Here is a 113,577-nt window from a genome sequence, read left to right as displayed (position 1 = left end):
AACTGGAGGTAGGTCAGCGCCCCGAGGGCGTACGCCGCGGGCACCGATAGCAATGCGACGAATCGGATCACGTCCATCGCGATCAGCACGGGCCGCTTGGGCCTGAACTCGACCCATGGCCCCAGTGGCACTGCGATCAACGCGCCGATCAGGAGCCCGGTGGCGGCCAGAAACGAAATCTGGGCCGTGCTGCTGTGCAACACGAGGATCGCGATCAGCGGGAACGCGTCGAGAGCGAGCCAGGTGCCGACGGTGCTCGCACCGAAAGCTGCCCACAGCCAAGCGAAGTCGCGACCGAGTGGCCGTCTGCGCAACATCCGTTCACCTCACGTGTTCGCCAGCAACCCGGTGTTGCTCGCGAACAAAGGGAACCGCGCGCGGACGCTGCGAATCAAACAACTTCGGGCCGTGAATCCACAACGAACGGTTGTATGCCCGGGGGTTGTATGTTCGGCGCCTGGACCTCGAAGCAGTACGCACCTTCGTCGTCGCCGCGGACGAAGGCCACTTCCAATAGGCAGCCCTCGAGCTCTCCATCACGCAGCAGGCCGTGTCCAAACGCATTTCGGCGCTGGAGTCCAAGCTCGGCGTCCGCCTGTTCGCCCGAACCGCCCGCCTCGAACCGGCGAAGCTGGTCGGGTGGCCGATCCTACGAACGCCGCTCCGGACGAATATGGTCGCCGAGTTGGGCTTGACCCGCGGTGCGGTGTGACGGGTTCAACTACGTACCGTCGTAGGGGTCCGGCACAATGGTGGCCATGGGCAATTTCTTCGACCTGAGCACCGTGGCCAAGCGGTTCCGCTTCATCGCCGTGCTCGAGGCCATTTCCTGGGCCTTCCTGATCGTCGGCATGGTGTTCAAGCGACTCCCCGAGCCGGTCCTCTGGCCGGTCAAGGTGTTCGGGATGACGCACGGCATCATCTTCGTGCTGTTCGTGATCATCGCGATCGTCGCCGCTCGTGAGCTGGGCTGGACCGTGAAGACCACGGTGCTCGCGCTGCTGTCGAGCATCCCGCCGTTCTGCACTGTGCTGTTCGAGGTGTGGGCGGTGCGGACGGACAAGCTGGGTGAGCTCAGCAACGCCGCTTCCGTCGACGCCGGGGCTCCCGCATCCGTCACGCCGTGACAAACTGGAAACCGTGACTCGACCAGCTGCCCGCCGTCCTTCGCCCGCCGTCGCCGCCGCTATGTCCGGTGCGGTCGATCTGTCCAGCTTGAAGCAGCCTCCGGCCACCGCGGCCGGCGCGCCCGGTGCGCCCGGTGGCGACTATGCGGTGAACGAGACGGATTTCGAGACAAAGGTGCTGCGCCGCTCGATCGCGCTACCGGTGGTCGTCGCGCTGTACTCGCAGCGCAGCCCCGGCAGCGTCGAGCTGGTCAAGCTGCTGGAGCGCCTTGTCGTCGAAGACGGCGGCAGCTGGGCGCTTGCCACCGTCGAGGCCGAGACCAACATGCGGATCGCGCAGGCGTTCGGCGTGCAGGGCATTCCGACCGTGATCGCGGTCGCGGGTGGCCAGCCGCTCGCGGATTTCCAAGGCGCGCAGCCGGAACCGCAGGTTCGGCAGTGGCTGAACGCGGTCATCGACGCGGTGGCGGGCAAGCTCGACGGCGAGACCGCCGAGCCGGAGCAGGCCGAGGACCCCCGCTTCACCGCCGCCGAGGCAGCGCTCGAGCAGGGTGACCTGGCCGCTGCGGAGGCCGCCTACGAGGCCATCATCGCCGCCGAGCCGAACAACGAAGAGGCCAAGGGCGCACTGCGCCAGCTGCGCTTCCTCGGTCGCGCCCAGAACGTGCCGGAGTCGGCGATCGCGACCGCCGATTCCGATCCCGCCGACGTCGACGCCGCTCTCGATGCCGCCGACGTGGAACTGCTCAACCAGCAGCCCGAGGCCGCCTTCGATCGGCTGATCGCACTGATCAAGCGCACCGCCGGTGACGACCGGACGAAGGTACGCACTCGCCTGCTGGAACTGTTCGAGCTCTACGATCCGGCCGATCCGATCGTCGTCGCGTCTCGACGGAAGCTGGCCGCCGCCTTGTACTGAGAGCCGGGTGCAGGCGCGTTACGTCACCGCCTCGACCTTGCTCGTATCGAACTCGACGTATTCGATGATCGCGCCGCCCGGGTGCCGCACCGTCAGATTGCGCCCGGTCGGGACGTCGTTCGGACCGTCGAGCAGTTGCCCGCCCTCGTTCTCGACCACCGCAAGGACGTCGTCGAGGCGCTCGATCCGGCGTCGGCTACTCGGGGGCGAGCCAGATCGCGCTGTTCGGGGCCAAGGCGACGGTGACCGATGCCGGGCGGCCGTGCCACGGTTCGGCTGTCGCGGTCACGGTGCCGAGGTTGCCGATGCCGGAGCCGCCGTAGGCGATGGCGTCGGTGTTGAGGATTTCGCGCCAGCGGCCGGTGGCGGGCAGGCCGACGCGGTATTCGCCGTGTACCGAACCGGAGAAGTTGTAGACACACGCGACCATCGAGCCGTCGGAGCCGTAGCGCAGAAAGGCGAGGACGTTGTTGGCGCGGTCGTCGGCCTCGATCCAGGAGTACCCGCCCGGGGCGGTGTCCTGCGTCCACAGTGCGGGGTGCGCGCGGTAGACCGCGTTGAGATCGCGGACGGCGGTGGTAATGCCGAGGTGGAGCGGGTTGTCCAGCTCCTGCCAGTCCAGCCCGCGATCGTGCGACCACTCACGGAACTGGCCGAAATCCTGGCCCATGAACAGCAATTGCTTGCCGGGATGGGCCCACATGTAGGCCAGTAGGGCCCGCACGCCCGCGGCCTTGGCGAAATCGTCGCCCGGCATCCTGGTCCACAGGGTGCCTTTGCCGTGCACGACCTCGTCGTGGCTGATCGGCAGCACGTAATTCTCGCTCCATGCGTACACCAGCGAGAAGGTGATCTCGTCGTGGTGCCAGGAGCGGTGGATCGGGTCGCGGCCGAGGAAGCCGAGGGTGTCGTGCATCCAGCCCATGTTCCACTTCATGGTGAAGCCGAGGCCGCCGACGTCGATGCTGCTGGTGACCCCGGGCCAACTGGTCGATTCCTCGGCAATGGTGACGACGCCGGGGTGGTATCGGTGCACGGTGTTGTTGAGGTCCTGGAGAAAATCCACGGACTCCAGGTTTTCCCGGCCACCGTGCACATTCGGCTCCCAACCCCCTTCGGGGCGTGAGTAATCCAGATACAGCATGGAGGCGACCGCGTCGACGCGCAGGCCGTCGATGTGGAACTCCTCGATCCAGTACCGCGCGTTGGCGACGAGGAAGTTGCGCACCTCGTTGCGTCCGAAGTCGAAAACGTAGGTGCCCCAGTCGAGTTGCTCGCCGCGGCGCGGGTCGGCGTGCTCGTAGAGCGGGGTGCCGTCGAAACGGGCCAGCGCCCATTCGTCGCGCGGGAAGTGGGCGGGCACCCAGTCCAGCAGCACGCCGATGCCCGCGGTGTGCATGCGGTCGACGAAGGCGCGGAAGTCGTCGGGGGAGCCGAAGCGGGCGGTGGGTGCGTAGTAGGACGTGACCTGGTAGCCCCAGGAACCGCCGAACGGGTGTTCGGCGATCGGCAGCAGCTCGATGTGGGTGAATCCGGCCGCGCACACGTAATCGGCGAGCTGGTCGGCCAATTCGCGGTAGCCGAGACCGGGCCGCCATGATCCGAGATGGACTTCGTAGACACTCATCGGCGCGCGAGTCGGATCGGTGCGTTCGCGGGTAGCGACCCAATCACCGTCGGACCACACGTAATTGCTCGCGGTGACCACCGACGCGGTGGCAGGTGGCAGTTCCGTCGCGAAAGCCAGCGGATCCGCGTGATCCACTGTCCGTCCGTCCGCGCCGTGTACCCGGAACTTGTATTTGGCGCCGACGCCGACACCGGGCACGAACACCTCCCACACCCCGGAGGAACCGAGCGTGCGCATCGGTGCGGTGGTTCCGCTCCAGCCGTCGAAATCACCGATCACGGTGACGCCCCTGGCATTCGGCGCCCAGACGGCGAACGAGGTGCCGCCCACATCGCCGTCGAGTGTGGTGTAGTGGCGCGGGTGCGCGCCGAGCACGTCCCACAGGTGTTCGTGGCGGCCCTCGCCGATGAGGTGCAGGTCGAGTTCGCCGACGGTGGGCAGGAAGCGGTAGCCGTCGGCAGTGATGATCTGTTGCCCACCCGGATATGTGGTCACGAGGCGATAGTCCATGACATCGGGATGCGGCACCACCACGGCGAATATCCCGTGCCCCAAGGATTTCAGCGGATGGTCGACGCCGCCGATGCGGGCGGATACCGTCTGCGCGTGCGGGCGCAGCGCCCGGATGACCGTGCCGTCCCGGTGCGGATGCGCCCCGAGCACGGTGTGCGGATCGGCGTGCGTCCCGGCCGCGAGCAGCATCAGGTCGCGGCGTTTCACCACCGTGGCATCGCTCATCGGAAGGTCCTGCGATAGGCCAGCTCCGCGCGAATCTGCTGCGGAACCGGCGGCAGCGCCAGGATGTGGGCGACGGCATTGGTGGGATCCAGTCGCACGTAATTTGTCTGCGCCCAGCGGTATTCCTCCCCGCTGACCTCGTCGAAGACGACCGGATGGTCGTGCCATTCGTGCCCGATCGCGGGCAGGTCTAGCGAAATCATGCCCTGCTCGGCGCCGAATGGGTTGAGGTTCACCACGATCAGCACCGCGTCGCCGCTGACCGGATCGATCTTCGAGTAGGCGATCAGCGCGTCGTTGTCGACGTGGTGGAAATGCACGCAGCGCAACTGCTGTAGTGCGGGATGCGCGCGGCGGATCTCATTCAGTCGAGTGATCCACGGCTCCAAAGATTCTCCGCGTGCCAGCGCCTCGGCGAACGGTCGCGGGCGCAGCTCGTACTTCTCCGAATCGAGGTATTCCTCGCTGCCCGGCCGCGCCGCCTGATGTTCGAAGAGCTCGAACCCGGAGTAGATGCCCCAGGTCGGTGCGAGAGTGGCGGCCAGTGTCGCGCGGATGGCGAACATGCCCGGCCCGCCGTGCTGCAGGCTCTCGTGCAGGATGTCGGGGGTGTTGGTGAACAGGTTCGGCCTGGCCTCGTCCGCCTTGGCGGCCAACTCCTTGCCGAACTCGGCCAGCTCCCATTTGGCGACGCGCCACGTGAAATACGTGTAGGACTGGCTGAATCCGCGTCGCGCAAGGCCGTACAGCCGGGCTGGTCTGGTGAACGCTTCGGATAGGAAGATCACGTCGGGATCGGTGCGCCGCACGTGCGCGATCAGCCATTCCCAAAAGTCGGCGGGCTTGGTGTGCGGATTGTCGACCCGGAAGATCTTGACGCCCAAGCTGATCCAGTGCCGCACGACGCGCAGCACCTCCGCGTACAGCCCGTCCGGGTCGTTGTCGAAATTGACCGGGTAGATATCCTGGTACTTCTTCGGCGGGTTCTCGGCGTAGGCGATGGTGCCGTCGGGCAGCGTGGTGAACCACTCCGGATGCGCCTGCACCCAGGGATGATCCGGCGCGCACTGCAGGGCTAGGTCGAGCGCCACCTCGAGGCCGAGTTCCGAAGCGGTGGCAACGAATTCGGCGAAGTCGGCCTCGGTGCCCAGTTCCGGGTGGATCGCGTCGTGGCCGCCGTCCTTCGACCCGATCGCCCACGGCGAGCCGACATCTCCCGGTTCGGCGGTGAGCGCGTTATTGCGCCCCTTGCGGTTGATCTCGCCGATCGGATGTATCGGCGGCAGATAGATGATGTCGAAACCCATGCCGGCGATGCGCGGCAATTCCTTTGCCGCCGTAGCGAAGGTGCCGTGGATCGGGTTGCCTGCGGCGTCCCGGCCGCCGGTCGAGCGCGGGAAGAACTCGTACCACGAGCCGTACAGCGCGCGTTGGCGTTCTACGTGCACGGTGTGCTGCGAGCCGCGGGTGACCATGTCCCGCAACGGGGTCGCGCGCAGGATCTCGGTGATCTCCGTGCCGAAGGCGGGCGCGACCCTGGCGGGCAACTGTTCGTCGCCGCGCAGCGCCGCCGCGGCGGCACGCAACCGCTCGAACTGCTTCTTCGGCACCGCTTGGGCGGCGCGCTCGAACAACTGGGCGCCCAACTCGAGATCGTTGGCCAGGTCGGCGGCGCTCTGCCCGACGGCCAGCTTTGCCTCCACAGCCGCCCGCCAGGTGGCGATCGGATCGCTCCAGCCCTCGATGCGGTAGGTCCAGGCGCCGGGCAGGTTCGGGACGAACGCGGCATTGAACACGTCGGGCTCGAAATCCGGTGCCATGCGGATCCTGGTCAGCCGCGAAGAGCCGGGACCGCGCACGGCCAGCGTGGCGGCGACCGCGTCGTGCCCCTCACGCCACACCACGGTGCGCACCGGGAAGACCTCGCCGACCGCGGCCTTGGCCGGTCGGCCGCCCGCGATGGACGGGGCAGTGTCATCGATAGCGATGCGGCCGGTCACGGGACCAACCGTACCGTTACCCCGCGCCGAGACGGTGATCAGCGCGCGTCGGCGGCGAGACCGAGACCGAGCGCGACAAGCACCGCGCCGAGCGCCCGCTCAATCCGTTGGCGGATCCCCGCGCGCCGCAGCCAGGCCCCGGCGCGGTCGGCGGCAAGCACCACGGCTACGCACCAAGCGGTGTCGATGACGAGCTGGATCGTGGCCAGAATCAGCACAGTCGGCAGCACCGGGCCGCTGGACGGCAGGAACTGCGGCAGGATCGTCAGACCGAATACCGCGGCCTTCGGGTTGGCGGCGATCGAGATGAGCGAGGCGCGGAATGCCGAGGCGGGCGTCCGCCCGGACGGCAGCAGCTTCGTCATACCGGCGCCGAACTGGTCATCGTCGCGTGCCCCGCGCCAGGCCTGCACCCCCAGCCAGATCAGCACCAAGCCGCCGACGACGTGCACCGCGGTATTCATGAATCGGTTCGCGATCAACAGCACCGACAGCCCAGCGCCACCCGCCAGCGTCCAGCTGAACACCCCGATCTCGTTGCCCGCCACCGCGGCCAGTCCCGCCGCCCGACCGTCGCGCACCGCGCGCTGTAGGAACAGCGCGGTCGCCGGACCCGGCAGTGCGGCGAGAATGAGGCAGGCCAACAGAAATTGAGGGAGTACATCGACCCAGTGCGGCATCAGCCGATGCTGTCACGAGCAGCACTGGTCGGCCAGTGAAATTCGGGCGTCGGACGCCGATCGCAAGAAAGGCTGTAGCCCAGCGATGGCGGTGCGCTCGGTCATCGTCGGCAGCGTCCGACGATGCGCCACGGACGTGAGCGATAGTCCGACCTGCGTGGGCTGCGCCGGCGATCATGCCACGCTGGCGCGCATCGCCTCGAGCAACCGTCGCAATGCCGCGGTCGTATCGGATAGCGCGTTGGGATCGTCGGTGATCGCCAGCCACAGTGCCGCCTCGTTCATCGCGCCCGACAACAGGTGGGTGAGTGGTTCGATCGGCTGCGGTGCGAGCACGCCCTCGTCGACGAGCAGGGTCAGTGCCTCGCCGAGGTGCCGGGCGGAGGCGGCCTCGTCCATCGCCCGCCATTCGTGCCAGCCGAGCACCGCGGGTCCGTCGATCAGCATGATGCGCTGGATATCCGGGTCGGTGCAGGTGGTGAGGAAGGCTTCGCAGCCGACGACCAGCTGAGTCCAGGGGTCGGCTCGGGGATCTGCGGCCGCGGCGACCTCCTCGCCGACCTCGTGCTGGACCTGCTCGAGCACCGCACGGAACAGTTCTGCCTTGCCCGCGAAGTTGTGGTAGAGCGCGCCCTTGGTCACTCCGGTCGCCGCCACGATTTCCGACAGGCCAACGGCGCCATAACCTTTCGCCGCGAACAGGCGCCTGCTCTCGCGGAGCAGTGCACTGCGCGTCTCCTCGCGCTGCTTGGCGCGAATCGTGCTCGGCATCGCTTTCCTCCCATTGACATACCGCTGGTATGTCAGCTAGCTTAGCTCGCATACCAACAGTATGTGAAAGGTGAGAGAATGGAACTGAGCAGCTTCTACCCCGTCATCGGCACCGACCGGCTCGCGGAGACCAGGGACTTCTACATCAAGTGGTTGGGCTTCGAGATCACCTTCGAGGCCGACTGGTACATCAGCCTGCGCCGACCGGGCACGGTGAACTACGAGCTCGCACTACTCGACTACACCCACGAGACCGTGCCTGCGGCCTACCGCAACCCGGTGCGGGGTCTGCTGCTGAACTTCGAGGTCGACGACGTCGATGCCGAGTGGGAGCGGATGGTCGTGCAGGGCGGCATCACGGCGGAGCTCGAAATCCGCACCGAGGGCTTCGGGCAGCGGCACTTCATCGTGGCCGACCCGAGCGGCGTATTGATCGACATGATCACCGAGATCCCGCCGTCGCCGGAGTACGCCGAGCAGTTCAGCGCGGAGTACACCGCCGAGACGTTCACCGCGTAATGACATCGTCGGCGCGGGAGTGACCTGGGCCGTCGGGGCAGTCGGCCGCGGGATTGTTCGGTAGGGTTCGCCTGGTGAAGGCACTTCGTCGTTTCACCGTCCGTGCCCATCTGCCCGAGCGTTTGGCGGCCCTGGGCGAACTCTCCACGAACCTGCGCTGGTCGTGGCATTGGCCCACCCAGGATCTGTTCGCTGAACTCGATCCCGAGCTGTGGCGCGAGGTCGGCCACGATCCGGTGCGGATGCTGGGGGAGGTGCCCGCGGCGCGACTGGACGAACTCGCCGCCGATGCCGACTACACCGGGCGGGTCGACGCCGCGGCCGCGGATCTGCGCGACTACCTGACGCGGCCCGGCTGGTTCCAACGGCAGACCGACGCTCCTGGCGTGCGCGGCATCGCGTACTTCTCCATGGAATTCGGCGTCACCGAGGTGCTCCCCAACTATTCCGGCGGCCTCGGCATCCTCGCGGGTGATCACCTGAAGGCCGCATCGGATCTCGGCCTGCCGCTGATCGGCGTCGGATTGCTGTACCGCTCCGGCTATTTCCGGCAGTCGCTGACCGCCGACGGCTGGCAGACCGAGCATTATCCGGCGCTGGACCCGCAGGGTTTGCCGCTGCGACTGCTGACCACCGACGACGGTCGAGCGAAGCAAGGGGATTCGGCGCCGGTGCTGATCCACGTGGCGATGCCCGACCAGCGGGTGCTGCGGGCGCGAGTATGGATCGCGCAGGTCGGCCGGGTGCCGTTGCTGCTGCTGGATTCCGATATCGCCGAGAACGATCCGGAGCTGCGTGCGGTCACCGACCGGCTCTACGGCGGCGACCAGGACCACCGGATCAAGCAGGAGATCCTGGCCGGCATCGGCGGGGTGCGGGCGGTGCGCGCCTATACCCGTGCGACCGACCTGCCGGATCCTGACGTGTTCCATATGAACGAGGGTCACGCCGGTTTCCTCGGTGTCGAGCGGATCCGTGAATTCGTCTCGGCAGGGCTGGATTTCGATACCGCGCTGGCCGCGGTGCGAGCCGGGACGGTGTTCACGACGCACACCCCGGTGCCCGCGGGCATCGACCGGTTCCCGATGCCGCTGGTGCGCAGGTACTTCGGCGGCGGGCACGGCGAATCCGAATCCGCCATGCTGCCAGGACTTCCCATCGACCGAATCGTCGCGCTGGGGCGGGAAGCCGATCCGTCCGTCTTCAATATGGCGCACATGGGCTTGCGGCTGGCGCAGCGCGCCAATGGTGTCTCCAAGCTGCACGGTGAGGTCAGTCGTGCCATGTTCGCGCCGCTATGGCCGGGCTTCGACGCGGCCGAGGTACCGATAGGTTCGGTCACCAACGGTGTACACGCCCCGACCTGGGCCGCGCGCGAATGGTTCGACAAGGCCCGCGAATACATCGGCCCCGAATTTGTCGAGGAGGCCCGCGGCTGGGAGAAGCTGCGCGACGTCGACCTCGGCGAACTGTGGTCGACCCGCAACACCTTGCGCGCCACCCTCGTTGCCGAGGTGCGCCGCCGGGTACGCGCGTCCTGGCTGGAGCGCGGGGCCGCGTCGGCCGAATTGGGTTGGGTCGACAGGGTTTTCGATCCGAACGTGCTGACCGTCGGCTTCGCCCGCCGGGTGCCGACCTACAAGCGGCTCACACTGATGCTGCGCGACCCGGAGCGGTTGCGCGCGCTGCTGCTCGATCCCGATCGGCCGATGCAGCTGGTGGTGGCGGGCAAGAGCCATCCGGCCGATGACGGCGGCAAGGCGCTCATCCAGCAGGTTGTCCGCTTCGCCGACGATCCCGAGGTGCGCCATCGCATTGTCTTCCTGCCCGACTACGACATGTCGATGGCCAGGTACCTGTACTGGGGTTGCGATGTGTGGCTGAACAATCCGCTGCGCCCGCTGGAAGCGTGCGGCACCTCCGGTATGAAGTCCGCGCTCAACGGCGGGCTCAATCTGTCGATTCGCGACGGCTGGTGGGATGAGATGTACGACGGCGAAAACGGGTGGGCCATCCCGACCGCCGACGGCGTCTCCGACGAGCACCGTCGCGACGATCTCGAGGCCAACGCCCTCTACGACCTTTTCGAGCGGACAGTCGCACCCCGCTTCTACGACCGCAACGCCTTGAACATGCCGGTGCGCTGGGTAGAGATGGTGCGCCACACTTTGCAGACCCTCGGCCCGAAGGTGCTGGCCTCCCGCATGGTCCGCGACTACGCCGTCGAGTACTACGCCCCCGCCGCGGCCGCCGGTCAGCGCGCGAGCGCCGACGAATTCGCCGCCGCCCGCGCGACCGCCGAGTATCGCCGCCGCGTTGAGGCAGCGTGGCCGTCGGTGAAGGTGATCCAGGTCGACAGTGCGGGGTTGCCCGACACCCCGATCATCGGCGCGGAACTGTCCCTGGCCGCCCGCATCGATCTCGGCGGCCTGACCACATCCGAGGTCACCGTCCAGGCGGTGCTCGGCCGAGTGTCACCAACCGACGACCTCTCCGACGTCACCACCTTTCCGATGACCCACACCGGATCCGATTCCGGCGTAGAGCTTTTCGCCGTCGAAACTCCGGTACCCCTGTCCGGCGCCGTCGGCTACACAGTGCGGGTCCTGCCCCACAATGACCTGCTCGCCTCCGATGCCGAACTGGGACTGGTCGCCGCACCGAGCGCTTAGCAGGCGGCGGGGGTGCCGTGGGTTAGCTCATCGAGCGGGTAGTCGATGTGGGCGGAGCTCGGCTCGGCCTCGACCTGGCTACGGTGACGCTTATCACGAAGCCGGCGGTCGGGGCATCGGCCGAGTTCTCTGATTCAGTGAATTGTCGGCTACCGTGCCCTGGCACCCCCGTACCCATTTCCGAGTGGAGAGCCCCATGGTCACCGACGTTCTGAGCCGGACCCGAGGACGCGTCGACGCGTACTTCGGCATCAGTTCGAACGGCTCGACCATGAAGCGCGAGCTGATGGCGGGGACGATCACCTTCCTCGCCATGTCCTACGTGCTCGCCGTGAACCCGTCGGTGCTCGGCGACGAGGGAGCCCTCGGCGACAAAGGCATTCCCATGCAGGCGGTGTTCACCGCGACGGCCGTGGCGGCGGTGTTCGGCACGCTGGTCATGGGTATATGGGCCAGGTATCCGATCGCGCTCGCACCGGGCATGGGGCTCAATGCGTTCTTCGCCTATTCGGTGGTGCTCGGGATGGGAATCCCGTGGCAGGTCGCGCTCTCGGGGACCTTCCTGTCCGGCGTCATCTTCTTCGTGCTCGCGGTCACCAAGGTGCGCGAACGCATCCTCAATGCCATTCCGATGCAGATGAAACTGGCCGTCGGCGCCGGTATCGGGATGTTCGTGGCATTCCTCGGTTTGAAGAACGCGGGCATCGTGGTCGACAGCGAAGCCACCCTGGTCACGCTCGGCGACTTCACCAAGGGCACTACGCTGCTCGCGCTGTTCGGTCTGGTGGTGACCGTGGTGTTCCTGGTCATCGGCTGGCACGGCGCGGTGCTGTACGGCATCGTGCTCACGGCCCTGGTCGGCGTAGGCAGCGGTCTGGTCGATCTGCCCGACGGTGTCGTGTCGATGCCGAAGGGGCTCGAGCACACCTTCGGTCAGGCGATCATTCATCTGCCCGACGCGTTCACCGGGCAGATGGCCGTCGTCATTCTCACCATGCTGTTCGTCGACTTCTTCGACTGCTCCGGCACGCTGATCGGCGTGGCGAACCAAGCGGGGTTGCTTGACAAGGACGGCAAGCTGCCCCGCGCGGCGAGCGCGCTGGCCGCGGACTCGGTGGGCACCATGGCGGGCGCCGTCATCGGAACCTCGACCACCACCGCCTACGTCGAATCGACGGCGGGCGTTTCGGCGGGCGGGCGGACCGGAATGACCGCAGTGACCACGGCGGGATGGTTCCTGATCGCCATGTTCTGTTACCCGATCTTCGCGGTCGTCGCGGGCTCCGCTTCGATCACCGCGCCCGCGCTGATCGTGGTCGGGGTGTTGATGGCCCGGGCGCTCGGCGAGATCGATTGGAACCGGCTGGAGTACTGCATCCCGGCCTTCATCACCGTCATCATGATGCCGCTGACCTACTCGATCGCGAACGGGCTGGCGATGGGGATGCTGTTCTACCCGATCGTCATGGCCGCAAAGGGGCGCGTCAAAGAGGTCCATCCGACGATGTGGGCACTGATGGTGATGTTCCTCGGATATTTCTTCTTCCTCGCGGAATAAGCCCGCACACTGGCCGGTTGGCCTCAATCGTGCGAGAATCGGACCGCAGTCCGCTTCATCGCCGAGGCCATAAATGTTGTTTGGAATCGAATCGCAGGGATGAGGACCAGCATGAACACCAAGAGCACGCTCGAACGCACTACGACCGATCTCGATCCTGTCTCCGCCGATATCGGCCTGCTGCTGCTGCGGGTTGTCTTCGGTGGACTGCTCGCCGCGCACGGCACCCAGAAGCTGTTCGGCTGGTTCGACGGATACGGCTGGAGCAAAACCGCCGCGTCCTTCGACTCCATGGGCTACAACCCGGGCAAGCTGTTCGGCACCCTCGCCGGGCTCAGTGAACTCACGGGCGGCCTGTTGCTGCTGCTCGGCCTGCTGACTCCGCTGGCGGCCGCCATCGTGCTCGGCACCATGATCAACGCTGTCAACGCCACGTGGGATGGCGGGCTGCTGACCGGCAAGGGCTACGAAACGGCTCTGCTGTTCGCCATCGCCGGCGCGGCCATCGCCTTCACCGGCCCCGGCAAGTTCTCGCTGGACAACGGCCGCCCATGGCAGCGGCAGGGCTTCGTCTGGGGCGCGGGCGCCGTGCTGCTCGCGGTGCTCGCGGCGGTGGTCACCTTGATTTTCAAGTGGGTGCTCTGATCTCGACGCACGACTGAAAACGCACAACTGAATTCGTCGAGGTGGCGTGGTGACCGAGTAGGTCGCCGCGCCACCGTCGTCTGTGATCGTCGTCATGTCACACTCGGGCTATTCGCATCGTCGTTGTAGTTGTTGCGGCACATACAGGTGACGATGAAGGAGACGACGATGACGATCGAGATCAGCAACCCCGCCGAACTGCACGATCCCACCGGCTTCGGCTACAGCCACGTGGCACGGGTGGTCGGCGAGCTGGTTCTCATTGCCGGGCAATATGATTCCGACGCCGATGGGCACACCACCAGCGAGGACTTCGCGGGTCAGGTCGACCGCGCCTTCGCCAATCTCGGAATCGCGCTGCGCTCCGTGGGTTTGGATTATCCCGAGGTGGCGCAGCTGCGCACATTCATTGTCGACCACGACCGGGACAAGCTCGCGGTGCTCGGGAAGAAGATCGCGGAAATCTGGGGAGCGAAGCCGCCGGTCCAGACGCTGGCCGGGGTTGCCTCGCTGGCGCTGCCCGGGATGTTGTTCGAGGTGGACGCGGTCGCCGTGCGGGGCTGATGCCGAGAGTTCGCGGCGCGGGCGGAGGCGTGGTCTCGACGACCGCTCGGTCCGTCGGCATCGTGGACAACCACCGCGGGACTTACTTCGGAGTGGGGCTCGGTTCTGAGTGCAGCACGAGCACGTTCGTCGCGTATCGGTGGAACATGTAGCTGGTTTTGCGCAGGGATGTTGGGATTCCCTTGTCGTGCAGTTCTTTTCGCAGGTGCTCGACCAGGTTGTCCTGGCGTACGCCCCGATAGTCGACGAGGGGGTACAGACGGGTTTCGTCGATGGCAACCCGGGATAACTCCAACAGAGCGGCCAGATGGAAATCGGCGTCGAGGCGGTCGGCGTAGCTGAACAGCAAATGGGAGCTCAGTACAAGGTCGAAGCTGTTGTCAGGGAAGGGGAGTGATGGTAGCTGCGCGGCGACGTACCGGTCGGGGTGTGCGATCAGGTCGGCGCCGAAGCAGGCGGCCGCGGTCATGCGGATCTTTCGGTGCTGCTGCGGATCGCCGTACCAGTCCCAGCTATAGCGGTCGAGATGTGCTGCGTTCCAAAGGTGTCCGCGATCGGATTCGGAGAGGGCCAAGGCGCCGAGTTGGTCGATGGGCCGAGCGTAGATGGGGTCGGCCGCGGTGACCTGAGCGCCGAGTTCGTGGGCTTCGGCGGCGAAACTTGCTGCACCGCCTGGACAGTCGAGAATGCGTCCCTGCAAGTCGGCGTCGGTGAGTGCGAAGATTGCTCGATATTCGGCCAATGATCTTGCGCTGATGAGGAATTCGCCGAGGGTGTCGAGATCGGGCCGGTGCGTCATCTGGAAACCGTCTCACGCGCAGACTGCGTGCGACAGAGGATTTGGCTTCACTTACGGGAAAAGTGGTGTCCCCGCGCCGCGTGCAGGGCTTGGCGCGGGGACCGCCGATACATCCGGTGTGGGAATTGGGGTTCCAGCGGAGTATCAAGGCCCAATTTACTTCTGCCTGGAAATAATTACCCGCATTGTGAGTGGTATCACAGTGCGGTGGCGGTGAGCCGCTCGAGCGCCTTCGTCACCACGTTCGGATCGGAGGTTTCCCAATACGGCGGCAGCGATGCGCGCAGATAGCCGCCATAGCGCGCGGTGGCCAGGCGGGAATCGAGGATCGCGACGACGCCGCGGTCGTCGACGCTGCGCAGCAGTCTGCCGGTGCCCTGTGCGAGCAGCAGCGCCGCATGGTTGGCCGCGACGGTCATGAAGCCGTTGCCGCCACGCGACTCCACCGCGCGCTGCCGCGCCGTCAGCAGCGGATCGTCGGGCCGTGGGAATGGAATCCGGTCCAGGATGACCAGGCTCAGCGACGGGCCGGGCACGTCGACGCCCTGCCACAGTGACAGCGTGCCGAACAGTGAGGTCTCCGGATCGTCGGCGAACTTGCGCACCAGCGCGCCCGTCGAATCGTCGCCCTGGCACAGCACCGGGGTGTCGAGCCGGTCACGCAACGCCTCGGTGGCTGACTTGGCGGCGCGCATCGAGGAGAACAGACCGAGCGTGCGCCCGCCCGCGGCGCGGATCAGCCGCTCGATCTCGTCGAGATAGGCGGGCGCGAGGCCGTCGCGGCCCGGAGCGGGCAGATGCTTGGCGACATAGAGGATGCCGGACTTGGCGTGGTCGAAAGGCGAGCCGACATCGAGCGAACTCCAACGCACCGTTTCCACATCCGACGGCGCGACCGCACCGTTGGCGGTTGCTGAATCGGTCCGGCTGCCCGACTGCGCAGGCAGCCCCCAGGTAATAGCCAGGCCGTCGAACGAACCGCCGATCTGCAGCGTCGCCGAGGTCAATACGACCGTCGCGGTGCCGAAAAGCCTGCTGCGCAGCAGACCGCCCACCGAAAGCGGCGCCATCCGCAGCGTGCGCCGGACGACCCCCCGCATTTCGTCGGCAGCCAGCCAGATGACATCTCTCCTGGTCGCCGGATCGGGTTCGTCGAACGCCGTCAGCGCGCGCACCGCGCTGTCGTGCACCTCGTCGATCGCGGCGAGCGCCTGGGTACGGGCGGCGGCGCTCTCCGGATCGCCCTGCGCGGACGTACCACCCTGTGGCGCCAGTGCGGTACGGACGTTCCATGCCGCGTCGCGGACGAGGGCGAGCACCGGGGCAACACCGTCGGGCAGCGCGTCCCAGCGGGCGGCGGGCAGCTCGTCGAGGACGTTGTGCCAGGCCTCCGACGCGCCTTCGAGCCGGTCCACTTCCTGCTCGTCGACGAGCTTGGCACAGCGGCGCGCGGCGGCGCTGATGGCCGAGGGCGCCAGCTCCGCGGTGGCCACACCGGTCACCCGGTCGACCAGCTCGTGCGCTTCGTCGATGACGACCACATCGTGTTCGGGCAGCACCTGGATGCCGCTGATCGCGTCGATGGCGAGCAGGGCGTGGTTGGTCACCACCACGTCGGCCTGCGCCGACTCCGCCCGTGCCCGCTCGGCGAAGCAGTCCTGGCCGAACGGGCAACGCGACTTGCCGAGGCATTCCCGCGACGACACGCTGACCTGCCGCCAGGCACGGTCGGTCACGCCGGGCGCGAGCTCGTCGCGATCGCCGGTCTCGGTATCGGAGGCCCACTCGTTGAGCCGCTGTACCTCCCTGCCGAGCCGGGAGATCGCGAACGCGTCGAACAGCTCCGCCTCGGCGGGCTCGTCCGGGATCACACTATTGATCTTGTTCAGGCACAGATAGTTGTTGCGCCCCTTGAGGATCGCGAACTTCGCCGTTCGACCGAGCGGCTTGCTCAGCGCCTCGGACAGCCGCGGCAGGTCTCGGTCGACCAGCTGCCGCTGCAACGCGATCGTCGCGGTCGACACCACCACCGTCCGCCCGGTTCGCACCGCATGCCGCAGGCTCGGCACCAGGTACGCCAGCGACTTTCCGGTCCCGGTCCCCGCCTGCACGGCGAGATGTTCCTTGGTATCGATCGCGTGGTCTACCGCCGCCGCCATCGTCACCTGCCCGACCCGCTCTTTCCCACCGAGCGCCTGCACGGCAGTGGTCAAAAGGTCGGAGGTGGGCGGCAGTTCGGGCACGCGAGCAGCCTACTGGTTGGGACCGACAGAGATCACCGGCCGCCGGAGTCCGCCGCACGCCCCGCCGCTGCGAACTCGGCGTGTCGTTCGGCAGGTCGTCTACCCGGTGTCGAGCGGGGTTACCGGCCGACGGTGCCCTCGAGTTCGACACCCGCCGCGCGCATGCGGTCGAGGGCGGCGGCGGTGGTGTCGGGGGCGACGCCCGCGGTCAGGTCGAGCAGGACGCGGGTGTCGAAGCCCGCGAATTCGGCGTCGAGGGCGGTGGCGCGGACACAGTGATCGGTGGCGATGCCGACGACGTCGACCTCGTGGATGTCGTGGGCGCGCAGCCAATCGGCGAGGGTGCTGCCGTCGGGAGCGGCGCCTTCGAAACCCGAATAGGCGGCGGAGTACTCGCCTTTGGAGAAGGTCTCCTGGATCGGTGCGGTATTCAGGTTCGGATGGAACTCGGCGCCCGTGGTGCCGACCCGGCAGTGCGGTGGCCAGGTGTCGACATAATCCGGGTTCGCGGAGAAATGGGCGCCAGGATCGACGTGGTAATCGCGGGTGGCGACGACGGCGTCGTACTTCGCGCCCGCGAGGTGGTCGGTGATTCGCTCGGCGACCGCGGCGCCTCCGGTGACCGCGAGCGATCCGCCCTCACAGAAGTCGTTCTGTACGTCGACGATGATCAACGCTCGGGACATGTCGACCTCCCTTTCCACGGATGTAAACGCCGGCGCTACCTCGTGCGGATTACATTGTGCCGCCTGATCGAACGGGCGGGCTACGGCACTTGGAGGATCACATGAGCAGCACCGTCAGAGTTTCGATCGCCATGGTCATCGGCTACCTGGCCTACCTGGCCGCCGCGTTTCTGGTCGGCGACCGGCCTGACGACGTGGGCGACTGGGTAAAGCTCCTGGTCAAAGGATTTCTCGTCGTGCTGATCGCGGTATCAGCCGTCGAGTGGGTGGCCAAACGTCGCAGTCGAGGTCTCGACGTACGCCGCTGATCAGCCCGCGAACGTCGTCGGGATCGCCGGGTCGCCGTCGGAAAGCTTCAGGCCTTCCCACGGCAGACTGACCAGCCCGCGCGATACCAGTTTGCGGCTGTCGGCGAGTGTCGGCAGCCCATCGACCATCTTGCCGCCGCGCACCAGCGGAACAAGCAGTTCCCTGACCTCGAATCCGTTCGCCGCCGGCACGGTGCCCGCGGCCGGGTAGACGATCTCCTCCACGATCGTGCCGGTGCGTCGGGCCAGTCGAACCGCCTTCTTGGTGCCGCCGCGCGACTCCTTGTGGCTGCTGCGCTTTGCCACCGGCAGGCCGTCCACCTCGACGAGCTTGTAGACCATGCCCGCCGTGGGTGCACCGGACCCGGTGACCAGCGAGGTACCGACGCCGTAGACGTCGACCGGCTCGGCACGCAGCGCGGCGATGGCGTACTCGTCGAGATCACCGGACACCACGATCCGGGTGTTGGTGGCGCCGAGGCCGTCGAGTTGGTCGCGCACCTGCCTGGCCAAGACACCGAGATCGCCGGAGTCGATACGGACGCCGCCCAACTCGGGACCGGCTACCTCGATGGCCGTCGCGACACCCGCGGTGATGTCGAAGGTGTCCACCAGCAGCGTCGTCCCGACCCCGAGCGCTTCGATCTGGCTGCGGAACGCGGCCGCCTCGTGCGCGCCGTCGGCGGCGCTGTGCAGCAGAGTGAACGCATGCGCGCTGGTGCCGGCGCCAGGCACACCGAAGCTGCGCACCGCCTCGAGATTCGAGGTGGTGTCGAAGCCCGCCAGATACGCCGCGCGGGAGCTGGACGGTGCGGCCAGCTCGTGGGCGCGCCGCGAGCCCATTTCGATCATCCGGCGTCCGCCGGCGGCGCTCACCATGCGGGCGGCGGCCGAGGCGATCGCGCTGTCGTGGTTGAGGATCGATAGCGCGAGTGTCTCCAGCAGGACGCATTCGGCGAAGCTGCCGCGCACCGAGAGAATCGGTGAGCCTGGGAAGTACAGCTCGCCCTCGGCATAGCCGTCGATGTCGCCGGTGAACGTGTAGTCGCGCAGCCACTCGATGGTAGCGGCGTCCGAGAAGCCCGCGACGATCGCGAGTTCCGGTTCGCCGAATCGGAAGCGCGTCAGCGCCTCCAGCAGCCTGCCCGTGCCCGCGACGACCCCGTAGCGCCTGCCGTGCGGCAACCGCCTGGCGAACACCTCGAAGGTGCAGCGGCGGTGCGCGGAGCCGTCGGCGAGAGCAGCGGCAAGCATGGTCAGTTCGTACTGGTCGGTCAGCAGCGCGGTGCTGCCGACACCGTCGCGGATGTCCACGAAGCCACTCTAGACAGCGGCGGCGGGCATGATAGGCCGGTGCTGTCGGGATGTTCCCCAGAATGACGAAATGATGGTGGACGGGTGTTGTGATTCCGGAGTCGAGTCGTACCCTGAGTGTTATGGGCTTGTGCGAAGCGAACGCGGCACTGTCGGCGGCACAGGCGACTCCAGAGGCGGTCGAGGTCACCGAAATCCTGGAGGCCGAGGACCGTCCGTGGGTCACTGTGGTCTGGGACGACCCCGTCAACCTGATGCACTACGTTGCCTACATCTTCCAGAAGCTGTTCGGCTACACGAAGGCGAAGGCGACCGAACTGATGCTCAAGGTGCACAACGAGGGTAAGGCCGTGGTGTCATCGGGGTCGCGGGACAAAATGGAACAGGATGTCAGGCGGCTGCACGCGGCAGGCCTCTGGGCGACCATGCAACGGGACGACTGACCGGTACGACTACCCTGACACCAGTGCGAAAATGGAGCCGAAAGAACTCACTGAGCGGCCTCAAATTGCGCTCCGAAATGGACGCGCGTGAGGCCAGCGTGCTGCGTTCCCTGGTCGGCTCGGTCTCCGGGTTACTGACCGAACGGGCCAACTCGGCCCCTGAAGACGATCTCGCCGCACTGACCGGGCTGCGTACCGGCAACACCAGCCCGCCCGACGATCCGCGGCTGCACCGGCTGCTGCCGGACTTCCACCGCAGCGAGCCGGGTTCGCCCGACGCCGATCGCGCGGATCTCAACAGCGCGCTGCGCGGCCTGCACGAGCCGGAGATCATCGACGCCAAACTGGCCGCCGGTTCGGTGCTGCTGGATACGTTGCCCGAAGACGGCGGCCGGATCCTGCTGACGCCGGAACAGGCGGACGCCTGGTTGACCGCGCTCACCGATGTGCGACTGGCGCTGGGCACGGTACTCGGGATCGACGCCGAGACACCCGATCATCTGGACGCCGACGACCCCCGCGGTCCGCATCTCGACGTGTACCACTGGCTGACCTGGATGCAGGATTCGCTGCTGCAGGCGCTCGCTCCCTGACCCCTCCGGCGGGGTACGGCCGGAACCACCGAATTCCGGCCTTCCGCGTAGCGACGGAGACCAACCCGTGATCGACAGTCAGGAGACGGTGTTATGAACGGCCGAGCCGGGCAACGTAATTCGATCACCGATATACCCGGGCTGCTGGTCGGTCACCATCACCGGCTCGATCCGGATGCGACACTCGGCTCCGGTGCGGCGACCGGTTGCACGGTGGTCCGCGCACCGGGTGGTGCGATCGCCGCCGTCGATGTGCGCGGTGGCGGGCCAGGCACTCGGGAGACCGATCTGCTCGATCCGGCAAACACTGTGCGCCAAGTGAATTCGATCTTGCTCACCGGCGGCAGCGCCTACGGACTCGCGGCCGCCGACGGTGTGATGCGCTGGCTGGAGGAGCACGGCGAAGGCATCCCGATGGATCCGACGGACGCGAGCCGGGTGGTGCCTATCGTCCCCGGCGCGGTGATCTTCGATCTTCCGGTGGGGGAGTGGGACATTCGGCCCACCGCCGAGTTCGGGTACCTGGCCGCGGCAGCCGCGGCGGTCGAGTTCGAGCGCGGCACGGTCGGCGCCGGTGTCGGTGCGCGCGCCGGTTCGATCAAAGGCGGCGTCGGCACCGCGAGCGTGGTGCTCGGCGACGGCGCCGCCGCCGGAGTGACGGTCGCCGCGCTGATCGTGGCCAATCCCGTCGGCTCGGTATTCGATCCACGCACCGGACTGCCGTGGGGAGTCGGGACCGATGGCCCCGAGTACTTCGGCCTGCGTCCCGCCGACCCCGAGCAGTTGGCACGAGCGAACGCGCTCGCGGTCAAAGGCACCGTCCTCAACACGACCATCGGCGTTGTCGCCACCGACGCGCCGCTGGACCCGGCAGGATGCCGCCGGATGGCGACCACCGCGCACGACGGCCTGGCCCGCGCGATCCGCCCGGCCCATTCCCCATTGGACGGCGACACCCTGTTCGCATTGGCCACCGGAACCGCGCAGCCGACGAATGTCCCGCTGGTGCCCGCGTTTCCGCAGGACCTGCTGGTGCTCGACGAGGTGTGCACCGCCGCGGCGGTCTGTGTGGAACGCGCGATCGTGGACGCGGTCCTGGCTGCCCGATCCGTCGCGGGCATTCCCGCCTACGCCGACCTGTTCGCAGCAGCCGGGGAATAGCCGAATATTCTGGCTCGTTGTCGAGTGCGATATGTCGGCAACAGTTACGCCGAATTTGCGGAAGGGTTTGACTCGTGCTGGTGATCAGGGCCGACCTTGTGGAGGCGATGGTGGCGCATGCCCGCGCCGACCACCCGGACGAGGCCTGCGGCGTCATCGCGGGGCCGGAAGGCTCCGATCGCCCGGAGCGGTTCGTCGCCATGGTCAATGCCGAGCGCTCGCCCACCTTCTACCGGTTCGACTCCGGTGAGCACCTGAAGGTATGGCGCGAGATGGACAAGGCCGACGAGGAGCCGGTGGTGATCTACCACTCGCATACCGCGACTCAGGCCTACCCGAGCCGTACCGATGTGTCCTACGCGTCCGAGCCGAACGCGCACTACGTGCTGATCTCCACCCGCGATCCCGAGCAGAACGAGGTGCGCAGCTACCGGATTCTCGACGGCGAGGTCACCGAGGAGCCCGTGCAGGTCGTCGATGCGTACACCCCCGCCTAGACCCGCCCCATAGTTGTCGAAATCGAGGAGTCCCCATGTCGGTAACCGTATCCATCCCGACGATCATGCGTGGTTTGACCGGCGGTGAGAAGCGGGTAGCAGCCGAGGGCGCCACGCTGTCCGCGCTGATCGACGATCTGGAGGCCAACCACCCCGGCCTCGCCGAGCGGTTGCTCAAGGACGGCAAGCTGAACCGCTACGTCAACATCTACGTCGACGACGAGGATGTGCGCTTCTCCGGAGGTCTGGCGGCCGAGGTGCCCGCGGATGCTTCGGTGACCATCCTTCCTGCCGTCGCTGGAGGCTGAGCGACCCCGTGGCGCGCTATGAATCGCTGATCGCGACGCTGGGCAACACCCCGCTGGTCGGGCTGCGCAACCTGTCCCCGCAATGGGACGGCGAGAACCCGGTGCGGCTGTGGGCCAAGCTGGAGGACCGCAATCCGACCGGGTCCATCAAGGACCGTCCTGCCCTGCGGATGATCGAGCAGGCCGAGGCCGATGGCCTGCTGACGCCAGGCTGCACGATTCTGGAGCCGACCAGCGGCAATACCGGAATCTCGCTGGCGATGGCGGCCAAGCTCAAGGGCTACCGGCTGATCTGCGTGATGCCGGAGAACACCTCGGTGGAGCGGCGTCAGCTGCTGACCATGTTCGGTGCGCAGATCATCGATTCCCCGGCCGCCGGCGGCTCGAATCAAGCGGTGGCCAAGGCCAAACAGATCGCGGCCGAGAACCCGGACTGGGTGATGCTCTACCAGTACGGCAATCCTGCAAACGCGCTGGCGCATTACGAGACGACCGGCCCGGAGATCCTCGCCGATCTGCCGGAGATCACGCATTTCGTGGCCGGGCTCGGTACCACGGGAACCCTGATGGGGACCGGCCGTTTCCTGCGGGAGAAGGTGCCCGGCATCGAGATCGTCGCCGCCGAGCCGCGCTATGGCGAACTCGTCTACGGGCTGCGCAATATCGACGAGGGTTTCATCCCGGAGCTGTACGACGAGTCTGTGCTGACCACGCGGTTCTCGGTCGGTCCGTTCGACGCGGTCAAGCGCACTCGCGAATTGGTGCTGGAGGAGGGCATTTTCGCGGGCATCTCGACCGGCGCGATTCTGCACGCCGCGCTCGGGGTCGCGCGGAAGGCGCTACAAGCGGGTCGGCGGGCGGACATCGCGTTCGTGGTCGCCGACGGCGGCTGGAAATACCTGTCGACCGGCGCCTACGACGGCACCCTCGAAGAAGCGGAGGAGCGCCTCGACGGCCAGCTCTGGGCCTGACACGCCGCCCGGTCACGATGTGCACCGGTACCCTCGAAGTTGGCGGGGTACCGGCTTGCGATCAGACTTTCGCGACTGCGGCACCCCGCTCGACGAGGAGGTTGCGATGACCGGCGGTGCGGGAATCGGGTCGTCGTTCGACCCGGATCGGATTGCCGCGCTACGGGCGCAGCTGGGAAATCCGGTGGGTACGCCACCGATTACGCCGCTGCCTCCGTCGAGCCCGCCCGCGAAGTCCGACAACCTCGGCGTCATCAAACAGCTCTGGTTGCGCGCCGGGATTCTGATCGCCGGGTTCGTCGCGATGCTGTATGGCATCGAGGGCGTCGATACCTTCAACGACAACCAGCTCGACCGGGCGGGCATCGAGCCGCGCACCGCCGACGGGCTGTGGGGCATCCTCTGGGCGCCCGTCCTGCACGGGGGCTGGGACCATCTGATCGGTAACACCCTGCCGGTGCTGGTGCTCGGCTTCATGACACTGCTGGCGGGGATCGGGCGTGGACTGGCCGCGACGGCGATCATCTGGGTCGTCGCCGGTGTCGGGACCTGGCTCACCGGAGCCACCGGATCGGTCCACCTCGGTGCGTCCGCGCTGGTTTTCGGCTGGCTGACCTTTCTGATCTCACGCGGCTGGTTCGCCCGCAACATCACGCAAATCGTGGTCGGACTCGTCGTTTTGGCCCTGTACGGGTCGCTGCTGTGGGGAGTATTGCCCGGACAACCTGGAATCTCTTGGCAGGGACATCTTTTCGGGGCGATGGGTGGAGTGCTTGCCGGCTGGGTACTCTCTGGTGATGAACGTCGACACCGTCGCGGGGATCGAGCCGGAGTCAGTGCGTCGCCACGGTGATCGTGCGGCCCGTCGAGAAATGTGGGGGATCCTTTCCGTCAGCGAGCCGCTGTCATGAGCGAGAATTCGTCGTGGCAGCATGGGGGAATGCGCCTTACCGTCCTCGGGTGCTCGGGCAGTGTGTCCGGCCCGGACTCCCCTGCGTCGGGATACCTGCTGACCGGGCCGGATATGACGCCGGTGGTGATCGATTTCGGACCCGGCGTGCTCGGCGCGTTGCAGCGCTACGCCGATCCCGGTGAGGTCGACATCTTCCTGACCCACCTGCACGCGGATCATTGCCTCGATCTGCCGGGATTGCTGGTGTGGCGGCGCTACCATCCGACGCCTCCGGTGGGGAAGGCGATCGTGCGGGGCCCTTCCGACAGCGCACTGCGCATCGGCAATGCCTCCGCGGAGATCGGCGGCGAATGCGACGACTGGTCGGATGTGATCGATCATCGAGCGTGGGCCGACGGCGAGGCGATCGAGTTCGGGCCCGGTCACACGGTGACGGCGCGGCGGATGTACCACCCGCCGGAGTCCTACGGGCTGCGCGTCGTCACCGCGGCGGGGCGGACCTTCGTCTACACCGGTGACACCGCGATGTGTGATGCGGTCGGTGAGCTGGCTCAGGACGCCGACGTTCTGATGGCCGAGGCCTCGTGGACCCACGACCCGGCGAATCGGCCTCCCGGGATTCATCTTTCGGGTACCGAGGCGGGCATGATCGCGGCCAAGGCCGGAGTGAAGGAATTGCTGCTCACCCACATCCCGCCGTGGACCTCACGCGAGGATGTCATCGCCGAGGCGAAGGCGCAGTTCTCCGGCCCGGTGCATGCGGTCGCACCTGGGGAAACCTTCGACATCTGACCGTGCGTCCGACGCCCGGATTCCCCTCCGGCTCAACCACTGCGGAGCGAGTCTCGGCCGCTCGGACGCGAGCCTTGGGGCCGTGAACACGCAGCGCCGCAGGCGCTGCAAATCAAACACAGTAGGCTGTGCCCGTGTCGAGACGAGCCGATGGCAGGGCGGACGATCAACTCCGCGAGGTAAGGATCACCCGTGGATTCACCGCGCATCCAGCCGGTTCGGTGCTGGTGGAGTTCGGTCAGACCCGCGTGATGTGCACCGCGAGCGTCACCGACGGCGTGCCGCCGTGGCGGCGCGACTCCGGCCTCGGCTGGCTGACCGCCGAGTACGCGATGTTGCCTGCGGCCACGCACACCCGCAGCGGACGGGAATCGGTCAAGGGCAAGGTCGGCGGCCGCACCCAGGAGATCAGCAGGCTGATCGGCCGGTCGCTGCGTGCCTGCATCGACCTGGCGGCCATCGGCGAGAACACCATCGCCCTCGACTGTGACGTGCTGCAGGCCGACGGCGGCACCAGGACCGCCGCCATCACCGGCGCGTACGTCGCGCTGTCGGACGCGGTCACCTATCTGGCCGCCGCGGGCAGGCTCGCCGACCCGCAGCCGATCTCGTGTGCGATCGCCGCAGTGAGCGTCGGCGTCGTGGACGGCCGGGTGCGCCTGGACCTGCCCTACGAAGAGGATTCGCGCGCCGAGGTCGACATGAACGTGGTCGCCACCGACACCGGGACCCTGGTGGAAATCCAGGGCACCGGCGAGGGCGCTACCTTCCCGCGCACCACCCTGGACAAGATGCTCGACTCGGCGCTCGCCGGTTGCGAGCGGCTGTTCGCCGTGCAGAAAGAGGCGCTGGCGCTGCCATACCCCGGCGTGCTGCCGGAGCCGACCGAGTCGAAGAAGAAGTAAATGACGCGGCGCGTTCTGGTTGCCAGCCGTAATGCGAAGAAACTGAACGAGTTGCGGCGCATCCTCGATGACGCCGGTGTCGCGGGTATCGAGATCGTCGGGCTCGACGATGTGCCGGCTTACGACGAGGCCCCCGAGACCGGGGCGACGTTCGAGGAGAACGCGCTCGCGAAGGCGCGCGATGGTGCCGCCGCTACGGGGTTGGCTTGTGTCGCAGATGATTCCGGCATCTCGGTGGACGCGTTGAACGGAATGCCCGGCGTGCTGTCGGCGCGCTGGTCCGGCGGCCACGGCGACGATACGGCGAACAACGCGCTACTGCTCGCCCAACTCGGCGATGTGCCGGACGAGCGGCGCGGTGCGCAGTTCGTTTCCGCCTGCGCCCTGGTGGTTCCCGGCGGTGGCGAGACCGTGGTTCGCGGTGAATGGCCCGGCTCGATCGGGCGCAAGCCCGTGGGCGACGGCGGTTTCGGGTACGACCCGTTGTTCGTTCCGGACGGCGGCAGCGTCACCGCCGCGCAGCTCACGCCCGTGGCGAAGAACGCGGTCTCGCATCGTGGGCGCGCATTGGCCAAGTTGCTTCCGGCGCTCGCCGCGCTCGCGGACTGATTTCTCCAGCGGGTCGGTCCCGGCGGGTCAGAGGTTGAAGTCCGCCTTGACCTTCTTGGCGTTGACGTGCTCGACGAAGAAGGACAGCAGCGGGATGGTGCCCGCGATCAGGGTGCCAACGGTGCGCAGCACCGGCCAGCGGACCTTGACCGCGAGGTCTGCGGTAACCAGCAGGTAGGCGAAATACACCCAGCCGTGCACGACGGCGATCCAGCTCGGGGTGTGGACGTCGAAGCCGTACTTGGCGATGATTTCACCGGTCAGCAGCAGCAGCCAGAGGCCGGTCACCCACGCGAGCACCCGGTAGCGCTGCAGCGCGCCCGCGATTTTGCTCGTGTCGACCGTGACGGCAGTGCCTGTCGCCACGGTCTCGGTCATGGTGGGCTCGGTCGAGTTCTCGCTGGTGGTCAACCGGCGCTCCTCTCGGTATCGCGGGCGCCTTGGCCCGCCTCGCGGACTTGCTGGTCGATGTCATTGGCGTGCAGCTGCGCGAGGTACTTGTTGTACTCGGCGAGCACCGGATCCTCGGCTCGGACGGCCTTCGGTCGTTCCGGCAACAGACCTTCCGGAATCTCCCGTGGCGCAACGGGTTTCGAGGCGCGCCTCGGCTTCGCCGCGGCCTGCGCCTGGTTGTCGCCGGCCTCGGATTCGCGTTCGAGGCGCACGAAGCGGAAATAGGCGAACACCGCGAAACCGGCGAACAGCGGCCACTGCAGCGCATAGCCGAGGTTCTGGCCGGTGCCGCTGGAGGACTCGAACCGCTGCCACTGCCACCAGCCCAGTGCCAGGCAGCCAAGGGCAGCAACGATCACCAGCGCGATGAGGGCTGGGCGATTGTGTGCCGAGCGGCGAGGTGGAGCGGACACGGCTACCACGGTACCTGTCTACTACACGGCCCGTAGGAGCAGGTCCACTCGTGGACGTCACACCAAGGTGTGGGAAACGGCCACCCTCGGAGGGTGGAGGCCAGTACTGGGGTTCCTGTCGAAATGAGGCTCTGGCGACGAGATTTATAGACATACCAAAGACGCCGTGGACCAAGACTTTCGAAAGAGAGACGAACATGAGCACATTGATCGAATCGCCTGCTGAAACTGTTGTCCAGCTGCGGCCGAGCGGACTGTCCGCCCATGCCGAGAACGATCCGACCGCTGTCGCCGTGTCCGCCGCCGACTGCGAACTCACCTACCGTGAGCTCGACCTCTGGTCGAACCGTCTGGCCCGGCTGCTGCTCGCCCGCGGCGCGGGCCCCGGTGTCCGGATCGCGGTTGCCGTCACCCCCGCGGTCGAGGCCACCGTCACCAACTGGGCCATCGCCAAGACCGGCGCCGTCGCCGTCCCGGCCGCACCAGGGACGCCCGTCCCCGGTGCCGCGCTCGGGGTGACCACCAAGGCGCTGCGCCGCGAGCTCGCCGATTCGCTCGGCTGGCTCGTGCTCGACGACCGCTCGACGCTGGTGCACTACATGACCGGTTCCGACGCGCCCATCACCGACGCCGACCGCGGTAGTGCGCTCAAGATCGCCTGATTCAGCCTGTCACCTACGGGCGGATCTCGGCTTCCACGCCGGGATCCGCCCGGCCTTTTGTCTGTTTCGGGAGGAAATCGACAACTCATGCCGGTCCGGTGCCGAGATCACCAACATTCCGAAGACGCCACCTGTCGACACCTTCGAGGGGAAAATAGCCATGTGCAAGCCGGTCGAATCATCCGTATCAGCATTCGTTTCGATGTGGCCTGGCCTGGTCGGCTGACGCGTGGTGACCACCGAGTATCGGACATTGGCAGGAATCCCCATGCAGCAGCAATCCCTCTCGCCGGTCGCGGCGAGCAATGGTTTGCCCGCGGGTGCGTTCGCGCTGTCCGCGGCCCAACGTGGAATCTGGTTCGCCCAGCACTTTGCTGGTGACAACCCGATTTCCATCGCCCAGTACGTCGAATTAGTCGGATCGGTCGACCTCGACCTACTGGCTACCTCGGCGCGTCAGGCCGGGCGCGAGTTCGGCACCGGCTATCTGCGCCTTATCGAGGTCGACGACGCCCCGTTCCAGGTCATCGACACCACCCTGGACGACCGCATCACCACCATCGACCTGCGCGCCGAACCCGATCCGGAGGCGGCGGCGCAGGCCTGGATGCGTGCGGAGTACACCGCGCCGCTCGAACTGCTGCGCGACCGGTTGTGCAATGTCAAGATGCTGCGCCTCGCCGACGACCACTGGTACTGGTATTCGCGAATCCACCACATCGTGCTCGACGGTGTCGGTGCGATCACCATGCTGCAGCGCACGATGGACCTCTACAACGCGGGCATCGAGGGCAAGGAGGCCCCCACCGGCAAGGCCGAGGACCTGCGCAAGATCGTCGACGCGGATGTGGCCTATCGCGATTCGCAGCGTTTCGAGGCCGACCGGCAGTACTGGCGCGAACACCTGGCCGGGATGGCGGAGCCGGTGAATCTGGCGGGCCGTTTCGCCGACGTCGACGCGCATCCGCGGCTGGTCAGCGGCGCGCTGACCACGGAAAGCGCCGAACTGCTCGATGCCGTCGCCAAGACGAGTTCGTCGAGCACGGCACCGGTGATCGTGGCCGCGTTCGCCGCGTACCTCGCCGCCATGACCGGCGCACCCGAGGTGGTGCTGAGTTTGCCGGTGTCGGCGCGCACGACGGCGTCATTGCGGCGCTCCGGCGGCATGGTCGCCAATGTCGTTCCGCTGCGCCTCACGCTGAATCCGACCGCGACGGTGGGCGAGCTCATCCGCGCGACGCAGAGCGAGCTCACCGGCGCCCTGCGGCGGCCGCGCTATCGGCAGGAAGACATCGTTCGCGATCTCGGCTGGGCCCTGGACGAGGCGGCCTCGTTCGGTCCGACGGTGAACCTGATGATGATGGACTCCCGGATCCGGCTCGGGTCGGTCACCGGGCGACTGCATGTGCTCACCTCCGGGATGATCGAAGACCTGTTCGTCAACGTGTACCCCGGTGTGGCGGGCGAGAGCACGCACATCGATTTCCAGGCCAACCCGAATCTCTACAGCGACACCGAGCTGGTCGCGCACCACGGCCGATTCGGCACCTTCCTGTCCCGGTTCCTCGCGGCGGGCGCGGATGCGCCGCTGTCGACGGTGCAGGTCGTCTCCGATGACGAGCAGGCCGAACTTGTCCCCGCGCACGGGCCGAACGGTGTTGTCCCGCAAACGCTTCCAGATATCCTGGCCGCAGGTGCGGCCGTCGACCCCGACGCGATCGCCCTTCGGGCCGGCGAAGTCGCGATGACCTACCGTGAGCTCGACGAACACTCGAATCGGCTGGCCCGCCTGCTGATCGCGGCGGGCGCGGGACCGGAGCGCACGGTGGCGATCTCGATTCCTCGCTCGCTCGATTCCGTGGTCGGGATGTGGGCGGTGGCGAAGACCGGTGCGGCGTTCGTGCCGATCGACCCGAACTATCCCGCGGACCGGATCCAGCACATGGTCGGCGACAGCGGGATCGTCGCCGGTCTGACCGTCGCCGCGGCGCGGGAGTCGTTGCCGGACCGGGTGACCTGGCTGGTCATGGACGACGACGCGACCGATCACAGTGTGGCAATGCAGGATTCGTCGCCGATCACCGATGCGGAGCGCACCGCGCCGGTGCTCCTGGATCAGACCGCCTACGTCATCTACACCTCAGGATCGACCGGCCTGCCCAAGGGCGTCATGGTGCCGCATCGAGGACTGGCGAATCTGGCGACCGGCTCCGGTGCGAGCTTCGGCGTGACGGTCGATTCTGTTGTCGCGCACGCTGTCTCGCCGAGTTTCGACATATCGGTGGAGGAACTGCTCGTCGCCTTCGCCGTCGGCGCCACGGTCGCGGTGGTACCGCCGTCGGCGTACGCGGGCGAGGATATGGCGCAGGTGCTCCGGAAATACGGTGTCACCCAACTGAATGTGACTCCCGCCGTGGTGGGTTCGCTCGAGCCCGCGACACTGCCCCAGTTGCGCACCGTCATCGTCGGTGGCGACGCCTGCCCGCCCGAGCTGGTGGCGAAGTGGTCCGGTCGCGCGCTGTTGAACGGGTATGGGCCCACCGAGACCACCATCACCGTGACCTTGACCGCGCCGATGGTGCCGGACGCACCCGTCACGATCGGCAGCCTGGTGCGTGGCGTATCGGCCGTCGTGCTCGATCCGTGGCTGCGGCCGGTGGCCGCAGGCACGATCGGGGAGCTGTATCTCGCGGGCGATGGCGTCGCGCGCGGCTATCACCAGCGCAACGGCCTCACCGCGAGCCGGTTCGTCGCCAACCCCTATGAGCCGGGCGCCCGCATGTACCGCACCGGAGATCTGGCGCGCTGGCACCGGCGCGACGGCAGGCTCGAACTGGACTACGTGGGGCGCAGCGACTTCCAGGTGAAGGTGCGCGGCTTCCGCATCGAACTCGGCGAGGTGGACGCCGCCCTCCAGCGCCACCCCGACATCGACTTCACCATCAGCATCGGCGCCACGACCCCGTCCGGCGCCACCGCGCTGGTGTCGTATGTGCTCGCTAAGCCGGGCGCGCAGGTGCATCCGGAGGAGCTGAAAGCCTTTGTCGGCACGACACTTCCGGCGCACATGGTGCCGTCGGTGGTCATGGTGCTCGACAGCGTGCCGCTCACCCCGGTCGGCAAGGTAGACCGAAGGGCCCTGCCCGCACCGGACTTCGGCGCCCGCACCACCGTGCGGCGCGCCCCGAGCACGCCGAACGAGGAAGTGCTCGCACCACTGTTCGCCGAGGTGCTCGGGTTGGATGCGGTGGGCGTCGACGAGAATTTCTTCGCGCTCGGCGGCGACAGCATCGTGTCCATTCAGCTGGTGTCGCGGGCGCGTGTGGCCGGTCTGTCCTTCAGCGCGCGAGATGTGTTCGAGCGCAAGACCGTTGCCGGGCTGGCGGCCATCGCCACCGACGCTGCCGCGCATCAGGTGCGCGAACTGCCGGGTGGTGGGGTCGGTACCGTCGAGCTCACACCGATCGTGCACGCGATGCTGGAGCACGGCGACCCGTGGCAGCGGTTCAGCCAGGCCGTGCTGATCGGCCTGCCCGATGGTGTCGAACGGGCTCAGCTGACCAAGGCAGTGGCGACCCTCATCGATCACCACGACGTACTGCGCAGCACGCTGCGGCGAACGGACGCGGGCTGGGAATGGGTTGTCGGCGAGACGGGTTCGGTCGATGCCGACGGCCTCATCGACGTTGTCGCCGCAGGTCCTGATCTGGACGAGACCTGCGAGCGCGAGTTGCAGCGCGCGGCCGATCTGCTCGATCCCGCCGCGGGCGTTGTCGTGCGGGTGGTGCTCATCGAGTCGCCGGAGGCCGCTCCGCGGCTGTGGCTGGTGCTGCATCACCTCGTTGTCGATGGCGTGTCCTGGCGAATTCTGCTGCCCGACTTGATCACCGCCTGGATCGGCGGGACGCTCGATCCGGTCGGCACGTCGATGCGGCGCTGGGCGCACGGTCAGGTCGAAGCGGCGGTCGGCAGGGCCGGCGAACTGCCGATGTGGCAGCGCATACTGGCCACCCCCGACCCGGAAATCGGTACCCGCGCCATGGATCCGGCGCTCGACGTGGTCGCGACCATGGCGGACGTGCGAACGATGGTGCCGTCCGAGGTGGCGAGCGCCGTGCTCGAGCTGGTGCCGGACCGATTCCATTGCGGCGCGGACGATGCACTGCTCACCGCGCTCGCCATGGCCGTGTGCCGCTGGCGTGAGCGCACGGCCGTGCTGCTCACCCTGGAGGGACACGGGCGGGAGGAGGCGGTGCTGCCGCACGCCGCCATCGACCGCACGGTGGGCTGGTTCACCAGTGTCTATCCGGTCGCGATCGACCTGACGGGTATCGATCTCGACGACGCTTTCGCGGGCGGTCCCGCCGCGGGAGCCGCGATCAAGGCGGCAAAGGAGCAGCTGCGGGCGATCCCGGACAAGGGCGTCGGCTTCGGCATGCTGCGCTACCTGAATCCCGAGACCACCGCGGCCCTCGCGGATGCCCCCACACCGCAGATCAGCTTCAACTACCTGGGGCGCGCGGCCAGTGGTGGCGCGGGCGCGACCTGGCAGCCGGACCGATTCGCCGCGACGAACGACGACCGAGCGCCATTGGCGGCCGTAGTCGACATCAACGCCATCATGACCGACGCCGAGCTCGAGGTGACCTGGGGCTACGCGTCACGGCTTCTCGACGAGGCGCAGGTGCGTGCGCTCGCCGACCTGTGGGCGGACGCGCTGCGCGCCCTTGCCACCCATGCGCGGACCGCGGGCTCCGGCGGCCACACGCCGTCGGACTTCGACCTCGTCCCGGTGACTGTGACCCAGCTGAACACCTGGGAGCAGACCTACCCGAATCTGGCCGACGTATGGCCGCTGTCGCCGCTGCAGTACGGCTTGCTCTTCCACGCCTGGTACGACTCCGACACCGCGGACGGGTACACCGTGCAGACCCGGCTCACCCTCGCCGGTCGCGTCGATGAGGCCCGCTTGCGTTCGGCCGCACAGGCATTGGTCGAGCGGCACGAGAATCTGCGGGTCGCCTACGTGGAGACCGACGACGGTCCACGCCAGCTCGTGCTCGCGACCGCCGAAATACGGTGGTACGACCTCGATCTGCGCGCGATCACCGACAGTGTCGACCGCGACCGCGAACTGGAACGCCTCATCGCGGTCGACGCGAGCACCCGCTTCGACCTCACCCGTCCGCCGCTACTGCGGTTCACCCTCATCCGGACCGCGGTCGAGGACTACACGCTGGTGATGACGAATCACCATCTGGTGCTCGACGGTTGGTCGACCCCGCTGCTGGTGCGCGAGCTGCTGGCGATCTACATCGCCTCCGGCGCCGAGGGCCGGATTCCCGCACTGCCGCCCGCCCCCTCGTACCGGGAGTTCCTGTCCTGGCTCGACGGGCAGGACAACGCGGCGTCGATCGCGGCATGGAAGCAGTCGCTGGCCGGGATCGATGCACCGACGCGTGCGGTGCCGACCCTGGCCGGGATCGAATCGACCGAATCCGGCATGGTTTCGGTGGATCTGTCCGCCGATGCCGTTGCGCGGCTGGAGAAATCCGCGCGCGACGCCGGAGCGACGGTCAACACGACGGTGCAGGTTGCGTGGGCGCTGCTGCTCGCGATGGTGACCGGCCGGACCGATGTGGTTTTCGGCGGCACGGTGTCCGGTAGACCGCCGCAGCTGGCAGGCGTCGAGGACATGGTCGGACTGTTCATCAATACGCTGCCGGTGCGGGTGCGTCTGGAGCCGGGCGAGCGAGTCGTCGATCTGCTGGCCCGCATCCAGTCCGAGCAGGCGCGGTTGCTCGACCATCAGCACGTCGGGCTCGCCGCGATCCACCAGGCCGTCGGGCTTGCCGAACTGTTCGACACGCTCACCGTTTTCGAGTCCTACCCGATCGATCGGGAAGTGCTGTCGCAGTCGCTGGATATCGCGGGCATGCGGGTGCTCGATGTGGCGGGGACCGACGCGACGCCGTATCCGCTGAACCTCATGGTCATTCCGCTGCACGGCGGGTCCGAGGGCGACAGCCTGCGGATCACCGTGAAGTTCATGGCCGACCAGCTCGATGCGGTCGCGGCGCGGCGATTCCTGGACCGGTTCGTACTGCTGCTGACACAGATCGCCGAGCACCCGCAGCGGGCAGTGGCGCTGCTGCAGCATTGCGACCGCGACGAACGCGCCGCATTGCTGCCGGTCCGCGGTGCCGAGCCGATGCCGCCGCGCACGCTGCCCGACGTCCTTTCCGCCGGTGCGGCGATCGATCCGGATGCCATCGCCGTCAGCGCGAACGGCCTGACCATGTCCTACGGCGAACTCGACGCCTGGTCCAACCGCTTCGCCCGGGTACTGCTGCGGCGCGGTGTCGGCCCCGAGGTCTTCGTCGTGCTCGCGCTCACCCGCTCGATGGAGTCGGTGGTCGCGGTGTGGGCGCTGGCCAAGACCGGTGCGGCTTTCGCGCCGCTGGACCCGAGCTACCCGCCGGAGCGGATCGAGCACATTCTCACCGACTCCAAGGCGCCGATCGGTGTGACGGTCTGCGCGACCGGTGAGTCGCTGCCCGGCACCGTCGACTGGCTGCTGCTCGACGACCTCAACACCATCCGGAAGGTGATGACCGTCTCCGCCGCGCCCATCACCGACGAAGAGCGTGGCCGCGCCATCGACATCGAGCAGACCGCGTACCTGATCTACACCTCGGGCTCCACCGGCAAGCCGAAGGCGGTGCTGCTGAGCCATCGCGGCCTGGCGAATCTGGTGACGACCCAGAGTGGTTCGCTCGATCTCGACCCGACCGCCCGCGTATTGCAGGTCGCCTCACCGAGTTTCGACGCGTCGGTGTTCGAGCTGCTGATGGCGCACGCAACGGGCGGGAAGTTGGTGCTCTCGCCGCCGGATGTGTACGGCGGCAGCGCACTCGAGCAGTTGATCCGAGCCGAACGGATCACTCACGCGGTGATCACCCCGTCGGTGCTGGCCACCATGGATCCGCGCGATCTCGGCCAGCTGCGCATGTTGTCGGTGGCCGGTGAAGCGATCAGCCCGGAGCTGACGGCCGAGTGGGCGCCCGGACGCCGGATGATGAACCTGTACGGGCCTACGGAATTCAGTATCTGGGCGACCGGGCCCAGCGAGCTTCGGATCGGCGAGCCGGTCACCATCGGCGGCCCGATCCAGGGTGCGGCGGTGATGGTGCTGGACACCTGGCTGCGTCCGGTCCCGGTAGGCATCACCGGCGAGTTGTATCTGGCTGGGCCAGCCTTGGCCCGCGGCTACTTCAATCGGTTCTCGATGACCGCCGGACGATTCGTGGCGAATCCGCATGGTGCGCCCGGCGAGCGAATGTACCGCACCGGCGACATGGTGCGGTGGGTGCCTGACCTGCCAGGTGAGCTCGATTACCAGGGCCGCAGCGACTTCCAGGTGAAGATTCGCGGCCTGCGCATCGAACTCGGCGAGATCGACGCGGTGCTCGCGGCCGACGAGCGGGTCGAATACGCGGCGACGATCGGCCGCACCGGACCGGCGGGGGAGACCGTGCTGGTGTCCTACGTGGTCCCCGTCGCGGGAGTGGAACTGGATACCGAGCAGCTGCGCAACCAGATCGCGACCACGCTGCCCGGGTACATGGTCCCCGGCTATCTCGTCGCGCTGGACGAGGTTCCGCTGACCCCGGTGGGCAAGCTGGACCGCAATGCGCTACCGGTGCCCGACTTCTCGGTCTCGCGCCGCGCCTACCTCGCGCCGCGCACGCCCGTCGAGCAGGCCGCCGCGGAGGTGTTCGCCGATGTGCTCGACACCGAGCGGGTCAGTATCGACGAATCGTTCTTCGAGCTCGGTGGCAACTCGCTGAGTGCGACTCGCGTTGTCGCCAGGATCAATTCGGTCCTCGGCGCGCGTATCGCATTGCGGGATCTCTTCGACGCACCGACTGTCGCGCAGCTTTCGGCGCGGATCGTGCCCGCCACCGGTGGCGATCGGAGCAGGTTCGTGCTCGCGCCGCGGATCAGGCCGGACCGGATTCCATTGTCCCCCGCCCAACAGCGCATGTGGGTGCTCAATCAGTTGGATCCCGGGTCACCCGCCTACAACATCTCGGTGGCGCTGCGGCTCACCGGCGCGCTGGATGTCGAGGCATTGCGCGCGGCGGTAGCCGATGTCGTCGACCGGCACGAAAGCCTGCGCACCGTATACCCCGCCGACGCCGACGGACCGCGACAGGTGGTCCTGCGCAGCGCGACCGCGCTGCCCGCGCTCACTGTGCTGGACACCGAAGACGGTGCGCCGCTGCGCAAGCGGATCGCCGAACTGGCCGGGACCGGATTCGACATCGTCACCGCGCCGCCGCTGCGAGTGGGATTGCTGCGCATCGCGCCAGAAGTCCATGTCGTGGTGCTCGTCGTCCATCACATCAGCGCCGACGGTTCGTCGATGGCGCCGCTGGCAGGCGACCTGATGACCGCCTATTCCGCGGGCACCGCGGGGACGCCACCGGCCGTTCAATACGCGGACTACGCCCTCTGGCACCGCGAACTGCTCGGCGACGAGAGCGATCCGGAGTCGGTGGCCGCGCGGCAGATCGGCTACTGGACCGGCGCGCTCACCGGTGCACCCGACCTGCTCGAGATTCCCGCCGATCGCCCGCGGCCCGCGGTGCAGACGATGCACAGCGCCGACGTGGATTTCGTGATCGACCCGTCATTGCACCGCGCCTTGAACGAGCTCGCGGCCACGGCCGATGTCAGCCTGTTCATGGTCGTGCATGCCGCGCTCGCGGTACTGCTCGCCCGCCTCGGCGGCACCGATGACGTGGTGATCGGGACGGCGATCGCGGGGCGCGGCGAGGAGGCCCTCGACGGCCTCGTCGGCATGTTCGTCAACACCCTGGCGCTGCGCACGGCGGTCGACCCGAACACCGGATTCCGCGAGTTCCTCGCCGCGGTGCGGTCGAGCGACCTCGATGCGTTCGGCAATGCCGATGTGCCGTTCGAACGACTTGTCCAGGTGCTGAATCCGACACGTTCGACGGCGCATCACCCGATCTTCCAGGTGTCGCTGTCGCTGCAGAACTTCGTCGAGCCGACGTTGGAGCTGCCCGGCCTGCGCATCGAGGTCGAGGACCTCGACCGGGATACGGCGCAGTTCGACCTGACCCTCGATCTGCGCGAACACCTCTCGGGGACCGAACCGGCCGGGCTGAGCGGTGTGCTGTCCTACGCGACGGATCTCTTCGACGAGTCCACCGCGGCAACACTGGTGGCCAGGTGGCAGCGCGTGCTGAACGCGGTGGTCGCCGACAGTGATCAGGCCATCGCCGATATCGACATCCTCGAGGAATCCGAGCGCGCGGAACTGGTTCCGGTTCGCGGGTTCGACAGCAGCGGCACGGCCACGCTCGCGCAGGTTCTCGCGGCGTCGGCGGCGACGTATCCGGAGCGTCCCGCGCTGGTCGTCGACGGGCAGACCACGACCTATCGTGCGCTCGACACACGCGCCAACCAACTCGCGCGGGTGCTGGTCGATGCCGGTGCCGGGCCGGAAACCGTTGTCGCGCTGAGCCTCACTCGCGGCGCCGAATTTCTCGTCGGGATGTGGGCGGCGGCGAAGGCGGGTGCTGCCTTCCTGCCGGTCGATCCGAAGTACCCGGCGGACCGGATCGAGCACATGCTCACCGATTCCGGTGCGGTGCTCGGACTCACCGTCACCGCGCACCGGGCGCAATTGCCCGACGGCGCACGGTGGCTGGTGCTCGACGACGCGGAGTTCGCGACGCGCATGCAGGGCGTCGGCGACGGTGCGCTGCGGGACGACGAACTGCTCGGCCCTGTTCATCTGGACCAGCGCGCCTGGATGATCTACACCTCCGGGTCGACGGGAACGCCGAAGGGCGTCTCCATCTCGCATCGGGGCATCGCCGATCTGATTGCGGCGCAAAAGGAACTGCTCGCACTGGATGAGCACTCACGGGTCTTGCAGGTGGCCTCACCGAGCTTCGACGCCTCGCTGTTCGAGGCGTTCATGGCGTTCGGCTCGGGTGGTGCGTCGGTAGTCGCGCCGCCGGAGGTGTTCGGCGGCAGCCCACTTGCCGAACTGGTCGAAGCCGAGCAGGTCACGCATATGGTGATCACGCCGTCGGCGCTGGCGACGATGGACCCCGCCGAGGTGGCCGGCGTGCGGGTGCTCGCGGTGGTCGGTGAGGCGGTCGGCACGGAACTGGTCGAGCGGTGGGCACCGGGGCGCATCATGGCGAATCTGTACGGCCCCACCGAATCCACCATCTGGGCAACGAGTTCCACGATGCTGGCCGCGGATGCTCCGGTGACCATCGGTCTGCCGATTCGTGGTTCCGCGGTCCTGGTGCTCGATGATCGGTTGCGTCCGGTCCCCATCGGAGTGCCGGGCGAGCTGTACATGGCGGGGCCTGCGCTGGCGCGGGGGTACCACGGCAGGCCGGAGCTGAACGCGACTCGGTTCGTCGCCGATCCGTTCGGTGCGCCGGGCGAGCGGATGTACCGCACCGGCGATCTCGTCCGGTGGACGCGGGACCGGCAACTGGAGTACATCGGCCGGACCGACTTCCAGGTCAAGGTGCGCGGCCAGCGCATCGAGCTCGGCGAGATCGACGCCGTGCTCGGACGGGCCGACGGCGTGGAATTCGCGGTGACGCTGGGCGTTCGGGGACCCGCCGGTTCGACCGCACTGGCGGCCTATGTGGTTCCTGCCGCAGGCGGTGCGCTCGACCTCGCGCAACTTCGTGCCTTCGCCGAGGAGACCATGCCCGCGTACATGGTTCCGTCCGCGTTCGTCGTCCTCGACGAGATCCCGATCAACGCGGTCGGCAAGCTCGATCGCCGTGCGCTGCCGGATCCCGTGTTCGACGATGTCGAGACCGAATACCGCGCACCGCAAACGCCGTCCGAGGAGCGGCTTGCCGAGATCTATGCCGAGTTGCTCGGTCGCGAAAAGGTCGGCGTGCACGATTCGTTCTTCGCGCTCGGCGGCGACAGTATTCTCGCGATCCAACTGGTGTCGCGGGCACGGATGCACGGCCTGGTGCTCACGCCACTACAGATATTCGAGCACCGCACCGTCGAAGCGCTCGCCGCGCTCGCCGACGCCGCGGGCGAAGTGGTGACCCTGGAGGAACTGCCAGGCGGTGGGGTGGGTGAGCTGCCGCTGACGCCGATCGTGCGGTACATGATCGGGCGCGGCGGCAACTTCGACCGGTTCGCCCAGACGGCGGTCCTCGAGCTGCCGGTCGGCATCGAGCGCACGCAGCTCGTCGCAACCTTCGCGGCTGTGATCGACCGGCACGACATGCTGCGCGCCGGGCTGTACCGGGACTCCGCGGCCGGATGGCAGATGCGGGTCGGCGAACCGGGCTCGATCGACGTGGACGCGCTCGTGCATCGGATCGAGTTCGACGCCGATGCCGACACCCTGGACGTCCGCGAATACGCCATCGCGGAAGTGGATTCCGCGCTGAACCGGCTGGACCCGGCGAACGGTGTGGTCCTGCAGTTGATCTGGCTCGATCCGGTCGGCGACGCGGGTACGCGACACAGGCCGGGACGCCTGATCATCGTCGCGCACCACCTCGTCGTGGACGGTGTGTCGTGGCGAATCCTGGTGCCGGACTTGATCGCCGCATGGGCCCAGATCTCCACCGGCGGTACACCGATCCTTGCCGAGACCGGAACCTCCATGCGCCGCTGGTCGCATGCGCTGACCGAGGAGGCGCACCGGGACGCGCGGACGGCGGAGCTCCCTTACTGGCGCGATGTCGTGGATGGGCCCGATCCGCTGATCGGCTCCCGCGAGCTCGACCCGGCCATAGATCAGGCGCACACCATGCGGATGGTCGAGTTCGACGTGTCCGCCGAGGTCACCACCGCACTGCTGACGACGCTGCCGGCGCTTTTCCAAGGAGGTGCCGACGATGCGTTGCTCGCCACACTGGCCTTGGCTGTGGTGCGCTGGCGAGCTCGTTCGGAATCCGCTGGTGACACTGGGATTTCAGCCTCGCACCCGCCGGCCGAGGTGGGCAGGTCCGCGCTCATCCGGCTCGAAGGGCACGGTCGCCAGGAGGAGGTGATTCCCGGTGCCGATCTCTCGCGGACGGTCGGATGGTTCACCAGCATCTATCCGGTGCGATTGGACCTCGCCGAGGTCGATGTCGACGCCGCGCTGGTCGGCGGCGCGGCGATGGGTTCGGCGATCCGCGCGGTGAAACACCAGCTGCGGGCGGTGCCGGACAAGGGGATCGGTTTCGGCCTGCTGCGATACCTGAATTCCGCCGCGGCGGAACAACTGCCGCAACGGCTGCCTGGGCGGGTCAGCTTCAACTACCTCGGCCGGTATGCCACGTCGAGCATTCCGCCAGGGTTGGAAGGCCTCGGCTGGCTGCCGACCGACGAATTCGGCGACCTGCACGTCGCCGAGCATCCGGATGTCCCGTTGATGTCCGAGATCGACATCAACGCCGTCGTTCTCGGCGATCGACTGCACGTGAGCATCGGCTACCCCGAAACCCTGCTGGATCGCGGTGATATCGACGAACTGGCCAAGGTGTGGACCGAAGTGCTGGGTGCCGCAGCGGAATTCGCACTGACTCCGGAGGCACAGCAGGCGGCCGCCGAGGAGGCTGCCCTCGCCGCGCAACCTATCGCCGAGGCCACGCCCGGCGGACTCGGGCTGGACGTGCTGCTGCCGATCCGACTCGGCGGCGACGAACCGGCGCTGTTCTGCGTCCACCCGTCGTCCGGCATGGCCTGGACCTATCTGGGACTGGCGGACGCATTGTCGCCGGGGCGGCCGATCTACGGCCTGCAGGCTCCGGATCTCAGTGGAGCGCCGTCGGTTCGGTCCATCGAGGAGTTCGCCGACCGCTACGTCGGCGAGATCCGCCGGGTGCAACCAGAGGGCCCCTACCACCTGCTCGGCTGGTCCTTCGGCGGGCTGATCGCGCAGGCGATAGCTACCAGACTGGAACAGGCGGGCGCGGCGGTCGGTGTGCTGGCCCTGCTGGACGCCGACACCGCCGATATCGACGGCGACAGCATCGAGCGGCTCACCGCGGGTGCGTTCGTCAATGCCTTCGGCTCGGTATTCGGCATCCACGATGTGCCTGCCGAGGCAACTGCGCGGGAGGCGGCGGATCTGATCCGCGACCGGATGGGCGGCGTGTCGCTCATCGACGCGGCCACCCTCGAACGAATGGCCAACTCCTATAACGCATCGGCGCGCACCCGAACGGGCTATCAGCGCCCGGTCTACCACGGCGACGCGCTGTATTTCCACGCGACCGTGGACACCTCGGACATCTTCGGCGCGGATGGCTGGCGACCGTACGTCACCGGCGAGATCACCAACGTCGACGTCGACGCGACCCATGACGAACTGACCGCACCACACGCGCTGGCGACCATCGCCCGCGTACTCGACGAGCAGTTGGGAGGCAGGCGATGAGTTCCGATACCGGAGTGCTCGTCGAGGGCATCGAGAAATCCTTCGGCACCGTGCAGGCATTGCGCGGGATTGATTTCGCGGCGACACAGGGGGAGGTGCTCGGCATCCTCGGTCCGAACGGCGCGGGCAAGACCACGACGGTCAATATCCTGTCGACCCTGATCGCGCCGGACAAGGGTCGGGCGCTGGTCGCCGGGCACGACGTCGTCGCCGATCCCGCGGCGGTCCGCCGATCCATCATGCTGACCGGGCAGTTCGCCGCACTCGACGACATGCTCACCGGCTACGAGAATCTCGTGCTGTTCGGCAGGCTGATGGGTCTGCGCAAGCGGTCGGCCAAGGCGCGCGCGGACGAACTGCTCACCGAATTCGATCTGGTCGGCGCAGCAGGTCGCCGGGTCGGCACCTACTCGGGCGGCATGCGCAGGCGCATCGACATCGCTTGCGGTCTCGTGGTTCGGCCGGATGTGGTGTTCCTCGACGAACCGACCACCGGCCTGGATCCGCGCAGCAGGCAAGGGGTATGGGATCTCGTGTCCAGCTTCAAGAAGAACGGCATCACCACCCTGCTGACCACCCAGTATCTGGAGGAGGCCGACGCGCTCTGCGACCGGATCATCGTGATCGACCACGGTGTGGTCATCGCGCAGGGCACCGCCGACGAACTGAAATCGCGGACCGGTGGCAGCTACTGCGAGGTGGTGCCGCTGGACCTGAAGGATCTGCCCGCCATCGCCGCCGCGCTCGGATCGCTGCTGCCGGAGGAGACCCGCACCGCGCTGACACCCGCTTCGGACCGCATCGCGATCCCGGCGGTCGATGGTGCCAAGACCCTCGCGGAGGCGCTGCGGCGGCTGGACGGAGCCGGTATCGAACTGGTCGACATCGCGCTGCGCAGGCCGTCCCTCGACGATGTATTTCTGCAACTGACCGGCCATTTGGCATCGACGGACGGGGAGGCGAAGTCGTGACGGCGGGTACCTGGCTGACGTCTGCGCGCGCCACCCCGGTCACCGTGCAGCAGTGGTGGGTGCTCACCTCACGATTGATCGTGCCGTCGGTCAAGACCGGCGAAGTGCTGTCGTCGATCCTCGCGCCTGCGGCCTTCACCGCCAGCTTCTACATCCCGCTGAAGACCGTGATGACCTTCTCCGGCACCGGCTTCAGCAGTTACGCCCAGTACATGATGCCGCTGGTCATGCTGCAGGCGGCGGCGTTCACAGCCATCGCGGCCGCGTTCCGCGCCGCCTCCGACTCCGTCGCGGGGCTGGACCGGCGGTTCGGCGCGATGCCCATCGGCCCGCTCGTGCCCGTCGCGGCGCGCATGTCCGGCAATATCTTTCGACTGCTCATCGCACTGGCCGCCGGGATAGTGTGCGGTTACGTCATCGGCTTCCGTTTCCGGCTCGACGCCCTCCACACGCTTGGTTTCCTGGCTTTTTCGTTGCTCATAGGCATCGCATTTACGCTCGGCGCGGATGTCATCGGGACGGTGTCGAAGAGTCCGGAGACCGTTACCCAGGCACTGGTGTTGCCACCGTTGATCTTCGGCATGTTGTCGACGGGTCTGGCTCCGGCAAGCCAGTTTCCGCAGTGGGTGCAGCCGTTCGTGCGCAACCAGCCGGTCTCGCAGTTCACCATTGCGCTGCGGGCGCTGGCGGGTGACACCAAAGGCAATGCGGGCGAAGTGACCTGGTCACTCATGGGCCCGCCGCTGCTGTGGGTGTTCGTAATCTTTGTCGTGTGTATCCCGGTGACCATCCGACTGAGCGCGAGGAGGGCGTGATGACGCTGTTTACGACGCCCATCGTGAGTGGTTCGGAGGCATCGCCTGTCGCGCTGGTGCGGCACACGATTCTGCAGACGGAGCGGCTGCTGCTGCGCGCGGTGCGCCACCCGGTTGCCCTGTTGGAGACGCTGATCATTCCGTGCCTGCTGCTGTTCATGCTGGACACCGTGATCGGCGGTCAGATCGAGAAGTTCACCGGCGGCGACGCGCTCTACGGCTCGGTGCCGATGGTGGCCATCGTCGGCGCGTTGTCCGGTGCGGTGGCCAGTGGCGTGATGCTCGGGCGCGAGCGCGATGCCGGTCTGCTCGCCCGATTCTGGGTGCTGCCGGTACATCGCGCGTCCGGCCTGGTGGCCAGAATCCTCGCCGAGGGTTGTCGCATCGTCGCGGGCACCGTCATCGTCGTCATCGTCGGCCACCTGCTCGGCTTCCGCTTCCAGCAGGGTGCCCTCTCGGCGCTGGTATTCCTGGTGGTGCCAGTACTTTTCGGACTCGCCTTCGCCACCATCGTCACCGCGATCGCCGTCTACACCGCGAAAGCGACCCTCGTCGAAAGCATCACCATCATCAGCTCGCTGCTGATGTTCTTCAGCACCGGCTTCGTCCCGCTCGCGGCCTACCCGCAGTGGATTCAGCCGGTGGTGCGCAACCAGCCGCTCTCGGTCGCGGTCGACGCAATGCGCGCACTGGCTCTCGGCGGCCCGCTCGCCAGACCACTCACCCTGACGATCATCTGGTCACTCGGCGCGATCGCCGTGTTCGCCATCCCCGCTGCCGTGGGCTATCGACGCGCCAGCCGGAGGTAGGTCCGGGCGCAAGCGAAGTCAGCGGCCCGCAGTGGCGTGGAAGGTCTGCCGGTAGGCCGTCGGAGACACGCCGATGGCCGCGGTCAGGTGCTGACGCATCGAGGCCGCGGTGCCGAAACCCGCTGCGGCGGCGACTCGGTCCATCGGCAATTCAGTGGTTTCCAGGAGGCGGCGGGCGAATTCGACGCGTTGCTGGGTCAGCCATTGGCCGGGTGGCATCCCGGCCTCGTCGACGAAGCGGCGGCAGAAGGTGCGGACACTCATCCGTGCGTGTGCCGCCAACTCGGCCAGGGTCACCGTGCGATCGAGATGCCGCAGCGCCCACTCGCGGGTCGCGGCGGTGGTTGACGTCGTGACCTGCGGCATCGGGCGCTCGATGAATTGCGCCTGACCGCCCTCGCGCCAGGGCGGCACCACGCACAGCCGCGCGACGCGGTTGGCGAGTTCGCTGCCGTGGTCGCGGCGCAGGAGGTGCAGGCAGAGGTCGATGCCGGAGGCCGCTCCCGCCGCGGTGAGCACGCGGCCGTCGTCGACGAACAGCACGTTGGCGTCGACGTCGACCGCGGGGAACATCTGCTGGAAGTGGTGGGCCCGGTTCCAATGGGTCGTCGCGGGACGGTCGTCGAGCATGCCCGCCGCGGCGAGGACATAGGACGAGGTGCAGATCGACACGATGCGGGCATCAGGACGCAGCAGGGCCATCGCCTCGGCCAATTCCGTTGGCAGCCAGTCCGTCACGTCTATCGGATCGCGGGTGTAAGGCGGAATCACCAGGGTGTCGGCGGTGCTGATGACCTCGTGTCCATGCTGCACGGCGACCGTGAAGTCGTAGTCCGTCGATACCGGCTTGCCGTCGAGGCTGCAGGTGATGACCTCGTAGAGCGGCTCGCCATTTGTGCCGTAGGCGGTGCCGAAGATCCTCGACGGGATGCTCAGTTCGAAGGGGTAGACCCCGTCGAGGGCCAGAACGACGACGCGGTGCAAGGCGGAGACTGGCATGGCAAGATCCTTTCACATATTGGCCTTCTCGCCACTCGTCGCGGGTCGTCGCATCCGGAAATCTTGTTCCTGCGCGGCCGTCCACCAGGGAACGGCCCCGGAGAGCAGGAGATGTGCGATGCGCGCTATCGGTCAGGACGCATTCGGTGGGCCCGAGGTGCTGCGGGTGGTCGAGGTCGAGCGGCCGGAGCCCGGTCCCGCCGAGGTTCTGGTCCGCGTGCATGCGGCGGGCGTGAATCCGACAGACGTGTGGCACCGGGCCAGCGGCGGCTTGGCGGGCAAGGCAATTCGGCTGGGCTGGGACCTGTCCGGTGTGGTCGAGGCGGTCGGCATCGGCGTGACCTTGTTCGCGCCGGGTGACGAGGTCTTCGGTATGCCGCGCCAGCCGCTACCGGCAGGCACCTACGCCGAGTACGCGACCTCCCCCGCACGGCATCTGGTGCGCAAGCCCGCCGGGCTCTCGCATGTCGAGGCGGCGGCGCTGCCGCTGGCGGCGCTGACCGCATGGCAGGCGCTTGTCGACACCGCCGATGTGCGAGCCGGGCAGCGAGTGTTGATCCATGCCGCGGCGGGCGGCGTCGGTCATCTCGCGGTGCAGATCGCCAAGGCGCGGGGTGCGTACGTGATCGCTACAGCGAGCACAGGCAAGGTCGGCTTCGTGCGAGAACTCGGTGCCGATGAGGTGATCGACTACACGCAGACCGATTTCGCCGAGGCCGTGCGCGATGTCGATGTGGTGATCGACACCATCGGTGGCGAATACGGGCCGCGTTCGCTGCGCACCCTGCGTCCCGGCGGCATCGTCGTTTCACTCGCCTCGCCTGCCGAGGCGCAGCTTGCGGAAGTGGCCCGCGCGCAAGGTCTTCGGGCGGGATTCATGATCGTCGAGGCCGATCAGGCCGGGATGCGGGAGGTCGCGGCGCTTGCCGAGGCCGGTTTGTTGCGGGCGCGGGTCGACACGGTGCTGCCGCTGGAGTTGGCGGCCAAGGCGCACGAGATCAGTGAAAGTGGGCGCGCTACCGGCAAGATCGTGCTCTCTGTTGTGGACTGACCTGGCTCATTCCGGCCCATCGGCAACACAGCCGACAGCCTTCGTCAGAACCTGTAAGTGATCCCGGTCATCCGCTCGGATTCTTCCCACAGCCGTCGCTGCAACTCCCGGTTGTTCGACAGCTTGCTCGACGGCGCGGCCTCCACCGGTCCCTGGCTCTGGAAGTACCGGGTCGGGCCCCAGTAGGTATCCGGGTCGGCATTCGGCATGGTGGCCGCGAACAGTGTCGAATGGGCGGCCTTGGCAGGGGAGTGGCCGATCAGACGGATGAACGGCTTGCTGATCCGGTCGATCGGGGTCTCGGTCTTGGCGAACAGATCCGTGGCCGAGACGCCGGGGTGCACGGTGTAAGACCGCTTGCTGGAACCGGATTCGGCCAGTCGATGCTGCAATTCCCTGCCGAACATCAGGTTCGCGAGCTTGGACTGGGCGTAGGCCAGATTGCGCTGGTAGCGACGGTTTTCGTAGTTCAGATCATCGATCCACAGCTTGGGGGTCTGCTTGTGGGCGATGCTCGCGATGCTCACCACTCGGTCGCGCATCCGGTCCAGCAGTAACCCGGTCAGCGCGAAATGGCCGAGATGGTTGACGCCGAACTGGGTTTCGAACCCGTCCTTGGTGCGCGAGAACGGAACGTTCATCAGCCCGGCGTTATTGATCAATACGTCGAACTCGCCGGTACTGTCGGCGAATCGGCGCACCGAGGCCAGATCCGCGAGATCCAGCACCTCGACGCGGACATCGCCGTCGATGCGGTCGGCGATCGCCTTGGCTTTCTCCGCGTTGCGGCAGGCCATGATCACCGTGCCACCTTTGCTCGCCAGCACCGTAGTGGTCTCGACGCCGAGGCCGCCATTGGCTCCGGTGACGATAAAGGTGCGCCCGCTCTGGTCGGGTACTTCTGTCGGTTTCCACGCCATGGCCCGACCTTACTCTGGAGTAAGTTCTGTGGGAAGTGGAATCGCCGGTTCGTGACTCGAGTGTCTCAGACGACAATGCCCCGCGCGACTGAAAACACTCGGTCGCGCGGGGCGAAATCGATCAGCGTCCGCTGCCGATCGGCTGCTGGAATGCGGCGGCCAGCGTGGCGCCCGCGGTTTCCTCCCAGACCTTCCAGGTCACCGGGTCCAGCATCATCGAGCCGACATCGCTGGTGGAGCAGCCCGCGGCGACCGGAGTGCCCGCGAAGCGGTCCTTCAGCCACATCAGCGCCCGCGGTGCGCCGATGGGATCGAGAGTGAGGTGCTCGCTGAAGTGGTCCCGGGTGTACTCGACCCTGGCATTCGGATCCTGGCAGTAGGTGTCGACCACCGCGTTCACCGGTCCGACCGGAATCAGCCAGTCCGCATTGGCCTGATACATGAACATCGGCACATCCGGAACCTGCTGTCCCATCCGGGTTTTCGCCAGCGTCTCGGCGACGGCCGGATCGCTGAACGGATCGGCGTCGAGCATGCCGAGATTGTTGCCGAACGGGAACAGCGCCGCCTGGTAGCTGGCGCAGAGTTGGTCCTTGGCCACCAGCATGACCCGCCCGAGCGGGTTCATGTGCCGGTCGAGGAAGTTGCGCAGCGCCGGGTACTCGCGGGAAACGCCGAGTGCGCCCGCCATGATCAGGCCCGACGACAGGTTCCCATTGGCCAGCTTCAGCGCGGCCGCGAGATCGGCGGGGATGCCGCCCTCCGCGACGCCGACCACGTTCAATTCCGGTGCGTACTCGCGGCGCAGCTCGGCGGCATGGCCGGTCGCGATCGCGCCTCCGGAGTAGCCCATCAGGCCGACCCTGGTCTGTGTTCCGGACAGTTGCATCGGGTCGAAGTTCACTGCGGCGCGGATGCCATCGAGGGTGATTCGCCCGGCCAGCGGGCCCGCGGCATAGGCAGAGTCAGGGCCCTGGTGGTCGGGGATCGCCACGGCCCAACCCTGCGCCAGCGCGGCCTGTACCTCGAGGAATTGCGCGGCCACCAGTGTCGAACCGGTGATGGTCGCCGGGATCGAGCCCATCTGCAGCTGGTAGGACGGCATGCAGTAGTTGCCGGTCGAGTCCTCGGCGATCTGGTAGGAGAACAGCGGCCGATCGGCGACGTAGCCGCGCGGCTTGATCACCGTGGCGACCGCGGGGATCGGTTCGCCGCGGGTGTTCGTCGAGCGGTAGGACAGCTGCCAGGCATCGACATTGACCGGTATCAGCGACAGGTTGGCCAGATGCACCTGCCGTGCGGCAATGAGCTCGCCGGGAGCTTTGTCCAGGTAGGTCTCGGGAGGCGGGCGGTAGAACGCCGGATCGAATCCTGGTGGCGTCGGCGGAATCGGGAACGGCAGCGCGGGCTGGACCGGCGGATCCGCGGGCGCCGGGGCGGCCACCGCGAAGTGCAGACCGGCGAGGGTGGCCAGTGTCGCCACCATCGCTCGCCGGCGTTTGGAAGTGAATAGTGCGGGCAAGATGAACCTCTTCGTCCAACCGGGAGGAATGTGATCCCGGATGGTCTCACATTAAACATGTGGCGACGGTCACCCTGCAAGACGCTTCTCGGCAGCCGGGGGCGATCCGGAGTCCGAGCGGCTACGGCACTGCCGGTCCCGCTTCGCTAACGTGAAGACGTGACAACCACGGTGGGCAGGCAATACGGCGGTCGCGCCGTCACCGAGCGGAAGGCTGAGCGCCGCCTGCGGTTCCTCGATGCGGCGACAAGGATTTTCGCCGAACGTGGATACCCCGCTTGCTCGCTCGCCGATGTCTGTGCCGCGGCCGGATTGTCCAAGCGGCAGTTCTATGAGGAGTTCCAGACCAGAGAAGACATCTTGATCGCGGCATACGACCGCATCCAGGACGAGGCTGCGGTGGCCATCATGGCGGCGCTTGAGGAACTCGATCCGCGCTTCGACATGACCGCGGCGATGACTACGGTCCTGACCGCTTATCTGGAGTCGGTGGGCACCGACCCGTACCGGGCCAAGGTCGCGTTCATCGAGGTGGTCGGTGTCAGCGAGCGAATGGAACGCCACCGTCGCGAGCGTCGCCACTCCTGGGGGACGGTGCTGGAATCCATGGTGGTCCCCGCCGTCGCCGAGGGCGGGCGGGTGCGCGGTGGGCCCGGGCTAAGCACCAGCGCCCTGATCGGCGCGATCAACGGACTCGCTCACGAGTGGCTGCTCGCCGACCCGCGTCCACCGGTCGACGCGTTGGTCGAGGTGCTCGTTCCGGTGGCGGTCGCGTTGATCGAAACGCCATGACCGCCACCGGAATACCGCGCTAGGCGAGCATCCCCTCCAGCACGCGAGTGCACGACGGCCTGCGCAGTTTGCCCATGCCCTTGGCCTCGATCTGCCGGACCCGTTCGCGGGATACGCCGAGGGCGCTGCCGATTTCGGCCAAGGTCCGCGGCTCGCCGCGATCCAGGCCGAAGCGCAGCCCGATCACCTCGGCCTCCTTGTCGGTGAGCGTCGCGAGCGCCGCGTCGAGGTGACCACGCAACAAGCTCTCGGCCACCAGCTCGGCCGGGCCGCGAGCATCGTCGGCGATCAGCCCGCCGAGTTCGGTGTCGTCCTCGCCGATCGGGGTGTGCAGCGAAATCGGTTCGCGCCCATGGCGCATCACTTCCCGGACCTGGGCGACCGGTAGGTCGAGCTCGGCTGCCACCTCCGCGGCGGTCGCCTCTCGGCCCAATTGCTGCGACAGCGTGCGCTGGGTGCGGGTGACGCGGTTGAGCACCTCCACCACGTGCACCGGGATGCGGATGGTGCGGCCCTGGTCGGCCAGCGCGCGGCCGATCGCCTGGCGGATCCACCAGGTGGCATAGGTGGACAGCTTGAGCCCGCGCCGGTAGTCGAATTTCTCTATCGCACGGATCAATCCGAACGTGCCCTCCTGGATCAGATCCAGCAGCGACATGCCGGTCGGCGTCGGGTAGCGCTTGGCGACGGAGACGACCAGGCGCAGGTTGGCCTGGACCATCTGATCCTTGGCGCGCAGACCGTCGGCGGCGGCGCGGCGCAGTGCGCGTCGCTCGGCGGCGGCGAGTTCGGTTCCCGTGGTGGCACTTTCGTCCAGGCGCTGCTGGGCGAGCACGCCCGCCTCGATGCGCTCGCCGAGCTCGACCTCCTGAGTAGCGGTCAGCAGCGCGGTACGCCCGATCTGTCGCAGGTAGTCCTTGATGGGGTCCTCGCTGACCGTGCCGTAGGCGGTGCGGGTGGGGCGAGCGGTGCAGATCTGGGTCACGGGTGCGCCTTTCGGTCGAGCGAGGAGGGGATGCCGGGTAGTCGATGCGGGTGGGCCGGATCGACTACCGGCTGGTGTGCGGTTCGGCGGCCTATGCGGCTCAGCGGCCGGGAATCCGCAGCGGGCGACGTGGCTGCGCGTGGAACCCCTGCCCGTGCGGCACGGTGGTGGACTGACGGCTACGGCGGCCGTTGGTGCCGCCCGGGAATCCGGTTGTGGTGCGAGTCTGTTGGGCGGCTGCGTGATTCGCGGATCGCGCAGTTGTGGTCTCGGCGGCCTCCGGCGAGGAGCCCTGCTCGAGCATCCCGCGAATCGCGGCGTCCAGGGTGTTCTGCGTGGTGCGGTACTCGGCCATGGTTGCGGCTCCCTCGTGGGTGGTCTGAATCGTGGTGCGGGTCGGGGCTGCTACGTCGTGACCGTGGGGCATCCGGTTTCTCCTTCGTCTTCGTCGTCTCTCGGCGACAAAGGCAAACTTAGATCAGACCTAAAAATATGTCAAGCACAAATTTATGACGAGATCATGTAGCCTGGTCGACATGAGTGCACAGACCCTCGATTCGGGTGCCGAGCAAGTGGGGCTCCGGGCCAAAAAGAAGCAGCAGACCAGGGAGAAGATCTCGCATCAGGCCACGCTGTTGTTCCTGGAGCGCGGATTCGACAAGGTGACAATCGCGGAGGTGGCCGCGGCCGCCGAGGTCGCCAAGATGACGGTCACCAACTACTTCCCGCGCAAGGAGGACCTCGCGCTGGATATGGGCGAGGTATTCGTGGATCAGCTCGGCCGTACTGTCCGCGAACGCGAGCCGGGGGAGTCCGCGCTTGCCGCGCTGCGGCGTGCCTACCTGGCCGCGGCCGCCGATCAGGATCCGGTTGTCGGATTCTCCGGTCCCGAATTCGCCGGGATGATTGCGGGCAGTGTGGCGCTGGTCGCCCGACTGCGCGAATTCCACGAGGAGCGGGAGGCGGCGCTCGCGCGGGCACTCGCGGCCGAAACCGGCGCTGCGCCAGGCGATATCACGCCTCGGGTGGTGGCGGCGCTGCTGGGTGGGGTGCATCGGGTGCTGTTCGGCGAGACGATGCGGCGCACGCTCGCGGGCGAGTCGAACGACGAGATCGCCGCGGCGCTGCGCGGGTACATCGAGGTGGCTTTCGACGCGCTGGAGCCGTCGCTTGCCGACTACGCGGTGCGGGCAGTCTGACCGGAAGGTTCGATTTTCGTTTGGTGTGCTTCGGTGAATGTGGAGCGCGATAGGAACATTTGCGGAAAGATTGCCCGCGAGCGGTGCGGTAGCTCGTGAGTGTTGTTCGGCAAGTTCCCGATTACCCACGATCCTGGAGGTTCCGCAATGGTCAACATCCTGCTCGTGCACGGCGCTATCGCCGACGGCTCGTCCTGGTCCCGTGTCATCCCGATACTGCAGGATGCGGGCCACCATGTGGTGGCGGCCCAGCAGCCGCTGTCGTCGATCCCCGACGATGTGGCAAGGGTTCGTCAGGCGCTCGACAACCTCGAAGGCCCGACCGTCGTCGTCGGGCATTCCTTCGGCGGCTGCGTCATCACCAATGCCGCACACGGCGCTTCCAATGTGAAGTCGCTGGTCTACGTCGCGGCGTTCGCGCCGGACGAAGGGGAAACCGTCACCGCGCTCGGTGAGCCATTCGGTCAGCCACCGGCGGCGAAGTACTTCGTGACCGACCCGCAGGGCAGGGTCACCCTCCCGCAGGACATGTTCGTCGAGTACTTCGCCTTCGACGTCGATCCGGTTCAGGCCCGCATCATGGCCGCTGTCCAAGGTCCGAGCGACGCGGCGCGCTTCGGCTTCATCTCGGGTCCGCCCGCCTGGCGCGAATTCCCGAGCTGGTACGTCGTCGCGGGCAATGACTTGATCATCGGCACCCAGCTCGAAGAGGTGCTCGCCGATCGGATGGGCGCGAAGACCACCAAGGTCGCCGGCGCCAGCCATGCGGTGATGGTGTCGAACCCGGACGCGGTCGCCCAGGTGATCCTCGAGGCAGCGGCGGGCTGAGCGTCCGGTCGGTAGCCCCCCGTTTGCCTGTGGCTCGTGTCGCGCCCGTCTGGTCGCTGATTCGGCACATACTGAATCGATGACCGGTGCAGTCGCCGAGAAGTCCGCGCCCGCGCCGCTGAGCCGGGCGCGGACAAATATCGTGTTCGGCACCATCGTGCTCGGCATGCTGATGGCCGCGCTCGACCAGACCATCGTCTCCACCGCACTGCCCACCATCGTCGCCGATCTCGGCGGCGCGGGGCACATGGCCTGGGTGGTCACGTCCTATCTGCTCGCCGAGGCGGTGGCGACGGCACTGGCGGGCAAGCTCGGCGATCTGTTCGGCCGCAAGCTGGTGTTCCAGCTCAGCGCACTGATCTTCATCGTCGGCTCGATGATCGCGGGCATGGCCAACGGCATGCTGCTGCTGATCATCGCGCGCGCCGTGCAGGGCCTCGGCGCGGGCGGCTTGATGGTCACGGCGATGGCATTGATCGCCGACATCATCCCGCTGCGCGAGCGCGGCAAGTATCAGGGCGCGCTCGGCGCGGTCTTCGGCGTCACCACGGTGATCGGCCCGACACTCGGCGGATTGTTCACCGACCACGCGAGCTGGCGCTGGTGCTTCTACGTCAATGTGCCCGTCGCGATCATCATGATCGTCCTCGCCGCGCGCACCATCCCGCGCGTGCGGGCCGCGATCAAACCGATCATCGACTACGCGGGCATCGGGCTTGTCGCGCTCGGCGTCTCCAGTCTCATCCTCGGGCTGGAATGGGGTGGCACCGAATACCCGTGGGGTTCTTGGCAGATCCTCGGCCTGTTCGCCGCCGCGGTGATATTGCTCGCGGCCTTCGTCGCGGTCGAATTGCGGGCGGCGGAACCGATGCTGCCGATGGGTCTGTTCCGCAGCAGAGTGTTCACGGTCTGCTCGATCCTGAGCTTCATCGTCGGCTTCGCGATGCTCGGATCGCTGACCTATCTGCCCGCCTATCTGCAATATGTGAAGGGTGTGTCGGCCACCGCGTCCGGTGTGCGAACGCTGCCGTTGGTTGCGGGTCTGCTGTTCACTTCGATCCTGTCCGGTCAGATCGTCGGCAAGACCGGTCGCTACCGGTATTTCCCGATCGTCGGCACCGCAATGATGGCGGTCGGGCTGTATCTGATGTCCACGATGGACCAGACCACCAGCATCTGGCGGGAATCGCTGTACATGCTGATCCTCGGTCTCGGCATCGGCCTTGCCATGCAGGTGCTGACCATCGTCGTGCAGAACACCGTGCCCTACGCGCAATTGGGTACCGCCACCTCGGGCGTCACGTTCTTCCGCACCCTCGGCAGCGCCTTCGGCACCGCGATATTCGGCACTCTGTACACCAACCGGATCAGCACCGATCTGACCGCGGCGCTGACGGAGGTGAAGGTCGTGCCGCCCTCGGTCGCGGCGAATCCGCGGGAGCTGCGGGCCCTGCCGCCTGAGTTGGCCGCGCCGATCATCGACGCCTACGCGAAGTCCATCGACCACGTCTTCCTGTGGGTGGTGCCGGTCGTGCTCGTCGGTTTCGTAGTCGCCTGGTTCCTGAAGGAAGTGCCGTTGCGTGACAGCGCCCGGGCGGGCGCTTCCGATGTGGGCGAGGGCTTTTCGGTGCCCGATTCCCCCGACCGCGTGGTGCAGTTGGAACGCGCGGTCTCCGGCGCGATGCGCAAGGTGCACGTCGGGGGGCCGATCGGGCCGCGCATTCTCGCGGACTCGGGGTCGGAGCTGAGTCCAGGATGGGCATGGGCGCTCGGCCAGGTGTACATGCACATGCGGGTCCGCGGCGAGGCCACGCCGGCGGCGATCGCACACGCCCACAAGGTGCCGCCCGAGGTGATCCGGCCCGTCTACGACCAGGTGATCGCCGCGGGCTATGTCACGGAAGAAGATGGGCGCCTGCGACTTACCGATACGGGCCGGGCTGAGGTGGACCGGATCAAGGCATCGTGGCGGCGTTGGCTGAACACCGAGCTCGAGGACTGGGACTACAGCGACCCGGCCGATCGCGCGCTGCTCGATCGAGCGCTGGAGAACATCGCCACCAAGCTCCTCGACGAAGCGGCCCAGGAACGCGAACCCGCCAACGCATGAGCCCTTGCGCCCGATTACTCGTAGACGTATATTCGTAGACGAGTAATCGGGAGGTAGTCATGGCCACGAAGCGCAAGGTGAACAACCTGCTGGCGCTGGCAGTGCTCTCGGTGATCGTCGAGCGGCCGATGCACCGATACGAGATCGCGTCGACGCTGCGTGATCGGGGCAAGGACCGCGACATGGATATCAAGTGGGGCTCGCTGTACACCGTCGTGCAGAACCTGGAAAAGGCGGGCTTCCTCGAGATCGTCGGCAGTGAGCGCGACGGCGCGCGGCCGGAACGCACCATCTACCGGATCACCGACACCGGTCGTGCCGAAATGGCCGACTGGACACGGGAATTGATCGCTACGCCGGAAGCGGAGCATCACCGGTTCACCGCAGGGCTTTCCATCGCCGCGGCACTGCCGCCGGACGAGGTGGCCGAGTTGCTCGGCCAGCGCATCGAGGCGCTCGGCCACATCATCGACGCTGTGCGCCGAGAACTCGACGGACTCACCACCACCCTGCCTCGGCTGTTCATCATCGAGTCCGAGTACGGGCTTGCGATGTTGGAAGCCGAGCAGGCCTGGGCGCGCTCGTTGCGCGACGAGCTCACCTCGGGCAGCTTCCCAGGCGTGGATTGGTGGCGGCAGCTACATACCGAGGGCCTGGAGCCCGCGGAAGTCGTGAAGATCGTGGAAGGGGGGAACGCGCCGCTATAGGCGCTCGAGACCAGGCCCGGCGGGGTGCGGCAACACCGCCGCCGAGCCCGATGTAACCGTCTCGAACCGTGCCCGCATACGCACACCCGGCCACGAGGTTGGCAACCACAGGATAACTGGGTGAGCGGTAAGTGGGTCGGTTCGGGGATTCAACACCACCCGTATCGCACAAACCTGGAGACACCCATGTCCACAACACGTACCGCACTTGTCATCGGCGGCGGGATCGCCGGACCCGTCACCGCCACCGCACTGCGCAAGGCCGGCATCGACGCCCGCGTCTATGAGGCATACCCCGGCCCGACCTATGGCGTCGGCAGCGGGCTCGCGCTCGCCCCGAATGGCGTTGCCGCACTGGATATCATCGGCGTCGGCGATCGCATTCGAGAGTTGGCGTCGCCGATCACCAACATGGAAATGTCGGTCGGAGGCAAGCACCTGCGCTTGCCCACATTGCCGAACACGTTGCTGCAGCTGGTCGATCGGAACGAGCTGCATCAGGCGCTGCACGATCACGCGGTCGCCGCGGGCGTGCAATTCGAGTACAACAAACGACTGGTGAGCGTCGACGAGCACGAGTCGGGCGTCACCGCGCACTTCGCCGATGGCACGACCGCCACCGCGGACGTACTGATCGGGGCCGACGGTATCCGGTCCACGGTGCGCGGCCTCATCGACCCGAACGCACCGGGACCGGGCTACACCGGCATGCTCGGGTTCGGGGCGATCATCGACAGCGATATCGACATCGAGCCGGGAACAATGACTTTCGCCTTCGGCAAGCAAGCGTATTACCTGTACGGAACGGTCGATAAGGGCCGGATCATGTGGGGCGCGAACCTCCCGCACAAGGAGTACATGTCGCTGAGCGAGGCGCGGGCGATCCCTGCCGAACACTGGCTGACGATCTTGCGCGAGACCTACGCCGAGGACACCCCCGGTGGTGAGTTCGCCCGCAACGCGACAGCGGAAAACCTCGAAACGACTGGAGCGCTGCACATCATGCCGCCGGTACCGCACTGGTATCGGGGTCGGATGGTGCTGGTCGGCGACTCGGTACACGCGCCGTCCAACAGTTCCGGTCAAGGTGCGTCGCTGGCCATCGAGAGCGCTGTCCAACTGGCGCGGTGCCTGCGGGATCTGCCGGATCCGACGTCGGCCTTCGCCGCATACGAGCGGTCACGGCGAGCACGGGTGGAGGGTATCGCGGCGCGTGCCGCGAAGATCAACCACAGCAAGACGCCTGGCCCGGTGGCGCGCAAGGTGATGCCGGTGATCATGCGGGTGATGGTCAGGTTCCTGGACCTGGAGAAGACAATGGGCGCCGAGCAGCGCTACCGCATCGACTGGGATGCCCGCGCGGACCAGGAGCTCGCAGCCGTCGGCTGACCCGGCGGAGCTCGGCCGTGGCAGCGCCTGCCACGGCCGAGCAGTCTCGGCCCGGCTGATGGCCGTCCAATGCCAATAGACTTGCTGGGTGACCGATAGGGATTCCGATGGCATTCTCGATCTGAATCAGTTGCGCAGCTTCCTGGCCGTGCACCGTGCGGGTTCCATTACCGCGGGTGCGCGGCTGATCGGGTTGTCCCAGCCGACGGTGACCACCCAGCTGCAGGCGCTGGAGAAGCGTCTCGGCTACCGGCTGTTCGACAGGCTGCCGCGGGGAGTGGCGGCGACCGACGCCGCCGTCGAACTCGCCGCCCGGGTGGCCGGACCGCTGGACGCGCTCGGCGGCATCGTGGGCGACACGGTACCGGCCGAACCGATCACGCAGCCCCCGGTGCGACTGGCCGGACCCGCCGAAATGCTTGCGGTGCAAGCGCTTCCCGCGCTGGTGCCCTTGATCGCCGGTGGCGTGCGGTTGAGTGTCACGGCAGGGCTTTCCGAGGAACTGCTGGCCGGACTCCGTGCTGGGCACCATGACCTTGTCATATCCACCGTCCGGCCGCGTGGTCGGGCCGTTGTCGCCGAAGCGCTTGTCGACGAGGAGTTCGTCCTGGTCGCCGCACCGCCGATCGCAGGGCGGATCGATGTCGCCCGGCTGCGCACCGCAGGGCCGACGGCGCTGGCCGGAGTCCCTTTGGTCAGCTATGCCGCGGATCTGCCTATCCTGCGCCGGTATTGGCGGCACGTGTTCGGTGTGCGGCTGACCGCGGACGCCGCCGTCGTCGTTCCCGATCTGCGCGCGGTCGCGGCCGTGGTTGCCGCCGGTGGAGGCATCAGCGTGCTGCCGCGCTACCTCTGCGCGGCCGATGTGGCCACTGGTGCGTTGGTCGCACTGCTCGAACCAGACGACCCACCGATCAACACTGGATTCCTGGTGCGCAGGCTCGGCACCACGACGCGCCCGCACATCGACCTGGTGTACGACCAACTCGTTGCGGCCCGTCGCAACTGGTAGGCGCATGGCAGCGATCGTGCCCGTCCTCAGTCGGTGTCGGAGTGGTTTCGTCGTTCCGCGTGGCGGCGCAGGATGTCCGCGGTCTGTTCGTCGGCGGGCAGGAATGCTTCCAGATGCAGCTCTGAGAGGGTGATGTCGACAGCGGTGGCGAACGAGGTGATGGTGGTGATGAGTCTGAGCTCGCCGTCCTCGCTCCGCAGCCGCAGCGGAACGGCGAAGCCGAGGTGGTCGGGGCCCGGATTCGATTCCGGGAGATAGCCTTCCAGCTCGGCGATGAAATCGTCGAGCTGCGGATCAGGGCTGCGCATGGCCTTGCCGCGCATACTTTCGGTGACGTGCCTGCCCCACTCCGGCAGGTTCACCACCCGCCGCGCCAGACCTTCGGGATGCAGGGCGAGGCGCAGCACATTGACCGGCGGCGCGAGCAACTCCGGCGCGACGCCCTCGGTGAGTACGTCGAAGGCGGCGTTGGCGGCGAGCAGAATCCCGTAGGGCCGCACGACAACGGCGGGGTAAGGCAGATGCCCGTCGAGAATGCGTACCAGCGCATCGCGCACCGGACCCAACTCCGCGGTGTCCATGTCCGATTCGGGAAAGACCGGCGCGAACCCGGCGGCCAGCAACAGCCCATTGCGCTCGCGCAGCGAAAGCTCGAGCGACTCGGCCAGCCGGACCACCATGGTGCGGCCGGGCCGGGACCGCCCCTGTTCCAGGAAGCTCAGATACCGCTGGCTGGTGTCCGCGCGAATCGCGAGGTCGAGCTGGCTCACCCGGCGTTGGGTGCGCCAGTGCCGCAGCTGCGTGGCGAATGGGCTCGGTTCTAACGCCGTCGTCATAGCTCCAGTGAATCCGACCGAGCTGGTCCGCGCCATTCCTCGCAGGGAATTACCGGGGTGTACCTGCGGCTTATGAGCGTCATTCCCTGCTGGGAATCGCGCACCGGCGCGGGGCTCGCAAAACTCGGTGCCATGAGCAAGCAATTCGATGAGAACGAACTGGCCCAACTGACCCAGCGCTACGTCGCCATGTGGAACGAGCCCGACGCCGCCAACCGCGGCAAGCTGATCCGCGAACTGTGGGCGGCCGACGGGGTCCAGGTGCTGGCGGACCCGCCGCAGGAAATCCGCGAGGCGGCCGCGGCACTCGCGTTCCCGATTCCGACACTGGAGGTCCGCGGGCACGAGGCCCTCGACCGCCGGGTCACCCGCGCCTACGAAATGTTTGTCGCACCAGGCGAGCACGCCTTCGCCGCCCGCGGCCAGGCCACCCAGCTCTCGGTGAACCTCGTCGGCATCACCTGGCTGATGGTGGCGCAGGCCGACGGTTCGGTGGTGGGCGGCGGCTACGACGTGCTCGCCCTCGATGACGACGGGCGCATCCGGGTCGACCACCAGTTCATCGGCGTCTCCTGATACCGGCACCACAGATTCCAACACCACAGAATTCAGCGTCACAGAGTTTCTAAGGAGCACGTCATGAATGCGATTGCCTACCACCTCGATCCGCTGCGCGGCCTCGAAGGTCTGACGACTCGGGCCCAGGAGGTTCCGGAGCCGGGACCGAATCAGGTGGTCATCCGGGTCCTGGCAGCCTCGATCAACCGGCGCGACGTGATGCTGATGGACGGCATCTACCCGTTGCCCGCCACTTCCGGCATCATTCCGCTATCGGACGGGGTCGGCGAGGTGATCGCCGTGGGCGACAAGGTGACTCGGGCCGGGCTCGGCGATCGGGTGACCGCATCGTATTTCGTCCGGTGGATCGAAGGGCCGCAGCGGCTGGCCCAGGTCGCCGAACAGTACGGCGCCAACTACAACGGGATGCTCGCCACCTACGCACTGATCGAAGAGGACTCGGTGGTGCATGTGCCCGAGCACCTGACCGATGTGGAGGCGGCCACGCTGACCTGCGCGGGTGTTGTCGCTTGGGCAGCGTTGACCAAGCCGTTGCCGGTGGGGCCCGGTGAAACAGTGCTGACCGTCGGCAGCGGGACGGTCGCGCTGTTCGGCGTGCAACACGCCAAAATATTGGGTGCCCGGGTCATTTCGATCACCTCGGGCCCGGACAAGGCCGAGCGGCTACGGAAGCTCGGTGTGGACGAAGTCATCGACCGGAGCCGCACACCGGATTGGGACGAGGCCGTGCTGGAGCTCACCGACGGACACGGTGTCGAACATGTGCTGGAAGCCGTTGGCCTGCCGACGCTCTCGAAATCGGTGAAGTCCGCCGGGTACAACGCGGTGATCACCATGATCGGCGCATCGCAACTGCCCGGAGGCCAGCCGTTCGAGAATCCGTTCGTCGGACCGTATCTCGGCATCCGCCGCATCGCCGTCGGCAGCCGCACCGACTTCGAGGCGATGAACCGCGCGATCACCGAACACCGCCTGCACCCGGTCATCGATCGGACATTCCCGCTCGACCAGGCTGTCGAGGCCTACCGATACTTCCGTGACGACAACCCGTTCGGCAAGGTCGTCGTCACCATGCCCTGATCAGGGCTGGTCGTCGAGGTCCGCTGTCATGGCATTCTTTCGACCGGTGTCACCCACAGCCGATGGGTCGCTGTGACCTGGCTGTTTCTGGTCACTCTGAATGTCGCCCGACTGGTCGCTTCGACTGCCAGCGGGCTGGTCGCTTTCGCTGTCTGCGAGCTGGTCGCCGCGGCCGTCAGCAGGCTGGTCACTCTCGGCGCCGGCCGACACCGCCTCGAAGGGCATGACATTGCCTGCCACGTCACGTCTTCCGATACCGGCTTCGATCGCGGCTGCGAGGTCGGCGACCGTGGCCCAGGTGCGTGGCACCTCGGCCTCGAGGTTTCCGATGGTGTACCAGCTGTCGGTGCCCCGATAGCGGACCAGGCCTTTGCCCGTCTGGTCGACGGTGACATCGAGGTCGCCGGACACCGTCCCTTCCTCCTCGGTCATGACAGCTGCTTCGGCGGAAATCTCGATGATGTCGCTTATTTGAACTCTCCTCGACGGACGCAGTCATCGACTGCGGTGCGCAGTGCGGTGTGTTCGGCGGGATCAACGGTCAGCGCGTACTTTATCTTGATCTTGACGTATCGCTCGATGTAGACACACCGGAAGGTTCCCGGTGGCAGGTAGTTTGCCGGGTCCTGGTCGCCCTTGGATCTATTGGCCGACGGATCGGAGGCGGCGAGGTTGCCCGCGTCGTTGGCGATGCGGCGGCGGGTATCTTCATCGAGCTTGTCGGCACCCGACCGCCATGCCTCGGCCAGGGCCACGATGTGCTCGGCATCGACGGTGGCCGGGTCGGTCATCCACTTGTACGGCTTGAGCTTTCCGGTCTTCGAGTCGATGAATCCGTACTGATCCCGCCAGCCACCGTCGCTCCCGACCGTGAGGTCGCAGGTTTTCGGGTCGAGCTTGACCGAGCCGGTGGCGTCACGAAGCATCATTACCTCACGGCTGGTGCAACGGCTGTACTGCGCGAACTCGGTGCCGAACCCGTGTTCGGGCTTGTTGCTATCCCAGTGCGGGAACTTTTCGCGGCTGTAACCGGTCATCGGCGCCTCGGGTGCGTCGACCAGCTGCCTGAGCAACTCGGTGACATCCTTGGCGGAAACCGTTGCTGCGCTGGCCGAACCAGGTCCACCGCCGTCGGCATCGTTCAGTCCGTCGATGTATGAGTACCCAATGGCCACGACCACTGCGAGACAGATCGGCGCACACACGGCCAACACTCGACGCGCGGTGCGGGAGGAAAGTAAATTCACAAGAACACCGACATCATCGAACTTCCTTACGCCAACACCGAACTGAGAACGGGCGTCAAGCTACCGGGTCCGGGTCTCCATGGAAGTCATTGTCCGTTATGACCTTCGGCACAGTCCAGAGAATCTTTCTGCGTGGCAAGGGGGCTGGAAACGCAGATCACCCCCGAGTCGCCGTGCCGGCGCCGACTCAGGGGTGATTGATCACGATCGAGCGATGTTGTTTCGTGTGACGGGGAGCGGGCTGGTTGTCCAGACCGGGTCCGCGCCCGAACGTCCGAGGCCGATGAGGGAGGTCTCGAGCGTCCTGTCTCACGACCGACTCGTCGTGACGGTCTACAGGTAGGTGTCGGGCGGCGGAGTTCGCGGGTCTGCTTGTTGCCGATGCATCGCGCACCTCCATCCGATCGTTCCGCGTCCTACGTAGCAAGATAGTAGGTGAGTGTTGATCTCTTTGCAATCACATTACCTTCGACGTGCGTTACGCCTAGGGCGCGTCGGTGGATGTTGAAACTGTTACTACCTGGATACGGAAGTACTGCCCATCTGCGGATGTGTGGGGAGCCGTGGTGGAAGGCGCGGGCAACCAGCGCAAACCGCATGGTGACGAGCGTCACATCATGGCAGTAGGGAAAGCGGTCACAGCAGGGTCGGATCGTGTGTCGAAACCGGATGAAGGCAGAAAACCGGATCAAGGAAGGGCGCACAATCATGGCTACCGTCGACGTTCTCGACTCGTTCATCAACTACATCGACCTCGGCACCGGCTCGGTCCCGGTGGTGTTCCTGCACGGCAACCCGACCTCATCACATCTGTGGCGCAAGGTGATTCCGCACGTAGCTGACCAGACTCGCATCCTGGCGCCGGACTTGATCGGCATGGGCGCGTCCGGGAAACCCGACAGCGACTACCGTTTCGTCGACCACGCCCGCTACCTGGATGCCTGGTTCGACGCGCTCGAACTGGATCAGGTGATCATCGTCGGCCACGACTGGGGTGGCGCGCTCGGCATGGATTGGGCCGCACGGCATCCCGGCCGAGTTCGCGGCGTCGCGCTGATCGAGACGTTCCTGCGGCCGATGCGCTGGGACGAACTGCCGCCGCTCGGCGCCGAATTGTTCCGCAAGTTCCGCACCGCGGAGGGCGAGCGAATGGTGCTGGAGGAGAACATGTTCATCGAGTTCAACCTGCCGAAGGGCATTGTCGATCTGTCCCCCGAGGATCACGATGTCTACCGCGCGCCCTACCCGACCCCCGAGTCGCGCAAGCCACTGCTGGTGTGGCCGCGCGAGTTCCCGCTCGACGGCGAACCTGCCGATGTGGTCGCGATTGTGGAGAACTACGACCGGTGGATGGCGCTGTCCGCCGAGGTGCCGAAGCTGGTGATGGCGTTGGACAACGGTGTCGGCCTCGGATCACCCGAGGCCGTCGCCTGGGCGGCCGAGACGTTCGCCGCGGCAGAAGTCGTGTCGGTCGGCGCTGCGGGCCATCACGCTCCGGAGGACCAGCCCGACGCCATCGGCACCGCGGTCTCGACCTGGCTGCGCAAGCACGCGTTGACCGAGGTTGCCGCGCCGGCGTGAGATACCCGCTCGAGACCGAGTTCGACTGACTTGCGCGAAGTCGGTGTCCGCCGAAAGATTGTGAGGTGGATACCGAGGTCGATAACGAGTCACCAGCGGCCGACGTGGCTGCCGGTGCTCAGGAGCGGGAGCTGGTCGCGCGTGCCGTGGCCGGTGACAGTGTCGCTGTTTCCGACGTCGTCCGTCAGTTGCAGGATCCGCTGTATCGGTTGGCGCTGCGCATGGTGTGGCGACCGGCGGAGGCGGAGGACGCGACGCAGGAGATCCTGCTTCGGGTGGTCGGCAACCTCGCGACCTGGCGCGGCGAAGCGAAGCTGCTCACCTGGGCCTACCGCATCGGCGTCAACTATCTGCTGAATCTGCGCAGGCAAACCCCGCAGGAGGCGGCGCAGCTGAGCCTCGACGCTTTTCGGGAGGGCTTGGCCGATGGACTCGCCGCCGAGGACTATCGAGGGCCGGAGTCCGCGTTGCTCTCGGCCGAGGTCCGCCTCAACTGCAGCCAGGCCATGCTGCAGTGCCTGGCCCGCGACGAGCGCATCGCGTTTGTACTCGGCGATGTCTTCGAGCTGAGTTCTACCGATGCCGCGTGGGTTCTCGACATCTCGGCGCCCGCCTATCGAAAGCGTTTGGAGCGGGCCAAGAAGCGCATCGGCACCTTCCTGACCGCGACGTGCGGCGTCGCAAATGCCGCGGCCTTCTGCCGCTGCTCGCGGCGCGTGGACAAGGCCGTCGAGCTCGGACGGATCGATCCGCGCAAGCCGCGGTTCGCGACGCATCCGATCAGCCCCGGCGGTCGCACCGTGACCGAGGCCGAGGATCAGATGATCCGGCTGCACGACGCGGCCGCCGTACTGCGCGCACATCCCGACTACGCCGCACCACAGGCGAAGGTGGAGGCGATCTCCGTGTTGCTGCGATCCGGGCGGTTCCCCCTGCTCGACAAGTGATGTAGGTCATATGGGAGTCGTGTCGGAGTCGGTCGACATCGTGTGTCGAAACGAGTGAAAGCAACAACCACTTCGAAAGGACACCCATGGCCACCGTCGTCGTTCTCGACTCATTCATCAACTACACCGACACCGGCGTCGGGGACATCCCCGTTGTCTTCCTACACGGCAACCCCACCACCTCTTACCTGTGGCGCAACGTGATTCCGCACGTCGCGGGCCAGGTGCGCTGCCTCGCTCCGGATCTCATCGGCATGGGCGAGTCGGGGAAGCCGGACATCGACTACCGACTCGATGACCACGCCCGCTACCTCGACGCCTGGTTCGACGCGCTGGGGCTGGACGAGGTCGTCCTCGTCGGACACGACTGGGGCGGGACGCTCGCGATGGACTGGGCCGCACGGCATCCCGGCCGCGCGCGCGGCATCGCGGTGATCGAGACGTTCCTGCGTCCGATGCGCTGGGAGGAACTGCCGCAGGGCTCCGCGGACATGTTCCGTAAGTTCCGGTCTCCGGAAGGCGAGCAGGCCGTGCTGGAGGACAACCTCTTCATCGAGTTCAATCTGCCGAAGCTGATCGCAGGCCTCACCGAGGACGACCTCGATGCCTACCGCGCGCCCTACCCGACCCCCGCCTCGCGCAAGCCGATGCTGGCCTGGGCTCGCGAGTTCCCCCTCGACGGCGCCCCCGCCGACGTGGCGCAGCGGGTGCGGGATTACGGACAGTGGATGACCGACAGCGCGAGTGTGCCGAAGTTGCTCATGACGGTCGAGCCCGGCGTCGGCCTCGGCTCACCGGAGATCATCGAATGGGCCGCACAGACTTTCGCCGCCGTCGAGGTCGAGTCGGTCGGACCAGGTCAACACCACAGCCCCGAGGATCAGCCGGACGCGATCGGCAAGGCGGTCGCGGGTTGGCTGCGTCGCCACGCGCTGACGAGAGCGACGGCCGCGGTCCGCTGAACAGGCTGAGCCGTTGATGGAGAATGGGCCGGTGCGTGCCGAGCCGGCAGAAGTGGATCTGGTCGCCCGGGCGGTAGCGGGCGACAAGGCGGCGCTCGGCGAAGTCATCCAGCGTCTCCAGGATCCGCTCTACCGGCTCGCGCTGCGCATGGTCGGCAGACCCGCCGATGCCGAGGACGCGGTGCAGGAGATCATGATTCGGGTCGTCACTCGGCTGGCGACCTGGCGTGGCGAGGCCAAGTTGCTGACCTGGGCCTACCGGGTCGGCGTCAACTACCTGCTCAATCTGCGCCGCCAGAGCGACCACGAACGGGATCAGGTCAGCCTCGACGACTTCCGCGACGACCTGGCCGACGGACTCGCGGTCGAGGACTACCGCGGTCCCGAGGCCGTGCTGATGGCTGAGGAGGTCCGGCTCAGCTGCACCCAGGCGATGCTGCAATGCCTGAGCCGCGACGAGCGCGTCGCCTACGTTCTCGGCGAGGTCTTCGAGCTGAAAGCCGCCGACGCCGCATGGATCCTCGACGTCACCGCGGCTGCCTTCCAAAAGCGTCTGGAGCGCGCCAAGCAGCGCTTGGCTACCTTCGTCCGCTCGACCTGCGGTCTCGCCGACGCGACCGCGTTCTGCCGTTGCCCACGTCGAGTGGAAAAAGCCGCATCTCTCGGCCGTATCCAGCTCGGCGGCCCCCAGCTCGCGAATCATCCCGTCACTCCCGGCGGACGCAGTGTCGCCGAGGCCGCCGCCCAAATGCTGCGCCTGACCGACGCTGCCGGAATAATCCGCGCTCACCCGGATTACGCTGCGCCACAAGCAAAGATGGACGCGATCACCGGACTGCTGCACTCGGGCCGCTTTACCTTGCTGGACTGAGTACTTCCCACGCACCATCGTCGGTGCCTGCAGCACATTGCCATGAGGTCGAGATGGTGGGAGTTCGGGCACTGGGATGGGAACGTCGGCTGGCGATCAGGCAGCGGCTGGGGTGGGGCGGAGCAATGTTCCCGCCAGCAGACCCCGGACGGTTCGCGTTGCCACTACCGCCCAGGCGGCCACAACCAGGATGTACAGCGCCACTGCGGCGGCCGCGAACAGGTTCGCGCCGGTGTGGGCGTAGAGGACGCTGCTGCCGGTGATGCAGGTGCCGACGGGGAAGGTGAAGCCCCACCAACTGAGGTTGAATTCGAGTTTGCCTGCCCGAGTGGTCTTGATCGTGACCGTGACGGCCAGTGCCAGCCACAGCATGGCGAAGCCCCAGGTGACGACGCCGAAGACGACCGAGAAGACGGTCAGTCCCCTGGCGTAGAGGTCGGGCAGAGCCGAAGGGGCGGCGTTGGCCAAAAGCCCTGCGGCGGTGACTGATTGACCGAGGGGGCCGAGCACGATCCACAATGTGGGGACCATGCCCGCCTCGGGGGTGCCGTGGTGCACCAGCCGGGACCAGATCATGGTGATGGTGACGAGGGCGGCGATCAGGCTCATGCCGAACATGGCCAGGCACAACAGGATCATGGTCAGTCGCCACTGGCCCGCCGGGACATAGGGCACCAGCAGCGCTCCCGTAGCGGCGGACACCATCGGCGGCACGACGGGCATCAGCCACCCGCCGAAGGCGGCGTCGGGCTCGACGTGGTGGTGGGTGAACATGCGATAAGGAATGGCGAACGCGGTCAGCAGCCCGAGCACGGTGCCCGCCGACCACAGCACCCAGTCCACGGTCACCGCCGCCGACAGCCCGATCGCATCGCGACCGAGCAACAGGGTGCCCGCGCCGACGGCCAGCAGCGCCATCGGGGGAGCGCCGTAGAACTGCGACATCACCGGATGATTCCAGTGGTCGCGTGCCGAGTCGGGAAAACGCACCCAGTGCACCGCCCACGCCGAGCTGAGCCCCGCCAGCAGCAGTGCGGCAAGCGCCCACACCACGGTCGCCGCCCCGCGCATCCCGGGGAACTGCAACGGCAGCGTGGCCGCGGCGTTGGCGACAATGCCGGTACCCATCACGGCGGCGAACCAGTTGGGTCCTAGATGACGCAGACTGGCGTGTTGGTCGAGACGTTCCGCCTGCGATGCGTTCAACCGGTTCGCGCCGGAAGTGCTCAGCAGGTTGCCGCGCCCGGTGCCGGTCCGGTTGTCCAGGGGGCCACCCTGACGATTCCGACGTTCGGGGTGTTGGTCGAGTCGCGCGGTGTCCTGGTCGAGCTCGCCGAAGAGACGCCGCGATCCGGCGGGGTGAGGAGTCACTGTGGCGGTCATGTCTCCAGCGTCGCCGCAGACAGGTGCCCCGAGTAGCTACCGCGTTCCTATGGGTCCATAGACTCGATCTATGCCCCTGTCGCCGCGTGTCCCCGATCTGGCCGCGCTCGACCTATTGCTTTCGGTCATCGAGCTGGGCAGTCTCGGTCGTGCCGCAGAGGCGCACGGCATCAGCCAGCCGTCGGCGTCCTCGCGGATCCGGTATTTGGAGAAGCTCGTTGGGCTGCCGGTCCTGGAACGCACGACGCTCGGCTCCCGGCCGACACCTGCGGGCGCGCTGATCGCCGAATGGGCGCGTGGCGTGGTGGACGCCGCTGGGCAGCTCGATGCGGGTATCGACACGCTGCGCGCCGAACGCGACTCCCGCCTTCGTGTCGCCGCCAGCCAGACAGTCGCGGAGTATCTGTTCCCTGGCTGGTTGATGACGTTGCGCGCCGCCGCCCCCGCCACCACCATCGCCTTGGAATCCGGCAACTCCGTCGAGGTCGCCCACGCTGTGCTCGACGGTAGGGCCGCCATCGGGTTCATCGAAAGCCCGCAGAGCTTCCGCGGCATCGAAAGCCATGTTGTCGCGCGCGACCGACTGGTCGTCGTGGTGGCGCCGCAGCATCAATGGGCTCGGCACGGCTCGGTTGCGCTCGAAGAACTTGCCGAAACCCCGTTGATTCAACGGGAGATCGGTTCGGGCACCCGGACCTGGTTCGAGCATGCGGTCGCTCATGGCATCCCGGGCTGGCAGCCGACCGTCGCGTTGGAGCTGTCCTCGACGACCGCCATCAAAACAGCCGTCGCTTCCGGTGTGGGCCCAGCGGTGCTCAGCTCGCTGGCCGTCGCCGCGGAGATCGCCGCGGGAACCCTGGTCTCGCCCACGGTGACCAGCCTCGACCTCGATCGAACCCTCCGCGCCATCTGGCCCACCGGTCAGCGCCTGACCGGCCCCGCCCGCGACCTCTACGCCATCGCCCGCCGCACCCAATAGCCCAGACCGCCGACTCCCTCCGCTGCACAGCAACTCAGCGACACCTACTGCCATAGCTGACGCTTTCCGGAGGCACCGCGTACCTCACACCCCGTGTCACAGCCGAACACCCCGTGCAGCGAGTGTTCGGCTGTGACACGGGGTGTGAGGACGGGTGACCCGACCGGCTGCCAGTTCTGTACCGACCTCGGTTCGGGACGCGCGATCAGGCGTCTGGACGCTAGGGAGCGTCTTCCGGCTGCGCTGTCGGGGGGATGCCGGTGTCCAGGAAGCGGATCAGTCGATCGATGCGGGCGGTGTGGTCGACGCAGCGTTCCAGATGATTGCCGACCAGGGCGATGTCGATGGAGGTATCGGTGGGCTTGGTCCAGGTCGGGTCGGCGAGGGCCGAATGCAGTTGCTGGTGCAGCTGTTCCATGGAGCGCGTGACGGATATCGGTTCGGTGGGCGGTTGATGACCGGTGGCGACCGCCTGGCCCGCGATGGCGGTGTGGTGCGCGGCGAGCCTGCCCATGGCCACCAGCAGATCCATGATGGGTTGTGGGGCGACGAGTTCGGGGTGGGACTTGTAGACGTGCTCGGCGGCGTGGTTGATCAGCGTGCCGATTCTGGACAGTTCGCTGGCGATCTGGATGGCGGTGACCACGTGGCGCAGGTCCCTGGCGACCGGCGCTTGCAGCGCGAGCAGCACAACGGTCCGCGCCTCGCAGGCGCTGTACATCTTCTGTAGTTGCTCGTCCAGCGCGAAAACCTCGTAGGTGGCGGTGAGATCGGCGTCGACGAGCGCATCGGTGACCCGCTCGGCGGCGTCGTGGGCGAGTCGGCACATCAGCGTCAAGTCATTGGTCAACGCGACGAGCTCGCGAGTGAACTGGGTCCGCACCGGCAAATTGTCGCCTATCCGCGCGCAATCGAGTACTCGAAAGTTGTGTCGGCCGCCGCTTTGACCGGAACTCGCAGGCTGCGGCGCTGCGGCTGGCAAGATTCGGGGTATGCGGGAGACTGTGGAATGAAGCGTGACGTCTCTGCACAGTTGGATATCGCGATCTCGGGGCCGACCATCCTCGAGTTCCAGATCGCCGTAGCCCGGCAATCGGGGATCGAGCTGACCGAGTCGCTGGTGATCGACCTCGACGGCCGGACGATCGTGCCGCAGGAAATCCTCGGCCCGCACGGCACCCGCATTCACAAGTTTGCCGTCGGCACCGGCGCACTGCAGGTCCGCTACAGCGCGACGGTACTCGGTACCGCTGTGCCGGAGCCGATTTCGGACTATGACCTCGCGGTATATCTGCGGCCGAGCCGTTTCGTCGAGTCCGACAAACTACTCGGGTTCGCCGGGGCCGAATTCTCCAGCGGCGCAACGCATGCGGACCTGGCCGCCACCGTGTCGTCCTGGGTCGGCCGTCGCGTCCGCTACGTTGCCGGCAGCAGCGACCCGATCGATGGTGCGGTGGAGACACTGCTGGCCGGGGCGGGTGTGTGCCGTGACTTCACGCATCTGCTGGTTGCGTTGTTGCGGGCGCTCAAAGTGCCCGCCCGTCTGGTTTCGGTGTACGCGCCCGGCCTGTTTCCCATGGATTTCCATGCCGTCGCCGAGGCCTACGTCGACGGCACGTGGCGAGTGCTCGACGCCACCGGCCTGGCTCCGCGCTCGTCGCTGATCCGGATCGCCACCGGCCGGGACGCCTCCGACGCCGCGTTCCTCGACAACCATGGCGGCGAGGTCTACGTGAACAACATGCGGGTGGGCGCCACCATCGATGGCTACCTGCCGTTCGACAACGGCGCCGACCAGGTCTCGCTCTGGTGAGCGCCGACCGCGCCGCCGCAGTATCAGGTCGGGGAAAGACGCGCACGGAACCATGACGGCGCGCGTCACATGGAGACGTTGGCGTCGAGCAGAATTCGTCCGATTGCCTACCACCGACACCGTTGGAGCAGGCACTCCGCCGATGCCTGGATCGGTGTTACGGTCGGCAGGTGCCGAACAAGCGCGATATCCAGCATCGGGTAGTGACGACTCTTCAGCGGCGGGTCGGCAATCCGATCCTGCGCAGACTACCGAGCCAGCCGCTGCTCGAGACGGTCGGCCGGGTGAGCGGTCAGCCGCGCATCACGCCGATCGGCGGACGGCGGACGGGCAATGAGTTCTGGCTCGTCTCCGAATTCGGTCAGCGCTCCCAATACATCCGGAACATCAACGCCAACAACCAGGTTCGGCTGCGTCTACACGGCCGCTGGCACACCGGCACCGCACACCTGCTGCCCGACGACGACGCCCGTGCTCGCCTGCTGACGCTGCCGAAGGGCAATAGCACGGCAGTCCGGTTGGTCGGCACCGACCTCCTGACCGTCCGTATCGACCTCGACAACTGACGCCCACCCGCCCCTACCCGCGAACCCCCGACGGCCTAACACCCCTTCTCCCATCCGGACACCCAATACGCGGGGTGTGCACATACAACACGGGGTGTGAAGCCAACAGCCACTGCTCGAGACGCGACCACAGACGGCCGACCACGCTGGGAGGCGACGCCGCGCACAGGACTGCGGGAGGTAAGTCGGGTACGGCACCCGACGCGCCCAGCACTGCCTGGTCCCGCATGCGGCGGCATCGGCGCGAACAGGATACCGACGGTGAGTGCCTGACGCCGTCGTCGCTGCGTGATCACGACGGTGGCAACCGAATGCGGACAGTTTGCTGGAACGATGGTCGGCATGATCCGTGCGTCGACTGCCCGCTGGACCGTGTTCATACCCCTATTGGCCGCCGCGGCGCTGGCCGTGACCTGGGGGCGAAGTCTGCACCCGGTGGGTGTGATCATCGTGGTCGCGGCGTTGATGGGCGCGGTTCTCGCGGCGGTGCGTCACGCCGAGGTCGTCGCGCACCGGGTCGGCGAGCCATTCGGATCGCTCGTGCTCGCGGTCGCGGTGACGGTGATCGAGGTGGCGCTGATCGTCACACTGATGAGCTCCGGTGGCGAGAAGACCGCCTCACTTGCGCGCGACACGGTATTCGCGGCCGTCATGATCACCTGCAACGGCATCTTCGGTCTGTCGCTGTTGGTCGGTGCGCTGCGCAGACGGGTCGCGGTGTTCAATGCCGAGGGCACCGGCGCGGCGCTGGCCACGGTCGCGACGCTGGCCACGCTCAGTCTGGTGCTGCCGACGTTCACCACCAGCAAGCCGGGTCCGGAGTTCTCGACCGCTCAGCTGGCCTTCGCCGCGGTGGCCTCGCTGGCACTGTACGGGTTGTTCGTCATGGTGCAGACGGTGCGGCATCCCGGCGACTTTCTGCCGGTGGAGGGCAATGGCGTTGTCACCGATGACGACTTTCCCGACGAGCGGCCGTCGGTGCGTGCCACGCTGATCAGCCTTGCCCTGCTGTTTCTTTCGCTGATCGGTGTCGTCGGGCTGGCCAAGATGGTGTCGCCGTCCATCGAGTCGGCCGTCGCGTCCGCCGGGCTGCCGCCGTCGGCGGTCGGTGTGGTGATCGCGCTGCTGGTACTGCTGCCGGAGACCCTCGCGGCGGTGCGGGCCGCGCGGCGCGACCAGGTGCAGATCAGTCTCAATCTCGCGCTCGGTTCCGCGATGGCGAGCATCGGTCTGACCATCCCCGCGATCGCGCTGGCAACTATCTGGCTAGAGGGTCCGCTGGTGCTCGGTCTCGGCGCCACCCAGATGGTTTTGCTCGGCCTGACGGTCGTGGTGGGTGTGCTCACGGTGGTGCCCGGTCGGGCGACGCTGCTCCAAGGTGGCGTCCACCTGGCGTTGTTCTCGGCTTTTGTGTTCCTCGCCGCCAGTCCATAACGGTTGCGATCGGAACCATGAATAACTTGCCTGAGCGCGGTGAATGGCGAGTAAGTGGCGAGCGTCACATATCGCGAATTTTGTGTAACCGCGCGTAGCGATTAGCTTGCTCGGGTAGGCATTGACGCCGGATCCGGAGAGTGCGGCATGAACTTCGACACCCCACGTGCGGCGCGCGCGGCGCGAGGACATCGCCGATGACACCGGAAAATCGCACTGCGACAAGCGAATCCGCGACCACGATCGTCCGCGAGAATTTCTCGGACACCGTCGTGTCGTCACTGCGGACCTTCGGCCGCGCAGTTGGCGTCGCACAGGAGTCGGTAACCGGCGCGATCGGTGACATCGCCCGCGGCCAATTCCAGTGGCGCGAAGCCGTGCTGCAGGCCTGGCGACTGGTGACCGTCACGACTATCCCGGCGATCCTGATGGCGATCCCGTTCGGCGTGATCGTCTCGATCCAGGTCGGCAATCTGATCCACACCCTCGGCGCCGATTCGCTGCTCGGGGCTACCGGTGGGCTCGGCGTGATCAAGCAGGGTGCGCCGATGGCCACCGGATTCCTGCTCGGCGGCGCGGGTGCCGCGGCCATCGCCGCCGATCTCGGCGCGCGCACCATCCGCGAAGAGATCGACGCGCTCAACACTATGGGTATCAGCCCGATTCACCGCCTGGTGATCCCGCGCATGGCGGCCATGCTGGTGGTCGCACCGCTGCTGAACATCCTGATCATCTTCGTCGGCGTGCTGGCGGGCTACGCGGTCGCCATCGGCGGTCAAGGTGTCACACCGGGTAGTTACTGGGCGACCTTCGGCTCGTTCACCACCACCGCCGATGTGTGGATCTCGCTGGTGAAGGCGTTGATCTTCGGCTTCCTGGTGGTGGTCATCGCCTGTCAGCGCGGGTTGGAGGCCAAGGGCGGTCCGCGCGGCGTCGCCGACGCGGTGAACGCGGCGGTGGTGCTCTCGGTGGTGTCCATTGTGCTGGTGAACCTGGTGATCACCCAGATCACCGCCATGTTCCTACCGACGAGGCTCGCGTAGATGGCTACTTCGTTCTACGTGCCCAAGGGGCTCGGCTGGGTCGCGCGCTACTTCCGGCGCGGCAGCCGCGTGCTGCGCACGGCCGACTCGCTCGGCTTCGTCTCGGTATTCGTCTGGCAGGTGCTCTCGGCTATCCCGTTGACGCTCAGGCGGTATCGCGAGGAGACGATGCGCGCGATCACCGACATGACCTGGGGTCGCGGGTCGGTGATCGTCGGCGGTGGCACGGTGCCGATGATGATCGTGCTCGGCCTGGCGATGGGCGCGTCGGTCGGCGTCGAATCGTTCGCGACGTTGAATATGCTCGGGATGGGACCGGTCACCGGCGTCGTCTCGGCCTACGCGACCACCCGTGAGCTGGCGCCGATCGCGGCCGCGGTCGGGTTCGCCGCACAGGCCGGCTGCCGGATCACCGCGGAGATCGGCTCGATGCGGATTTCCGAGGAGATCGACGCGCTGGAGGCGCTCGGGTTGCGCTCGGTGCCGTTCGTAGTGACGACCAGGGTGCTCGCGGGCGCGCTGGCGATCGTGCCGACCTTCCTGATCGCGCTGATCTTGAGTTACGGCGCGTGCCGTGGCCTGCTGACCCTGGTGCACGGCCAGTCCGCCGGCGTCTACGACCATTACTTCTTCCAGTTCGTCTCCGGTTTCGATGTGATCGCCGCGGTGATCAAGGTGGCGATCTTCGGCACGGTGGTGATCCTCGTGCACAGCTACTACGGGTTCTTCGCCACCGGCGGGCCCGAGGGTGTCGGCATCGCGTCCGGCCGTGCGGTGCGCACCAGCTTCGTCGCCATCATCGCCATCGACATGGTGCTCAGCATCCTGCTGTGGGGCTTCAACGCGGCGATCAGTTTCACGGGGTAGTGGATGCCTGAATATGGATTGCCCGGGGTAGCGGCCGACAAGAAGCGTTCGCGCATGGTCGGCGGCGTCATCATCGCGTTGGTCGCGGTGGTGCTGCTCGCGACGACGCTCTACCGGAACCTGCGCTCCGAGGACGGTTTGCGGATCGCGCTGCACACCGAGCAGATCGGTGACGGTCTCACCGCGGGCACGCAGGTGCGGTTGGACGGCGTGCGCGTCGGCACGGTCGCACGGATCACACCCGACGAGCGCGGCACCCAGCGAATCACCTTGCAGCTGGACCGGTCCCGGCTCTACGGCATCGACGACAGCCTCCAGGTGGACTACGCGCCCGCGAACCTGTTCGGAATCAGCGAGCTCGAATTGCGGCGCGGGCCAGGCGGTTCGGCGCTGCGTTCGGACGCGGTGATCGATCTGACCGGTCCGCGTGCGGTGCGGGTGTACGACGCGACGATGGGCAGCATCCTGCGCAGCCTCTCGCAGGTCGGCGCGACCGTGCTGACCCCGCAGCTGGCCAGTGTCATCGCACAGGTGTCCGCGGACTTCCAGTCCTTCACCCCGCTGCTACAAGCGCTGATCACCGTGGCGCGCACCGTCGCCGACAACCAGACGATGCCGACCTCCGAACTGCTCGGCAAGCTCGGACCCGCCTTCGACGGCGGCGGCCGGTTCGCAGGGGCGACGATTCAGGTGCTCGACCAGATCCACGACATCCGAATCCTGCAGACCGATCGCGAGCACTACGACGTCGGCGTCGCGGCCCTCACCGGAAGCATCCTGCCCGGGCTTGCCACCACGCTGACCACCGCGGGCGGCCAGTTCTCCGGCGCCACCGACATGGTCGCGCCGATGCTGAAAGTGCTGGCGCAGATCGTGCCGAGGCCGCAGCAGTCCGCGACCGAACTGCGCACGCTGTTGGAGCGGCTGCGCGCCGCGATGCCCGAAACCCCCGGCGGCCCGGTGCTGAACCTCGAGGTCGATCTGCAAGGCGTACCCGGCATCGCCGTGCCATTGCTCGGTCAGGGAGGTATCCGATGACGGTGCGTGGCGCGGCGTGGCGGCTGGGCGTCTTCGCCGTGGTGATGGCGGTGGTGCTCAGCCTGATACTCGCCGCGATCAAGCGGCCGGTGTCCGGTGACACCGAGGCGCACGATGCGCTGTTCACCGACGCCAACGGCCTGAAGGTCGGCGACGACGTGCGTATGTACGGCGTGCAGGTCGGCAAGATCGAGCGCATTTCGCTCGATGGGATCAGGGCGAAGGTCCGGCTCACCGTGACAACCTCGACGCCCATCTACGACAACAGCACGCTCGCTATCCGCTACCAAAACCTCACGGGTCAGCGCTATATCGACCTGCAGCAGCAGCCCGATCCCGGTGTCCGGCTCCCGGCCGCCGCCGCCATCGACACCAAGATGACGGTCCCGTCCTTCGATGTGACCAGCCTGTTCAACGGCCTGAAGCCGGTGCTTGCCACCATGTCACCGGAAGCGGTCAATCAGTTCACCGAGAGCATGCTCGCGGTGATCGAGGGCGACGGCTCCGGACTCGGACCCGCGATGGATGCGATCGGCAAGCTGAGCAAGTATGTCGGCGACCGACAGCAGGTGATCGCCACGCTGGTACGCAATATGTCCGACATCGCCGACCGGGTCGGCGGCCGGGTGCACTACCTTGTTCCGCTGCTGGCCAGGCTCACCGATATCTTCCAAGCGCTACAGGCCAATATCGGTGGCCTCGCCGAGTTCGCGATGACCGCGCCGTCGGTACTCGCCCCGCTGGACCGGCTGCTCAATACTTTCGGCCTGACCGAACACAGCGGCCCGGATGTCGACGCGCTGATCCGCGGTCTGTTCCCCGACCCACGCGAGGCCGTCGAGGTTTTCGGCCGACTGCCCGGCCTGCTCGCCTCGGTCGACGCGGCGCTGCCACGTACGGTCGCGGGCTGGCAGCCGGAGTGCAGCAAGGGAAATGCCGATCTACCGAAGCCGGTGCAGGTGCTGATCGCCGGGCAGAAGGTCGCGATATGCAACGGATGACATTGCTCGGCCGCTGGTTCGGCGGCGATACCCCGATCCTCGACGAGCCTTCTCGCCTGCGCAAAGAGGTGCGGTTCGGCATCATCGGCGCGGTGCTCGTAGTGATCGGAATGATCGCGGCCGCAGTGCTTTACGTGGTTCCGTTCGGCAAGGCGACCTACACCGCGGAGCTGTCGGAGGCGCAGTCGGTGAAGTCGGGCGACGATGTCCGCCTTGCCGGGATCTCGGTGGGCACGGTGAAATCGCTGGAGCTGAAGCCGGATCGGGTGGTCATGAAGTTCACCGTGGACTCCGATGTCTTCCTCGGTGACCAGACCTCCCTCGATGTGCGCATGCTCACCGTTGTGGGCGGCCACTACGTCGCGCTTTTCCCCGCCGGAACCGAGCCGTTGGGCGACACACCCATCCCTGCCGATCGAGTCCGCCTGCCCTACAGCCTGATTCAGACCTTCCAGGACGCGACCACGCCGCTGGCAAAGCTCGACGGCGACACCCTGCGGCGCAATCTCGCCGCGCTCGACAAGTCTGTCGACGGCGCGCCCGACAGCCTGCGCACCACCCTCGACACCGTCGGCGGCTACATCGACGCCATCGACCGGCAGCGCACCCAGGTATCCAATGCCATTGCCGTGGCCGATGAGTACGTGACCATGTACGACGGCGCCAAGGGCGATCTGCGCAGGTTGATGGAGAACGCCAATCTGCTGGAGACCGTGCTGGTCGACAAGCGCGCCGAGCTGCGCGAGTCGATCGCCCTGCTGACGAGCGTGATCCAACGGGTCGCCGCGCTGGCTCCGTCGTGGGAGGTCACGCTGAAACCCACAGCGCAACAGCTGGCCGACGCATTGCCGCGGCTGGAGGAAATGGGCAGCCGCCTCGAACCGATCATCGCCTCCGCGCAAGCCCTGCGTCAGAAGGTGCAGGGCCTGGTGATTCCCGAGGGCGGAATCGTGATCGATCGGTCCGGTGAGACCGTGCAGGCGCCACCAGGACTCGACCCGGCGGCCGTGCTCGGCCAGGTGTGCGTCCCGATACCGGGAAAGGCCTGCTGATGTTGCACAAGGTTTTGGGTAGCCAGGCGTTCATGTCGATCGCCGGCACCCTCGTCATCGCCGTGCTGGCGGTGGCCGGATACTTCGTCGTCTTCGATCCGCTGCAGAAGACGCAGTCCTACTGCGCGATCATGCCCGACAGCATCGGACTGTATGCGGGCAACCAGGTTTCGATGCGCGGCATCACCGTCGGCAAGGTGACCGCCGTAGCGAACCAGGGCAAAACTGTGCGTGTCGACTTCGAGGTCGACGCCGACTACCCGGTCTATGCCGACGCCTCGGCGACTACGGTATCGGACACCGTGGTCGCCGACCGTGATCTCGCGGTGCTTGCCAGCGGCAAGGACACCGAGCGGTGGGACAGCACGCGATGCATCACCAAGACGCTCACCCCGAAGAGCCTCACCGAAACCCTCACCGCGCTGGCCCAATTGTCCGACCAGATTGTCGGACCCGATCCGGCGCAACCGAATTCGCTGGCCAACGGGCTGTCCGCGCTGGACGCCGCGACCGTGGGCACCGGGCCGAAAGTCAACGACCTGATCCGCAAACTCGGCTCGGCGCTGAAATCGCCTGACGCCGACATCGGCCATCTGGCAGGCATTTTCGACGCCTTCGCGTCGGTATCGCAGAAGGTGAACCAGTACTGGGGTGACCTGCAATCCATGCTGGTACGGATCGGACCCGCGCTGGATCAGGCCAGTACCGAACTGCTCGGTCCCGGCGCCGCGCTCTTCGACGGGCTGCGGCAGGTACTGCCCATGCTCAACGACCTCACCTCGATGTTCGGCGGCACGATCATGCGCGCGCTGGACGACACCGTGCCGCTGATCAAACTCCTGCGCGCTAATGTCGGGTCGCTGCGCGACATCGTGCTGATGACGCCCGCGCTCGCCTCCGCGTTCCGGACGGTGGTCGATTCCGGCACCGGTGCGCCCGGACTCACGTACGCACCGCCTCGGGTCGCCATTCCGCAGCAGAACGCCGAGCAGGTCTGTGCGGCAATGAATGCCATCGCGCCCGGCCGTTGCGCCGGTGCCGCCAACGGCATGGTCGAGGTCCAACTCGTCCAGCTGGTGCTGGGAATGGCAGGTACGCGATGAAGCTGTTGCGGATCGCGGCGGTGGTGCTCGCGGCGGGGCTGGCTCTCGGTGGCTGCGCGTTCGACCCGTCGTCGGTACCAGTGCCAGGCACCTCGGTGTCCGGCCCCACCTATCGCCTCAAGATCGAGTTCGCCAATGTGCTGAACCTCCCCGCTCGCGCCAAGGTGATCGCCAACGGCGCCCAGGTCGGCACAGTCGAAGGGGTCACCGTCGTCCCCGCCGCCGATGCGGCGCCCGGTCGCGGCGGCTACGTCGTGGTGGACGCGGATATCCAGCAGTCGGTGCGACTGCCGACCACCACCATCGCCGAACTGCGGCAGAACACCGTGCTCGGCGACATCCACATCGCACTGGCCACTCCGCCCGATGGTTTCGACGCGCTGCTGAAGCCCGACGGCACCATCCCGATCAACCGGACCAAGCCTCCGGTGCAGCTGGAAGACACGATGGCCGCGATGGCCTTCTTCGTCCAAGGCGGCGCGATCGGCCAGCTGCAGGACATCATCAACCGGTTCAATTCGGTGCTGCCGCAGGATCCGCGGGAGACCGCGCGCATCTCCCGGGTGATGGGCGGTGACGCCGCCGACCTGGCCGCCAATCTCGATCAGGTGGACAAACTGCTCAATGGCCTCGGTACCAATGCCCAAGTGCTGCACGATGTTCGGCCCGAGCTGGACAGCATTCTCAGCGAGCAGTCGGTACGGCAGGTGAATGCCGCGACGAATTCGATCCTCGCGGTGACCGATATCTTCGGCGTGCTCGGTCCGGTCGGTACGTCGCTGGTGTGGCTGGCACCGCTGGTGCAGGCCAATGACGCGGCGCTGCAGGCGTTCGTCCCGCTGCTGACCGGTGGGGGACTGGAGCTGCGGTCGCCGTCGAACCTGAACGCACTCGTCGCGCTGTTGCGAGACAAGATCATTCCGTTTGTCGAGCGTGGTCCGAAGGTGAATGTCACTGGGGTACAGGTGAATTCGAATGTCGCAGCGGTGTCCGAACAGGATCAGGTCGATCGAATCGTCCAGACGTTGCGCATGATCGGAGCGGTGCGATGAGGGTGGGCTCGCTGGTCTCGCTCGGCGGCATCGCCGCCATTCTGGTCCTCGGCGTCGGCTATCTGACCTTCGGTGTGGTGCGCTACGACCCGTTCGCCGACTACACCAATGCTTCGATGGTGCTGCGGAATTCGGGTGGGCTCGGCGTCGGCTCGCCGATTCTGCTCACCGGCATCGAGGTGGGCAAGGTGACCTCGGTGGACAACACGTCCTCCGGTGTCGAGGTCGGCTTCCGGGTGGACAGCTCGCATCGGCTGCCCACCGACAGCACCGTCACCATCGAGCAGCTTTCCGCGCTCGGCGAGCCGTATGTCCAGTTCGTGCCCAACGCCGACGGCGGGCCGTACCTGAAGGACGGCCAGCGGCTCGAATCCAGCACCGTCCGCATGCCGCTGTCGATACCGGAAGTGGCGCGGCTGGTCACCAAGACCATGAATCAGCTCGACCCCGCCGTGGTCGGCTCGATCGTCGACACTCTCGGCAAGTCCATCGCTGGCACCCAATCGGTGATGCCGGAGCTGGCCCGCTCGGGCGACCTGCTCGCCTCGACCATCATGACCAGGTCACCGAAGATCGCCGAACTGCTCAATAGCTTCCAGCTCGCCGCGGGCGACATCGAATGGGCCGGGCCCGCCACCGCGGCTGGCGCGCCCAGCTTCGTGCGGTTCGGCGAGGCGCTCGACGAATTCGTCGAGTCGGTCGGCAGGCTGATCGAGACCGGGAACAGTCCGGAGATGTACCTCGAGGGCAATGGTCTGGTGCCGTTCCTGCAGAGGTTGACCGAGTGGCTGGAGAAGGTCGGTCCGGAGCTGAAGTCGCTCATGCCAGGACTGCAGCCGCTGACCGACGCGGTCACCGCCACAGCGCCACGCATCGATCTCGGCAGCCTGATCAGCCAGGCCTTGCACGAGACCGGTGACAACTCGGTCAGGGTCCGGGTCACCGTCAGATAGTCGGCAAATTTCCGGCATCCGGACGCTAGTGGCCTCTACCTGGGACGACACGTTGCACGGAAGTTGATCTTTTGATGCGCAACCTTCGGTAACGTGCAATCCGGCGAGCTTTTCGTGACGGTCCACTCGAAACGAAGGCGGTGCGATGGTGGAACTCGGCGGCAGTCCGGCACCCGGCGGGGGAGACGACAACACGCGGATACTGGCCATCGCGGCGGTGCTCACCGCGGTGCTCGCGCTGGTGGTCGCGATCGGGCTGCTCATGCGCTCGAATCAGCGAGCCGGTGACTCCGAGACCCCGACGCCGCCGACATCCACCGTGGTGTCCACCGCGAAGCCGAAAGCGACGTCTGTGGACAAGCTCCCGCCCGCATCGCAGTCCCATCGTCCGACGAGCCTGGTGCCGACGCAACAGGCGCGCCGGCTCGGCGACGACTGCTCACACGACGGCATCATCGCCCATTGGGATCTGCGCGACGCGCTATGGGTGTGTGTGCCTCAGCAACCGGGTGGCCACCCGTATCAGGTCGGTGACGATTGCTCCAGCGGTGGCATCGCGGCCCAGTTGGATGTGACCCCCGACGGTCGCTGGGTGTGTGTGCCGCAGGAGCAGCGCCGCGACGAACATCAGATCGGTGACGATTGCTCATACGACGACATCATCGCCCAGTGGGGCCTGAACCCCGATGGTCGCTGGGTGTGTGTGCCGCAGGGGCAGCGCCGCGACGAACATCAGATCGGTGACGATTGCTCACACGACGGCATCATCGCCCAGTGGGGCCTGACTCCCGACGGCCAGTGGGTGTGCATTCCACAGGAGCAGGGCGTCGCCGACGAGCCAGAGCCGTTTCCCGCGGTTCCCGGCGTGCGCTGAGCCCTGCTCAGTGGTGACACCCGGCGATGTTGCGCGGCGAAATTCGATGGACATGGCTGAGATGCTCGATTGGTGATTGTCGTCCCGGATTTCTTCGCCAAACGCCTGGTCGGTATGGAACCGGCAGCCACCGCCTGGCTGGATCGGCTGCCCGAGCAGGCTGCCGAATACGCCGACCGCTGGCAGGTGCGTATCGTCGGCGAGCCGATGCACGGATACGCCGGTTTGGTGCTGCCGGTGCTGCGCGACGACGGCGAGCCCGCCGTACTGAAGCTCAGCTATCTCAACCCGGAAACCCGCGACGAGCCGGTCGCCCTCGCAGCCTGGCAGGGTCAGGGCGCGGCACTGTTGCTCGATAGCGACCCCGAACATGGTGTGCTGCTGCTCGAACGCCTCGATCCGAGCCGATCGCTCGAAACCGAGCCGATCGAAGAAGCAGTGCATATCATCGCCACCCTGCTCCGCAAGCTCGCCATTCCCGCACCACCCGGCATGTCCCGCGACCTGCGCCGCGAGTCCGAACGCTGGGCAGCGGAACTGCCGAAGGACTGGGAGCGACTCGGCTCCCCATTCCCGCGCAAGATGCTCGACGCCGCGGTCGAGGTGTGCCGTGAACTGGGACCGACCGCGGACCGCCTGCTGGTCAACGAGGATTTGCACTTCGAAAACGTTCTCGGTGGCTTCCGTGAGCCCTGGCAGGTCATCGACCCTCAGCCGCTGATCGGTGACCTCGAATTCACCATGCTCTCGCTGCTGTGGAACCGCCGCACCGAGTCCGTCCTCGACGACCGCTTTGCCGCCATAGTCGATATCGCGGGTCTCGACGCCGACCGCGCCCGTGCCTGGACCCTCGTACTCGCTGCCAGGAACTGGCTCTGGTTCGTCGAAGACGAGGACACCGAGGACTTCGGCTGGCCCGCCGTCCAAGCCATCGCCCCCTGGGCCATGCGCTGAGCCGCGGCAATGAAACGAAAACTAGCCCGACACATCACCCGTCCGGCCCCGGCCCCATCGCGAAACCGAGCGCGCGCCGACACGACAGTGACCAGACCGCCCAATAAATCTGCCGCCCGCCGCCCGATTCGTCGCCGGTGAGCCCTACGGGGTGAAGGCGGGGACCACGAATCTGTCGACGAGGGTGCGTTCGCTGGTGGGATCGCTTGCGGGCCAGAACAGTAGCGACAGGACCACCCGGACGATCCACTGTCCGGTGGCCGGGTCGTCGGTGGTTGCGGTGAGCGCGGTCGCGGTGTCTGCGAGCCGGGGGTTGCCTGCGAGGTAGGTGCCGACTTCCTGCGGCGTGGTGGCGGCGAGGAAAGCGACGGCGACGGGGTCGGCACGCACGGCATCCAGGGCGGCGAGGATCGCGCGGGCAATGCGGTCGGGGCCGGTGAGTGTGGCGACCGAGCGTTGGATGGTCGCGGCGATCCGGTTGGTCGCGGCGGTCAGTACGGCCTCGCGCAAGGCGGATTTGCCGCCGACGTAGCGGTAGACGGTGGCGCGCGAGCAGCCCGCGTGTGCGGCGACGTGGTCGATGTTGAGTCCGGCCATACCGTTGCGCGCGATGAGCTCGGCCGCCGCGGCATGGATGCGTTCGACGGCGAGCGCGTGGCGGTCGCCGCCGGCGAGCCAGTCGGGCTGTCGTCCTGACTGGACACTCTTCGGGCTGACCGTCGGGATTCGGCGCGCTTGGGTGGAATGTGTCCGCGTAGGGCGGTTGGTCATCACCTGGCTCCTTTTCTGCGCAGAGACGGTTGAACAATTTTGTCTCATAGTGAGACATTTTGGAAGAGAAGTCCATGGTGATCCGCAGGTTGGCGAGCTGCCTGAGACCAGGTTTGACCTGGTGATTCGAGTCCGGTGTCTCAGTTTTCCGAGGCTATTGACGGGGGTGGTCGCGGGCGCGAAATCTGGCGTGTGGAAGCAGATATCGTGCGTGAGGAAAGGCGGATCGGATGACCCGTGCGTTGGATGAGATCGATGTGTTCGACCGGGGTCTGCTCGACGATCCGTACCCGCTGTACGAGCGACTGCGCACCACAGCGCCGGTGCATCGGGTCGCGGAGACCGATTTCTACCTGGTGAGCCGGTGGGATCTGGTCATGGAGGCGACCACCCGGGTGGCCGATTTCTCCTCGAATCTCACCGGCGCACTGGTGCGGCAACCAGACGGCTCGGCCACGGTGTTCGATATGGACGGCGGTGGCCAGGCTATCCACGTCCTGGCAACCGGCGACGATCCGACCCATATGGCGCATCGAAAGGTGGTGTTGCCCGCCCTCGTCGCGAAACGTATTCGCGCACTGGAACCGAGGATCGCCGCGATCGTGGATCGGTTGTGGGAGGAGGGTTTCCAAGACGGCCGCATCGAATGGATGTCGGCACTGGCCGACCGGCTGCCGATGGCGATGGTCGCGGGACTGATCGGCCTGCCGGATGAGGACATTCCACAGCTCGTGGCCTGGGGATACGCCAGTACCGAGCTACTCGGTGGCGTGCTCACCACCGAACGGCTCGGCGTAGTCGTGACGGCCGCCGCCGAACTCGCCGGATACCTGCATCGACAACTCACCCAAGCGTGCGCCGACCCCGGTGACAACCTGCTCGGCGACCTCGCGAAAGTATGCGCCGCAGGCGAACTCGACACCGAGGTAGCGGTCCTGATTCTCGTCCAATTGGTCGGCGCGGGCGGTGAATCCACGGCGGGCCTCATCGGCAATGCCGCCCGACTACTCGCCACCGATCCGGCTCTCCAACGCCGCGTGCGCGAGGATCCCGCCCTGCTGGTGCCATTCCTCGAGGAAACCCTGCGGGTGGAATCACCCTTCCGGGCCCATCACCGCCACGTTGTCGCCGACACCACCCTCGGCGATGCCACCCTCCCCGAGGGCAGCCACCTCCTGTTGCTCTGGGGCGCCGCCAACCGAGACCCGGCCGTCTTCCCCGACCCCGACGAGATCCGCCTCGATCGGGCCGCCCAACGCAACCACCTGGCTTTCGGCAAGGGCATCCACTTCTGCGTCGGCGCCACCCTCGCCCGCCTGGAAGCCAAACTTGCCTTGCAAACTCTCCTGGAGCGTACCGACTCGTTCCGAATTGCCTCCGAACCCGCTGCTGCCCAATGGGTTCCGAGTATCTTCGTTCGACGCCACGTGCGACTGTCCCTGGCCATCGATCGAAATCCGTCCTGACTGAGCGCCGGTTGCCCGGAGCGCATGGGGTGTGCCATAGGGTTGGTAAACCGAGGTCACCTTCCGGCGGTGTTCCGGGCAGTGCTGGGCACGTTGCGTGTCGTACCCGACCTGGTCTTCCGCAGCCTGGGTAGGCAGGCACATGGCTTCCGGCGTGAGGACTGGCTGTGGTTGCGTCTCGGGCGGTAGAGAAATCCGTCCTCACACCCCGTGTCATAACTGCACACCCCGTATAGGGGGTGTGCGGCTGTGACGCGGGGTGTTCGGACGACAGTTTGGTCCTTCCACAGCTTTTCGAGGCAGGCACACAGCTTCCAGTGTGAGGACTGGCTGTGGTTGCGTTCTCGGGCGGTAGAGAAATCTGTCCTGACTGAGCGCCGGTTGCCCCGAGCGTCGGGAGCGTCCCCTGGGATTGGTCACCTCCCAGCGGTGTTCCGGGCAGTGCTGGGTGCGTTGGGTGCCGTACCCGACTTGGTCTTCCGCGGCTTTTGCAGGCAGGCGCACGGCTTCCGGTGTGGGGACTGGCTGTGGTTGCGTTCTCGGGCGGTAGAGAAATCCGTCCTGACTGAGCGCCGGTTGCCCGGAGCGCATGGGGCGTGCCATGGGGTTGGTAAACCGAGGTCACCTCCCAGCGGTGTTCCGGGCAGTGCTGGGTGCGTCGGGTGCCGTACCCGACTTGGTCTTCCGCAGCTTTTGCAGGCAGGCAGACAGCTTCCGGCGTGAGGACTGGCGGTGGTTGCGTTCTCGAGCGGTAGAGAAATCCGTCCTGACACCCCGTGTTGTAACCGCACACTCGGTATACGGGGTGTGCGGTTGTGACGCGGGGTGTTCGGACGGCAGTTTGGTCTTCCGCAGCGGGGCAGGCACATGGCTTCCGGCGTGAGGACTGGCTGTGGTTGCGTTCTCGGGCGGTAGGGAAGTCCGTCCTGACACCCCGTGTTGTGACTGCACACTCGGTATATGGGGTGTTCGGTTGTGGCGCGGGGTGTTCGGACGACTGTGCGGGTGGGTTGTCGGGTCTTTCTCTGTTGACGGTAGTGAAATGGTTGCCGTCGAGGCGATTTCGCTGCTGTCGACGCTTCAATGGTCGGTTTGGCGGGGTGGGTTTGGTGGTTCGAAGTCGGGGGAGGTGGGTTCGTGGTCTGTGGGTTAGGCGTGGGCGGTTTTGCCGCCGTCGATTACCAGTTGGGCGCCGGTGAGGTAGGGGTGTTCGTCGGAGGCGAGGGTCAGTGCGAATGAGGCGATTTCCTGCGGGGTGGCTAGGCGGCCGAGGCCGGGGACGTTGGACTTGGCCCACTGTTTCATCAGGACCTGCCAGGCATCGTCGGGGAGGGCTTCCATGCCTGCGGCGCGGCGGACCAGTTCGGTGTCGGTGGTGCCGGGGATGAGCGTGTTGACCCGGATGCCGTCGGCGGCGTAGTCGAGTGCCGCGGATTGGACCAGGCCTGCGAGGCCGCGCTTGCTGGCCGTGTAGGCGCCGCGGCCGGAGTCGGTAGCGAGGGCGTTACTGGACGCGGTCACGACTATGGTGCCGCCGCCTGCCCGAAGCAGGTGCGGCACTTCGTATTTGATCGCGAAGAAGGTGCCGCGCAAGTTGGTGTGCAGCACTCGGTCGAACTCGTCGGCGCTGTACTCGTGCAGCTTCTTCTGAATGGTGATCCCGGCATTGTTGAACGCCACGTCGAGCCCGCCGTAGGTGCGCACCGCCGCGTCGACGAACGCCCGCACATCGTCCTCCACGAGGACGTCGGCACGGAAATAGGTGGCCTCGCCCCCTGCCGCGCGGATTTCCTGCTCCACCGCCCGCCCGCGCTCGACCCGCCTGCCGCAGAACGCGACTCGACCGCCCTCCGCGGCGAACAGTCGTGCGGCGGCCGCGCCGATCCCGGAGGTCGCGCCGGTGATCACGACGACCTTGTTCTCGAAGCGGCGCAGACCGGACGGTTGAAATGCGGGCGGGTTCGAATTAGCGCCGAGTGCCACCCCGCCGGCCAACCCCGCCGTCGCGCCGACCACCAGCCCGGAGGCGGCGGCCATGCCGAATAGCCTGCGCCGGTTCGGCTTGGCTGCGATCTCCTCGGAAGTTGCTGTGTCGGTGTCATTCTCATCGTGCGTCATGACACAACCGTGGCCGATACAGCAGCCGAGCGATTCCCTCGATGGGCCCGAGTCGCGGCCTCTAGGAGGGGTGGGCGGCTCCTCCGTCGGGAGGAGTTGGATCGGACGTCCGAGTCTGGGATGAGCGAGGTCGGCGAGGGATCGGCTGTGCGGTCCGCGGAAGGAGGGGTACTGCTGGTGCGGGAGGAGTTGGATCGGACGTCCGAGTCTGGGACGGGCGAGGTCGGCGAGGGATCGGCTGTGCGGCCCGCGGAAGGAGGGGTACTCCTCCTGCGGGAGGAGCCGGGCTCCGCCGATGCCGGGCATCATGGTCTGCGTGGTGGATTCGGCAGGCGTGACGCGCGGCATTCAGTGGGTGCTCGATGCGCGGTCGCTGACGGTGCGGTTGGCGGTGCTCTGTGCCCTGGCCGTCGGGTGTCTGCTGCTGCTTTCGGATTCGCCGGGGCTGGTGGACTGGGTGATCGGCCTGCTCGCGGTCTTCGCGACGGCGGCCGGCGTGCGCTGGCCGCTGGCCACGTCGCTCGTCACGACCGGGCTGCTTGTGCTCGGGTTCGAGATCGGCCAGATAGGCCCGGTGGTGCCGAAGGTCGCCGCCGCCATCGCCCTTGCCGAGCTCGCGGCGCGGCGCGGCGGTTGGCAACCGCTGCTGGCGTCGGCGGCATTGGGCGGCGCGTATCTGCTGCATCCGGCTGGGGCGGTCGCCGCCTCCGGCTATCGGGCGCTCGTGATGGCGGGCGCGCCACTGCTGGTCGGCAGTCTGCTGCGAGCGGCGCGCGAGGGCGCCGAACGGGCAAGGTGGGCAGCCGGGGAGATCGCGCAGCGGCGCGAGTCCGACATCGCGGCTGCCCGGGCGCTGGAGCGCACCGCCATCGCGAGGGAGTTGCACGACCTGATCGCCCACCACGTTTCGTCCACCGTGCTGCGCGTTGGCGTTGCCAGGCATGCGGTTCCCGACGCGCCGCCCGCCGTGCGCGAGGTACTCGACGACATCCACGCCAGCGGCACCGAAACCCTTGCTGACCTGCGACTACTTGTTTCGATCCTGCGCGATCCAGCCATGGCGGGCGAATCCTTCATCGCACCAACGGATTTACCCGCCGCACTCACCGCCGTCGCCGATCGCGCCGCCCAACTGGGCCGCACCGTCGAGGTACACGTGGACGACGCCATCACCACCGTCGATGCGCTACGCGCGCTGACGCTCCTGCGACTGACGCAGGAGGGTGTCGCGAACATCGCGAAACATACCCGCCCTGGCACGAAAGCAACGCTGACCATCGACGTCGGCGTCGATCGAACTGTCGATTTCGCGTTGCACGACACAGGGATACGCATTGAGGCGAACGGGACAGGGCAGGGCCTCGGGCTTGTCGGACTACGCGAACGAGTCGAGCTACTCGGGGGTGAGTTCACTGCGGGGCCAGGTGACATCGGGTGGCAGCTGGCCGCAAGGTTGCCCGCCGCCGTACAGGTGGCGTCGTGAGTGTGCGGTTCTGGACGGCGGTTTCGCCGCATGATCGAGCGACACCGTGGTGGCAGCTGGTCAACGAACGCCTGAGGCAGCGTGGGTTGCGTCGTGAGTGCTATGTGCTTGAAGAGATTTCGTCGCCGAACTGCGTCGATGAGCCGAACTTCGTCGTTGACGCGCATGACATTGCGCTACTCAAGTGGGCGGGTTGCCCGCTCGCGGTGTGCGGCGAGTACGGGGCCGGATCGGGCGGTTTCGGGTGATAGTAGGCCGCACGCTGCGGCATGGGGCGCGTGGTGAGTGTGCGGTGCTCGATGGGGATTCGTGCGGATCGGCGCCACCGTGGTCGCCGTTTGCCGCTCGCTGCGGCGTGTGGTGCCAGGCTGCGCGTGGACCTGCTGTGACAGGCTGCGGGCCATGACCATCCGTGTGCTCATAGTCGACGACCAGCAGTTGGTACGTGCCGGGTTGCGCATGCTCTGCCAAACCGATGACGAACTCGATGTGGTCGGGGAGGCAGCCGGTGGCAGCGACGCGGTCCGGCTCGCCGAGCAGATGCATCCGGATGTCGTCCTGATGGACCTGCGGATGCCGGGCATGGACGGAATCCGTGCCACCGAAAGGATTCTCGCGAGTCGCCCCACGATTCGGATCGTGGTGCTGACCACCTTCGACGACGACGATCACCTCTACCCGGCCCTGGCCGCGGGTGCCTGTGGGTTCCTCGTCAAGGACGCGTCTCCGACCGACTTGCTTGACGGCATCCATCGCGCCGCCGCCGGCGAATCCCCGTTCACCCAAGCCATATTGCAACGATTGGTCGGCTCGGCGGTAGCCGCACGCGTGTCTGCGGACATGGACGTCCGAGCAAATTCCGCAGCGCCACATGGGATCATGCCGAATCTGGCCGAGCGGCTCACCCCACGCGAAGTCGAGGTGCTAGCCCTCGTCAGCACGGGCCTATCCAACGCCGAGATCGCCGAACGACTCCACCTCGGCGTCACCACGGTCAAAACCCACATCGCCAACCTGATGGCAAAAACCGGTGCCACCAATCGCGTGCGCCTCGCCGTGTTCGGCACCCGGGTCGAGCAACCGGATCCGGGGTAATCGCCGCTCGGTCAGTGTGGGTGCTGCGCCGCGTACCTCGCGCGTTCGATGTCGCGCCGCCGCGTGCGTTCCGGGTTCTCGAGATCGGCGGGCAGACCGTGCTCGGCGAGGCGATGAGCGCGGTTCATCGGCATGAAGGCCGTTGTGTAGAACAGGGCGAGCAGCACGGCGAGCAGGACCATCGAGCCGCGTAGCCAGAGTTCTCCGGGGAAGAGCAGGAACACCGCGAACAACGGGGTGAAGGGGACCATCCCGCGCAGGAGATGGCGTGCGGCGGCGTATTTCCCGGTGAGGTCGTTGCGGACCCAGTCGCGCAGGGAATCGGGGAGGCGGCGGCCGAAGGCGTAGCCGATCCATTGGATCGGGTTGGGGCGCGCCCGGCTCATCGGCGGACTCCTGTCGTTGAGGGCTGTTCGTCATCGCTGAGTACAGCGCGGCGGGCGGCTTCGTTGACTCGGTTGAGGACGTCGCGCAGTTCTTCCAGATCCGACATCGGTACACCGAGGCGTGCCACCACGGCGGGTGGGATCTTTTCGGCCTGCTTGCGCAGATCGGTACCGGCGGGGGTCAGGTCGACCAGCAGGTTTCGTTCATCGCGTTGGTCGCGCTCCCTGGTGATCAGTCCGGCCGCTTCGAGCCGCTTGAGCAGCGGGGACAGTGTCGGGGAATCCAGCTGGATCGCTTCGGCGATCGCCTTCACCGACATCGGCGCTTCGCCCCACAGCGCCAGCATCACCAGATATTGCGGGTGGGTCAGCCCGAGCGGTTCGAGCAGCGGGCGGTAAACGCCGAGTACCGCGCGGTTGGCGACGGCCAGCGCGAAACACACTTGGCGATCCAATTGCAGCGGGTCGTCGATCCGAGTCTTCATTGCTCCTCCTGGTCTCGCTGTCAGGTTAGCGCATTAATAGTTAGTGCATGAAGCAAATGTGCGCGACACCTCCTCGGTGGAGCGGCAACAACCGTGCTCGTCTCGATAGCGTGGCCGCATGAGTCACGACGCTGTCGGCCCGCGTCCGTGCATCCATGAGCTCGACGCCGTGCGCGGCATGGCGCTGTGCGGGATTCTTGTGGTCAACATCTGGCAGATCACCGATATGTCGGCGACGGTGCGGCCCGGGATCATGGATCCGACCCGGCAGGTGCTGTCGGTGCTGTTCGAGGGCCGATTCTTGCCGATCTTCGCGTTCCTCTTCGGGCTGAGTTTCGCCCTGTTCCTCGACAGCGCCGCACAACGTACCGGTCGGCCGCGACTGGTGTCGGCTCGCAGGCTGGCGGCGCTCGGGGTGCTCGGGGTGCTCGGCGCGGTCCATCATGTGTTTCAACCGGGCGGAGCGCTGCTCCCGTACGCGATTGTCGGATCGGTGATCTTGCTGCCTGCTGCGGGGCTGCCGCGGTGGGTGCTGCTGATCGCCGGAGCGGCGGGCACCGTCGGTGTCGCGCTCACTCTCGGCGGCGGGCTCGGCCTGGTGCCGGGACTCTTCCTGCTCGGTCTGGCAGCCGATCGCTTCGGTCTCGCCGACCCGCTGCGCGATCGAGGCTGGCTACTCGCCCTGGCCTTCGCGGTGTCGCTACCTGCCGCGGTGGTCGCCGGCCGCCTGGTGGCAGCTCGTGCCCAACCGGCGCACCCGCGACGAACGACGAGAGCGTGCCGCCATGGCCGGTATGCCCCGGCGATGATGACGTGGAGTCAGCCCAGTTTCACCGGCAGCATGAGCGGACCGCGATGCCTGAACCCTGAGCGCCACAAGATATCTCGCTGCGACACCGCGAGAGTGGTGCCGGGCCAACGGGTGAATACCGCGTCGAGGGTGGCTGCGGTGATGGTGCGCACCAACGCGGTGCCGAGGCAGGAATGGATGCCGTAGCCGAGGCCGAGGTGTGGGTTGCGCTTGCGGGCGAGGTCCAATTCGCCCGGCCGGGTAAAGATGCGGGGATCGTGGTTGGCAGCGGCCAGGCACAGCAGCACCGTCTGCCCGGATCGGATGGTGTAGTCGCCGAATCCCATATCGGCGGTCGCGAAGCGGGGCCCGGCCAGCACCTGCGGCGACAGGAAGCGCAGCAACTCCTCCACGGCGGGCTGTTTGTCCGCCGCGGAGTGCAGGACTGGCAGCTGGTCGGGGTGGTTCAGCAGGGCCAGGATCGAACCGGCGATCAAGTCGGCGAGCACCTCGTACCAGACGAACAACAGGTAGAACAGCAGTCCCGCAAGTTCTTCCGCCGAAGGTGATCCGGTGTCGTCGTGTGCGGCGACCAGCCTGCCGAGCAGGTTATCGGCCCGCTCCGCCCGCGCGTGCTCGGTCGCCGCGGTGATAATGGTCTGCATCGTCGTCAGCGTGTCCCTGGCCCGTGGGGCAGCGGCGGAGCCAAGCAAAGTTGAATTCGCCCATGCCGCAAGCGCTTTCCGTTCAGTGTTGCCGAGGCCGAGCAATTCCCCGAGCAGCGCGGCGGGTAACGGCACCGCCAGTTGCTCGACCAGATCGACCTCGGCATCGGAATCCACTTCCCGCAACAAGGATTCGACGAGTGTGGGGGCGAGCCGATTCCACTCGATCAGTCGTCGCGCAGACAGTTCGCTGGTCACCAGTCTGCGCAGGCGCGCGTGATCGGCAGGCGCGGCGACAAGCAGCGCGTCCAGCGGTGCCGGGACCGCGAAGCCCCGGTAGTCGATCGGTCCCGCCGTGCGAATATCGGTCGCCAACCGGTCATCCAGCAGTCCGACCCGCACGTCGTCGTATCGCGTCACCAGCCAGGCGGGCGGGCCGTCCGGAGTCCGCACCCGGTGCACACCACCGTCGCGGCGCAGCCGGTCGAGCACCGGCCACGGATCCGCCGCGAACTCGGCATCGAAGATTTCTTGCACCGGTCACCATCCCCGTTGTCTGCCAACATTTCCCGCCACCGCCCGACGCGCACCAAGGTACACGCGACGGCCCCGCCCGCCCATGCCCATCGACGTTGTCCCGGCGCGGCTGGCGGTATCGGCCGTGAGTCGTCGTGGACTGGACGGACATGGGCCAAGCGACTCGCACGCGCCGACCCGGCGGCCGCCGATGCGGACGCCAAGTCGAAGGCCGCACGGGACATGAAGCTGGCCAAGAGGATTCGTGAAATCAGAGATGATGTCGTCGAGACGGGCCGCCGCGAAGCTAGCGTTTATTTCGCGGCTACTCCTGCCGAGCGGATCGCATCGAGGACTTCGCCGTAGCTGAGTGTCGAGTTCACGTTGATAGTTTCCGAAACTCGGTCGACGTCGACGGAACTCACTCCGCCGAGGCCGAGCAGTGCTTGTTCTGCCGCCCTGGCGGATTGGTCGGAGTAGTTGGGCATATTGAATGTGTAGGTCATGTGATGGCCATATCCCGATCGGCCGGGTTCAAACACCTCGATTGTGGTTGTTTGACTTCTGAACTACCGGGAATAGCGAGGGTGTAACAACAACCAGCGCAACGGGATTGTCATGATCATACTTATCGGACTTATCGTCCTGATCGCCGCGGTAATCATCGGCGTTGCCGGGGTCGCGGCCAATATGGGCGAAGTAAGCACGTCCACGAATGATTTCGCCATGTTCGACTATCACTTCACCGCCGACGCCGGGCAGTTGTTCGGCTACGGAGCTGCTGTCGGCGCCATCGGGATGCTCGGGCTCAGCCTGCTGTTGACCGGTGTCTGGCGCAGTTCTCGACGTGGCGTGGCGACGCGACGCGAATTGCGGCAGTCGCGCAAGGAGGTGGCCGCGGTGCGCCGCAGTACACCACCTGTCACACCATCACCTCCCGCCTCGCGACCAGCGAGCCCGCCGCCGAGCGGGAAGTCGGTCTGGAGCTGGAACCGGTTCATGCGCCAACCGTCCGGGGATACCCCGGTCGAAACAGTAAGGAAATGACAATGATTGTCTTGGGATTGATTTTGCTTGTCGTCGGATATCTGATCGGTATTCCGTTGCTCATCACCGCAGGCATCATCCTGCTGATTATCGGAGCCGTCCTCTGGGTTGCCGGATCGGTAGGCCGTCCGGTCGGCGGCCGACGTCACTATTACTAGAACATCGACCCACAGTGGTGGCCGAAGAGGCGATTGAGCCCCTGCGGCCACCACAGCGCTCCCTGCGGCCGCCACAGTGCTCCGGGGTGGTCGGTGATCAGATCCCGGCCACGTCGGCGAGCTGGCCGATGCCGTAGGTGATCAGCATGGCCAGCGCGCCACCGATGACAACGCGCAGTACGGCCCGGCCGCGATGGCTGCCGCCGAGGCGGGCGCTGACCGAGCCGGTGATCGCCAGTGCCGCCAGCACGGCCGCGAAGGTCACGGGGATGCGAGCCGTGGTGGGCGGCAACAGGATTGCCAGCAGCGGCAGCAGTGCGCCGAGGGTGAAAGAGATCGCGGAGGAGATGGCCGCTTGCCACGGATTGGTCAGCTCGTGGGGATTGAGCCCCAGTTCGGCCTCGGCGTGCGCGGTGAAGGCGTCGTGCGCGGTCAGTTCCTCGGCGACCTGACGCGCGGTGGCCGCCGACAAACCCTTGGCCTGATAGATGTCGGCCAGTTCGGCCAGTTCATAGTCCGGTTCCTCGTTGAGTTCTCTGCGCTCCGTGGCCAACAGTGCGCGCTCCGAGTCGCGTTGGGTGCTGACCGAGACGTACTCACCGACCGCCATCGAGATCGCGCCCGCGCTCAACCCGGCGATGCCCGCGGTGAAGATGGTCGACGCACTGGTCGTCGCCGCGGCGACACCGACCACCAGGCCCGCGGTCGACACGATGCCGTCATTCGCACCGAGCACGCCCGCGCGCAACCAGTTCAGCCTCGATGCCAGACCCTCGCCGTGTGGCTCGTGCGGATGCGGCGCACCGATGCCTGGTTCGGTCGTGTCACCCATGAGTCGCACACTATGTCAAAGCCCGCAAAGTATCAGCTAGCCGGACCGCCAGCGCCACGATGGTCAGGGTCGGATTGGCGTGGCCGGTGGTCGGGAATACCGAACTGCCCGCGACGAACAGGTTGTCGACACCGTGCACCCGGCAGTCGACGTTCACGACGCCGTCGCGGGGGTCCGCCGACATGCGGGTAGTTCCGGTCGGATGTGCCCAGTCCGTGAGTTGCAGTGGCAACGTGCTGCCCTCGCGCGCCCAGTCGTAGAGCGTGGGCGCCGGGAAACCGAGGCGAGTGAATTCCTCGATCGCCAGCGCCGCCGCGCGGCGGATGGTGGTGTCCTCCTGCGCGTTCACCCGCCAGTCGATCCGCGCCAGCGGCATGCCGAGCCGATCGTCGCGGTCGGTGAGCATGACGCGGCTGTCCGGGTTGGGCGCCTGTTCGACCATGCAGCGCAACTCGATTCGGTCGAGTTTATGCGGCAGCCCGGTATGCCGGATGAGCCTGCGCCGCGCACCGGACAGCAACAAACCGGAGTTGGCGAGCGCGACCTTCGCGTCGTGCCTGGTGCCCCTGCCGCGCAGCAGTTGCTTCACCGAATCCCACGGATCGTCCTCGGCGGGCACCTCCTGCAGCCACAGCGCGCAATTGAGCAGTCCCTCGGCCTCCTGGACATCGGGTGACAGCGCGACACCGTGCAGAAAGGTGTGCTTGCCGTGCGGTGTCTTGACGACGTACTTGCCGAAGCGCTCCAGCGTGCTGTCCGCGATGGACGGGTCGAGCGTGCCGACCGCGCCGCAGCGGTGGTCCATCAAGTAGCGACCGACCAGGTCGTGCCGGTTGCCGATGCCCTCGGGACGGATACGGCGTGAGGCGAGCAACAGGCGCGGGTTTCCGATACCGCCGGTGGCGAGCACGAATGTCCTTGCCCGCACGGTTCGCGGCCGCGGGTCGGCGCCTGCGACCTGGACCGAATCCACTCGGGCGCCATCCGGGTCGGTGTCGATATGGGTGACGGTGGCATTGACGAACACGCGGACATTCGGCGCGACAAGGTCTTTTACATGCGCGCCGAATCGCTTGCAGTCGAACGGATCCACCGGATCCCGGCTGATCTGCCAGAAGTAGGGACGCAATCGCGCCGGATCGAGCGAGTCGGGCGGTTGCGGACGACCGGCCAACTGCCAGAACGCGTCATCGGTGAAGCCGCTGCCGAAGCCGATCCCGATGTGCCCGGCGGCCCGCTCCAGGAACGGCTCGACTTCGTCCGTGCCGATCGGCCAGCCTGAGTAGGGAACCCACGGGCGGTCGCTGAAATCGAGCTCGTCGAGCAGCCCGCAGCGTCCGCTCCAGGTATGTGAGGCGCCGCCGAGGATCCGGTCGCCCGCGACCCTGGTCGACTGGGCTCTGCGCGCACCCACATTGTCGATATCGGCGAGTGCGTCCACCTCCTCGGATAATTCGAGGCCACCGCTCTCCACCACCAGCACCCGTAGCGGCGTTCCGGCCAGCTCGGCCGCGAGGGTCAACCCCGCCGGGCCGGAGCCAATGATGCACAGATCAGCGGACAATTCGTCGTCCCCGACCGATCGCAAATCATCGATACGCAACGGAGGTCCTCTCCCGCAAACACCCCGGCAACGAACCCCCCTGCAGGCTCGCGCGTCTCGTTCACTCTAAGAGGCTCGTCGGACTTTTGCCTGTGCTTCAGCACCCCCGGCTGAAGAACGCGCGTATGTAACCCGCGGACTGACGGATATACATCCAGGACCAGAACTTCACGCCGGAGTCGCTCGGGCTCGCCACCATGGTCAACTCGCCGTCGAAGCATTTGCTCACGATGTACCTGGCCCGCGACACATGTGGGGTGTAGGTCACCACGATGATGTGCTGCCAGCCGAACAACTGTGCTCGGCGACGGATTTCGCGTGCCTCGCCGTCGGTCGTCCACGGATCCGGCACGAAACAGCTGACCGCGAAATCGAATCGGCCCGCGCAGTACTTGTCCATCACCCGGTCGTTGACGCCGGTCGACCGTGAGATCAGCAGCTGCGGCGCGTATCCGCGCTCGGCGAGATCGAGACCCATATCGAAGCGTTCGTAGGCTGTCCCGCCCAGCACCACTATCGCATCGGCCTTCCGCAACGGATCCGTCTGTGGATGGATATAGACCGGCACGCCCGCCAGCCCGAGGGCGACCACCAGGATGACCAGCGCACCGAACAGCAAACCAGCTCGTCGAAGGCCGGGCACGTTTCGACGATACCCAAATTCGCGCAGTGGGCGACGGGGCCGTAAATGCGTGCGCCGGAACGAATATGAGGTGATCCGCGGCGTGACGGGCATCGTTTGTGGTACGTGCTCGGGCTGGGAGTCGTGGTCCAGCTCGTCGTTGGAAACAGCGGTCATACCGACCAGCGTGCCATCGGGCAGGTTAGGGGCGGCCGTGGGTTCCTTCGCGGCGGATGGCGGTGGGGGTTGTGGCCCACCATCTTCGGCAGCAGCGGGTGAAGGTGGACTGTTCGGACAGGCCGATCAGAGAGGCGACCTGGCTCATGGGCATGTCGGTGGTGGTGAGGTAGCGGCGGGCTGCGTCGCGGCGGACGTCGTCGAGTATCGCAGCGAACGAGGTGCCCTCCGCGGCGAGGCGGCGTTGCAGGGTGCGCGGGTGGGCGGTCAGAAGTCGTGCGACAGCGCCGATCTCGGGGGGAGCGGTGCCGAGTAGCTGCTGCACGGCGGCGCGCACCTGGGGGACGATGGATGCGTTGGCGCCGCCGGACTGTTCGGCGAGGAAGGCGATGGCCAGGCGGTGCAGGTTTTCATCGCCGCCGCTCAGCTGACGTGTGGCGAGGCTGCTCGGCACACGCAAGATCGCCGCAGGGCGGTCGACGCGCACCGGGGCACCGAATAGTTCCTCGTATGTCTGGATCGGCGCCTCCGGTCGGTAGGGGAGTTCGACCGAGCGCAGCCCGTAGCGATCATCGACCAGGCGTTGAATCGTGCGGTGCACGAATGCCAGGCCCAGGTCCGTGCCCTGGATGGGTGTCGGATAGCCGGGCTGCACGCCGTAGCGCAGCGCGATTACCCCGCGGTCTCCGTAGGGGTCCGGCTCGAGGGTCAGGCTGAGTGAACGGGCATGCAGGAACAGGTAGCGCGAGGAGCATTCGACGACATCGGCCAGGGTCGGCGAATTGCGGATGGCCAGCGCCAGCGGGCCGAGCATGTCCAGATCCTGGCGGCGCGCGATGCGCAGGCCGAGGTCCGGGCAGTCGAGGCGATGTGCTGCCAGTTCCAGGACCGCCGCGACCGCCTGGTCGGGTACCAGCAGGTCGTCGGCGTCGAGCGCGGCAATCGGCAGGCCGCAGGCAGTGGCGAACTCCTCGGCGTTGCCGCCCAGCTCGGCCACCGTGGCACGAAATCCGCGCAGCCCCGCGGATCGAATCACCGACATGTCGCCCAGAATCAAATACTTGTCGTGCAAAGTCAAGAAGCTGTCCCGAAACCCTCCCACACTGGAGTCATGACCGAGACCGTCGTAGCTCCGGAACACCTCGATGTCGTGATCGTCGGCGCGGGCCTATCCGGAATCGGCGCCGCCTACCGGCTGCAGACCGAGTGCCCGACCAAGACATACGCGGTACTCGAGGCGCGCGACGCGCTGGGCGGCACCTGGGACCTGTTCCGCTATCCGGGTATTCGCTCGGACTCCGACATGTTCACCCTCGGCTACCCGTTCAAGCCGTGGCGCGACGCCAAGTCGATCGCCGACGGCCCATCGATCCTGCGCTACGTCGAGGAAACCGCCACCGAGTACGGCATCGATCGGCATATCCGCTATGGCACGAAGGTCGTCGGGGCCGACTGGTCCACCGACACGGCTCGATGGACACTGACCCTCGAGCATCGCGACTCCTCGGGCGCTACCGAGCAGCGCACCCTGACCTGTGGCTTCCTGTACACCTGCGCCGGGTACTACAACTACGACCACGGCCACGCGCCTGATTTCCCCGGCGCCGACACTTTCGCCGGACAGATCGTGCACCCACAGTTCTGGCCCGAAGACCTCGACTACACGGGCAAGCGCGTCGTGGTCATCGGCAGCGGCGCCACCGCCGTCACCCTGGTTCCGTCGATGGCCGACCAGGCGGAGCTGGTGACGATGCTGCAGCGTTCGCCCACCTGGATCAGCGCCGTCCCCGGCCGCGACAAGCTGGCCGACCGTATCCGCGCGACGCTGCCACCCAACCTCGCACACCGCCTGATCCGCACCAAGAACATCCTGTTCAACATCGGCTTCTACCAGTACTGCCGCCGCCGCCCGGAAGCCGCGCGGAAACTGCTGACCGGCCTGACCACCCGCATCCTGAAGGACGAACAGGCCGTCGCCGAACACTTCACGCCGACCTATGACCCGTGGGATCAGCGCCTGTGCGCGGTCCCCAACGCGGACTTCTTCAAGGCGATGAAGAAGGGCAAGGCCGAGGTCGTCACCGATCACATCGATTCCTTTGTCCCCGAGGGTATTCGGCTGAAGTCCGGCCGAATCCTGCAGGCCGACATCATCATCACCGCGACCGGCCTGCAACTGCTGGCCTTCGGCGGCATCGCCCCGCAGATCGATGGACGGCCGGTGACCCTCTCGGACCAATTCGTCTGGCAAGGCACAATGCTCACCGGTGTCCCCAACTTCGCGGTCTGCATCGGCTACACCAACGCCTCCTGGACCCTGCGCGCCGACCTCACCTCGCGGCTGATCTGCCGGATCCTCAACCACATGGACAAGAACGGCTACGCCGCGGTGGTGCCCAAGCCCGACGGCAACCTCGACGAACGCCCCCTGCTCGACCTCGCCTCCGGCTATGTCCAACGCTCGATCGGCGACTTCCCCCGCCAAGGCGACCGCCACCCGTGGAAGGTCCGGCAGAACTACCTGCTCGACTCCGCGACCACCATGCGCACCAGCCTGCACAAGACCCTCGAGCCGACCCCGAATTCCGCAGTGCGCCAGCCTGACCTGTCGGCCACCCGCTGATCTATCGCGCCTGAGTGCGCAACGCGCTGCGGCTCCCCGCTGATCCGGTGGTCGAAAATCCAGTTCAACGGTGCGACACCGGCTTTGGCGGGCCCTTCACCGTGATCGTCGGGTCGGCGGGCACTTCGGACCTAGCCCTTCGATTCGCACGTAGCAGGCGTAGTCGCCTCGGCTGGACTGACAGGTCGGCCGAAGCTGACGTGCACCGGCTGGTCGCCCTTGTTGAGTTCGCGACTCGCGATCGGATCCGCGACAGCCGCGAGGCGGGTGCGGGAGCGCACACAAAGAGTAGGTCGAGCAGCCGCAATGGACCCTTCTAGTCAGACTCGCGCCCAAGCGTGCGCTGACGCTCTCGCTCCTCGACCCTCGGGCCCGGCTATGCGGTCACTGACGTGTGTTCTGTTCGCGACCAAGCAGGCGCTCGCGCTCGCGTTCTTCGACGCGTTCGCGTGCCCGGCCTTCCGCAAGGTTGCGGTGCTCGGCCGCTGCCGCGTCCCACCGGTTCCGGCTGCAGTTGTTCCCCGGGCTGAGCCCATTGGGCATGCAAAATCCGCAGCACATCAGGTGAGACGCCCTCTCGCTCAGCGCGTTCACGCTGCGCCGCAAGGGCTTCCCGGTGTAGATGGACCCGCTCCGCTGCTTCGGCTGCCTCCCGTGCCCGGTCAGGTTGCTCCCGAGCCTTTTCTGCCGCTTCACGCTCAGCCCGTGCCTTTTCGCGTTCACGTTCCCCACCGTCGGCCGCTACCCGCCCCAGGAGCTGATTGGGTACCGGGAATTCTCGCGCCACCCGTTCAGCAGCCTCACGTTCAACCCTGGCGCGTTCCTCACGCGCCCGCACGATTTCGCGTATGTTCTCCAGCCGTTGACGGGGTCGTTCGGCTTGCTGAAGGCTCTCGGCCTTGCCGCGCGCGGCGGCTTCCAGGAACTGCTGCATGCGCTGGAATTTCTCGGCTCGCTCGCGTGCCTTCGCCAGCTCTGCGACTTTTTCCCGCTGCTCCCGTTGCTGCGCTTTTTGTTCTCGCGCCTTCTCGCCAACACCAGGCAGTTCGAGCTGCTTACCCACTTCTCTTTGCCGCCCCCGCGCCCAGATTTCACGAGCAGCATCTCTAGGGATTATTTGATGCGTGAACTTATCCCCAAGGTCCCGAACCATGCCATCGATAAGTATCTGCACATCTTTCGATATGATTTCACCTTCGACGGTCCGCAGCATGTGGTGGTTGATTTCACCCTTTTCGAGGAGGGCGCGTACAACCTTTAGTTGGGTTGCATCCTTCTTTCCGCCGACCCTACCCGACTTGTCTTCGATGCTGGAGGTGAGACCTCCAGCCTCTTTGATCTTATCGAATTGAATCCTGTCTTTTCCTACTTCGTATGTTCGGGCGTCGCGGACATATCCGTTCTCGCGGTCGTGGAAGTATCGGTCGGTGCCATTTTCGAAGATCCGCCCGCGCTCATTGCTGTCGAATCCGTTGCGATCACTGTCGTAACCGTCACCAGACATGGCGATCCCCGCCCCCAAAATCTACGAAGCAGACGTTATTTCATGGTCACAGGAAAGGGGGATGATCAGCAAAGTAGCCTGTGCTCAACTCGGCAAACGTCGGACTGCCGCCTTTGCGTAGCCTCCAGAATCCCACGGACACCAGCTCGATTATCCTGATGAACTCTTGCTCTATCGCAAATTTCACGAGAAGGTCTGCGGTACATGTCGTCCAATCATGGAATTTGAAGGCTACTCCCGGTTTGATTCCGTCATATATGGATATGTCTGCGCAGTCGTTGTATCCAGGTGGCATATTGGTCAGATCGAGCCATCGCGCATCGAGATACCGGACGAACCATTCTCCGATCAAACACACCAGCTGATCGACGGCATCTGCATTTTCGGGAATCCTAACAGCTTCGACATCCGGAAACAGCTCCGCGATCATGTCGCTGATCTGAATTGCCTCTTCTGATTCGAAATCCCATGGTTCCGGCGGCAATGCAGGCAATCCGGCACGAATGAGAAAGTTCCGCACCTGTATCGCACGCCGGTCCCGGTCGACCCAATTACCCCATGCGGTCTGCTCGACTGACACACCGAGGTCCATCGTCATCTGTTCGTCGTCCACTGGCCGGGCCTTCCCCTCGTGTTGGCTGTCTGGTGTCACGGTGCATCGAATCTAGTCGGCTCGTCGCTGTCGCAGCGGTGAGATGCTGCCTCTTTCAGGCGTGCCGCAGCCGCGTTGTACCGGTCGGCCAGCTCCCCGGCTTGGGGGGCACCCGCTTTGTGGAACACGTCGGAGACGCGGCGGAACTCTTTGAGGGCAGCGCTGTATTCGTCTGGTGTGCTCATGACATGCCTCCTCGCCGATCAGGGGATGTGCAGGGGATGCGGTGGGTCGGGGTGATCAGGTCGCACACCACGGCGATCGCGCGAGCGTGCTTGATGTGGTCGATGCTCGGCGCGATAACTGCGGAGGCACCCATATTGTGTGCTGTGGTGACGATCAGGACGGCGGGCATGAACGTGTCGTGCGCGATCGTGATCAGCCGCATCAGGGTGTAGCCGTGCTGGTCGGCCAATTCCGTGATGACTCGTTCGTCTCGCAGGAGGTGCGGGCCGCTGGCATCGAGTAATAGCAGCCCGATCGCTTTAACAGTCACCGGATTCGCTGTTCGACGGAACGGCAGCGACGTCTGATTCAGAGACCTGATCCGAGGGCCGCAACCACATTCAGGCATGTGACACCGCCCGCACTCGGCCCGGTCCCACGCACGCGCGAACCGATTCGATGACGAGGAGGCCGGAGGGACGGAAGGTGTCACGTGGTGGTTCGATCCATTGCCTGATGGCTCCGGATTGCGTGGTCGGTGACGGCAGCGCCACTGTTCCGCCGTTCCGGATCACAGATACGTTGTGCCGGAACAGATCAGCGAACAGCGGCACATCGTCGGGTACGTCGGGTCGTATCAAGAACGTCCATCTGTTGGACCGTGGATGCGACAGGATCGGGCCGATAGCGGCTCCGCGTCGACCCATGTCGTGTTTGACCGATTGGCCCATCGGTGCGGGCATCGTGAGCCCTCCGACGTGGGCGGCCGTCATGATAATGCGACCCAAGCTCGGCGGGTCGACGGTCGCGGGCAGATCACACACCCGCCGATAGAAGATGCAACGGGACATAGGGGTATCCCCAAAAGGTATGTGCTCCATTGAGTTCAATCCCTTGGGTCGCGGTCGGTGCTGTGGTCGATGGCTGAGACCGGGACGTCGGCAACTCGAGGCAGTGTGCCGGGGTCCCATTCGCGTAAGCCGTCCGCAACGAGTTCGATGAGTTCGACAGGCAAGGTTCATTGCACCGCCTCGGTTGGCGTCACTGGCACCGATGGCGGAGGACCTGACACTCCGCCACCGGGCCGCATAGGGTTTGTCCATTCGGCGAGTGCGTCGCCGATACGGGCCATCTCATCGCTGGGCAGTTCACAGGAGACAGGGTCGGGTATGCCGTCCCAATTGGTGAGGGCGTCGCGGTAGCGGGCGATCACCTCGCCCGACACGTCACAGAAGACTGAGCGGGGCGGCCCTTCGAACGCGGTCCGCTTCGGGAATTCTTTCGCGGTCAACAACTTTGACCCCCTAGTCACGGTGTCAGGCTTGGAAGCACTCCGGCGACGGGTGCTCGTTCAGCATCGGTTCCCCATGACCGGCGATACAGGTATGCAATCGGCAAATTGGTCCTACTCTTTCGGTATTCGACACGCCGAGTTGAGGGGTGGACCAGCGGTGATCGAGAAATGGACGGGTGCCGATGTGAAGGCACTTCGGGACGCGATGCGCCTGTCTCAGGCGGAGTTCGCTGCGGCGTGTCAGCGTGGTGTGCGCACAGTCGGCAAGTGGGAGCAGGAAGGTGCGGGGGCGTTGCTGAGCCCACGGTCGGCGGACGTGATGGATACGTTGCTGGACAGTCTGACTCGTGAGCAGGCGCACCGGTTCCACAAAGCCGAGCGATCGTCGGCGCTCGCTGTGGTTGTCGCGGCGGCAACGGACCGAACGGGCCTACACTCGCCATCGAATGACGATTTGCGGATGTGGGTCGAAATGAATCGACGGGAGCTTTTGCAACTGTTCGGCGGTGTCGCGGGCGGGCTGCCTGCCGTCGCCGCGATCCTCGCGGGCCTGGACTCCAACGAGCGGCAGCGAGTCGGTGAGGTGCTGATCCGGCCAGAGCGTGTCGACGATGCCAGCATCGCTCACATCGAGGACGCGCTGAATATCGCGCTAAAACAAAATGACTTGTATGGCCCGCAAGCTGTACTGCCGATGGTGACCGCGCAACAGGCTATTGCGCGGGCGCTGCTGGCGCAGGCACCCGAGCGGTTGAAGCCTCGGTTGTTCACCGTGCATTCGCAGCTGGCGCAGCTCGCCGGGTGGATGCATTTCGATCTGCGTGCGTTCGATCTTGCCAATGCGAGCTACGAGGCCGCCCGCGAGTCGGCGCACGAGGCGGGCAACGATGAGCTGGTCGCGCTGGTCTTGTGCAATCTGAGCTACCTGTCGACCTGGCGGGGCTCACCGCGGACCGGTATCGATCATGCTGTGGCAGCGCAGGTGTGGGCGCGCAGCGTCGACGACGGCCTGTTGAGGTCCTATGCGGAAGTGATCGCGGCGTTCGCGTACGCGTCCAGCGGACGGGCCAACGCGTCTCTGGCGGCGTTGGACGCGGCGGACGATGCGCTCGTCGACGGTATCGGGACGGAGGCGAGCGTCGCCTATTTCCACGGGCCGGGGCTGTCGCTGTCGTTCCGTAGCGACTGCATGTATCGGCTCGGGCGGGCGGCCGACGCGCATCAGGCGGCCGTATCGTCGCTGGAGCTGATCGGCGAGGGATACACGCGCAACCGGGCGATGGCCTACGTGGATCTGGCGCACGCCCACATCGAGGGACGTGAGATCGATGAGGCGGCGCAGGTGATCGGGGAAGCGGCCGTGCTGGCGGCGTCGTGCCGCTCAGACCGACTGTCAGAGATTATCGCGGGCGCGCGGGCGGAGCTGACGCCGTGGGCGGACGCGTTGTGTGTCCGCGATTTGGATGACCTGATGAACGACTACGGCCTGTCCAATTCCCGGATGTAGATATCGAATTCGGGGGACAGCATTTCGGGTGTTTCTTGGCGTCCAATCAGGTGCCATCCGCCGATCGCCCGGTAGAAGGCGTGGCTAGTATCGGCCTGCGGTTGCACCGCAAGCGTCGCGCGTTCCTCGGTACGGCTGCCGAGCAGGGTGTCGAGCAGGCGGCGTCCGATACCTTGCTGACGCGCCGAGGCGTCGACAGCGAGGTCTATGACGGCGAAGGTGCGGCCAGACCACTCGGTCGTCACCTCGGCGGAGACCGGCTGCTGGAATCCTTTCCACCATCCGGTCGTAGTCGTAAGCCTTGTCCCGTAGACGAATCCGATCAGGGCGTCCGCAGCGGCGGTGGCTACCGCGATCCCGAAGTTCGGCGACTCGATCATGCCGGTCAGTATGTCCCGGTGGCGCTGCGACTCGGTGTCCGGCCACACGAACGGCGGTTGCGAGAATGCGGCGTCGTAGAGTTCGCAGATCGCGTCGAAGTATCGCCGTGCGTCGGCGGCGGTCCCGAGTCGCACCGATACTTCGTCATCCATAGATCCGACCATAGTGGCGATTTGTGGGCATCGGCTGCGGGTGGGGAATTCGCCTGGCCCGCTTCGGCTTTCGCGAACTTGATATCGGCCAGTAGGCATCGCCGATCAGAGCGCGCATCCGTGTGATGTGGTCGTGCGGATCACCGACGTCGGCCGCGAGTGCGAACTCGCCGATCCGCCGCCGGGCCGTGGCCGGATCCTGCCCGGGTTCGCGTAGCGCGGCGAAGCCTCTGTCATTCCTATCGGCTCGTAAACCGATGGACGACGTGGTGAACGCCCGCAGATGCGCCAATGCGGGGATTCGACAGCGCGAAGCGTGATCGTGCGTCATCGACGAGCGTCATCGTCTACCCGCCCAGCCTCTGGGGATGCCGATGCATCGTTGCCGATCGATTGTTGCCAGCGTGGGGAAGCGAGCGCCCGTCGTTATGGCGAAATATCAAGTGCGACAGCTATTTTGGTCGATCCGTTCGCGTGGTCGCATCGATGATTTGACTTCTCTACCCACATCATGCAACTACCCTTGATCCATGTCCGCCCCGCAGACTCCGTGGTCCAGCCCGTCCAGGGGCTGGTCCAACAAGCGGCGTCGTGCCCCTTGGTCGGGGCCGACGCAGGTCGGTGTCGGTGGCGGCCAGTCGAGGCGGCATGGCGACCCTCCGGGTGGTGATCCCGATCCGACGCCCGACCAGACACAAGTATTCGGTCCGCCACTGCTGTATTCGCCCGTCGAGGAGGCTGCCCGCAGGGAACAGTACAGCCAGCCGACCGTAGAACTCGGCGAGACTCCTGCGCCGGAGCATCAGCAGCCAGAGGCACCGAGCAGAACCGGATTGTTGATCGGGGTCGGTGTCGTGCTGCTGATCATCATCGGGCTGCTGCCGATGATGCTGCGCGACAATTCGACGTCGGCAAGCAGCTCATCGAACGCCAAGCCGGCCGCGTCATCGAGCGCCAAGGCGCCACCGGCCGCATCACCGAGCACCAAGGTCGCACCGGCCGCGTCCGCCGCAAGGTTTGTCCGTGGGTTGGCGGTCGGCAGGGTCACCGCCAACGACGGATCGACGCTCACGGTCGAAGGCGTGCTGGGCAGCAGGGTCGCGGTGCGCACCGACGCAGGCACCCGGTTCCTGATGTTGGCTGCTACCCGCGCGTCCGACGTGCGAGTCGGCACGATGGTTGTCGTGCAAGGGGACAAAGCATCGGATGGCTCCATCAAGGCGAAATACATCATCGGCGGGCCGCTCGGCGCTGTATTCGGAAGGTGAGTGGCAGCTGAAGCACTCGCCGCACTCGTTGGCGGGTATCGGATCATGCTGTGTTTCAACGCCTGTCGGGAGCGGACGGTCTGCGCGCTGTTTCCCGCACCCGAATCGACTCGGCGATCTCGTCCACCGCCTTGCGAACGATGGCTCCGTAAGCGTCGTCGCCGAGGGTGTGCAGACTGTCGCGGGCCGCGTCGATCTCACATTGCGCGGCTTCGAAGGACCCGAGTCGCCGATAGTTGTCCGCCAGGTTCAGATGCAATGACGGGTAGAAGCCGCGAACGTCGAGCTGGGAATCGTATTGCCTGGCGCGGTCGGCTGCCAGGCTGTCTGCCGCGTCCAGCGCCCGGATATCCCATGAAAGCGCCTGCGCCGCATCCTCGTACAGATCGGCCAGGTAGTGCGCCGAAGTGCAGCGGTGCAGCGGATCGCCCTGTGGTCCGAGGGAATCCCAGATCTCGAGCAGCGCATTGCGGGCGGCGTCCGGGGAGCCTTCGCGCCCGAGCGTGATGGCGCGGGTGATCGCCGCCATCGTTTCATCCGGCGATCCTGTTGTGGTGGTCATGCGTTTGTCCCTTCGGGTTGATGGTGGGCATTGCGAGTGTGGTGAGGTCGCCGTCGGTTGCCGATCGGATGAGGATCGGCAGGTCAGGCGCGGCGATGTCGAGCATGATTTCCGGTCCGAGCGCGGCACGGATCGCGGGCGTCAGGGTTGTGGGAGCAAAGGCGAGTTCGACGCCGGGTCCGGTCACCGCCGCGGGCAATCGCCCGGCGTGGCCGCCGTGGCGGGACACGATCAGCTCTGCCTCGTCGACGGAAAAGACGATCGTGTCGTCGTCGCTCTCGATCATCTCCAACAGCTTGTCGCGCGCGACCACCACTCGTGTCAGCACCGGTGCCAGCCCGCCCAGCATGGCGCGGTAGTCCGGGAACGGTTCATCGATCGTGCGACATCGGAGCTCCGTGCCACCGCCTGCGAGGACGAGCACCCCCTCCGCCGCGGCCACGGTGACCTCCTCGACCGCATGAAGCCAGGAACCGATCGACGCGAGATCGCCCGCGTCGACAACCAGCGACCAGTCACCGACGGGCCGCCGCAGCGCAATCGTCCTGGTCGAAAGCCGGTACCGATCCGTTGCCGTCAACGTCAACGAACCCGCACCCGCCTCGACCAGAACACCTGCGAGCACCGGTATTTCGTCGGTCCGAGCCGCGGCGGCCCGTACTTGTTCGATCGCCGCCGCGAGCGTCGCGGCGGACAGCGCGACCTGGGCCGTAGCCTCGTCGCCGAGCGTGCCCTTGATCGCGCGAGCGACCACGGCCGCGTCATCCGCTCGCCGCCGGAGTTCCAGCACATGCGCATCGAGCAACTGCTCCGCCCGCCCGACGTCACCCGCCAAGACCTCCGAAATGGCCTCTAGCGGTACCCCGATCCCTCTGAGCTGCCGAATCATCACCGCACGCGCGCATTGCGATTCGCTGTAATACCGGTACCCGGTCGCACCATCGACCCGCGCGGGAATCAACAACCCACAGTCGTCATAGAACCGAAGCGCACTCGGCGTGAGCCCACTGGCCCGCGCGAGCACCCCGATGGTGATCAATTCTTCCGACCCGAATCCTGTCACCCGGCCATCATGAAGCTTCAGGTAACCCGAAGGTCAACACCGCCCGCCATACCTACTCCCACGCGGCGAACCGCCTAGTGGGTCCACATCAAACCTGGCCTGGCCGTTGGTAAAACCGCCTCCAGAAGTCGAGTAGACTGGTGACTACCGACGCGGGGTGGAGCAGCTCGGTAGCTCGCTGGGCTCATAACCCAGAGGTCGCAGGTTCAAATCCTGTCCCCGCTACTAGGGAGCGGCCCGGAACACATAGTTCCGGGCCGCTTTTCGGGCTCAGGGTTGTGCTTCGGCAGGGCTGACCGCCACTACCGCCACTACCGACACCACCGGCACCACCGGTACGCCGTGGGGAATCGGTTCGAATTCTCCGAATTGTGGCTCCGCGGGAAGATTGACCGGAATGCCTTCCACCGGGCCTGACCCTACGTCGAGAATGTTCTCCCAACGCGCTCTGTATGTGCCGGCGACCGTGCCGTCCAATGATTGGACCACAATCGAATAGATTCCTGCCGGCACCGCATCGAATCTTATCTCCACCGAAGCACCAACAACAAAAGAGGCTGTGGAGCTCTTCACCCATTCGGGTGTTCCACCTGGTGTACGAAGTACCAGCCCGAGAATGAACCCGCCGTCGTTCTGATCGACCTGCAGCCCGAGGACAATATCGACGGTTCTATCGAGGACGAACTCGGTCAGCTTATTCGGATTGGGGGGACTGTTTGTAAATGATCCGGCATCGAATTCCACTCCCATTGCGGTCACCGCCTCGAGTAAATAGATGGGATTTCTGTGGTAGCAGCGTTGCACCGTCTCAGGCGCTTGTAACGAGTAGTGGCCTACTCGACTCGGCGTCGGTGTGGCTCATAACCCAGCGGACTGACCGGTCGTACGCAATTCGTCGATCACCTTGTTGGCCTGGTCGAGTAGATCGACAGGGCAACCCCAGTAGTCGTAGATCCCGCCGCGGTCGCGGTTGCTGCCGCAGACGACGAAAACGCCAGTCCCCAGTTGTGTTTTGAGGTGGGTGGCGAGCCAGCCGACGAACCCGCTGTTGTCCATGTTCGGTGGGAAGTGGAAGGACCACAGGCCGAATCGTTCTGCGGCGGGGTCGTCGGGTGCGGGAAGCAGGCTGCTCCAACTGGTTTCGTCGCGGACGACCGCGAGGGTGCCGGGGGTCAGTGCCGGTGGCTGGTCGATCGGGGTTTCGTGGAAGGACCAGACGCCGCCGTGCACGACGAAGTCGGCGGCCGCGATGACGCGACGTAGCCGCTGTTCGATCTGTTCGGGGGTTTCGACACTGACGTTGACCATGGTGTCGAGCGTAAACGCCTGGATTACGCGGGCGGTTTATTCGGTGGCCCCGAGTGTGACGGTTGCGCCAGCGGGTCTGACGGCCGCTGCCACCGGCTCGGCGCTAACCTCTGGTGAATGAGCTCAATCGGGAGGCGATATGGCGCGCGGACGGATCCGTGATCCGATTCGGACGCGGGCGGTGATCATCGACGCGCTGCTGACGGCTTTGGATGCGGGCGAGGTATCACCGACCGCGAAGAGTATCGCCGAACGGGCCGGGGTTTCGCTTCGCAGTATCTTCGTCCATTTCCCAGACCTGGACGAGCTCAAGGCGGCTGCGACGATTCAGCAGACCGAACGGGTCGAGCTGCTGATCACCGGCGCCGACCCGGTCCTGCCGTTGCGCGATCGGGTGGACGCGGTGGTGGCACAAACCGCGCGGGTGTTCACGCTGCAGCGCCGAATCCGGGTGACAGGTCTTGTCGAATCACCGAGTGTGCCCATCATCGATGAGCGGATGCGGCGCGGAGATCGTTTGCTGCGCGATCACCTCGCCCGCACCTTCGCTGTCGAGCTCGAGCGGCCCGACGGCACCGTCGACGAACAACTTCTCGACCTGGTCGAAGCCACGACCGCGTGGAGCTTCCGTCATCATCTCGTCGACCGGTGTGGGAGAACACCCGAGGCGGCTTCCGATGCGGTACGGCGGACGTTGCTCGGTCTGCTCGCTGGGTCGGCGTGAGCCGCCACGGTTGGTCAGGATCGGTGGATCGGCCCGTGGGATTCGGCGCAGTGCAGGTCTTTCGGGGACGGATCGAGGTCCGAGACATGGTCCACCTGCAGGGTCGTGTGTTCCAAGCCGAACTCGTCGTGCAGGGTCGTTTCGATCGTCGAGCGAGCCGCGTGGCAGTCGGCGCCGTCGGCGACGAGGACGTGTGCGGACAGCGATGGCTGGCCGGAGGTGATCTGCCAGACGTGCAGATCGTGCACCTCGGTCACCTGCGGGATGGTGACGATGCGGGCGCCGATGACGTCGGGGTCCAGATGGGCGGGCGCGGCTTCGAGGAAGATGCGGCCGGATTCGCGCACCAGCGACCAGCCTGCCTTGGCCATCAGGACGGCCACGACCAGCGCGGCGATGGCGTCGGCGCGGGCAAAACCGGTCAGCCACACCACCGCACCCGCGATGGCGGTGCCGATGAAGGCGTAGAGATCGTTGAGGATGTGTTGGAAGGCGCCCTCGACATTCAAGCTGGTGCGATTGGCGCGACTGATGCTCCAGGCCGCGACGATGTTGACGACGATCCCGACCAGCGCGGTGATCAACACCAGCGGACCCGAAACATCCGGCGGATCGATCAGCCTGGTGATGCCTTCGTACACGAACCACACCGCGAGCAGGAGCAGCGTAATGCCGTTGGCTTGGGCGGAAAGGATCTCGACGCGCTTGAATCCGTAGGTGAACCGGCCTGCCGCAGGCCGCCTGGCCAGCCGGATCGCGATCATGGCGAGCACGATCGATGCGGCATCGGTGAGCATGTGCCCGGCATCGGTGATCAGCGCCAACGAGTTGGCCAGAACGCCGACGACCACTTCGACCGCCATGAAGGCGACGATCAACCCGAGCGCGATGGACAGCCAGCGCGGGTCGGAATTCGTCGAAACGCCATGGTCGTGACCGTGCGAGTGGTCATGCGAATGGCCGGGTCTCGCCTCCGCGCCATGATCGTGGTCGGTGTGGGGGACCGCCCGCACCGACTCCTTCGGCGACACGCACTGCTCTCCCATAGTCGAACGTCCCTTCGGTTTCATATGGCTGCCGCAGGATAGGGTACCCCATTTTGCAAACATGCGCATGTATGAATATAAACCGTGGGTCGCGCGGCGATCGGGGCGCGAAGATCACGCGCCGCGGTCCGACTGGGGCGATTTCGTGATCATTTGTGGTGCACCGGGATTCGCAGGTCCAGCTACTATGCGGACTGCACCTTTCGGGTGATCGAGAACACCGCATCCGGACGGGGCGGGCCGGCCTGGAGTCGGGAAGGTCCGATCGTGAGCGTAGAGGGGTTTCGATGGATAGGCCGGCGTGGGCGCCCGAGGGCGTGGATATGCAGCAGGCGAGTCCGGCACGGATGTATGACGCCCTGCTCGGTGGCTCGCACAATTTCGAGATCGATCGCAAGGCTGCCGAGATGGGCAAACAGCTGGTGCCCGACCTGCCGCGATTGGCGTTGAGCAACCGTGCTTTCCTGCGGCGTGCGGTGCGATTTCTCGCTGATTCGGGCATCCGGCAGTTCCTCGACATCGGCTCGGGAATCCCGACCGCGGGCAATGTCCACGAGGTCGCACAGACCCTCCACCCGGAATGCCGGGTGCTCTATGCGGACATCGACCCGGTCGCGGTCGCCCATTCACGGGCGATATTGCAGGGCAACGACAATGCCACCGCGATCGAGGCGGACCTGCGCAAACCGGACGAGCTGCTGGCTCGCGTCCGGGAAACCGGTGTGATCGACTTCGACCAGCCCGTCGGCGTGCTGCTGATAGCGGTCCTGCACCTGCTTTCGGACGAGGATCGACCCGCCGAGATGGTCGCCCGGCTCCGCGCGGCCGTCCCCGCCGCCAGTTTTGTCGCGATCTCGCATCTGACCTCCGAGCTGCGCCCCGAAGACGCGGGCAAGCTGGGTGCCAATGCGGCCAACGAGAACCGGATCGGCATCCATTTTCGTTCCCGGGACGCCATCGCGACTATGTTCGAAGGATGGGAGCTGGTCGAGCCCGGGGTGGTCGAGCTGCCTGCGTGGCGGCCGGAGTCCGAGCGCGACCTACACGAGGCGCCGGGCCGCTCGCTCGGCCTGGCAGGCGTCGGCTTCAAGGTCTGAGAGGGCGGATAGAACCGGCAGGGGGTTGGTGGCGTGGGGTTGCGTGAGCTGGCGGTGCGATGGGCCGACGCGCTCGATGGCGTGGTGGCGCCGACGCTCACGCGAACCCAGATCGAAAGATTGCTCGCCGAGCTCGCCGAGGTGCTGGTCGACGCGGTGCGGGGGACGACCGACATTGCTGTCGCGCACGATGCCGCCGCGGTGCTGGTCGCCGTCAACTACCGCGACCCGGTGGCCGTCAGCCGCTCGATTCCATTGATCTGTCACGACATGGTCGATGAGATCCGCCCGAACGCCACCGCCCCCGACTACGAGCAGATCCGCGATCGGGCGATCGCCGTCGCCGCCGAGTTCGCCGCGGGGTTCACCAAGGCGCTACGCAGTGCGGTATTGGGAGAACAGGAGACAACGCTGGTGGCTGCCATGTCCGCGGCCCAGGACGCCGAGGCGAGGGGACAGTTGTCGGAGGCCAGGTTCGAGGCGGTCTTCGCTGGGGCGTCGGTCGGTATCGGCACGATCGACGTCAACGGCACCGTGCTGGACGTGAACGCGGCCATGGCCGAAATGCTCGGTCAGCCGGCGGACGGCATGCCCGGTCGTTCGGTGGCCGAACTGCTCGGTCCGGAGAATATCGGGCACGCCTTCACAGAATTGCAGCGAATGCTCAGCGGGACGATCAACCGCTTCCGTCTCGAGACCGACCATCTGCGACCGGACGGCACGGTGGCCAGCATCGACTTGTCGATGTCCGCGGTCCGCGACAGCAGCGGTCGGGTCCGCTTTCTGATCGGCGTCGCCGTCGACGTGACCGAACGTAAACAGCTCGCCGATCGCCTGTGGCACGACGCGAACCACGACAGCCTCACCGGCTTGCCGAACCGCGTGCTCTTCTTCGACCGGCTGGCCGTTGCCACTCCGCCGTTGGGTATCTGCTATCTGGATCTCGACGGCTTCAAGGAGGTCAACGACGTGTGGGGACACACGGTCGGTGACCGGGTGCTGCGCGATGTCGCCCAGCGACTGGAGGCCTCCGTCGCACCGGTCGGCGGCCTGGTGGCCCGAATCGGTGGCGACGAATTCATCGTGCTCATCGAAAAGTGCTCCGGCGAAGAGCAATTGGCGGCAGTATCCGACCTACTGCTGGCCGCCCTCGCCGCGCCGATGCAGGTCGCCGGACGTCCGGTTGTCGTCGGCGCCAGCATCGGCAGCGTTTTCGTCGAGGACCGGCCGACGGAGGTCGACGAGCTGATGCACGCGGTCGACACTGCCATGTATCGGAACAAGGCCGCAGGGGGATCACGGGCGCGAGGTCAGCGTTTCCGGCTGCCGTAGCCGGTGATTCGGTGTCAGTGATCCGGAAGTGCCACCGGCGCACTGCATTCCACGATGCCCGAATCGCCGAACGTGCTTGTCCCCGCGGTTGCCACCACCCCGCCGTGCTCGCTGACCAACCACTGGCCGCATACGCAGCGCAGGTAATGAACGGAGCCGTGCGACGACACGAGCGCTGGAGAGGGCCAGGAGCAGGAGGGGCAGGTGGCGATCATGGGTTCAGCCTGATGTAATGAGTTAGTGCATTTCAACCCTTACGGAGGCGCGGCGGCCGAACTCGCGGTCCGACTGGTGAACGCCGAGCCGCACCGGGACCTCCTCGAGCTACTCGGCGAATCCGGCTACAAGCCGCTGAGCTCGCTGAATGCCCGGCAAGAGGCCGAATTGCGCCGCTGGATCGCCAGGCTCGACGAGGCTTTCACCGCTCCCAGCGTCGAGTTGCTCAACGCACTGCTGGCCGAAACCACGAGCCAGCCCTACATCTCCACCCACGACGGCAGGAAGCCACACCTGCACTACGCCCGCGAGACCGCGCCCATCGATGAGCGAGTCAAGGCATACACCGCGGCCGGCCTCGCGGAACTGTTCTGCGAAGACCCGACCCGAATCGGACGCTGCGCCCGAGCAGGCTGCGGCATGGTCTTCGTCGACACCTCCCGCAATGGTCGACGCCGGTTTTGTTCGACGCGTTGCTCGAACCGTGTACACGTGGCCGAGCATCGAGTTCGCCGATCGGCCTGAAGGCGCTGGCAATCAGGTGCAGCCGACGCTCTGGTGCGTATCGCGGGAACAGAGCGTCGACTGCGGTATTCGATCAGGCGGAGATGATTCCGCTGTAGATCGAGAAGCTCCGGCCCTTTGTCTGGCAGCTGAAGCTGCCGTGGAATCCGGATTCACACCTGGCCCCGGCGTGCTCGATGAAAGGCCCCCACCTGCCGTCGCCGGTCCTGGCGTCGTAGAGAGTCGGGTTGCCGCCCGGCAGTGTGCGCGGCGTGCCACCGGT

Annotated in this window: 107 protein-coding genes, 1 tRNA gene and 2 pseudogenes (2 of these 110 running past the window's edge); 67 read left to right on the top strand and 43 right to left on the bottom strand. The window is 66.5% G+C overall.

From position 1 onward, the window contains the following. A protein-coding gene (locus ACFQZZ_RS22520; protein ID WP_378684047.1) for an MFS transporter crosses the window boundary here: on the bottom strand, positions 1-317 show its start. Its footprint begins 910 nt before the window's first position; only the first 317 of its 1,227 coding nucleotides appear in the window; the start codon lies at positions 315-317; its stop codon lies beyond the left edge, outside the window. Positions 318-457: 140 nt separating this feature from the next. Between ACFQZZ_RS22520 and ACFQZZ_RS22515 the strand changes: the two are divergent. The 3 genes and pseudogenes from ACFQZZ_RS22515 to ACFQZZ_RS22505 form a co-directional block, all read left to right on the top strand. Then, positions 458-616: pseudogene (locus ACFQZZ_RS22515) on the top strand (LysR family transcriptional regulator); the annotation flags it as partial. A gap of 133 nt (positions 617-749) precedes the next feature. Beyond that, positions 750-1,127, top strand: a complete 378-nt coding sequence (locus ACFQZZ_RS22510; protein WP_378684044.1) for a DUF3817 domain-containing protein — start codon at positions 750-752, stop codon at positions 1,125-1,127. Positions 1,128-1,188: 61 nt separating this feature from the next. Next, the gene (locus ACFQZZ_RS22505; RefSeq protein WP_378684122.1) at positions 1,189-2,046 is read left to right on the top strand and encodes a co-chaperone YbbN; all 858 of its coding nucleotides are present in this window, start codon (positions 1,189-1,191) and stop codon (positions 2,044-2,046) included. A gap of 18 nt (positions 2,047-2,064) precedes the next feature. Here the strand turns inward: ACFQZZ_RS22505 and ACFQZZ_RS22500 are convergent, their stop codons facing one another. From ACFQZZ_RS22500 to ACFQZZ_RS22480, 5 genes are all read right to left on the bottom strand, one after another. Then, positions 2,065-2,205 (bottom strand): hypothetical protein, encoded by a 141-nt coding sequence (locus ACFQZZ_RS22500; RefSeq protein ID WP_378684041.1) that lies wholly within the window; start codon positions 2,203-2,205, stop codon positions 2,065-2,067. A gap of 37 nt (positions 2,206-2,242) precedes the next feature. Beyond that, positions 2,243-4,414, bottom strand: coding sequence for a 1,4-alpha-glucan branching protein GlgB (gene glgB, locus ACFQZZ_RS22495; protein WP_378684038.1), 2,172 nt, complete (start codon positions 4,412-4,414; stop codon positions 2,243-2,245). Next, positions 4,411-6,414, bottom strand: coding sequence for an alpha-1,4-glucan--maltose-1-phosphate maltosyltransferase (locus ACFQZZ_RS22490; RefSeq protein ID WP_378684035.1), 2,004 nt, complete (start codon positions 6,412-6,414; stop codon positions 4,411-4,413). Before ACFQZZ_RS22490 ends, glgB begins: the two co-directional genes overlap by 4 nt. Before the next feature lie 38 nt (positions 6,415-6,452). Continuing rightward, positions 6,453-7,094, bottom strand: coding sequence for a LysE family translocator (locus tag ACFQZZ_RS22485; protein WP_378684033.1), 642 nt, complete (start codon positions 7,092-7,094; stop codon positions 6,453-6,455). Between the two features lie 174 nt (positions 7,095-7,268). Next, the gene (locus tag ACFQZZ_RS22480; RefSeq protein WP_378684031.1) at positions 7,269-7,865 is read right to left on the bottom strand and encodes a TetR/AcrR family transcriptional regulator; all 597 of its coding nucleotides are present in this window, start codon (positions 7,863-7,865) and stop codon (positions 7,269-7,271) included. Between the two features lie 78 nt (positions 7,866-7,943). On the opposite strand from ACFQZZ_RS22480, the gene ACFQZZ_RS22475 reads away from it, so the two are divergent. From ACFQZZ_RS22475 to ACFQZZ_RS22455, 5 genes are all read left to right on the top strand, one after another. Continuing rightward, the gene (locus ACFQZZ_RS22475; protein WP_378684028.1) at positions 7,944-8,384 is read left to right on the top strand and encodes a VOC family protein; all 441 of its coding nucleotides are present in this window, start codon (positions 7,944-7,946) and stop codon (positions 8,382-8,384) included. Between the two features lie 74 nt (positions 8,385-8,458). Beyond that, positions 8,459-11,056, top strand: a complete 2,598-nt coding sequence (gene glgP, locus ACFQZZ_RS22470) for an alpha-glucan family phosphorylase (protein ID WP_378684025.1) — start codon at positions 8,459-8,461, stop codon at positions 11,054-11,056. A 196-nt stretch (positions 11,057-11,252) separates the two neighbouring features. Further along, on the top strand, positions 11,253-12,614 hold the full coding sequence (locus tag ACFQZZ_RS22465) for an NCS2 family permease (protein WP_378684023.1): 1,362 nt from the start codon (positions 11,253-11,255) through the stop codon (positions 12,612-12,614). 111 nt (positions 12,615-12,725) lie between these two features. Next, on the top strand, positions 12,726-13,259 hold the full coding sequence (locus ACFQZZ_RS22460; RefSeq protein ID WP_378684021.1) for a DoxX family protein: 534 nt from the start codon (positions 12,726-12,728) through the stop codon (positions 13,257-13,259). Between the two features lie 168 nt (positions 13,260-13,427). Next, positions 13,428-13,823 (top strand): RidA family protein, encoded by a 396-nt coding sequence (locus tag ACFQZZ_RS22455; protein WP_378684018.1) that lies wholly within the window; start codon positions 13,428-13,430, stop codon positions 13,821-13,823. Positions 13,824-13,905: 82 nt separating this feature from the next. Here the strand turns inward: ACFQZZ_RS22455 and ACFQZZ_RS22450 are convergent, their stop codons facing one another. The 3 genes from ACFQZZ_RS22450 to ACFQZZ_RS22440 form a co-directional block, all read right to left on the bottom strand. After that, positions 13,906-14,622, bottom strand: coding sequence for a methyltransferase domain-containing protein (locus ACFQZZ_RS22450; RefSeq protein WP_378684015.1), 717 nt, complete (start codon positions 14,620-14,622; stop codon positions 13,906-13,908). Positions 14,623-14,819: 197 nt separating this feature from the next. Then, positions 14,820-16,865, bottom strand: coding sequence for an ATP-dependent DNA helicase (locus ACFQZZ_RS22445; protein ID WP_378684012.1), 2,046 nt, complete (start codon positions 16,863-16,865; stop codon positions 14,820-14,822). A 119-nt stretch (positions 16,866-16,984) separates the two neighbouring features. Next, entirely contained in the window at positions 16,985-17,551 is a 567-nt protein-coding gene (locus ACFQZZ_RS22440; protein WP_378684009.1) for a nicotinamidase, read from the bottom strand. Positions 17,552-17,652: 101 nt separating this feature from the next. Between ACFQZZ_RS22440 and ACFQZZ_RS22435 the strand changes: the two genes are divergently transcribed. Then, positions 17,653-17,859 carry a hypothetical protein gene (locus tag ACFQZZ_RS22435; protein ID WP_378684007.1) on the top strand — a complete coding sequence of 69 codons (207 nt, stop codon included), beginning with the start codon at positions 17,653-17,655 and terminating at the stop codon, positions 17,857-17,859. On the opposite strand, the gene ACFQZZ_RS22430 is transcribed toward ACFQZZ_RS22435, so the two are convergent. Next, positions 17,860-19,173 carry a nicotinate phosphoribosyltransferase gene (locus ACFQZZ_RS22430; protein WP_378684005.1) on the bottom strand — a complete coding sequence of 438 codons (1,314 nt, stop codon included), beginning with the start codon at positions 19,171-19,173 and terminating at the stop codon, positions 17,860-17,862. A gap of 122 nt (positions 19,174-19,295) precedes the next feature. On the opposite strand from ACFQZZ_RS22430, the gene clpS reads away from it, so the two are divergent. From clpS to rdgB, 10 genes are all read left to right on the top strand, one after another. Next, positions 19,296-19,616, top strand: a complete 321-nt coding sequence (clpS, locus tag ACFQZZ_RS22425; RefSeq protein WP_378684002.1) for an ATP-dependent Clp protease adapter ClpS — start codon at positions 19,296-19,298, stop codon at positions 19,614-19,616. 23 nt (positions 19,617-19,639) lie between these two features. Then, on the top strand, positions 19,640-20,209 hold the full coding sequence (locus ACFQZZ_RS22420; protein ID WP_378683999.1) for a DUF2017 domain-containing protein: 570 nt from the start codon (positions 19,640-19,642) through the stop codon (positions 20,207-20,209). 93 nt (positions 20,210-20,302) lie between these two features. Beyond that, entirely contained in the window at positions 20,303-21,370 is a 1,068-nt protein-coding gene (locus ACFQZZ_RS22415) for a P1 family peptidase (RefSeq protein ID WP_378683996.1), read from the top strand. 74 nt (positions 21,371-21,444) lie between these two features. Beyond that, the gene (locus tag ACFQZZ_RS22410; protein WP_378683994.1) at positions 21,445-21,867 is read left to right on the top strand and encodes a Mov34/MPN/PAD-1 family protein; all 423 of its coding nucleotides are present in this window, start codon (positions 21,445-21,447) and stop codon (positions 21,865-21,867) included. A 35-nt stretch (positions 21,868-21,902) separates the two neighbouring features. Then, positions 21,903-22,175, top strand: a complete 273-nt coding sequence (locus ACFQZZ_RS22405; protein WP_378683991.1) for a MoaD/ThiS family protein — start codon at positions 21,903-21,905, stop codon at positions 22,173-22,175. A gap of 8 nt (positions 22,176-22,183) precedes the next feature. Then, positions 22,184-23,146, top strand: a complete 963-nt coding sequence (locus tag ACFQZZ_RS22400) for a PLP-dependent cysteine synthase family protein (protein WP_378683989.1) — start codon at positions 22,184-22,186, stop codon at positions 23,144-23,146. A 106-nt stretch (positions 23,147-23,252) separates the two neighbouring features. Continuing rightward, positions 23,253-23,999 (top strand): rhomboid family intramembrane serine protease, encoded by a 747-nt coding sequence (locus ACFQZZ_RS22395; protein ID WP_378683986.1) that lies wholly within the window; start codon positions 23,253-23,255, stop codon positions 23,997-23,999. 87 nt (positions 24,000-24,086) lie between these two features. After that, on the top strand, positions 24,087-24,851 hold the full coding sequence (locus tag ACFQZZ_RS22390) for a cyclic nucleotide-degrading phosphodiesterase (RefSeq protein WP_378683984.1): 765 nt from the start codon (positions 24,087-24,089) through the stop codon (positions 24,849-24,851). Between the two features lie 134 nt (positions 24,852-24,985). Continuing rightward, on the top strand, positions 24,986-25,756 hold the full coding sequence (gene rph, locus ACFQZZ_RS22385; RefSeq protein WP_378683982.1) for a ribonuclease PH: 771 nt from the start codon (positions 24,986-24,988) through the stop codon (positions 25,754-25,756). Then, on the top strand, positions 25,757-26,365 hold the full coding sequence (rdgB, locus tag ACFQZZ_RS22380) for an RdgB/HAM1 family non-canonical purine NTP pyrophosphatase (protein ID WP_378683979.1): 609 nt from the start codon (positions 25,757-25,759) through the stop codon (positions 26,363-26,365). It abuts the gene before it with no gap. 27 nt (positions 26,366-26,392) lie between these two features. Here the strand turns inward: rdgB and ACFQZZ_RS22375 are convergent, their stop codons facing one another. Together ACFQZZ_RS22375 and ACFQZZ_RS22370 are read right to left on the bottom strand one after the other, a co-directional pair. Beyond that, positions 26,393-26,743: a DUF3817 domain-containing protein gene (locus tag ACFQZZ_RS22375; protein ID WP_378684119.1), complete on the bottom strand. Its 351-nt coding sequence runs from the start codon at positions 26,741-26,743 to the stop codon at positions 26,393-26,395. Between the two features lie 29 nt (positions 26,744-26,772). After that, the gene (locus ACFQZZ_RS22370; protein WP_378683977.1) at positions 26,773-27,231 is read right to left on the bottom strand and encodes a transcriptional regulator; all 459 of its coding nucleotides are present in this window, start codon (positions 27,229-27,231) and stop codon (positions 26,773-26,775) included. 197 nt (positions 27,232-27,428) lie between these two features. Between ACFQZZ_RS22370 and ACFQZZ_RS22365 the strand changes: the two genes are divergently transcribed. From ACFQZZ_RS22365 to ACFQZZ_RS22345, 5 genes are all read left to right on the top strand, one after another. Next, positions 27,429-27,893 (top strand): AMP-binding protein, encoded by a 465-nt coding sequence (locus tag ACFQZZ_RS22365; RefSeq protein ID WP_378683976.1) that lies wholly within the window; start codon positions 27,429-27,431, stop codon positions 27,891-27,893. Between the two features lie 268 nt (positions 27,894-28,161). Beyond that, a complete protein-coding gene (locus tag ACFQZZ_RS22360; RefSeq protein ID WP_378683973.1) occupies positions 28,162-41,358 on the top strand; it encodes an amino acid adenylation domain-containing protein in 13,197 nt (4,398 codons plus the stop codon). After that, positions 41,355-42,329, top strand: coding sequence for an ATP-binding cassette domain-containing protein (locus ACFQZZ_RS22355; RefSeq protein ID WP_378683970.1), 975 nt, complete (start codon positions 41,355-41,357; stop codon positions 42,327-42,329). Before ACFQZZ_RS22360 ends, ACFQZZ_RS22355 begins: the two co-directional genes overlap by 4 nt. Further along, positions 42,326-43,144, top strand: coding sequence for an ABC transporter permease (locus ACFQZZ_RS22350; RefSeq protein ID WP_378683967.1), 819 nt, complete (start codon positions 42,326-42,328; stop codon positions 43,142-43,144). The genes ACFQZZ_RS22355 and ACFQZZ_RS22350 overlap by 4 nt, the downstream gene beginning before the upstream one ends. Continuing rightward, positions 43,144-43,953 (top strand): ABC transporter permease, encoded by an 810-nt coding sequence (locus tag ACFQZZ_RS22345; RefSeq protein ID WP_378683965.1) that lies wholly within the window; start codon positions 43,144-43,146, stop codon positions 43,951-43,953. Before ACFQZZ_RS22350 ends, ACFQZZ_RS22345 begins: the two co-directional genes overlap by 1 nt. Before the next feature lie 18 nt (positions 43,954-43,971). On the opposite strand, the gene ACFQZZ_RS22340 is transcribed toward ACFQZZ_RS22345, so the two are convergent. Then, positions 43,972-44,952: a GlxA family transcriptional regulator gene (locus tag ACFQZZ_RS22340; RefSeq protein WP_378683962.1), complete on the bottom strand. Its 981-nt coding sequence runs from the start codon at positions 44,950-44,952 to the stop codon at positions 43,972-43,974. A 118-nt stretch (positions 44,953-45,070) separates the two neighbouring features. Here ACFQZZ_RS22340 and ACFQZZ_RS22335 point away from each other — a divergent pair, with 118 nt between their 5' ends. Next, positions 45,071-46,003, top strand: coding sequence for an NADP-dependent oxidoreductase (locus ACFQZZ_RS22335; RefSeq protein WP_378683959.1), 933 nt, complete (start codon positions 45,071-45,073; stop codon positions 46,001-46,003). Positions 46,004-46,047: 44 nt separating this feature from the next. Here ACFQZZ_RS22335 and ACFQZZ_RS22330 read toward each other — a convergent pair whose 3' ends face one another. Then, positions 46,048-46,923 (bottom strand): oxidoreductase, encoded by an 876-nt coding sequence (locus ACFQZZ_RS22330; protein ID WP_378683956.1) that lies wholly within the window; start codon positions 46,921-46,923, stop codon positions 46,048-46,050. A 121-nt stretch (positions 46,924-47,044) separates the two neighbouring features. Further along, positions 47,045-48,409 (bottom strand): lipase family protein, encoded by a 1,365-nt coding sequence (locus ACFQZZ_RS22325; RefSeq protein WP_378683953.1) that lies wholly within the window; start codon positions 48,407-48,409, stop codon positions 47,045-47,047. 195 nt (positions 48,410-48,604) lie between these two features. On the opposite strand from ACFQZZ_RS22325, the gene ACFQZZ_RS22320 reads away from it, so the two are divergent. Next, positions 48,605-49,237: a TetR/AcrR family transcriptional regulator gene (locus tag ACFQZZ_RS22320; RefSeq protein ID WP_378683950.1), complete on the top strand. Its 633-nt coding sequence runs from the start codon at positions 48,605-48,607 to the stop codon at positions 49,235-49,237. A gap of 19 nt (positions 49,238-49,256) precedes the next feature. Here ACFQZZ_RS22320 and ACFQZZ_RS22315 read toward each other — a convergent pair whose 3' ends face one another. Continuing rightward, positions 49,257-50,222, bottom strand: coding sequence for a sigma-70 family RNA polymerase sigma factor (locus tag ACFQZZ_RS22315; protein WP_378683948.1), 966 nt, complete (start codon positions 50,220-50,222; stop codon positions 49,257-49,259). A gap of 100 nt (positions 50,223-50,322) precedes the next feature. Beyond that, positions 50,323-50,649, bottom strand: coding sequence for a hypothetical protein (locus tag ACFQZZ_RS22310; protein ID WP_378683945.1), 327 nt, complete (start codon positions 50,647-50,649; stop codon positions 50,323-50,325). Positions 50,650-50,758: 109 nt separating this feature from the next. Between ACFQZZ_RS22310 and ACFQZZ_RS22305 the strand changes: the two genes are divergently transcribed. From ACFQZZ_RS22305 to ACFQZZ_RS22280, 6 genes are all read left to right on the top strand, one after another. After that, positions 50,759-51,421, top strand: a complete 663-nt coding sequence (locus ACFQZZ_RS22305; RefSeq protein WP_378683943.1) for a TetR/AcrR family transcriptional regulator — start codon at positions 50,759-50,761, stop codon at positions 51,419-51,421. 147 nt (positions 51,422-51,568) lie between these two features. Then, positions 51,569-52,249: an alpha/beta fold hydrolase gene (locus tag ACFQZZ_RS22300; RefSeq protein ID WP_378683940.1), complete on the top strand. Its 681-nt coding sequence runs from the start codon at positions 51,569-51,571 to the stop codon at positions 52,247-52,249. Positions 52,250-52,328: 79 nt separating this feature from the next. Further along, the gene (locus tag ACFQZZ_RS22295) at positions 52,329-54,359 is read left to right on the top strand and encodes a DHA2 family efflux MFS transporter permease subunit (RefSeq protein WP_378683938.1); all 2,031 of its coding nucleotides are present in this window, start codon (positions 52,329-52,331) and stop codon (positions 54,357-54,359) included. A gap of 59 nt (positions 54,360-54,418) precedes the next feature. After that, entirely contained in the window at positions 54,419-55,066 is a 648-nt protein-coding gene (locus ACFQZZ_RS22290) for a PadR family transcriptional regulator (protein WP_378683935.1), read from the top strand. 186 nt (positions 55,067-55,252) lie between these two features. Next, a complete protein-coding gene (locus ACFQZZ_RS22285; protein WP_378683932.1) occupies positions 55,253-56,455 on the top strand; it encodes an FAD-dependent oxidoreductase in 1,203 nt (400 codons plus the stop codon). An 88-nt stretch (positions 56,456-56,543) separates the two neighbouring features. Beyond that, the gene (locus tag ACFQZZ_RS22280) at positions 56,544-57,467 is read left to right on the top strand and encodes a LysR family transcriptional regulator (RefSeq protein WP_378683930.1); all 924 of its coding nucleotides are present in this window, start codon (positions 56,544-56,546) and stop codon (positions 57,465-57,467) included. Positions 57,468-57,493: 26 nt separating this feature from the next. Here the strand turns inward: ACFQZZ_RS22280 and ACFQZZ_RS22275 are convergent, their stop codons facing one another. Then, a complete protein-coding gene (locus ACFQZZ_RS22275) occupies positions 57,494-58,303 on the bottom strand; it encodes a helix-turn-helix domain-containing protein (RefSeq protein ID WP_378683927.1) in 810 nt (269 codons plus the stop codon). A 132-nt stretch (positions 58,304-58,435) separates the two neighbouring features. Here ACFQZZ_RS22275 and ACFQZZ_RS22270 point away from each other — a divergent pair, with 132 nt between their 5' ends. Further along, positions 58,436-58,879, top strand: a complete 444-nt coding sequence (locus ACFQZZ_RS22270; protein ID WP_378683924.1) for a hypothetical protein — start codon at positions 58,436-58,438, stop codon at positions 58,877-58,879. Between the two features lie 63 nt (positions 58,880-58,942). After that, on the top strand, positions 58,943-59,962 hold the full coding sequence (locus ACFQZZ_RS22265; RefSeq protein ID WP_378683921.1) for an NAD(P)-dependent alcohol dehydrogenase: 1,020 nt from the start codon (positions 58,943-58,945) through the stop codon (positions 59,960-59,962). On the opposite strand, the gene ACFQZZ_RS22260 is transcribed toward ACFQZZ_RS22265, so the two are convergent. Next, positions 59,963-60,394: a hypothetical protein gene (locus tag ACFQZZ_RS22260; protein ID WP_378683919.1), complete on the bottom strand. Its 432-nt coding sequence runs from the start codon at positions 60,392-60,394 to the stop codon at positions 59,963-59,965. A 35-nt stretch (positions 60,395-60,429) separates the two neighbouring features. Then, positions 60,430-61,143, bottom strand: a complete 714-nt coding sequence (locus ACFQZZ_RS22255; protein ID WP_378683916.1) for an HNH endonuclease family protein — start codon at positions 61,141-61,143, stop codon at positions 60,430-60,432. Between the two features lie 774 nt (positions 61,144-61,917). Between ACFQZZ_RS22255 and ACFQZZ_RS22250 the strand changes: the two genes are divergently transcribed. The 4 genes from ACFQZZ_RS22250 to ACFQZZ_RS22235 all read left to right on the top strand — a co-directional run bounded on the left by ACFQZZ_RS22250 (position 61,918) and on the right by ACFQZZ_RS22235 (position 65,570). Then, positions 61,918-62,790, top strand: coding sequence for a haloalkane dehalogenase (locus ACFQZZ_RS22250; protein ID WP_378683914.1), 873 nt, complete (start codon positions 61,918-61,920; stop codon positions 62,788-62,790). Positions 62,791-62,855: 65 nt separating this feature from the next. Continuing rightward, on the top strand, positions 62,856-63,737 hold the full coding sequence (locus tag ACFQZZ_RS22245) for an RNA polymerase sigma factor (RefSeq protein ID WP_378683912.1): 882 nt from the start codon (positions 62,856-62,858) through the stop codon (positions 63,735-63,737). 86 nt (positions 63,738-63,823) lie between these two features. Beyond that, the gene (locus ACFQZZ_RS22240; RefSeq protein ID WP_378683909.1) at positions 63,824-64,699 is read left to right on the top strand and encodes a haloalkane dehalogenase; all 876 of its coding nucleotides are present in this window, start codon (positions 63,824-63,826) and stop codon (positions 64,697-64,699) included. A 31-nt stretch (positions 64,700-64,730) separates the two neighbouring features. Further along, positions 64,731-65,570, top strand: a complete 840-nt coding sequence (locus ACFQZZ_RS22235) for an RNA polymerase sigma factor (protein WP_378683907.1) — start codon at positions 64,731-64,733, stop codon at positions 65,568-65,570. 96 nt (positions 65,571-65,666) lie between these two features. Here the strand turns inward: ACFQZZ_RS22235 and ACFQZZ_RS22230 are convergent, their stop codons facing one another. Next, positions 65,667-66,953, bottom strand: a complete 1,287-nt coding sequence (locus ACFQZZ_RS22230) for a TDT family transporter (RefSeq protein ID WP_378683904.1) — start codon at positions 66,951-66,953, stop codon at positions 65,667-65,669. A 70-nt stretch (positions 66,954-67,023) separates the two neighbouring features. Here ACFQZZ_RS22230 and ACFQZZ_RS22225 point away from each other — a divergent pair, with 70 nt between their 5' ends. Then, on the top strand, positions 67,024-67,932 hold the full coding sequence (locus tag ACFQZZ_RS22225; protein ID WP_378683901.1) for a LysR family transcriptional regulator: 909 nt from the start codon (positions 67,024-67,026) through the stop codon (positions 67,930-67,932). Positions 67,933-68,152: 220 nt separating this feature from the next. On the opposite strand, the gene ACFQZZ_RS22220 is transcribed toward ACFQZZ_RS22225, so the two are convergent. Further along, positions 68,153-68,815, bottom strand: coding sequence for a phosphate uptake regulator PhoU (locus tag ACFQZZ_RS22220; protein ID WP_378683898.1), 663 nt, complete (start codon positions 68,813-68,815; stop codon positions 68,153-68,155). A gap of 126 nt (positions 68,816-68,941) precedes the next feature. On the opposite strand from ACFQZZ_RS22220, the gene ACFQZZ_RS22215 reads away from it, so the two are divergent. From ACFQZZ_RS22215 to ACFQZZ_RS22155, 13 genes are all read left to right on the top strand, one after another. Then, complete coding sequence (locus ACFQZZ_RS22215) at positions 68,942-69,745, top strand: transglutaminase family protein (protein ID WP_378683896.1); 804 nt, start codon at positions 68,942-68,944, stop codon at positions 69,743-69,745. Between the two features lie 170 nt (positions 69,746-69,915). Continuing rightward, positions 69,916-70,311: a nitroreductase/quinone reductase family protein gene (locus tag ACFQZZ_RS22210; protein WP_378683893.1), complete on the top strand. Its 396-nt coding sequence runs from the start codon at positions 69,916-69,918 to the stop codon at positions 70,309-70,311. Positions 70,312-70,653: 342 nt separating this feature from the next. Continuing rightward, positions 70,654-71,745, top strand: coding sequence for a calcium:proton antiporter (locus ACFQZZ_RS22205; RefSeq protein WP_378683890.1), 1,092 nt, complete (start codon positions 70,654-70,656; stop codon positions 71,743-71,745). Positions 71,746-71,942: 197 nt separating this feature from the next. Continuing rightward, the gene (locus ACFQZZ_RS22200; RefSeq protein ID WP_378683887.1) at positions 71,943-72,788 is read left to right on the top strand and encodes an MlaE family ABC transporter permease; all 846 of its coding nucleotides are present in this window, start codon (positions 71,943-71,945) and stop codon (positions 72,786-72,788) included. Then, positions 72,789-73,655: an MlaE family ABC transporter permease gene (locus ACFQZZ_RS22195; RefSeq protein WP_378683884.1), complete on the top strand. Its 867-nt coding sequence runs from the start codon at positions 72,789-72,791 to the stop codon at positions 73,653-73,655. A 3-nt stretch (positions 73,656-73,658) separates the two neighbouring features. Continuing rightward, on the top strand, positions 73,659-74,693 hold the full coding sequence (locus ACFQZZ_RS22190; protein WP_378683881.1) for an MlaD family protein: 1,035 nt from the start codon (positions 73,659-73,661) through the stop codon (positions 74,691-74,693). Beyond that, on the top strand, positions 74,690-75,694 hold the full coding sequence (locus ACFQZZ_RS22185) for an MlaD family protein (RefSeq protein ID WP_378683878.1): 1,005 nt from the start codon (positions 74,690-74,692) through the stop codon (positions 75,692-75,694). Before ACFQZZ_RS22190 ends, ACFQZZ_RS22185 begins: the two co-directional genes overlap by 4 nt. Continuing rightward, positions 75,682-76,746, top strand: coding sequence for an MlaD family protein (locus ACFQZZ_RS22180; RefSeq protein WP_378683876.1), 1,065 nt, complete (start codon positions 75,682-75,684; stop codon positions 76,744-76,746). Before ACFQZZ_RS22185 ends, ACFQZZ_RS22180 begins: the two co-directional genes overlap by 13 nt. Then, a complete protein-coding gene (locus tag ACFQZZ_RS22175) occupies positions 76,746-77,849 on the top strand; it encodes an MlaD family protein (RefSeq protein ID WP_378683873.1) in 1,104 nt (367 codons plus the stop codon). Before ACFQZZ_RS22180 ends, ACFQZZ_RS22175 begins: the two co-directional genes overlap by 1 nt. Further along, positions 77,846-78,901 carry an MlaD family protein gene (locus tag ACFQZZ_RS22170; protein ID WP_378683870.1) on the top strand — a complete coding sequence of 352 codons (1,056 nt, stop codon included), beginning with the start codon at positions 77,846-77,848 and terminating at the stop codon, positions 78,899-78,901. The genes ACFQZZ_RS22175 and ACFQZZ_RS22170 overlap by 4 nt, the downstream gene beginning before the upstream one ends. Then, positions 78,898-79,854: an MlaD family protein gene (locus ACFQZZ_RS22165; protein WP_378683867.1), complete on the top strand. Its 957-nt coding sequence runs from the start codon at positions 78,898-78,900 to the stop codon at positions 79,852-79,854. The genes ACFQZZ_RS22170 and ACFQZZ_RS22165 overlap by 4 nt, the downstream gene beginning before the upstream one ends. Before the next feature lie 145 nt (positions 79,855-79,999). Next, positions 80,000-80,728, top strand: a complete 729-nt coding sequence (locus tag ACFQZZ_RS22160) for a hypothetical protein (protein WP_378683864.1) — start codon at positions 80,000-80,002, stop codon at positions 80,726-80,728. Positions 80,729-80,800: 72 nt separating this feature from the next. After that, positions 80,801-81,682: an aminoglycoside phosphotransferase family protein gene (locus ACFQZZ_RS22155; protein WP_378683861.1), complete on the top strand. Its 882-nt coding sequence runs from the start codon at positions 80,801-80,803 to the stop codon at positions 81,680-81,682. Between the two features lie 144 nt (positions 81,683-81,826). Here the strand turns inward: ACFQZZ_RS22155 and ACFQZZ_RS22150 are convergent, their stop codons facing one another. Then, the gene (locus tag ACFQZZ_RS22150; RefSeq protein ID WP_378683858.1) at positions 81,827-82,453 is read right to left on the bottom strand and encodes a TetR/AcrR family transcriptional regulator; all 627 of its coding nucleotides are present in this window, start codon (positions 82,451-82,453) and stop codon (positions 81,827-81,829) included. A gap of 230 nt (positions 82,454-82,683) precedes the next feature. Here ACFQZZ_RS22150 and ACFQZZ_RS22145 point away from each other — a divergent pair, with 230 nt between their 5' ends. Then, the gene (locus ACFQZZ_RS22145) at positions 82,684-83,919 is read left to right on the top strand and encodes a cytochrome P450 (protein WP_378683855.1); all 1,236 of its coding nucleotides are present in this window, start codon (positions 82,684-82,686) and stop codon (positions 83,917-83,919) included. Between the two features lie 1,149 nt (positions 83,920-85,068). Here ACFQZZ_RS22145 and ACFQZZ_RS22140 read toward each other — a convergent pair. Continuing rightward, entirely contained in the window at positions 85,069-86,037 is a 969-nt protein-coding gene (locus tag ACFQZZ_RS22140) for an SDR family NAD(P)-dependent oxidoreductase (RefSeq protein ID WP_378683852.1), read from the bottom strand. A 295-nt stretch (positions 86,038-86,332) separates the two neighbouring features. On the opposite strand from ACFQZZ_RS22140, the gene ACFQZZ_RS22135 reads away from it, so the two are divergent. The 3 genes from ACFQZZ_RS22135 (at position 86,333) to ACFQZZ_RS22125 (ending at position 88,615) form a co-directional block, all read left to right on the top strand. After that, positions 86,333-87,520 (top strand): sensor histidine kinase, encoded by a 1,188-nt coding sequence (locus ACFQZZ_RS22135; protein ID WP_378683850.1) that lies wholly within the window; start codon positions 86,333-86,335, stop codon positions 87,518-87,520. Further along, complete coding sequence (locus ACFQZZ_RS22130) at positions 87,517-87,768, top strand: hypothetical protein (RefSeq protein ID WP_378683847.1); 252 nt, start codon at positions 87,517-87,519, stop codon at positions 87,766-87,768. Before ACFQZZ_RS22135 ends, ACFQZZ_RS22130 begins: the two co-directional genes overlap by 4 nt. 154 nt (positions 87,769-87,922) lie before the next feature. Then, positions 87,923-88,615 carry a response regulator gene (locus ACFQZZ_RS22125; protein WP_378683845.1) on the top strand — a complete coding sequence of 231 codons (693 nt, stop codon included), beginning with the start codon at positions 87,923-87,925 and terminating at the stop codon, positions 88,613-88,615. A gap of 11 nt (positions 88,616-88,626) precedes the next feature. Here the strand turns inward: ACFQZZ_RS22125 and ACFQZZ_RS22120 are convergent, their stop codons facing one another. Together ACFQZZ_RS22120 and ACFQZZ_RS22115 are read right to left on the bottom strand one after the other, a co-directional pair. After that, positions 88,627-89,001 (bottom strand): DUF5313 family protein, encoded by a 375-nt coding sequence (locus ACFQZZ_RS22120; protein WP_378683842.1) that lies wholly within the window; start codon positions 88,999-89,001, stop codon positions 88,627-88,629. Continuing rightward, positions 88,998-89,486, bottom strand: coding sequence for a MarR family winged helix-turn-helix transcriptional regulator (locus ACFQZZ_RS22115; protein ID WP_378683840.1), 489 nt, complete (start codon positions 89,484-89,486; stop codon positions 88,998-89,000). Before ACFQZZ_RS22115 ends, ACFQZZ_RS22120 begins: the two co-directional genes overlap by 4 nt. Before the next feature lie 118 nt (positions 89,487-89,604). Between ACFQZZ_RS22115 and ACFQZZ_RS22110 the strand changes: the two genes are divergently transcribed. Beyond that, entirely contained in the window at positions 89,605-90,483 is an 879-nt protein-coding gene (locus tag ACFQZZ_RS22110; RefSeq protein WP_378683837.1) for a hypothetical protein, read from the top strand. Between the two features lie 20 nt (positions 90,484-90,503). Here ACFQZZ_RS22110 and ACFQZZ_RS22105 read toward each other — a convergent pair. Continuing rightward, positions 90,504-90,941, bottom strand: a pseudogene (locus ACFQZZ_RS22105) (cytochrome P450); the annotation flags it as partial. Positions 90,942-91,771: 830 nt separating this feature from the next. Beyond that, positions 91,772-91,963, bottom strand: a complete 192-nt coding sequence (locus tag ACFQZZ_RS22100) for a hypothetical protein (RefSeq protein WP_378683834.1) — start codon at positions 91,961-91,963, stop codon at positions 91,772-91,774. Between the two features lie 112 nt (positions 91,964-92,075). Between ACFQZZ_RS22100 and ACFQZZ_RS22095 the strand changes: the two genes are divergently transcribed. Both ACFQZZ_RS22095 and ACFQZZ_RS22090 read left to right on the top strand, forming a co-directional pair. Then, positions 92,076-92,504, top strand: a complete 429-nt coding sequence (locus ACFQZZ_RS22095) for a hypothetical protein (protein WP_378683832.1) — start codon at positions 92,076-92,078, stop codon at positions 92,502-92,504. Positions 92,505-92,506: 2 nt separating this feature from the next. Beyond that, a complete protein-coding gene (locus ACFQZZ_RS22090) occupies positions 92,507-92,662 on the top strand; it encodes a DUF6131 family protein (protein WP_378684116.1) in 156 nt (51 codons plus the stop codon). 97 nt (positions 92,663-92,759) lie between these two features. Here the strand turns inward: ACFQZZ_RS22090 and ACFQZZ_RS22085 are convergent, their stop codons facing one another. From ACFQZZ_RS22085 to ACFQZZ_RS22070, 4 genes are all read right to left on the bottom strand, one after another. Beyond that, positions 92,760-93,494 carry a VIT family protein gene (locus ACFQZZ_RS22085; RefSeq protein WP_378683830.1) on the bottom strand — a complete coding sequence of 245 codons (735 nt, stop codon included), beginning with the start codon at positions 93,492-93,494 and terminating at the stop codon, positions 92,760-92,762. Between the two features lie 10 nt (positions 93,495-93,504). Continuing rightward, positions 93,505-95,097 carry a GMC oxidoreductase gene (locus ACFQZZ_RS22080; RefSeq protein WP_378683827.1) on the bottom strand — a complete coding sequence of 531 codons (1,593 nt, stop codon included), beginning with the start codon at positions 95,095-95,097 and terminating at the stop codon, positions 93,505-93,507. 97 nt (positions 95,098-95,194) lie between these two features. Then, positions 95,195-95,740, bottom strand: a complete 546-nt coding sequence (locus ACFQZZ_RS22075) for a YdcF family protein (RefSeq protein ID WP_378684113.1) — start codon at positions 95,738-95,740, stop codon at positions 95,195-95,197. A gap of 181 nt (positions 95,741-95,921) precedes the next feature. Next, the gene (locus tag ACFQZZ_RS22070) at positions 95,922-96,938 is read right to left on the bottom strand and encodes an AraC family transcriptional regulator (RefSeq protein WP_378683825.1); all 1,017 of its coding nucleotides are present in this window, start codon (positions 96,936-96,938) and stop codon (positions 95,922-95,924) included. A 69-nt stretch (positions 96,939-97,007) separates the two neighbouring features. Between ACFQZZ_RS22070 and ACFQZZ_RS22065 the strand changes: the two genes are divergently transcribed. Then, positions 97,008-98,519 (top strand): flavin-containing monooxygenase, encoded by a 1,512-nt coding sequence (locus ACFQZZ_RS22065; RefSeq protein WP_378683822.1) that lies wholly within the window; start codon positions 97,008-97,010, stop codon positions 98,517-98,519. 376 nt (positions 98,520-98,895) lie between these two features. On the opposite strand, the gene ACFQZZ_RS22060 is transcribed toward ACFQZZ_RS22065, so the two are convergent. From ACFQZZ_RS22060 to ACFQZZ_RS22045, 4 genes are read right to left on the bottom strand one after another with little or no spacing between them, the layout of a single operon-like run. Beyond that, positions 98,896-100,023 (bottom strand): hypothetical protein, encoded by a 1,128-nt coding sequence (locus ACFQZZ_RS22060; protein ID WP_378683819.1) that lies wholly within the window; start codon positions 100,021-100,023, stop codon positions 98,896-98,898. Between the two features lie 46 nt (positions 100,024-100,069). Next, positions 100,070-100,636, bottom strand: a complete 567-nt coding sequence (locus ACFQZZ_RS22055) for a hypothetical protein (RefSeq protein ID WP_378683817.1) — start codon at positions 100,634-100,636, stop codon at positions 100,070-100,072. 35 nt (positions 100,637-100,671) lie between these two features. After that, complete coding sequence (locus ACFQZZ_RS22050) at positions 100,672-100,860, bottom strand: hypothetical protein (protein WP_378683814.1); 189 nt, start codon at positions 100,858-100,860, stop codon at positions 100,672-100,674. Continuing rightward, positions 100,857-101,171, bottom strand: coding sequence for a hypothetical protein (locus ACFQZZ_RS22045; RefSeq protein WP_378683811.1), 315 nt, complete (start codon positions 101,169-101,171; stop codon positions 100,857-100,859). Before ACFQZZ_RS22045 ends, ACFQZZ_RS22050 begins: the two co-directional genes overlap by 4 nt. A gap of 1,423 nt (positions 101,172-102,594) precedes the next feature. Between ACFQZZ_RS22045 and ACFQZZ_RS22040 the strand changes: the two genes are divergently transcribed. Next, positions 102,595-103,641, top strand: coding sequence for a hypothetical protein (locus ACFQZZ_RS22040; RefSeq protein WP_378683808.1), 1,047 nt, complete (start codon positions 102,595-102,597; stop codon positions 103,639-103,641). On the opposite strand, the gene ACFQZZ_RS22035 is transcribed toward ACFQZZ_RS22040, so the two are convergent. Then, positions 103,614-104,174: a GNAT family N-acetyltransferase gene (locus tag ACFQZZ_RS22035; protein ID WP_378683805.1), complete on the bottom strand. Its 561-nt coding sequence runs from the start codon at positions 104,172-104,174 to the stop codon at positions 103,614-103,616. The genes ACFQZZ_RS22040 and ACFQZZ_RS22035 overlap by 28 nt on opposite strands. Before the next feature lie 530 nt (positions 104,175-104,704). Between ACFQZZ_RS22035 and ACFQZZ_RS22030 the strand changes: the two genes are divergently transcribed. Beyond that, positions 104,705-105,442: a DUF5666 domain-containing protein gene (locus tag ACFQZZ_RS22030; protein WP_378683802.1), complete on the top strand. Its 738-nt coding sequence runs from the start codon at positions 104,705-104,707 to the stop codon at positions 105,440-105,442. Positions 105,443-105,497: 55 nt separating this feature from the next. Here ACFQZZ_RS22030 and ACFQZZ_RS22025 read toward each other — a convergent pair whose 3' ends face one another. Both ACFQZZ_RS22025 and ACFQZZ_RS22020 read right to left on the bottom strand, forming a co-directional pair. After that, positions 105,498-106,004: a hypothetical protein gene (locus ACFQZZ_RS22025; protein ID WP_378683801.1), complete on the bottom strand. Its 507-nt coding sequence runs from the start codon at positions 106,002-106,004 to the stop codon at positions 105,498-105,500. Beyond that, positions 105,976-107,067 carry a MerR family transcriptional regulator gene (locus tag ACFQZZ_RS22020; RefSeq protein ID WP_378683798.1) on the bottom strand — a complete coding sequence of 364 codons (1,092 nt, stop codon included), beginning with the start codon at positions 107,065-107,067 and terminating at the stop codon, positions 105,976-105,978. The genes ACFQZZ_RS22025 and ACFQZZ_RS22020 overlap by 29 nt, the downstream gene beginning before the upstream one ends. Positions 107,068-107,218: 151 nt before the next feature. On the opposite strand from ACFQZZ_RS22020, the gene ACFQZZ_RS22015 reads away from it, so the two are divergent. Further along, a tRNA-Met gene (locus tag ACFQZZ_RS22015) sits at positions 107,219-107,292 on the top strand. Positions 107,293-107,337: 45 nt separating this feature from the next. Here the strand turns inward: ACFQZZ_RS22015 and ACFQZZ_RS22010 are convergent. Together ACFQZZ_RS22010 and ACFQZZ_RS22005 are read right to left on the bottom strand one after the other, a co-directional pair. Further along, positions 107,338-107,826 carry a hypothetical protein gene (locus tag ACFQZZ_RS22010; protein ID WP_378683795.1) on the bottom strand — a complete coding sequence of 163 codons (489 nt, stop codon included), beginning with the start codon at positions 107,824-107,826 and terminating at the stop codon, positions 107,338-107,340. Between the two features lie 99 nt (positions 107,827-107,925). Then, positions 107,926-108,375 carry a DUF6196 family protein gene (locus ACFQZZ_RS22005; protein ID WP_378683793.1) on the bottom strand — a complete coding sequence of 150 codons (450 nt, stop codon included), beginning with the start codon at positions 108,373-108,375 and terminating at the stop codon, positions 107,926-107,928. Positions 108,376-108,514: 139 nt separating this feature from the next. On the opposite strand from ACFQZZ_RS22005, the gene ACFQZZ_RS22000 reads away from it, so the two are divergent. Beyond that, a complete protein-coding gene (locus tag ACFQZZ_RS22000; protein ID WP_378683791.1) occupies positions 108,515-109,099 on the top strand; it encodes a TetR/AcrR family transcriptional regulator in 585 nt (194 codons plus the stop codon). Positions 109,100-109,113: 14 nt separating this feature from the next. Here the strand turns inward: ACFQZZ_RS22000 and ACFQZZ_RS21995 are convergent, their stop codons facing one another. Next, positions 109,114-110,130, bottom strand: coding sequence for a cation diffusion facilitator family transporter (locus ACFQZZ_RS21995; RefSeq protein WP_378683788.1), 1,017 nt, complete (start codon positions 110,128-110,130; stop codon positions 109,114-109,116). Between the two features lie 302 nt (positions 110,131-110,432). Between ACFQZZ_RS21995 and ACFQZZ_RS21990 the strand changes: the two genes are divergently transcribed. From ACFQZZ_RS21990 to ACFQZZ_RS21980, 3 genes are all read left to right on the top strand, one after another. Next, positions 110,433-111,242: an SAM-dependent methyltransferase gene (locus tag ACFQZZ_RS21990; protein ID WP_378683785.1), complete on the top strand. Its 810-nt coding sequence runs from the start codon at positions 110,433-110,435 to the stop codon at positions 111,240-111,242. A 33-nt stretch (positions 111,243-111,275) separates the two neighbouring features. Further along, entirely contained in the window at positions 111,276-112,574 is a 1,299-nt protein-coding gene (locus tag ACFQZZ_RS21985; RefSeq protein ID WP_378683782.1) for a diguanylate cyclase domain-containing protein, read from the top strand. 240 nt (positions 112,575-112,814) lie between these two features. Further along, complete coding sequence (locus tag ACFQZZ_RS21980; RefSeq protein ID WP_378683779.1) at positions 112,815-113,315, top strand: CGNR zinc finger domain-containing protein; 501 nt, start codon at positions 112,815-112,817, stop codon at positions 113,313-113,315. A 73-nt stretch (positions 113,316-113,388) separates the two neighbouring features. Here the strand turns inward: ACFQZZ_RS21980 and ACFQZZ_RS21975 are convergent, their stop codons facing one another. After that, a protein-coding gene (locus tag ACFQZZ_RS21975) for a hypothetical protein (RefSeq protein ID WP_378683777.1) crosses the window boundary here: on the bottom strand, positions 113,389-113,577 show its final stretch. The gene runs 264 nt beyond the window's last position; 189 of the gene's 453 nt are visible here — the last part of the coding sequence; its start codon lies off the right edge, out of view; it ends in the stop codon at positions 113,389-113,391.

This window comes from Nocardia sp. GCM10030253 (genome assembly GCF_042675075.1).
Classification (GTDB): domain Bacteria; phylum Actinomycetota; class Actinomycetes; order Mycobacteriales; family Mycobacteriaceae; genus Nocardia.
The sequence above is the reverse complement of the archived record's forward strand: the minus strand, read 5'-3'. Positions and strand labels throughout refer to the sequence as shown.

What these genes read in the sequence shown, in the direction of transcription:
- ACFQZZ_RS22510 (WP_378684044.1), top strand. Translation starts at nt 750, where the DNA reads ATGGTGGCCATGGGCAATTTCTTCGACCTGAGCACCGTGGCCAAGCGG.
- ACFQZZ_RS22505 (WP_378684122.1), top strand. Translation starts at nt 1,189, where the DNA reads ATGTCCGGTGCGGTCGATCTGTCCAGCTTGAAGCAGCCTCCGGCCACC.
- glgB (WP_378684038.1), bottom strand. Translation starts at nt 4,414, where the DNA reads ATGAGCGATGCCACGGTGGTGAAACGCCGCGACCTGATGCTGCTCGCG.
- ACFQZZ_RS22485 (WP_378684033.1), bottom strand. Translation starts at nt 7,094, where the DNA reads ATGCCGCACTGGGTCGATGTACTCCCTCAATTTCTGTTGGCCTGCCTC.
- ACFQZZ_RS22480 (WP_378684031.1), bottom strand. Translation starts at nt 7,865, where the DNA reads ATGCCGAGCACGATTCGCGCCAAGCAGCGCGAGGAGACGCGCAGTGCA.
- ACFQZZ_RS22475 (WP_378684028.1), top strand. Translation starts at nt 7,944, where the DNA reads ATGGAACTGAGCAGCTTCTACCCCGTCATCGGCACCGACCGGCTCGCG.
- ACFQZZ_RS22465 (WP_378684023.1), top strand. Translation starts at nt 11,253, where the DNA reads ATGGTCACCGACGTTCTGAGCCGGACCCGAGGACGCGTCGACGCGTAC.
- ACFQZZ_RS22460 (WP_378684021.1), top strand. Translation starts at nt 12,726, where the DNA reads ATGAACACCAAGAGCACGCTCGAACGCACTACGACCGATCTCGATCCT.
- ACFQZZ_RS22455 (WP_378684018.1), top strand. Translation starts at nt 13,428, where the DNA reads ATGACGATCGAGATCAGCAACCCCGCCGAACTGCACGATCCCACCGGC.
- ACFQZZ_RS22450 (WP_378684015.1), bottom strand. Translation starts at nt 14,622, where the DNA reads ATGACGCACCGGCCCGATCTCGACACCCTCGGCGAATTCCTCATCAGC.
- ACFQZZ_RS22440 (WP_378684009.1), bottom strand. Translation starts at nt 17,551, where the DNA reads ATGTCCCGAGCGTTGATCATCGTCGACGTACAGAACGACTTCTGTGAG.
- ACFQZZ_RS22435 (WP_378684007.1), top strand. Translation starts at nt 17,653, where the DNA reads ATGAGCAGCACCGTCAGAGTTTCGATCGCCATGGTCATCGGCTACCTG.
- clpS (WP_378684002.1), top strand. Translation starts at nt 19,296, where the DNA reads ATGGGCTTGTGCGAAGCGAACGCGGCACTGTCGGCGGCACAGGCGACT.
- ACFQZZ_RS22415 (WP_378683996.1), top strand. Translation starts at nt 20,303, where the DNA reads ATGAACGGCCGAGCCGGGCAACGTAATTCGATCACCGATATACCCGGG.
- ACFQZZ_RS22405 (WP_378683991.1), top strand. Translation starts at nt 21,903, where the DNA reads ATGTCGGTAACCGTATCCATCCCGACGATCATGCGTGGTTTGACCGGC.
- ACFQZZ_RS22395 (WP_378683986.1), top strand. Translation starts at nt 23,253, where the DNA reads ATGACCGGCGGTGCGGGAATCGGGTCGTCGTTCGACCCGGATCGGATT.
- ACFQZZ_RS22390 (WP_378683984.1), top strand. Translation starts at nt 24,087, where the DNA reads ATGCGCCTTACCGTCCTCGGGTGCTCGGGCAGTGTGTCCGGCCCGGAC.
- rdgB (WP_378683979.1), top strand. Translation starts at nt 25,757, where the DNA reads ATGACGCGGCGCGTTCTGGTTGCCAGCCGTAATGCGAAGAAACTGAAC.
- ACFQZZ_RS22375 (WP_378684119.1), bottom strand. Translation starts at nt 26,743, where the DNA reads ATGACCGAGACCGTGGCGACAGGCACTGCCGTCACGGTCGACACGAGC.
- ACFQZZ_RS22365 (WP_378683976.1), top strand. Translation starts at nt 27,429, where the DNA reads ATGAGCACATTGATCGAATCGCCTGCTGAAACTGTTGTCCAGCTGCGG.
- ACFQZZ_RS22360 (WP_378683973.1), top strand. Translation starts at nt 28,162, where the DNA reads ATGCAGCAGCAATCCCTCTCGCCGGTCGCGGCGAGCAATGGTTTGCCC.
- ACFQZZ_RS22355 (WP_378683970.1), top strand. Translation starts at nt 41,355, where the DNA reads ATGAGTTCCGATACCGGAGTGCTCGTCGAGGGCATCGAGAAATCCTTC.
- ACFQZZ_RS22345 (WP_378683965.1), top strand. Translation starts at nt 43,144, where the DNA reads ATGACGCTGTTTACGACGCCCATCGTGAGTGGTTCGGAGGCATCGCCT.
- ACFQZZ_RS22340 (WP_378683962.1), bottom strand. Translation starts at nt 44,952, where the DNA reads ATGCCAGTCTCCGCCTTGCACCGCGTCGTCGTTCTGGCCCTCGACGGG.
- ACFQZZ_RS22335 (WP_378683959.1), top strand. Translation starts at nt 45,071, where the DNA reads ATGCGCGCTATCGGTCAGGACGCATTCGGTGGGCCCGAGGTGCTGCGG.
- ACFQZZ_RS22330 (WP_378683956.1), bottom strand. Translation starts at nt 46,923, where the DNA reads ATGGCGTGGAAACCGACAGAAGTACCCGACCAGAGCGGGCGCACCTTT.
- ACFQZZ_RS22325 (WP_378683953.1), bottom strand. Translation starts at nt 48,409, where the DNA reads ATGGTGGCGACACTGGCCACCCTCGCCGGTCTGCACTTCGCGGTGGCC.
- ACFQZZ_RS22310 (WP_378683945.1), bottom strand. Translation starts at nt 50,649, where the DNA reads ATGCCCCACGGTCACGACGTAGCAGCCCCGACCCGCACCACGATTCAG.
- ACFQZZ_RS22305 (WP_378683943.1), top strand. Translation starts at nt 50,759, where the DNA reads ATGAGTGCACAGACCCTCGATTCGGGTGCCGAGCAAGTGGGGCTCCGG.
- ACFQZZ_RS22300 (WP_378683940.1), top strand. Translation starts at nt 51,569, where the DNA reads ATGGTCAACATCCTGCTCGTGCACGGCGCTATCGCCGACGGCTCGTCC.
- ACFQZZ_RS22295 (WP_378683938.1), top strand. Translation starts at nt 52,329, where the DNA reads ATGACCGGTGCAGTCGCCGAGAAGTCCGCGCCCGCGCCGCTGAGCCGG.
- ACFQZZ_RS22290 (WP_378683935.1), top strand. Translation starts at nt 54,419, where the DNA reads ATGGCCACGAAGCGCAAGGTGAACAACCTGCTGGCGCTGGCAGTGCTC.
- ACFQZZ_RS22285 (WP_378683932.1), top strand. Translation starts at nt 55,253, where the DNA reads ATGTCCACAACACGTACCGCACTTGTCATCGGCGGCGGGATCGCCGGA.
- ACFQZZ_RS22275 (WP_378683927.1), bottom strand. Translation starts at nt 58,303, where the DNA reads ATGACGACGGCGTTAGAACCGAGCCCATTCGCCACGCAGCTGCGGCAC.
- ACFQZZ_RS22270 (WP_378683924.1), top strand. Translation starts at nt 58,436, where the DNA reads ATGAGCAAGCAATTCGATGAGAACGAACTGGCCCAACTGACCCAGCGC.
- ACFQZZ_RS22265 (WP_378683921.1), top strand. Translation starts at nt 58,943, where the DNA reads ATGAATGCGATTGCCTACCACCTCGATCCGCTGCGCGGCCTCGAAGGT.
- ACFQZZ_RS22260 (WP_378683919.1), bottom strand. Translation starts at nt 60,394, where the DNA reads ATGACCGAGGAGGAAGGGACGGTGTCCGGCGACCTCGATGTCACCGTC.
- ACFQZZ_RS22250 (WP_378683914.1), top strand. Translation starts at nt 61,918, where the DNA reads ATGGCTACCGTCGACGTTCTCGACTCGTTCATCAACTACATCGACCTC.
- ACFQZZ_RS22240 (WP_378683909.1), top strand. Translation starts at nt 63,824, where the DNA reads ATGGCCACCGTCGTCGTTCTCGACTCATTCATCAACTACACCGACACC.
- ACFQZZ_RS22230 (WP_378683904.1), bottom strand. Translation starts at nt 66,953, where the DNA reads ATGACCGCCACAGTGACTCCTCACCCCGCCGGATCGCGGCGTCTCTTC.
- ACFQZZ_RS22225 (WP_378683901.1), top strand. Translation starts at nt 67,024, where the DNA reads ATGCCCCTGTCGCCGCGTGTCCCCGATCTGGCCGCGCTCGACCTATTG.
- ACFQZZ_RS22215 (WP_378683896.1), top strand. Translation starts at nt 68,942, where the DNA reads ATGAAGCGTGACGTCTCTGCACAGTTGGATATCGCGATCTCGGGGCCG.
- ACFQZZ_RS22205 (WP_378683890.1), top strand. Translation starts at nt 70,654, where the DNA reads ATGATCCGTGCGTCGACTGCCCGCTGGACCGTGTTCATACCCCTATTG.
- ACFQZZ_RS22200 (WP_378683887.1), top strand. Translation starts at nt 71,943, where the DNA reads ATGACACCGGAAAATCGCACTGCGACAAGCGAATCCGCGACCACGATC.
- ACFQZZ_RS22195 (WP_378683884.1), top strand. Translation starts at nt 72,789, where the DNA reads ATGGCTACTTCGTTCTACGTGCCCAAGGGGCTCGGCTGGGTCGCGCGC.
- ACFQZZ_RS22190 (WP_378683881.1), top strand. Translation starts at nt 73,659, where the DNA reads ATGCCTGAATATGGATTGCCCGGGGTAGCGGCCGACAAGAAGCGTTCG.
- ACFQZZ_RS22185 (WP_378683878.1), top strand. Translation starts at nt 74,690, where the DNA reads ATGACGGTGCGTGGCGCGGCGTGGCGGCTGGGCGTCTTCGCCGTGGTG.
- ACFQZZ_RS22180 (WP_378683876.1), top strand. Translation starts at nt 75,682, where the DNA reads ATGCAACGGATGACATTGCTCGGCCGCTGGTTCGGCGGCGATACCCCG.
- ACFQZZ_RS22175 (WP_378683873.1), top strand. Translation starts at nt 76,746, where the DNA reads ATGTTGCACAAGGTTTTGGGTAGCCAGGCGTTCATGTCGATCGCCGGC.
- ACFQZZ_RS22170 (WP_378683870.1), top strand. Translation starts at nt 77,846, where the DNA reads ATGAAGCTGTTGCGGATCGCGGCGGTGGTGCTCGCGGCGGGGCTGGCT.
- ACFQZZ_RS22165 (WP_378683867.1), top strand. Translation starts at nt 78,898, where the DNA reads ATGAGGGTGGGCTCGCTGGTCTCGCTCGGCGGCATCGCCGCCATTCTG.
- ACFQZZ_RS22160 (WP_378683864.1), top strand. Translation starts at nt 80,000, where the DNA reads ATGGTGGAACTCGGCGGCAGTCCGGCACCCGGCGGGGGAGACGACAAC.
- ACFQZZ_RS22150 (WP_378683858.1), bottom strand. Translation starts at nt 82,453, where the DNA reads ATGACCAACCGCCCTACGCGGACACATTCCACCCAAGCGCGCCGAATC.
- ACFQZZ_RS22145 (WP_378683855.1), top strand. Translation starts at nt 82,684, where the DNA reads ATGACCCGTGCGTTGGATGAGATCGATGTGTTCGACCGGGGTCTGCTC.
- ACFQZZ_RS22140 (WP_378683852.1), bottom strand. Translation starts at nt 86,037, where the DNA reads ATGACGCACGATGAGAATGACACCGACACAGCAACTTCCGAGGAGATC.
- ACFQZZ_RS22135 (WP_378683850.1), top strand. Translation starts at nt 86,333, where the DNA reads ATGCCGGGCATCATGGTCTGCGTGGTGGATTCGGCAGGCGTGACGCGC.
- ACFQZZ_RS22125 (WP_378683845.1), top strand. Translation starts at nt 87,923, where the DNA reads ATGACCATCCGTGTGCTCATAGTCGACGACCAGCAGTTGGTACGTGCC.
- ACFQZZ_RS22120 (WP_378683842.1), bottom strand. Translation starts at nt 89,001, where the DNA reads ATGAGCCGGGCGCGCCCCAACCCGATCCAATGGATCGGCTACGCCTTC.
- ACFQZZ_RS22115 (WP_378683840.1), bottom strand. Translation starts at nt 89,486, where the DNA reads ATGAAGACTCGGATCGACGACCCGCTGCAATTGGATCGCCAAGTGTGT.
- ACFQZZ_RS22110 (WP_378683837.1), top strand. Translation starts at nt 89,605, where the DNA reads ATGAGTCACGACGCTGTCGGCCCGCGTCCGTGCATCCATGAGCTCGAC.
- ACFQZZ_RS22100 (WP_378683834.1), bottom strand. Translation starts at nt 91,963, where the DNA reads ATGACCTACACATTCAATATGCCCAACTACTCCGACCAATCCGCCAGG.
- ACFQZZ_RS22095 (WP_378683832.1), top strand. Translation starts at nt 92,076, where the DNA reads ATGATCATACTTATCGGACTTATCGTCCTGATCGCCGCGGTAATCATC.
- ACFQZZ_RS22090 (WP_378684116.1), top strand. Translation starts at nt 92,507, where the DNA reads ATGATTGTCTTGGGATTGATTTTGCTTGTCGTCGGATATCTGATCGGT.
- ACFQZZ_RS22085 (WP_378683830.1), bottom strand. Translation starts at nt 93,494, where the DNA reads ATGGGTGACACGACCGAACCAGGCATCGGTGCGCCGCATCCGCACGAG.
- ACFQZZ_RS22070 (WP_378683825.1), bottom strand. Translation starts at nt 96,938, where the DNA reads ATGTCGGTGATTCGATCCGCGGGGCTGCGCGGATTTCGTGCCACGGTG.
- ACFQZZ_RS22065 (WP_378683822.1), top strand. Translation starts at nt 97,008, where the DNA reads ATGACCGAGACCGTCGTAGCTCCGGAACACCTCGATGTCGTGATCGTC.
- ACFQZZ_RS22060 (WP_378683819.1), bottom strand. Translation starts at nt 100,023, where the DNA reads ATGTCTGGTGACGGTTACGACAGTGATCGCAACGGATTCGACAGCAAT.
- ACFQZZ_RS22050 (WP_378683814.1), bottom strand. Translation starts at nt 100,860, where the DNA reads ATGAGCACACCAGACGAATACAGCGCTGCCCTCAAAGAGTTCCGCCGC.
- ACFQZZ_RS22040 (WP_378683808.1), top strand. Translation starts at nt 102,595, where the DNA reads ATGTGGGTCGAAATGAATCGACGGGAGCTTTTGCAACTGTTCGGCGGT.
- ACFQZZ_RS22035 (WP_378683805.1), bottom strand. Translation starts at nt 104,174, where the DNA reads ATGGATGACGAAGTATCGGTGCGACTCGGGACCGCCGCCGACGCACGG.
- ACFQZZ_RS22030 (WP_378683802.1), top strand. Translation starts at nt 104,705, where the DNA reads ATGTCCGCCCCGCAGACTCCGTGGTCCAGCCCGTCCAGGGGCTGGTCC.
- ACFQZZ_RS22025 (WP_378683801.1), bottom strand. Translation starts at nt 106,004, where the DNA reads ATGACCACCACAACAGGATCGCCGGATGAAACGATGGCGGCGATCACC.
- ACFQZZ_RS22005 (WP_378683793.1), bottom strand. Translation starts at nt 108,375, where the DNA reads ATGGTCAACGTCAGTGTCGAAACCCCCGAACAGATCGAACAGCGGCTA.
- ACFQZZ_RS22000 (WP_378683791.1), top strand. Translation starts at nt 108,515, where the DNA reads ATGGCGCGCGGACGGATCCGTGATCCGATTCGGACGCGGGCGGTGATC.
- ACFQZZ_RS21990 (WP_378683785.1), top strand. Translation starts at nt 110,433, where the DNA reads ATGGATAGGCCGGCGTGGGCGCCCGAGGGCGTGGATATGCAGCAGGCG.